Origin of the sequence: Xanthomonas sp. A1809, from assembly GCF_017746015.1 — a bacterium.
Lineage (GTDB): Bacteria > Pseudomonadota > Gammaproteobacteria > Xanthomonadales > Xanthomonadaceae > Xanthomonas > Xanthomonas euvesicatoria.
Genome location: NZ_JAGHWZ010000013.1, coordinates 1 through 86,910, shown reverse-complemented (window position 1 = coordinate 86,910; position 86,910 = coordinate 1). Strand labels below are relative to the sequence as shown.

The window sequence follows — 86,910 nt, the reverse complement described above, 5'->3', positions numbered from 1 at the left end:
CTGCTTGACGGGGGAGCTTACGGTCCCAGCCCAGTCCCTGATTACATTTGTCGCACCGAAGCTTACGGTATCTCCCATTCCGGCAGAAAAGTCGACGATAGGCTGAGGAACGTTAGGCCAGGTTGCAGGATCGTTGAGTTCCAGTAAGCCATATAAATCCATCGCGTTCAACGGATTGGATGCAGCATATCCATAGGTTGCCAAGCCCGCAGTTAGGCCCAGGGGATCACTCTGCCCATACCGACCAGTAGCAGCATCATAGTCACGAAAGTAGTTCTGATTGAATTCGCTCGCTGCATCAAAGCGCTGCCCAGGGAACCGCATGTCGAACACCATCGCAATGCCATCCCCATCCGGATCCTGGTTCGGCGCGGTGTTACCGAAGGCTTCGCCCTTCGGACTCCAGTTCCACACGGCGACATCGCGGGCGGCATCGACGACCACACGCGGGCTGCCGAGGTGGTCGGGTTCGATGTAGTGCAGTTGAGCGCCGTTGGCTAGCAGGCCCACCGGCAGGTCGTCCAGCCAGATCGCTTGCTGCTTGGGTGCAGTATTGGTGTCGGGAACCGAAGTCAGATTGGCCTTATAATTCAACCTGACTCCGCTCTTTCACCGGAGGACGTTGGGATAGCGCACCGTTCTCGCCAACGGTATCGTAATCCTCAAAACACCTCCAACGGATCGTCACTTAGACGCACGTAAATGTCTTGTAATCCTGGGTGACTCACGTGGTGACATCCAATCAGTAGCTTCCAGTACAATTCCATAAATTTTCAGCGTCTGAAGATCGATGCACGCACATGTTACTGCCCGGGCCAAAATACTTGATTATCAACTCGTAATGGCCAGGCGAATTTGAGACAAAGAATAGCTTTATATTTGCGGAATCAACATCTGCCATGAGTTCCTTATAATTTCCGAGCTCATCAATTGACTTTGGATAGGCAGCCCTCTCAAGGCGATAAGCTTCGATTGAACGGACTATAGCGTTACCAACCTCCTTTGTCCTCTTGGCTTTCATACCTTGGCCGGGAGCAGCACAAGCAGACAAGGAGATCATAAGAATAATTGCCAGCTTTAAATTATTAGCAATCATTGTCCGACGCACCCATTTTGAACCTCGTTTTGCAAAGCAATCCAAATTTCTCTGGCCAAGCTACTTGAGTCGCTAGCAAGATACGAATCCTCCCATAACTGAGCCTGTGCTTCGTACTTGCCATCTCCAAAAAGCGCATTGAAGTATTGAGATGCTTGTTCAGCACTAGAGGGACTTGCGTAGTCATAGGGGCTCCCAAAGCCAAGCGTATATCCAACCTGAGGAAGTATGAGGCGTGAGGTGACCTTTGCACCTCTACGACGCTGCCACACATGAAAGACCTCATGAGCAAGAGTTGAGCGCGCTTCAACTTTATTGAGGTCGATGCCTTTGCCTATATCGCCATCAATAAAAAGGCTTCTCGGCAGCTTAACATTGCTGCCACGGAGAGATGAGCCGCGACTTCCCGATGCTTGCTGGATATCTAATGATGCCGTATCGAAGTTGCTACCGAACAGAGCACCAATAAAAGCAGATTCTTGAGGAAATGGCGCACGAAGGCCAAATGGATCAGAGGAGAAAAACGGGCGACTGTTAGCATATGAGTAGCTATTCAGCCCTCCTCTTAATCCAATCGGATCACTCTGCCCATACCGGCCTGCCGCCGCATCGTAATCCCGGAAGTAGTTCTGATTGAACCCGCTCGCCGCATCAAACCGTTGTCCCGGGAAGCGCATGTCGAACACCATCGCGGTACCGTCTCCATCCGGATCCTGGTTGGGCGCGGTGGTGCCGAAGGCTTCGCCCTTCAGGCTCCAGCTCCACACGGCGACGTCGCGCGCGGCATCGACGACGACGCGCGGGCTGCCGAGGTGGTCAGGTTCGATGTAGTGCAATTGACCACCGTTGGCTAGCAGGCCCACCGGCAGGTCGTCCAGCCAGATCGCTTGTTGCTTAGGCGCACCGTTGGTGTCGTAGTCGCCGAGCCAGTGGCCTGCCTCGTCGTAGAGCGTATAGGTGTTGGCAGTGCCCAGATAACGGCGTACCTGCTCGCCGCGAGCGTTGTAGCGGTAGTTCATGACTGCAACGCCTGCCCGCTTGACCTGGGTCATGCGGCCCGCAGTGTCGTACAGGTACTCGCGCGCCTTGCCGCCGATGGTGAGGGTGTTGCCCATCTTGTCGTAGGTGCGCGCCACGCCTGCGACTGCGCTTAGGCGGTGGTTGGTCGTCGGATAGGTGTAGTCCTGCGTGGCGCCGCCGACCTTGGCACTCAGGCGGTTGCCGGTGCCATCGTAGCTATAGCCGTCGATCACCGCCTCGGTAGTGCCATCCTTGAGCGCAGTGAGCCGGCCGAGCGCGTCGTAGTCCAGGCGAAGTTCTGGTGTTGGATTGCCGGCCGGTGTCAGGACGGTGAGGTCGCCAACGGCATCGAAACCGAAACCGATTTCCAAGCCGCCCGCGCGGGCGTCCTGGATACTTTGCGGCCGGTAGTCCTGGTCGTACATGCGCGAGAGCTTGCGGCCGTTGCCGTAGGTCCACCCGGAGGATGGGCCGAACGGATAGTAGGTCGCATTGCTCAGCAGACGCTGGCGGCTACCGCCCGGTGCGGTCACCCCAACCTCCGTCGTCTGCCCTTGCGCGTTGCGGATGTAATCGACCGCAGTCCCGTCCGGGTAGACCATCGACCGCAGGCGGCCGCCGGGTGTGTAGTCGTAGCGCAACACCAGTGCCTTGCCGTTGACCGTCTGCACCTTGCGCACCACCTCGCCGAAGCGGTTGTAGCAGTACTGCGTCGTACCACTGCTGTCTTGCAGCTTGGCCAGACGCCCCACCGTGAATGTCTCACCACTGGCGCACACGCTTTGCGTGACGTCATAGATATAGCTGACATTGAAGGCGGCGGTTGGGTAACTGATGCTCAAGACGCGGTTGAGCGCATCGTAGCCGTAGGTGGAGGTGACGCCGCGCGCATCGGTCTGCGTGGCGCGGTTGCCTGCGCTGTCGTAGGTGTAGCTGGTGACGCCGGTATCCGGGCTGGTCAGTTTCAGGATGTCGCCGAGCCCGTTGTATGTGTAACGGGTGTCCAGGCGTTTGGGGTCCTTGACCTGCAGCGGGCGATCCAGGTTGTCGTAACCCACATTGGTTTCGGCCTTGATGCCATCGACATCCTGCAACGTGCGTGCAAGCCGGCCGAGGGGGTCGTGCTCTTGCTGGGTGCTACGGCCGAAGGCGTCGGTGATCAAGCGCAGGTTGCCGTTTGCATCGTAGGCGTAGTCGGTGGGGTTTGCGGTCGCGTCTGCCTGCGTTTTCAGTTGGCCCAATTGATTGTAGATGCGACTCAGGCTGCGCGTGAGCGCACCTTGCGCGTCCTTGGTCTGCTCCTCCAGACGATTGCCAGCGTTATCGAGCACGTAATGGACGCTGTTGCCCAGCGTATCGGTGACATCGGTGAGGCGTTGGGCCTGGTCGTAGACAAAGGCCGTATAGGTCCCGTCGGGCTGGATGATGCGCTTGACCAAGCCGGTGGGCCAGTACTCGAACGTGGTGACGCGGTTCTGCGCGGAACCAGCGCCATGCACCGTGGTCGATGCCAACCAGCCACGCGGGTGGTAGCTGTAATCGGTCAGCACCCCGTTCTCGTCGACGGCAGAAAGGACGCGCCCCGCTGCGTCATAGCTCAGATTCTCGCGAATCTGGCCGCGGGCGTTGATGGTCTGCCTGAGGTCGCCCTTGCGATACGGGCACGGTCCAGTGCCGGTCTGGCACCCAGCGGCATCGATGGGATAATAGTTGTAGGTGGTGCGGTCATCGATATCCGTGCGTGGGCCATCGATGGACTTCAGATAGCCCAGGACCGGGCAGGTGCTATCTGCTGCGGCGACATCCGATGCCTCGCAGTAGCTGTACGCCACGTCGCGCCTCTCACTGGACGTTGCACCGATCGTCGACACTTGAATGGGCTGAAGTCGCTCATTGCGGATGTAGGAAATGGTGCGTCCGGCGCTTTGAATCGAGAGCATCCGGTTGGAGCCGGCGGTCGTCCGGGTCGTGGTCGTACGTGCTTGCGGAAGTCCAAACGCCTCCTGGACGGTGTGGACATTGATATCCACGCCATTCTCGGTCAGCTCCGAATAGCCATGCCTGGTCTGCACCCCACGCCTGTCGGTCACCGCGCTGAGCCTCCTGCGATAATCGGTCGCCTGATCGTAGTAGGCATAGCGCATCGCACCGTCGCTTCTTGCCACGGATGCGATCTTCGGAGATTCGCCGCCCGCGGTGGTCATCGTGTAATCAACCGTGTTGCCCAGGGCATCGGTGACGGCGGTGCCGGTGGACAAATATACAAGCGTGACGCCATCGACGCCGCCGGCATGCTGGCTGGAGATTGCGCGGCCGGCATCGTCATAGGTGAAGGTACTGAAGCGCTGGCCGTCTTCCGTGGTGACGCCGGTCAGGTGCCGGGGAAAGCGTGTGTCCTCGTAGTGATAGGTCCGGCCCTTGCCATCGGCATAGGTCACGGTGACCAGGCGCTGTTGATCGTAGCCGTAGCTGGCGAGCTGTACGCCACCGGAGACGATGCCGGTGATCAGCGCGTCGTCGCTGTCGTTGGCGTACACCAGTTGGATGGAGCGACCCTGCAGCGAGGTGATGCTCTGCAGCCGTCCACGTGCGTTGTAGGCATACGCCAGACCACTGCCATCCTCTGCCATGCGCGAGATCAGCTTGCCCTTGGCGTCGAAACTGTAGATGGCGTCCTGGCGATACAGTGCCCACTGGCCGCCATTGGCGATGATGCGCTCGCCAGAGGCATTGGCCGCGCGATAGTCCGAGCCCACCTTGCGGAACGGCACGGCGTAACCGCTGCCCTCTACCAGCCCCAACACATCGCCCTGTATCGTCAGATGCAGGCTGTGCGAGAACGTCCAGCCGGGACCGAACCCTCCAGTGTTCAGCGCGATGCCCGAATGGTAGTAACGCGTCAGGGCAAGCCAGCCCAGATCGAAATCGCGCTCGGCCTGGAATTTCTCGCCGGTCTTGACGTCGCAGGGATTGCCGACCATGCCGGGGTTGCCGCCGCTATTTTGGCTACCACTTGGCTGACTCTCACACTGCGGGGCGGTGACTTCAATCGTCGCAAGGATTTGCTTATTCGTGCAGCCCTGGTCGCTGATGTGCCAATTGGTGTATTGCTTAGGGCAAACGCTTCGCCTAGTACGCAGTATCCCAGCACCATACGCATATGTGCCGCTGCAATCGTCATAATATCCGTTAACGACATAGTGCCTTGCTTGCGTCTCCAATCCAATGTCATATTCCGGATATGGGCCATAGCTGATGTCCCCCCACTTATTTGTAGGGACGACCAATGGCGTTCCGCATTGAGGAGCCCTTTCCGTAGCTCTCTGAACAAGTAAAGCAAAAGCCTCCTGTTCTGTTGGTATGTTTTTTATGTTGTCGACGCTGTATAACCAGTCCTCATCGTTGGCTTCCTCGCGCCCCATCCAATAGGTGATCAGCATCTTTCCGTCTTCGCTGACTGTCTGGTCCCTGATAGTGTCGACGTATCGATAAGCATCCTGCATGTACTGCGACCCAGGAATCGCCTTGATCGCCGCTTCCGCCTGCGCCTGCGTGTCATAGGTGCCATGGGATGCTCCATCCGCATCACGCACCAGGAATTGCTGTTTCTTTCCTTGAGCAGAAACGAGCTGGGAAAGAAAGAGAAGGCAGAGCATCGCCATCAGAGGCGCAAAGCGCGCGGAGCCAGTCTTTTTCTGGTTACGGTACGGCGTGGTCATTGCAAGTCCTTGCAAAAAGTCAATCGGTCCAATCGAGTCAAATGCTGCAGGCGGCAACATTGGCCCAGCCGCCCATCGGGCTGATCTGGTGCGATCCATCTCTTTCCGGCGCGTGTTGGCCACATGGGCAATGCGCTTCATCTTCCCTGAGAGAGGCTGCGCGAAAAACGGGATACACACGTGTCGCATACGACAATCCTTGTCAGCACAAGCGGCGATAGTACGTAATGGCCGCCAGGCCGACAACCGATTCTTGTTAACTCCTAGCGACCTCAGGCGGGCCAGGCGCTCGGTGGGCTACTGGTGCTTGGCAATCTCAAGCGCGCCACCGGGGGCGCCTGTCACGTGGCTCACGGCAAATATGCCAGACCTCGTCTGGCCGAAAACGCCTACCGTTTCAACCACCGGTTCTGCTGAGCGAGATACTCACTCCCGCTGCTCGCCACGGCGATGATGCGTTGCATGCCCTGTCCGGAGCCGGTTCTGCGCATGGCGAGCAACGTCATGGCTGAGAGTCAGGACCAATTAGGTGTTGCCGGACATGGTGTCAGCATAGATAGAGGACAAATCGTGAAGCGGCAAGCGGCGCGCTCCATCGTAAGCTAGGGAAACGCGTCAGCCATGCTACCCATGGCTGACGCGTGCGGATCAGCTGCGCGGCTTGCGCGCTTTTGCCGTCTTGCCTACCGCTGATTTACCCAGCGACTTCGCTGGAGTTTTTGCGACCTTCTTACTCGAGTATTTGGTGACCGCCTTCCTGGCGACCTTGCGGCTCGCGCCGGCGGTGCCTTCACTCGGTGCCGCAGTCGCTACCGATGCACGCCCGGTTGGCGACTTGCTCGTCTTTTTCGCAGCTTTCCTGGGGGCTTTTTTCACCGGCGTTGCGGCACCCGCACGCACCTCCGGCAGGCGGCGCGGTGGAGGTTTGCGGCCGGGGGTGAGGGCGCGCCAGGCGTGGCCGCCGTTCATGGCCAGCAGTGCGTCGGCGGCCGAGGGGCCGGCGCTGCCGGCGGCATAGTTGGGGAAGTCGCTGGCCGGTTGTTTCCAGGCGTCCAGGATCGGCTGCACGATGCGCCAGGCGCCTTCCACCATGGCCGCGTCCTGGAACAGGCCGGCTTCGCCGTTCATGCAGTCCTGCAGCAGGCGCTCGTAGCCCACCGTGTATTCCTTGGGGAACCAGTCGCGGTAGCGGAAGTCCATGCGCACCGGTGCCAGCGCCACCTGCGCGCCCGGGCGCTTGACGTCGAACTGCAGCGAGATGCCCTCGTCCGGCTGGATATGCAGCACCAGCCAGTCGGGACCGTAGCCGCCCACCTCGGTGCTGCGGAACGGCGCCAGCGGCGCGGGCTTGAAGCGGATCGCAATCTCGGTGGTGCGTTCGCGCAGGCGTTTGCCGGTGCGCAGGTAGAACGGCACGCCGGCCCAGCGCCAGGTGTCCACCTGCAGCTTCATCGCCACGTAGGTTTCGGTGTCCGAATCGTCGGGCACGGTGTCTTCTTCGCGATAGCCCGGCACCGCATTGCGATTGACCGCGCCGGAGGCATATTGCCCGCGCACCACATCTTCGGGCTTGATCGGGCGCACCGCCTCGATCACTTCAGCGCGACGGCGATGCATCGCCTCGGTCGTGAACGCCGCTGGCGGTTCCATCGCAATCATCGCCAGCAGCTGGAACAGATGGTTCGGCACCATGTCGCGCAGGCAGCCGGTGGGGTCGTAGAACCGTCCGCGCCCTTCCACGCCGATGGTTTCGGCCGCGGTGATCTGCACATGGTCGATGCGATCGCGATTCCACACCGGCTCGAACAAGCCATTGGCGAAGCGGAACGCGAGAATGTTCTGCACGGTTTCCTTGCCCAGGAAATGATCGATGCGGAACACCTGATCTTCGTGCAGCACCTTGGCAACCGTGGCATTGAGATGCTTGGCGCTGGGCAGATCGTGGCCGAAGGGTTTTTCCACGATCACCCGGCGCCAGCCTTCGCCTTCGCGTTGCCTGACCAGGCCAGCCTCGCCCAGGTTAAGCAATACCGGCTCGAAGAAGCGCGCGGCGGTGGCCAGATAGAACAGCACGTTGCCCTGCGTGCCATAGCGCTTGTGCAACTTGTCCAGCACCCCGCCCAGCGATCGGTAGGCGCCTTGATCGGTGAAGTCGCCGCGCAGGTAATGCATGCGCTCGCGCAACCAGTCCCAGGTGGCGGTGTCGAATTCGTCGGTCTGGAATTCGGCATCGCGACTGCTGAGCAGCTGCGTCATCGACTGCCCCATGTTGGTCCGCCACGCGCGTTCGCTGATGTCGCCATGGTCCATGCCGACAATGGCGAACTCATCGCCCAGCGCACCGGAACGGCGCAGGTTGTACAGCGCCGGCATGACCAGGCGCTTGGTCAGATCGCCGCGTGCGCCGAACACCACGATGATGCACGGCGGTGTGGTTGCTTGCTCACTCATGGATGCGTTTCCTTTTCGCCCATGCGTCCATGCAGGCGCAATGCCGCATTGACCAGGGCCACGTGGGAATACCCTTGCGGGAAGTTGCCGAGCATGCGTTTGCTGCGCGGATCGTATTCTTCGGCGAGCAGACCGACGTCGTTGCAGAGCCCGAGCAGACGTTCGAGCAGCGCACGCGCCTGGTCGGTGCGGCCGAGCAATGCATAGTTTTCCACCAGCCAGAAACTACAGGCCAGGAAGGTGCCCTCGCCAGCCGGCAAACCGTCGGCGCTGTCGTCGGCGCGATAGCGCTCGACCAACCCGTCGATGGTCAGATCGCGCGCGATCGCATCGGCGGTGGCGGCGATGCGCGGATCGTCCGGCGGCAGAAAACCCACGATGGGGATCAGCAGCAGCGAAGCGTCCAGCCGGTCCGAGCCATAGCTCTGCACGAAGTGACCGTCCGGATGCACGCCTTTTTCCAGGACTTCGGCTCGAATCTCTTCGGCAATGCGGCTCCAGTGCGCGCGTTTTTCTGCGTCTGCATTGGTGATGCCATCGCGCGCGCCGCAGTCGAAGGCCAGCCAGGCCATCACCTTGGAATGCACGAAGTGGCGGCGCTCGTCGCGGATTTCCCAGATGCCCTCATCGGGTTCGCGCCACAGGGTTTCCAGCGTTTCCAGAATCTTTTCCAGCAGCGACGCAGACGATCCGTCGTCGTCGGACGGCAGGCCCACGCCCTTTTCGCGGGCGTAATGGAACGCGCCGATCAACTCGCCATACACATCGAGCTGGAACTGATCCACCGCGCCGTTGCCGATGCGCACCGGGCCGGAATGTTCATAGCCGGGCAGCCAGTGCGCTTCCCATTCCTGCAAGCGGCGCTCACCGGCAATGCCGTACAGCGCCTGCAATTGATCCGGCGAACCGGCAATGGTGCGTTGGACCCAATCGCGGAAGGCTGCCGCTTCGTCGCGGTACCCGGCCTGCAACAACGCGATCAGCGTGAACACCGAATCGCGCAGCCAGCAATAGCGGTAGTCCCAGTTGCGGGTACCGCCCAGGTGCTCGGGCAACGAGGCAGTGGGCGCGGCGACAATGCCGCCGGTGGGCAGATAACTCAGCCCCTTCAACACCACCAGCGAGCGGCGCACCTGCTCGGTCCACGGCCCGACATCGGTACAGCGGCGCGCCCAGCCGTGCCAGAACGCGGTGGTGCGTTGCAGTGCCTGTTCGGCGTCGATCAAGGGCGGCGTGGCTTGATGCGAGGCGCCGTGGCTGAGCAGAAACCAGGTGCTTTCGCCCTCACGCAGGGTGAAGTCGGTTTCGGTGCCCATGTCCTGGCCGCGCAGTGTTTGCGGCGAACGCAATGCAAGCTGATCGGGGCCGGCGATGGCGCGGATGCCATCGACGATGCGCGTCACCCATGGCACCGTGCGGCCGTAGTTGAAGCGGAAGGTCAGGCGCATGTGCATCGGCACGCTACCCTGCACGCAGCGCACGATACGCACCAGATGCTGATGGACTTCGCCGTTTTCGCTGGCGACCATGAAGTCGATCAGTTCCACCGTGCCGTTGTCGGTGATCATGCGCGTGCACAGCACCAGGCTATCGTCCTGGTAGGCGCGCTCGCTGCGGAAGTCGGCAGCCGGCGACAACGCCCATTGCCCGTGTTGTTCCTCACCCAGCAACGCAGCGAACACCGCATCGGAATCGAAGCGTGGCAGGCACAGCCAGTCGATGGTGCCGCGATGGTCGACCAGGGCCGCGCTGTGGCAGTTGCCCAGCATTGCGTGGTCCTCGATACGCACGCTCATTGGTTGGGCGCTTCCTTCCGGCGAAAGAACGCGCAGTCTTGCATGGGCCGTGTCGGGATCAGGTTACGACTGCGCCGGTAAACCCAGCAGCGGTGGCACCGTGTGTTCCAGGCGGCGTACCAGTGCCGGGTGCATAGACGCATCCTCGTCGGGACGCTGCAGGCAGATCACCCGGCGGTGGCGTAGGTGCGCGGCGACGCTCCATGACCAGCACCACCTCTGCCTCCTGTAATAGCCCTGGGGTGACCTGCACTTGCGCATCGGCCGCCAGCCGGCCGATTGCGCCTGCACGCCGGGCCAGCGGCGAAGACGCGCTCGGCGGTGAGGCTGCGCAGGCGGGTGCGGCTGCACACGAACGGCACCCGCAGCGGTTACCCGACGCGCTGGTTCAGCGGCCTTCGCGCAGGAAGCGCGCCATCGAAGAGACGCCCGGCAGCGCCGGTTCGAACTGGCCGGCCACGTCGATGAAGCCGCGCATGATGGCGATTTCGCGCGGGGTACGGTTGAGCGCATCGCGGCGGTCGGCATCGGCACCGGCCCGCAGCAGGCGCTGCACCAGCAGCGGCAGGCCGTGCAGTGCAGCCAGATGCAGCGGGCCGAAGCCGCGCTGGTCGGCCACATCCAGCGAGACATCTTCGTCGAGCAGGCGTTCGACGCCGGCCAGCACCACCTGCTCGTCGCAGGAGGTACCCGGTTCGGCACGCGCGCCCAGCAACAGCAGCAACGGGCTGACCCGGCCACCGGCCAGGTAGTCCGGGTCGGCACCGGCCAGCAGCAAGGTGTCCAGCAGGGCCAACAGGCGGTTCTTGTCGCGCGCGGTGAAGCCGTACAACGCCGCGCAATGCAGCGGCGCCAGCCCCTGATTGTCGGTGGCGTGCACGTCGGCCGCGGCGGTGAGCAGGCGCGCCACGATGTCCGGCAGGCCCAATGCGCAGGCCAGCATCAGCACGGTCACCCCGCCCGGCAGGCGGTGTTCGATCTGCGCACCGGCCTGCAGCAAGGCGGCCACGATCTCGGTCTGGCGCATGCTCACGGCCGCCGACAACGGCGTGGCGCCGCTGTTGGCCGCGCGCTGCGGATCGGCGCCGCGGCCGAGCAGATGCGTCACCACGCCAAGATGGCCACCACCGGCGGCACGCAGCAGCGCGGTGCAGCCTTGCGCGTCGACGGCGTCGACGGCGAGGCCGAGATCGATCAGGCGACGCACCGCATCGGTATCGCCGGTCATCGCGGCGGCCGGCACATCCGCTTCGCGCAGCGTGCGGCGCGGCAGCGACCAGATGCGCCAGTCCAGCCAGTCGGCCAGATCGCGGCGGCCGATCGACAGCGCCACGCCCAGCGGGGTCTGCCCGTCGGCAGCGCGCGCTTCCGGCGAGGCGCCCTGCTTGACCAGCAGTTTCAGCGAGGCATCGCGGCCCAGCGCGGTGGCCAGATGCAGCGCGGTCATGCCGTGGCTGTCGCGCGCTTCGCGGTCCACGCCATGTTCCAGCAACCACTGCTGCAGGCGCAGCCAGCCCAGCCGCACCGCCAGCGACAACGGCGGATCGCCGGCAGCCGACGGAGCGAAGGGGTCGGCGCCACGTTCGAGCAGTTCCAGCGCGAACTGTTCCAGCCCGCGCGATGCCGCATCGTGCTGCACGCAGGCACTCAGCAGCCGGGTCAGGCCACCGGCGCCTGCCGGCGAGACGCCATGCCGCAGCAACGCCTGCAGCGCCGGTACCGCCTCCACGCCGCGCGAGAGCAGCGCAAACATCGGGACATCGCCGCAGGCGTCGCGCACTTCGGCATCGGCGCCATGGCGCAGCAGCCAGTCGACCGCCTCGGCGTTCAAGGCCAGATGCGCATCGTGCAGCAGGCCGCCTAGTTCTTCCGGGGCGCATAGCCGCGCCAGCGCGACCAGACCGTCGCGCTGCCCGAGCTGCAGGCCCTCGCGCAGCAGCACCAGCGGCGGGCGATCGGGCAGCACGGCAACGCCAGGCGCCTCGCCCTGCGCGTCGCTGACCGCGGCCGGCAACGGGTAAGCGGGATCGAGCAGCTGCACGATCGCCCAACGTCCGGCCTCGGCGGCCACATCCACCGCGCGGCGACCGTGCGCATCCACGCTGTCGGCAGGTACCTGCAGGTCCAGCAGGCGGCGGATCAGCGCCGGCGACACATTGTCGGCGGCGCAGGCCAGCATCAACGCGTTGCGGCCGTCGCCATCGATGGCCAGCACATCGGCCTTGCGCGCGACCAGGCGTTCGAGCACGGCGCTGCGTGCCTGGCGCGCGGCATCCAGCCACGGCGTGCGGCCCAGCAGATCACGCGCTTCCAGGTTTGCTCCGGCCGACAACAGCGCCTCGACGATGTCGCCGTGGCCGGCCAGCGCGGCTTCGTGCAGCGCACTGCGACGCTGGCGATCGCGCGCATCCACACGCGCCTTGTGCTTGAGCAGCAACTGCACGCCGGCCGGGTCGTCTTCTTCGGTACCGGCTGCCGCCAGCAGCACCGGGGCGCCGCCCTCCGGTTCGGACTGCGCGCCGCGCTCCAGCAGGAATTTGGCCAGCCGCCAGTTGCCGACCTGGCAGGCCATCGCCAACGGCGAATGGCCTTCGTTGTTGAGCGCGTCGAGCTCGGCGGCGGCATCGCGCAACAGCGCGGCCACGCCCGGGTCGGAACTGCGCACGGCGTGATGCAAGGGGGTGTTGCCGTCGTTGTCGCTGGCGCGCGGGTCGGCGCCATTGGCCAGCAAGGTCATCACCGCATCCGGGCGGCCGTGCCAGCTGTCGCGGGTGGCGGCCAGCAAGGGGGTCATGCCGCGATGCGGTTGATTGACGTCGACGCGGCGCACGATCAACTCACGCAGCAGGCGCAGATCCGGCAGTACGGCCGCCAGCGCCGGCAGGCTGCGTTGATCGCGCCATTCCGGCAGCGGCAACGCCTGCGGGTCTGCACCGGCCTCGAGCAATTGCAGCGCGCGGTCCACCCGGCCACTGCGCGCGGCCTCGAAGAGTTCGGGCACCAGCTGATGCCGGGCCACCGGTTCCAGCGGGCGCGGTTCGGCGGCGGCTTCGGAGAAGAAATCGGCGGCCTGGCGCGTGTGCTGCGCATCGCTGCGCATGGGTGCGGCGGTGCGTTGCAGCAGCAGATGGGCCACCGGCAGCAGCACACCGGCAGCCACCGCCAAGCCCCAGCGCAGGCCGCCGGACAACCAGCCCGGCCAGGCCAGCACCACGGCCAGGGTGCACATCGCCAGCACCAGTGCAGCCGCCAGCAGGCCGCGCCAGGCATGCAATTCCTGCGCGGCCAGCGCCTGCCAGCGTGGCGCCAGCGCACCGCCGTCGCGTTCCACCTCGCCCCACAACGGCCAGGTCCGCCACAGCCCCAGCAAGGCAGCGCTGATTGCGACGCTCAGCGCCAGCGCGGCAGCCAGGCTGCCGCTGTCGCGCAGGGCGGTCAGCGGCCAGCTGATCAGCGCAGCCAGTGCCAGCAGGCCCACGCCCCAGATGGCCAGCAACGGCGGCAGCGCCTGCGCGACCGCGCGCGGCTGGCCCGGCACTGCGCGCGTCCCACGTGCCCACGACACCGCCAGCGCGAACGCCGGCTGCGCCAGCCACAGGCTCAGCGCAGCAACCACGCCGCCAATGCCACCGAGCAGGCAGAGCACCACGCCAGCCGCGCCGGCCAGCGCTGCGGCGCGCATCCGTGCGCCACGCACAGGCTCAGTCATGGTCGCACTCGCCTGCGAGCACGATGGTCTTGGGCAATTGCAGATAGAAGCCGTGCTTGCCCAGCGCCTCGCGCACCGTGGCCGCATCGGCCTGCGCCAGCCGGCGCTCCGGCGTCAACGCCACATCCAGCACGAACGTCAACGGCGCCAGCTGCGCCTGCACGGCGGCAGGAAGACCGGAGAAATCGTCACGTGTGGCGAGATAGACGAAGGTGTCCTGCTTGCGTTGGCTTTTATAGACGTAGGCGTGCATGCGCGCGTGGTCGCGCTCGGAAGAGAGATGTGTCGCGTCGATTGTGTCGCAATTGCCGCGACGGCGAAAGCGCGGCCTGTGCGAAAAATCCCAGCCGCGTCAGCGACATGACGGTGACGTTCAGTTGCGCCGTCCACGGGACCCACGCGCGCCATCGATATACTGACCGCACTTTTTGCCAGCCAGACCATCGTGAGCCAAGCGCAGCATTCGTCCCAGATGGCCCCGGTTGCCGTCACCGCGTTCACTTCCACCACCGCACTCGGTGCCGGGCTTGCCGCCCAGGCCGCCGCGTTGACCGCCCGACGCAGCGGCCTGCGTCGCAACGATTTCGGCCCGCAACCGCTGCTGCCCTGCTGGGTCGGGCGCGTCGATGGCGTTGAAGAGGTTGTGCTGCCCGATTCTCTGCACGCGTGGGATTGCCGCAACAACCGCCTGGCCTGGCTGGCCCTGCAGCAGGACGGGATGGCGCAGGCCGTGCAGGCCGCCGCGCAGCGCTACGGCGCCGAGCGGGTAGCGGTGATCATCGGCACCTCCACCTCCAGCATCGGCGCCAGCGAAGAAGCGTATACGCGGCTGGTCGACGACGCCGACGGCGCGCGCTTCCCCGAGGATCTGAATCGCCCGATCGTGCACACCCCGCATTCGCTGGGCGACTTCGTGCAGCACGCCACCGGCCTGCGTGGCCCGTGCGTGACCGTGGCCACGGCCTGTTCGTCCAGCGCCAAGGTGTTCGCCCAGGCGGCGCGGCTGATGGAGGCCGGTGTGATCGACGCGGCGCTGGTCGGCGGCGTGGACACCTTGTGCGGCAGCGTGCTGTTCGGCTTCAACTCGTTGCAGGTGGTGGCGCCGGAAATGTGCCAGCCGTTCGACGCGCGCCGGGTCGGCCTGAGCCTGGGCGAGGCCGGCGGATTTGCGCTGCTCGAACGCCCGGCCGCCGCACCGGATGCCGCGCTGCGGCTGTACGGCTACGGCGAATCCAGCGACGCGCACCATATGTCGGCGCCGCATCCGCAAGGGCTGGGCGCGCAGCTGGCGATGCGCGGTGCGCTCGACCGCGCCGGTCTGGAGCCGGCCGCAGTGGGCTATCTGAATCTGCACGGCACCGCCACGCCGGCCAACGACAGCGTGGAAGCCGCCGCCGTGGCAGCGATCTTCCCCGGCACCTTGCACGCCAGTTCGACCAAGGCCTGGACCGGCCACACCCTGGGCGCGGCCGGCATCGTCGAATCGGTGATCGCACTGCTCGCGCTGCGCGACGAGGTGCTGCCCGGCACGCTCAACAGCGACATCCCCGACCCGGCCTGTGGCCCGCAAATCCGCTTCGACAACGCCCATGCCCGCATCGATTACGCCATGAACAACTCCTTCGGCTTTGGCGGCAACAACTGTTCGCTGCTGTTCGGGCGGGCCCGCTGATGCTGACCGCGACCATCGAAGGGATCGGCTTCTGGACCCAGGGTCTGCCCAACTGGGACGCTGCCAGCGCCTTCGCGCGCGGCGGCGCCCTGCAGGAAACCCCCGCCCGCCCGGCGCCGCAGCTGCTGGCCGCCAACGAACGCCGGCGTGCGCCGGATACGGTGGCCGTGTCGCTGGAAGCCGCGCTGGCCGCCTGTAACGCCGCAGGCCGCGACCCGGCCAGCCTGCCGTCGATCTTTACCTCGACCTACGGCGACCTGGCCATCTCCGACTACATGTGCACCACGCTGGCCAGCGATCCGTTGGCGATTTCGCCAACCAAGTTCCACAACTCGGTGCACAACGCCGCCGCCGGCTACTGGACCATCGGCGCCGGTGCGATGACCCCGGCCACGGCGATGAGCGCCAGCCTGGGCAGCTTTGCGCAGGGCCTGCTGGAAGCGCTGGTGCAACGCGCTGCCGGCGCCCAGGCCGTGCTGCTGGCCAGCTACGACGCCCGCTCGGTCGGGCCGCTCGGGCGCGTCGCCCCCAGCCAGGGGCTGCTGGGTAGCGCGCTGGTGCTGGGCGCCCCCGGCCAGGCCGGCAAGCCGCAGCTGCACGCACATCTGGACGACGGCGCGCCCTCGCCCGGCGATGGCGCGCTGGCGCGCCACATCGCCGGCAATGCAATGGCGCCGATGCTGCCGCTGCTGGACCTGTTGGCCGGCAATGGCGGCAGCGTGGCGCTGTATGCCACGCCGGGCCGGGTGCTGCGCGTGGAGGTCCGGCAATGAGCCGGCAACCGCTGAGCCGCGAGGACACCGCCATCCTGGTGCCGGCCTTGAACGAGGCGCTGCGCATCCGCGAAGTGGTCACCGACGCGCTGACCTATTGCGCGCACGTCATCGTGATCGACGACGGCTCCGACGACGGCACCGCCGAGTGCATCGCCGGCATGCCGGTCACGCTGATCCGTCACCCGCAGCGCATGGGCAAGGGCGCGGCACTGCGCAGTGGCTTTGCCGAAGCACAGCGGCTTGGCATGCGCGCGGTGATGACCATGGACGGCGATGGCCAGCACAAGGCGGCCGATTTCCCGCGCCTGCTGGCCGCCGCCAACCGCCACCCAGGCTGCGTGATCATCGGTGCGCGCATGCGCAAGCGCGCCGCCCAGCCCACCATCCGCCGCATCGGCAATGATTTCGGCGACTGGGGCATTGCCTGGGGGTGCGGCTTCGGCCTGATCGACAGCCAAAGCGGCCAACGCTTGTATCCGGCCTCGGTGTTCACCCTGCCCAACGTGCCCGGCGAGGGCTTCGTGTTCGAAGCGCAGCTGCTGATTTCGGCCGCACGCCAGGCTGGCGCGCGCGTGGTCGCCGTGCCGATCGAGACCCGCTACGCCGGTACCTCGCCGGGCACCTTCCGCAAGAGCCATTTCCGGCTGGTGCGCGACCTGTGGAATATCACCTCGCACGTGGTCAAACAGGTCTGGGCATACGGCCATGTGTGGCGCGAATATCGCCGCGTGCGCGCCAACCCGGTGATCGTTGACGATCCCGATGGCGAATTTGCTACTGTCCCCGCGGTCACCAAGAGCAATCACTCCTCATGAATGCACAGCGCGCCGATGTCGTGATCACCGGGGGCGGCCTGGCTGGCCTGAGCCTGGCCCTGCAACTGAAGCAGCGCGATCCGCAGCTTGCCATCACCGTGCTGGAACGGCGCGCGCATCCGGTCCGCGAGGCCGCGTTCAAGGTCGGCGAATCCACGGTGGAAATCGGCGCGCATTATTTTGCCGACGTACTGGGCCTGCGCGAGCATCTGGAGACCGAGCAGATCCGCAAGTTCGGTTTCCGGTTCTTCTTCTCCGACCAACGCCACGACATCGACCGCTGCACCGAACTGGGCGTGAGCAAAATCCTGCCCACGCCGTCGTGGCAGATCGACCGCGGCCGCTTCGAAAATTTTCTGGGCGAACGCGCGCGTGCACAGGGCATTGCCTTCATCGACAGCTGCAGCGTCAAGGGCGTGGACCTGTCCGAAGACGACAGCGACCACGCCGTGCGCTTCGAACGCGACGGCACGCTAGGCACGCTGGGTGCGCGCTGGGTGGTGGATGCCAGCGGACGTGCCGGCCTGCTCAAGCGCAAGCTCGGCCTGGCGCAGGACAACGAGCACAACGCCAATGCAGTGTGGTGGCGCGTGGAAGGCCTGATCGACCCCAACGGCTGGTCGCAGGACAGCAGCTGGCTGCAACGCTGCACGCCGCCGGACCGCTGGCGTTCGACCAATCACATGTGCGGGCCCGGCTACTGGTTCTGGCTGATCCCACTGTCGTCGGGTGCGCATTCGCTGGGCATCGTCTGCGATGCAGACCTGCATCCGCTGGAGAGCATGAACACCCACGAGAAGGCGATGAACTGGCTGCGCACGCATCAGCCGCAGGTGGCCGCCACGCTCGACCAGGCCGATTACCGGCTGCAGGACTTTCTGTTCCTGCGCAACTTCTCGTATGGCTGCAAGCAGGTGTTCTCGTCGCAGCGCTGGGCACTGACCGGCGAAGCGGGCGTATTCCTGGACCCGTTCTATTCGCCGGGCAGCGACTTCATCGCCATCTCCAACACCTACATCTGCGAATTGATCGGCCGCGACCGCGCCGGCAAGTCGCTCAGCCCGTACGTGGAGCTGTACCAGCAGCTGTATTTCTCGTTCTACGAAAACACGCTGACGCTGTATCAGGATCAGTACGCGCTGTTCGGCGACGAGCAGGTCATGCCGGTCAAGGTGATCTGGGATTACACCTATTACTGGTCGTTGCTGGCACCGCTGTTCTGCAGCGGTCGCATCGCCCATCTCAGCCTGCTCTCGCGCATGAAGAACGACTTCCTGCACGCGCGCGACATGAACCTGGCAATGCAGCAGGTGCTGCATGCATGGGGCGTGCGCAATACCGCCCAGGGCATCGCCGCCGGTAGCGGACGGCTGCTGGACCAATACCTGATCGGCTGGTTCAACGAACTCAATGGCGCCTTGAACGACACACTCGACGATGATGCGTTTGTCGCACGCATCCACGGCAATGTCGCGCAGATGGCGGTCCTGGCGCGCGAGATCCTGCAACAGGCACGTCAACGCTACCCCGACCTCCCGGACTACGGCCTGGAGGCATTGACTGCCGGTGCCAACGGCGAAGCGATTCTTACCGCAACCTGGTACGCCGACGCGGCGTGAGGCCTACAGAATTAGGTGTGCGCCATGAAACTTACCTGTTTCGCTATATCGATTGCGCTTAGCACACCGACTTATGCTGCGGAGATTGCCTCATGCTCAAATCCCGCAGGAAAAGGCTACTACGCCGAAACAGGCATCATCACGGCAAAAGACAGCGGCTGGAACGATGAAAGGATCACAGGCGGTCTGACCAAGCTCTCAAAGCAGGGGGACGATTACGATCTGATTTATGTAGATGTTCGCCAGGAGATAGTGTCAGCTCGTGAGGAAGGAGCACGGATAATGCTTCTGAGCCGAGGCATCAGTTCGTTATCCGTTCTGGTTGTTTATCCAGGGAAGACGGCCGAGGTTTACACCTTTCTCAAGACATCCTCAGGAAAGCTGGAATACATCCACACGCTTAGTCGTGCTGGTGATGAGGTCCTCATTACCAAGGCATCCGTGATGCGCGGGGAATGTCGCTACATCAACTTCGATGCAATTTAGGGCGGCTACCAAAACGTAGCGAGCAGTCGCCAGGTGGGCGTGGACGGCGCACAGGAACCGGAGTGTACGAGTTGTACATGAGGATTCCGAGCACCGGCCGCGCCCGCCTGGCGGCTGCGCAGTAGTTTTGGTAGTCGCCCTCAGCCCATCCCACCATTGACGCCGATCACCTGGCCATTGATGTAACCGGCCGCGTCCGAGCACAAAAAGGCGACCAGCGCGGCCACTTCATCGGGCTTGCCGACGCGGCCGGCCGGCACCAATTGCTTGATCACCTCCGGCGCGAAACTGTCGCCAACCATGTCGCTATCGATCACACCCGGCGCGACCACATTCACTGCGATACCGCGGCTGGCCATTTCGCGCGAGAGCGACTTGCTGGCGCCGTGCAACGCCGCCTTGGCGGCGGCGTAGTTGGTCTGCCCGCGGTTACCCAGCACGGCCGCCACCGACGACACGCTGACGATGCGGCCCCAACGCGTGCGCGCCATCGGCAGCAGCAACGGCTGGGTGACATTGAAAAAACCGTGCAGCGACACGTCGATGACGCGGTGCCACTGCTCGGCATTCATGCCTGCCATCGGCGCGTCGTCATGGATGCCCGCGTTGTTGACCACGATCTGGATCGGGCCAGCGTCCAGCAAGCTCTCCAGCGCCGCCGAACTTGCCTGCGCGTCGGCCACATCGAAGGCCACTGCCTGTGCGCTGCCGCCATCGGCCACGATCGCGGCAACCACCTCGTCCGCACGCGCCAGGTTGCGGTTGGCGTGCACGATGACATGCCGGCCCTGCGCAGCCAGGTGGCGGCAGATCGCACCGCCAAGATCGCCGCTGCCGCCGGTAACAAGTGCGCGTCTTGCAGCTGAGTTCATAAGCCACGAACCATATGAGCAGATAAGGAGCGTTATCGTAGATCAAGCTGCCCGTTGAAGGACGGACTCTTGGTACTTCTCGCGTATTTGCCTGACCATGCCGCAAATCCGATCGCTGCCGCTTGAGCGCTTTCGAATCCGGCTGGTAGCTTTCGAACACGGGCGGCGATGAACGAAACGAGATGAATGCAGTGAACTTGGCGGGCCTTGGCAAGCAAGGCGAGGACGCGATGAATGCATGGCTGCAGCTGCATGGCTTCAGCTATGTGGCCATTTGCCAAGCGCCGGACACCTTCGCGCCGTTGTTCGGCACAGCGGTCAAACGGCCGGATTTCCTGCTGCTGCTGGAGTCGATCGGCTTGATCGCCATCGACGTCAAGAACCGCAACAGGTACAAGAAAACCTGTTACAGCCTGCCCTATGAGGATGAACTCAGACGCGCGGTGGCGTTTGAGCGGCTGTTCCGCATTCCGGTCTGGTACGCCTATTTCAATCGCGAAGACGCTGGCCAGTCCTTCCATTGGATCAGCGCCTTGAAGGCACTCGAAGTCGGCGAGATCAAGACGCCGCACGATGGCAGTGCGGAATTCCTGTCGATCGGTCTGGAGCATTTCGAGCATCTGCACAGCGGCAGTGACATCGCGCGGCTGTATGCGCACCGCCTGCCCGGCGTCGGCAATCTGAGCGCGCTCATCGCGGCGAAGACACCCGTCAATCCCTGAGCGCAGGCCTCAGGCGGCACCCAGCATCACGGTGGCGCGTCCTTCGGCAAGCAATTGCTCGCCATGGGTCAGGCGAAAACTGTATTGCTGGCTGTCGTCGCCCTGCATCAACACCTGCGCCTGGCAGTGGATCGCATCCGGCAAGGTGTCCAGATACACCACGTGCAATTCCACGCTACGCAGCGCGACCAGCATGCCCGGGCGTACCGGCATGCCGGATTGGCGACCCAGCAATCCGCCATGCACGGCCATGGCCTGCGCGCCGTACTCGCACAGATGCAGCGCGCGCAAACGCCCGTTGCACCGCAGCGGATGCGTATCGCTGCGGTGTGCGTGACTGCGCAGCACAATGCGCAGTGCATCCCACTCAATCACTTCTTCCCACAGGCACATGCTGCCCTGGTGCGGAATCAGCGCAGCGATTGCGTCACGTCCCTGCATGCGGCTCTCCGTTCGCGGTGCGTTCCAGCGCCGGTTCGCGCGACACCAGCAAGGCCAGAATGAAATTGAACAACACGCCCAGCGCCACCGTGCTGCCGATGGCACGCAAGACCGGGATACTGGAAGCGGCCAACAGCGCAAACACCAGCAGTGTCATCAGGCTGCAGACGATCAACGCGTGCAGCGTGCGCAGCTGGTCGGCGTGATCGTCGCCGGCATGATCGAAGAACAGCGCGTAATCCAGGCCCAGACCGGCGGCCAGGATCAGCGCGATCAGATGGAACAGATTGAGCTCCACCCCGGTGCCGCGCAGGATCGCCAGGATCAGCACCGTGGTCAGCGCCATCGGTAGCAGCACCCGCACGATGCGGCGCGGGCTGCGCAATGCAATCGCCACGGTCACCGCCAGCAACAAGGCAGCCAGGACCAGCGCACCGAGCACGCGTCCGCGGTAGGCGGCCACCAGCGATTCGGAGGCGTCCTTCAGATCCAGCAATTGCGCGCCGCTGCCCTGCACGGCGGCCGCCAACACCGCCGGATCGCGCAGGCCGGTCAACGACACCAATGCGGTGCTGCGATCGCCACGGCCGAGCAGCAGGCCACCGACCGACGTGGCCAGCGGCGAGCCGCTCAGATCCTTCGGCAGCAGCGGTGCGGCGCGCTTGGCGGCGTCCAGATCCTGCAGGAACGGCGCAAACGCATCGCTGCGGAATGGCGTGGTGGCCACGGCGCGCTCGGTCAGCGCGCGCGCCTGGGCGGCATCGGGCAATGCGGCCTGTCGCGCACGCTGGGTCTTGGCACTGGGCAGATAGCGTGCCGCCATGTCGTAACCGAGCAACGCACCATCGCGCACCAGCGCATCCAGACGCGGGCGCAACTGCTCGCTGGCCTGCAACGCCGCTTCATCGCTGGCTGCCGGCAGCGCCAGCACGTAACGCACATCCGGCGCGCCCAGCTCCTGACGCAGATGGGTGTCCTGCGCCAAGGCCTTGGGTGGCACCGGGGTCAGCTTCGACAGATCGTTCTGCCAGAATTGCCCGGGCGCGAACACGATCACCGCAATGCCGATCACGGCCATCACCGCCAGGCTGATGCGTGGCCGCGGCAGGCGCGCAATGCCACGCCACAGCACCGCCAGCAGGCGCGAGTCCGCGTAGTCGCGCGGGGCCGGGTCGATCAAGGCCGGCAACAGCCAGCGCGTGGTGACCGCGGCGGTGGCAAGTCCGGCGATGGTGAACACCGCCAACTGCCGCAGGCCGTCCACGCCGGAAAACAGGAAGGTCACATAGGCAATGCAGGTAGAGACCACGCCGGTGGCCAACGTCGGCCACAGGTGCCGTGCGTTCTCGCGCGGATCCAGACCGGGGCGCTGATGACTGAACAGGTGGATCGGGTAATCCTGCACCACGCCGATCAGCGTGAAGCCGAATGCCACGGTGATGCCATGCAAGCCGTCGAACAGCAGCGCCACCGCACCCAGGCCGGCCAGACCGGCGCTGGCCAGCGGCAACACGCCAAGCACCGGAATCTTCCAGCTGCGGTAGGCCACCAGCAGCAGCAACACCAGGCCTACCGTATCCAGCGTGCCGATCCACTGCGCCTCGCCCTGCGTGCGCGCGGTGATTTCCACCGCGAATGCGCCCGGCCCGGTCAGCGTCAGCCGGGTGGCGGTGCCCTTGCTGACCTTCGCGAACGCCGCTTGCACGGCGTCATAGGCCAGTTGCTGGCCGGTGGGGTCGAAGCCGGCCGCGCGGGTCTGCACGATCAACAGCGCCGACGTGCCGGCGCGATCGAACCACACGTCATTGCGCGTGCGCGGCATCGCTGCCGGCTGCAGGGTTTCGGCCAGATGCAGGATTTCCATCGTGGGGTCGCGCGGCAACAACGGCTCCACCATGGCCGCTGCCGGCGAGCCCAGATCCTGCACGCGCGCCTGAAACGCCGCTTCCAGCGTCGCCGCGTCGAGCGGGGTCTTGTCGAAGCTGTCGCTGAGCAGATAGCGGTATGGCAGCAAGCGCTTGGGAATCGCCTCCAACCCGGCATTGCCGCCGTTGCTGACCAGTTCGAACAACGCCGGCTGCGCGGACAGCGCCTGGTGCAGTTGCTGCGACTGCTCGGCCAAGGTGACCGGATCGTTGTTGGACAACGCCATCAGCAGCAACCGCGATCCAGGGCCTTCGCCGAGTTCTTCGATCAGCAGTTTTTGCGCCGGCGTGCGCGGGGCGGGCATGAACTTGCGCAAGTCCCCAGTGACCTTGAGCGTCTCGCTCAACCAGAAGCCAGCCACTGCCAGCAAGGCCAGCCAAAACAGCGCCAGGCCGATGCGGCGGTTTGCGTTCAATTCAAGCGCCATGGCATGCATATCCTGCTGCAGCGGCCGAACGCCCGCCGGCCGCACGCGCGACATCGGTCGTTATTGGCAACGTGCGCGTTTCAGCTGCGAAGGGTGTGATGTGTTTAGAGACGACCGGCGCAACCATCCCGCGCGCGGTCACGCGCCCGAACCGTGGCAGAGCGCGGTCAGCGCGGCGGCATCGGTCACGCCGGCGGCCGCGCGCGCGGCACCGGCCAGCAGGGTGCGCTGCATGTCGCCCTTGGCGGGCACGCTTTCGATACACCGCAGTTCGTCGTTGCCTCCGTACAGGCGCAATTCGTGCACCTGCTTGGCCACGGCAGCATCCTTGGGCTGCAGCGTCAGCTGCCAGGCCTGCGGCTGGCCCTGCCCACTGACGCGGTAGTGCTGCTCCAGCAGCGCGCGGTCGCCGGACAGCAACGCGCCGAAGCCGGACTTCAAACCGGCCAGCTCGGGCACGCGGCTCAACGAGAAACGGCGTGGCGATTTGCCTTCGCGTTCCAGCACGCCTTCGTCGCCGGTCAGCGTGGTGGTTTCGTGGTACGGCGCACTGACCTCGCGCACCAGCGTCTGCGCGTCCGGGCGACGGTAGTGTCCTTCCACGCGCAACGGCGTCTTCAGCAAGGCCGAGCCGCGCAATTCGACGAATTCGGTGCTGACCGGTGCGGGGCGCGCCAGGCGCTGCAGCACCTGCCCGACGTCCAGCGTCTCAGGCGGTGCGGCGCATAGCGGTGCGGCGCTGAACAGCAGTATCAGCATCCACGGCAGGGTGCGGCACATCGGCATGGTGGGTGTTCCAGAAATCGTAGAAGTTGAACCAGTTGTACGGCGCGTAGCAGGTGTAATGTTCCAGCCTGGCAGCGTAATCGCGCATGAGTACCGCAAGCACCGGGGCGCGCTGACGACGCGGCACGTCCAGGCCTTCGCTGAAGGTTTCGAACGCCAGCTCGTAGTGATTGCCGCCGTGATACAGGCCGAACGCCAGCACCACCGGCACCTTGAGCGCCGCGGCGATCAACCACGGCGAGGTCGGGAACATCGCATTGCGGCCCAGGAACATCGCCGGCAGCGCCGGGTCGCCTTCGCGCGGACGATCGATCAGCAGCGCCACCAGCGCACCGGCATCGGTGGCTTCCTTGATCGCCATGACGATCGAGGTCGCATCCATGCCGGCGTCGATGATGTTGGCGGCCAGCTGCGGGTTGAGCGCCCCCAGCAGGTCGGTCATGGCGCGGTTGTGCGCCTTGTCCAGCACCACCTTGACCTGCACGTCCGGGCGCTCGGTGGCCAGCACGCGCAGCGCATCGAAGCTGCCCAGGTGCGAGCCGAAGATCAGCACGCCGCGGCCGCGGTCCATTTGCGTGTGCAGTTGATCCAGGCCGGTGATGTCCACGCGGAAACGCTGCATCTGCCCGCACAGCATGTACACCCGGTCCAGGATGGTCGAGGCGAAGGTATGGATGTGCCGCGCCACATCGCGCAGCGTGGCCGGGCGGCCCAGCACCCGCGCCAGGTAGGCACGCGAGGCGGCGCGCTCGGGGCCACGCACCAGCAGGAAGTACAGCGTGATCGGATACAGCAGCGCACGCCCCACCGCACGTCCGGCGTGCCGTGCAATGCCGCGGATCAGCCACAACGCAAAGCGCCCGCCACCTTCCGGACGCTGTTTCCAGTGCTTGCTCATGCCGCCGCCTCGGCCACCAGTTCGCCGCTGACCAGCAACGCCTCGGCGCGCTGCACGCGGAAGCGCCAGCGCGGGCCATCGCCTTCCAGCGTGACCGACGCGGTCTGGCCGGGCAGCAAGGGCTGCACGAATTTCACCTGCGGCAGGCGCATGGCCGCGCGCGGACCATGCAGGGCTTCCACCGCCTGCAGCACATGGTCGAGCACGACTACGCCAGGCACCACGGGACGGCCCGGGAAATGTCCGGGCAGGCAGGGATGATCATGCGGCACAACGAAATCCATAAGCGCAGAACTCAGATCCTGGGTTGAAGCATTGCAGCCACGGCCTTGTGTGCCTGCTCGGTCAATTGTTGGCGATCGGGCGCATCCGGCCCGGTCACCGCGATCGGCGCACCGATCCGCACGCGGATGATGCCCGGCCTCACCCTGAACAGGCCATCGACCGGCAAGACCTTGCCGCAGCCATCCAGCGCCACCGGCACCACCTGCACGCCAGCATCGATAGCGGCCTGCAGTAGCCCGGCCTTGAATGGCAATAATGCGCCGGTACGGCTGCGGGTGCCTTCGGGAAACAGACACAACTGTTTGCCCTCGCGCAGCAATGCGGCCGCCTGGCGCCGCACCAGCGCCCCTGCCCTGCGGCTGTCGCGGTCCAGAAACAGCATGCCGGCGGCGCGCGCATACCAGTTCACGAACGGCACCTTGCGCATTTCTTCCTTGAGTAAAAAGCGCAGCGGCACCGGCAAGGCATGGAACAGCGCGCAAATGTCGATGATCGACTGGTGGTTGCTCACGAACAGATAGTTCTTGGACCAATCCACCCGCTCGCGCCCTTCCACGATGACGGTGGCGCCCGCACCGCGGAACAGCACCGGCGCCCACATCCAGCTGCCCATGCGCAGCAGGCGGTCGGCATCGCGCGTGATCGCCAGCGATGCCAATGCGTAGACGATCCCGCCAGCGGTAAAGGCCAGCGTGAACGCCAATTGCAACAGGTTGAACACAGCCCACGCCAGGCGCGACGGCATCCTTGCCAACGGCATTTTTGTCTTGTCCCCGAAAATATGCACGTCCGTCGCTGCCCCAGGCCACGCACTCAGCGCAGCAGATCGCGCCAGAAATCCGGCCCAAGCCGCGCCATCTGACGCAAGAAGTCTGGCAGATTACGATAGGGGCGCTGTGGAAACCAGCGGCCACGCAATAGATATTCCCCAACGAAGAAGCCGCCAATCACCCCATAGGCGAGCAGGTTGGCGAACAACGAGGCGCGCGCGTCGCTGATCGGCAGCGGCGAGGCATGACCCAGCTGCGCGAGCACGCCGCTGGGCTCGGCGCACAGACCCAGCACCAGATTGGCCAGGGTCAGACCGCACAGCAGCACTGCCCAGGCCAGCGTGAGGCGGCGCGTATAGCGGCGTTGTTCGGGCGTGATCAGCATGCCGGCCTGGCCGTACAGGCCCTCGACGATGCGCGTGATCAGCGGCGTGCGTCCGGCCCGCAGGCTGCGCCCGAAAAACCAGGCCACCCAACCGGTAAATACCACCGGCGGCGCCGCCAGCACCAACATCGCATACGGCGAATGCCACAGCGCGCCCAGCCCGGCAAGCAGCAACAGCGCCAACGCCCAGGCCCAGGGCCGGCGCGCAACCATCGGTTCGATCAACACCATCAGCACCAGCAAACCACCGGCGATGACGGCCAATTCCGGGCGGTGACTGGCATTGGCCCAATGCGCCAACGGCGAATACGCCACCGCCAGCAGAACGCCCAGCCCCAGCACCCACGCGGGTGCGTCGGGGGATGGCGCAGTTGGCAGATCAGACGGTCTTGTTGGCTTGGACATGCGCCGACAGTGCGCGCAGCGACGCGAAGATGCGACGGTTTTCGTCGTTGTCAGAGCGCAGCTGGAAGCCGTAGCGCTTGCTGATCGCCAGCGCCAGTTCCAGGGCGTCGATCGAGTCCAGCCCCAGCCCGGTATTGAACAGCGGCGCCTCCGGATCGATGTCGGCGGGTTGGACGTCTTCCAGGTTCAGACTTTCGACCAGGAGTTCGGCCAGTTCACGTTCGGCAGCGGTTTGCGAGGACATCCAGGATTTCCACAGGTCAGGGTCGGGCAACAAGAGTGAGAACAAGCAGGAGCAGCGCGGACGAGCATCGGCATGCATGAGCGTCGCGCCGGGCCGTAGTGTACGTTGCCGCCGCTGCCAATCCGAGCATCTGCCGCGCGGCTGGCCGGTGCCTGCACGTGACTGCCGGTCGTTCTTCACATATGAATCGGCGGGCCGCAAGCTGGCCGGGCCGCCGGTCAGGCTATCATGACTGCATGACGCTCGCCCGCCGCAGGTTCGTTGCAGGATGACTTCCACCGCTGTTCGCCTTACCCCGACCGCCATGCCGGCAGCCGGGCCGGCTCCCGGACCGGAGTGTCCGGATGTCCTGATCGTCGGCGGCGGCCCGGCTGGCTGCACCGCGGCCATCGCACTTGCCGAGCTCGGTTGGTCCGTGACCCTGCTCGAGAAGGCGCAGCACCCGCGCTTTCATATCGGCGAGTCCTTGCTGCCGATGAACATGCCGATTCTTGAACGCCTCGGCGTGCTGGAAGACGTGCGCGCCATCGGCGTGCTGAAGCGTGGGGCGGATTTTCCCAACGACAGCGGCGGCTACAACACGTTCCGTTTCTCCCACGCGCTCGATGCCAAGGCCGATTTCGCCTTCCAGGTGCCACGTGCGCAATTCGACCACGTGCTGTTCCAGCGTGCGCGTGCGGTGGGCGTGGATGCACGCGAGCAGGTCTGCGTGGAGCAGGTCGCATTCGACGGCGAACAACCGGTGCTGCAGGCACGCACGGCAGACGGTGGCGTGCAGCAGTTCCGCCCGCGCTATCTGCTCGATGCCAGCGGCCGCGACACCTTTCTGGGCAACCGCCTCAAGCTCAAACGCGCCAATGCAACGCATCAGTCGGCCGCGGTGTTCAGCCATTTCCGCGGCGTGACGCGACGCCCGGGCGAGGATGCCGGCAACATCAGCATCTACCGGCATGCGCACGGCTGGATGTGGCTGATTCCGCTGCCGGACGACATCATGAGCGTGGGCGCGGTCTGCTACCCGGAGTACATGAAGACCCGCAAGGGCGACAGCGAGGGCTTCTTGATGCGCACGCTGGCGCTCAATGCCGAGCTCAACGCGCGCATGCTCGGCGCCGAGCGCGTGGCGCCGGTGCATGCCACCGGCAATTACGCCTACGAATGCACGCGCATGGCCGGGCCGCGCTGGTTGATGCTGGGCGATGCCTACACTTTCGTCGACCCGATGTTTTCCTCTGGCGTGTTCCTGGCCATGCACAGCGCCGAACGTGGCGCGGCGATGGTGGATGCGGCACTGCGCGCACCGCAGTCGGAGGCGAAACTGCAGCGTGCCCTGCAGCGCGAACTGACGCGCGGTGTGGATGAATTCAAGTGGTTCATCTATCGCTTCACTTCGCCCACCATGCGCGCCTTGTTCGCGCACCCGCAAAACACCTGGCAGGTGGAACAGGCGGTGGTGGCAATGCTGGCCGGCGATGTCTTCGACGCCCCCAAAGTCCGCATCCGCCTGCGCGCCTTTCGCGCCCTGTACGCACTCACCACCTTGTCGATGATGCCGCGCGCCTGGCAGTCGTGGCGCCATCGCCGGCGTCAGGCCAAGCTCGGCTTCGACGGCGACACCTTGCAATGCGACACGCAACAACGAGACGCTCAATGACCGCTTCCCAGGCCCAGACCACGCACGCCGTGCGCCATCCCCGGCTGCAGGTCGACTATGTCGACCAGACCGACCCTGCCGTGCTGCTGACCGACCCGCAGGTGCTGGCCGTGTTCGGCTTCGGCGATGCGGCGCCGCGCCTGCACGACCCGCGTTATCTGCGCGTGCCGCTGCAGCCGTACCAGGCCAGCGTGCTGGAAGTCTGGCGCACCGATGCGCCGGTGCGCAGCGGCCGCGATGGCAACATCGCCTGGTCCAGCGATGGGCACCTGCAGTTCGGCGTGATCGAGATCGACGAGCAGGATGTCGATATCGAAGAAGCCGCTGCCAGGGCATATGCGGAAATCACCGCCTTCGTCAGCAACGGCCAGACGCCGCGGTTGCTGCGGATCTGGAATTACCTCGACGCCATCACCCTGGGCAGCGGCGATCGCGAACGTTACCGGCAGTTCTGCGTGGGCCGTGCACGCGGGTTGGGCGCATTCGACACCGCGCAGTTGCCGGCGGCCACCGCCGTGGGCCGTTGCGATGCCGAGCGCATCATCCAGATCTACTGGCTGGCCGCCACCAATGCCGGCACGCCGCTGGAAAACCCGCGCCAGGTCAGTGCCTACCATTACCCGCGCCAGTACGGCCCGCAGCCGCCCAGTTTCGCCCGTGCCATGCTGCCACCGGCCGGCAGCGACATGCCGCTGCTGCTGTCAGGCACCGCTGCGGTGGTGGGCCACGCCTCGATGCATACCGGCCAATTGCTGGCGCAGCTGGAAGAAACCTTCGCCAACTTCGACGCCCTGCTCGGCGCCGCGCGTCAGCATGCACCGGCGTTACCGGCGCAGTTCGGCGCCGGCACCCGCCTGAAAGTCTATGTGCGCGAGCGCGACGACCTGCCCCGGGTTGCGCAGGCACTGGATGCCCGCTTCGGCGATGCGGTCCCGCGCCTGCTGCTGCACGCCGTGATCTGCCGCGATGAGCTGGCGGTGGAGATCGATGGGGTGCATGGGTGATGCCACGTGCCGCGGAGGCCATCTGCGGCGATCGATCGAGCAGCGCCCACGGATGGCGCGATGCGGGCTGACCTGATGCGAGCATTCGTGCCGCGCATCTGTGACCCCGCATCGAAGGCGCCACACAGGTGCCGATGAACGCCGACAACACCACCGCACAGATGACGACCAGCAAGGCGGCAACGCTCTGTGGCCTGCGTCGACCATGCCTGCCCGCGCGTTCTTCGCGCTGTGTCTGCGGCCATTCATCGCCACGCTGACTGCCGCGTCCATGACGCCTGCCGTTGCGCACACGTGGCAGGTCACGCTCAGCCGTTGAGCAATCCCAGCACCACATCGCGCGGCAGCTTGCCGGTTTCGTTGCGTGGCAGGGCGGCGACCTTGCGCAGGCGGCGCGGCAGGAAGACCGGGTCCACGCTGACGCGGAGCGCGGCCAGCACCTGGGCTTCGTCGAGGGTGGGGGCGACCACCAGCGCGGCGATGCGGCCGACCGCCTGGCCGGGGTCGGGCGCGAGCTGCACGATGGTCCCGTCGATGACGCCGGGAATGGCGAGCAAGCGCCGTGTCAGATCGGCCAGCGATGCGCGCTTTCCGGCGATTTCCAGCAGGTCGGCCTGGCGGCCGCGCACCTGGAAGCGGCCGTCGTCGGCCACGTCCATCATGTCGGCCAACAGCACCGGCGTGGCCAGATGCGGCGCATGCACCAGCGTGCCTGCAGCCTGCGTTTCAAGGCGCACGCCGGGCAGAGGCGTCCACGCCGCTTCCAGCGCCGTACGGCGCACGGCGAACACGCAGGTTTCGGTGGAGCCGAACATCTCGCGCACCTCACCGCCAAAACGCGCTTCGGCGGCAGCGGCGATCTCCGGCGCCAGCGGCGCGGTGGCCGACACGATGCCGGCCAGCGGCGGCAGCGCCACGCCGGATTCGACCAACGCACGCAGATGCACCGGTGTGGTCACCAAGACACGCGGCGCGGGAATATCGGCCAGTGCACGTGCCACGTCATCCGGGAAGAACGGGCGCCCGGCGTGCACCGCCAGCGTGGTCACCATCGGCAGCAGCACCGACAACTCCATGCCGTACATGTGCTGCGGCGGCACGGTGGCGACCACGTGCGGGACGGCATCGGTGTGCGTCCACAGACTTTGCAGCGCGACCAGATCCTGGCGCGTGCTGGTCAAAAAACTGCCCCATGTCTTGGGGTTGGGTTGCGGGCTGCCCGTGCTGCCGGAGGTGAAACCGATCGCCACCAGCGCATCGTCGGCCAGCTGCGGAATCGGGCCCTGAGCCTGCGGCAACTCGGCCGGCAGCTGCCAGTACCGCGGCGGCGCCAGCTCCAGCGCCAGGTCGCCCAGACAATACGTATCGGCGTAACGCGCCTGCACTTCGCCCACGACTGCCGGCGCGCGCGAGGACGGCAGCAGCGAGACCTGCCCGCGCAGCGCACATGCATAGAACGCCACCATGAAACGATAGCGGTCCTCGCACAGATTCACCGCATGGCGGCCCGCGGGCAGCTGCTGCGCCAGGCCGTGCACGTGCGCGATGAAGGTCGCCAGATCGACCGACTGCCCCGCGCGCCAGGCCAGCGGCCGGTCGGGCGCACCAACAGCCATCGGATGGGAAATAGCGGGGGCAGGCAGGCTGGACATGGAAACCGACGGTCGCAAAAGCGCGCTAGCTTGGCCGCCACCTGCGCCGCTGGCAAGTCAGGGGTTTTCCTCTGCGACGCGCGAAGTGGATCGCCGCCGGGGTGTGGCATGCGGGTGGCCGGGCCAGTTGGTGTGCGACGCGCGCCTTGTGCGGCATGGCACATCATCGTCTCTGCACGCGGCAAGTCTTCACCAGTGCGTGGTTGCGCTGGGCAGTGCGATACGCCGACGGGCTGCAGGTGTGCAGGGCACTCGTGCGGCGCCTCTGCGCAGGTGCGCTTCCATACGAGATTTTCGTTGCGTTCGTCGGCGCGTGCGCCAGTTGAGCGCGTGGCGTTACCAGTGCCGTGGCGTTGAAGGATTCATTTGCGCTGTCGTGTCGTGCAGCGCCGATGCCGCGCACCGCTCTCATCTGCGACTGCATGCTTGCGCAGCGCCGGCCCATGGTCGCGCCCGCTCATTGCGCGCTTACAGGTGCTACCGGGCGCTGCATGCAGCCACGCACGCATGACCTGTGGCCCAAGCCTGCTGCGAAGGCGAACTGCTAGGCTTGCGCGCTCTCCTTTGCGTCCAGCCGTGTCCGATGCCTAGATTGTTGCCGTTGACCCTTCTGCTGCTGGCCACCACTGCGCATGCGCAGTCTGCCGCCCCGCTCACCATCGAACAGGCGATGGCCGACCCGGACTGGATCGGGCCGGCGGTGGACCAGGCCTGGTGGCAATGGGACGGCAAACAGGTGCAATACCTGCTCAAGCGCGATGGCAGCCCGGTGCGCGACACCTATCGCCAGGGCACCGGCGGCGGCACCGCCGAGCGTGTGGCCGATACCGCGCGCGCCGGCCTGGATGCGGCAAACCCCAGTTACGATGCCACCCGCCAGCGCATGCTGTTCGCACGTAACGGCGACATCTTCCTGCGCGATCTGCGCACAGGTGCGCTGACCCAGCTGACCCGCAGCAACGAGACCGAATCGCGTCCGCAGTTCGCCAGCGACGGCGGTGCGATCTGGCGCGCGGGCAACAATTGGTACCACTGGCGCGCCGACGGCGGCACTGCGCAGGTGGCGGTGGTCAAGGCCGAGCGCGACCCCAACGCCGCTCCCAAGGCCGATGTGCTGCGCGAGCAGCAACTGGCGACGCTGGCCACCTTGCGCCGCGACAAGGAGCAACGCGACGCGCTGCGCACGCAGGAAGACGCCTGGCGCCGCGCCGATGCCACGCGTGCGGCGGCGCCGGTGTATCTGGGCGATGAGGTGGAGATCGTCGACAGCGCGTTGTCGCCGGACGGCCGCCATCTGTTGGTGGTCACACAGGCCAAGAACGCCGACGAAGGTCAGGCCGGCAAGATGCCCAGATACGTGACCGAATCCGGTTACGAAGAATTCCAGGAAGTGCGCACCCGTGTCGGCCGCAACGCCCCGGCAGCGCATGCGCTGTGGCTGGTGGATGTTGGCGCGGGCACGGCCAGATCGCTGTCGTTCGACCCACTCCCCGGCATCGCCACCGATCCGCTGGCGGCCTTGCGCAAAGCCGCCAAGCGCGACCCCCTGAAGGGCAACCGCGCGGTGCGCGTGGAAAGCGATGGCGACGGCAGCGGGCCGGCCGTGCACTGGAGCGATGACGGCCGCAACGTGGCGGTGGAAATTCGCGCGGTGGACAACAAGGACCGCTGGATCGCCAGCGTGGACCTGGACAACGCCAGGCTGCAGCCGCGTCACCGTTTGAGCGATAGCGCGTGGATCAACTGGGACTTCAACGATTTCGGCTGGCTGCCCGACAACCGTACGCTGTGGCTGCTGTCGGAAGAATCCGGCTATTCGCAGCTGTACACCGTGGAAGGCAACGGCAAACCGCGCCAACGCACGCGCGGAAAGTGGGAAGTGTCGATGCCGGTGGCCAGCGCCGACGGCAGCGGCATGTTCTTCCTGTGCAACCAAAAATGGCCGGGCGATTACGAAGTCTGCAAGCTCGATCTGCGCAACGATCAGCTCACCGAGATCACGGCGTTGAACGGTGTGGAAGGTTTCAGCCTCTCGCCCAACGGGCAGCAGTTGCTGGTGCGTTACTCCGGCAGCTATCTGCCGACCCAACTGGCCGTGGTACCGGCCACAGGCGGTCAGGCCACCGTGCTCACCGATACCCGCACGGCAGCCTTCAAGGCGCAGCCGTGGATTGCGCCGCAGTACGTGCAAATCCCGTCCAAACACGGTGCCGGCACGGTCTGGGGCAAGTATTACGGCCCCAAGACGCCCGAGCCGGGCAAGCAGTATCCGATCGTGATGTTCGTGCACGGCGCCGGGTATCTGCAGAACGTCTCCGAGCGCTACACCCCGTATTTCCGCGAGCAGATGTTCCACAACCTGCTGGTGCAGCAGGGCTACATCGTGCTGGACCTGGACTATCGCGCCTCCGAAGGCTACGGCCGCGATTGGCGCACGGCGATCTATCGCAACATGGGCCACCCCGAGCTGGAAGATTATCTGGATGGCCTGGACTGGCTGGTCGCCACCAAGCAGGGCGATCGCGCACGCGCCGGCATCTATGGCGGCTCGTACGGCGGCTTCATGACCTACATGGCGCTGTTCCGCAGCCCTGGCACGTTCAAGGCCGGGGCGGCGCTGCGCCCGGTCGGCGACTGGATGCAGTACAACCACGAGTACACCTCCAACATCCTCAACACGCCCGAGCTCGATCCGGAGGCCTACAAGATCTCCTCGCCGATCAATTACGCCGAGGGCTTGCGCGACCACCTGCTGATCGCCCACGGCATGATCGACGACAACGTGTTCTTCAAGGATTCGGTGGACATGACGCAGAAGTTGATCGAGCTGCACAAGGACAACTGGCAGGTGGCGCCGTACCCGCTGGAGCGCCACGGCTTTACGCGCGCCGATTCGTGGCTGGACGAGTACAAGCGCATCCTCAAGCTGTTCAATGAGCAGGTGAAGCCGTAGAGCGTGTCAGGTAGTTTGAGGTGGAGGGCGAAGCGTCCTGTGGCGCGTCGAGACAGGGCGTGCGCCTTGCCCACGGGTTGGCCGCCAGCGGCACGGAGCGGGCGCCGCGCGTCTTACACGCAGATGCCGGGGTCAGGCCATCTCGCAGTCACGATGCGCCCTCACCAACCGCGCAGAACGTGACCGATCCGGCCAATCGCAGCGACGACGCTGCGATTAGGATCAACGATGCGGCACGTGCGCGGGCAAAACCAACACCGGCGTCTGGGTTGCTTCGCACTCACCTGTTGCTACGCCAGTGGCTCTAAGCTTGGCGCAGGACCGGTAACGCGCCATCGCTGCACGCGTGCTGCTGCACCGGTCCGCCACATGACCGGTGCGCCGCCGGCATGATGGCGCTTCCACTCACCACGGGCGCAGGGAAGGGAGACGCGATGGGCCTGTGGGACCGTTTGTTTGGACGCAAGAGCACTGCGGCAAACACGCCGCGCACGGCACCGACGGCTGCGCCTGTCGCTGCCGCAGACGTGTCGGAAGCGGCGGCCGAGATCGATCCCGCACTGCAACCGGCGCTGAGCGCGTTTCAGCGCGGCGACCATGTGGCTGCCTACAACGCTGCGCAGACGCAGCGCCACCTTGGTGCCGATGCGCAGCGCCTGTGCGCGCTGTCGTTGAGCGCGCTGGACCGCTATCGCGAGGCCTACCCGTACTGGCTGGCGCTGTACGCGCTGGAGCCCACCGCACACAACGCACTGCAGCTGGCAACCACCTCGGTGATGTGCAACGAGATCGCCCAGGGCGAGCAGTGGTTGCTGACCTTCGACGATCTCAATGCGCAGGAGCGGTCCACCTCGCCGGCGACCGCGCGTACCAGCTTCCTCACCGCGCTCACCCGCGCCGGCCACGGGGCGCACGCGCTGCCGCACCTGGAATGGCTGCGCGAGGCATACGCTGGCATGTCCATTACCGACAGCCATTTCCTGTACGTGCGCGGGCTGCCGTTTCTCGAAGCCTTTCTTGAGCGCAGCACGCCGTTGTTGCGCCAATGCCTGCCAGCCGACGCAGTGCCCGAGTGGTACGCGCACCTGCAACCTGCGCTGGATCCGCCCGGGCAGGCGATGGTGGCCGCCCACATCGCATCGCTGCAATGAGCGCCGTCCGGCCAGCATCGGCGCGCCAGCGCGGTGGTTTCGTCACTCCGCTGGCGTGGGTTTCCCTGTTGCTGGGGGCGGTCAGCGTGCTGGCCAATCTGATGCAGATCGCAATGATCGCACTGGCGCCAGGTGCGGCATCGCTAGGGCTGCCCGAAGGCATCACCCTGCCCCCCTCCTGGCAATGGCTGATCGATCACGCGCTGTCGTTATCGGTCGCCGGCGTGGTGCTCTCGGCTGCGTTCTGCTGGTTGAGTTGGGCGCTGCTGCAGCGGCGCGAGTGGGCAAGGCGTGGCTTCGTGGCGGTGTTGCTGGTGACCGGGCTGCTCAATTTCGGCGGACTGGCGTTGATCGGGCCCTTATTCGACGGCGTGCAGACGCTGCTGCCCGCCGATGTGCTGCAAAGCCCGGAGTGGCCGCAGATGCAGGCACGTTTGCAGGCCACCCAGCAAATGGCACTGGTCCTCACCGGCCTGGGTGCGCTGGCGATCGGCTGCGTCCACGCAGCATTGGCATGGCGGCTGTGCACGCCCGCTGTCCGCGCGGAGTTTTCGCAAGCTGAGCGACTTGATAGCCGGTAAGGACGCTGCAGCCTGCAGCAGTTCAGCTGCCTTGCAACGAAATACGCCTCGCTCGCCAGTTGCGCATCGAAAACTGAGAGCTTGCGTGTGCGGTTGCCCGGCTGTCTTCAAGCCCAGCTCGAATGCACGGCGCCCGCATCGCTCGCGGCACACGCCGTGAACCCATCCTTGCGGCAAGGACACTGCACCACACGTTGGTCGGCAGTTTATGAAGTAGCTCCTGATACGGAAACGGCGCTGTAGAACAAGCGAATCTCGCCGGTCGGTAGCACTGGCATACGACCATCTCGACTGGTCATTGCCCAGCGGTGATCACTGCGCCGTCATCCCGCATCGCACTGCGACAAACGGGCGCGCTTGGGCGGGATGCACCGCGCGGAGCGCACGGCTTAGAATTGGGACATGAATGAATTCGACCGTGTACGCGATTATCTGACCGACCTGCAGGACCGCATCTGCGCCGCTGTGGAAGCTGCCGACGGTAAGGCACGCTTCGCCGAGGACCTTTGGAAGCGCGAGGAAGGCGGCGGTGGCCGTACCCGCATCCTGCGCGACGGCGCGGTGTTCGAGCAGGCCGGCATCGGTTTTTCGGATGTGTCCGGTACGCGCCTGCCGCCGTCGGCCAGTGCGCACCGGCCCGAGCTTGCCGGTGCGACCTGGCGTGCATGCGGCGTCTCGTTGGTGTTTCATCCGCACAACCCGTATATCCCGACCACGCACATGAACGTGCGCTACTTCCGCGCCGAGCGCGATGGCGAGGTGGTGGCCGCCTGGTTTGGCGGTGGCTTCGACCTGACTCCGTTCTATCCCTTCGATGAGGATGTGCAGCACTGGCACCGCGTTGCACAGGCGCTGTGCGAGCCGTTTGGCCAAGAGCGCTATGCCGCGCACAAGCGTTGGTGCGACGAATACTTTTTCCTGCGCCACCGCAATGAAACGCGTGGCGTGGGCGGGCTGTTCTTCGACGATCTGGGTCAGGATTTCGAGCGCGACTTCGCCTACCAGCGCGCAGTGGGCGATGGCTTTCTGGATGCGTACATACCAATCGTGCAGCGGCGCAAGGACACACCCTACGGCGAGCGCGAACGCGAGTTTCAGCTGTACCGTCGTGGGCGCTACGTGGAATTCAATCTGGTCTACGACCGCGGCACCCTCTTTGGATTGCAGAGCGGTGGGCGCGCCGAGAGCATCCTGATGAGTTTGCCGCCGCGGGTGCGTTGGGAGTACGGCTTCACGCCGGAGCCGGGCAGCGCCGAAGCGCGGCTGGCCGATTACCTGATTCCACGCGACTGGCTGGGTTGATCGAAACGCCGCCGAAGGCGTGGCGTGTTGGCGGACGTCCACGCAGGCGGTGGCATTGGCGGGCACGTTACAGCGGGTCGCGAGCAAGCGCGTTGCCTGCTGACGGCTCGATCCACTGTGCATCACCGGTGCGCCACGCTGCCTGGAGACAGAGGCCGCACAGGCGCGGATCGCATGACTGCGACGGCGCCCTGGTCCTTGGCAGAATGAAACTCGCCCACCAGCGCCGGTAGCGGTAGCGTGCATGGCAAACACGCGCAAACGCGACAACCGTAAATCGATAGATGAATACGCGTGCTGCCCGCCCATAAACTGAATGAGCAGCATGGCCTCGTACCGCCGGCGCAGCATTCCCTCTGCATCGCCGCACCCGACGATTGAGCGGGCATTTACGCTGCAACGCGGCATGCATTGGGGCTTGGCGCCAAGCGAATGCGTTGCCTGCGCAGGGTCTTGGAGTGGTGTCGCTACACGCCACGCGCCCTGCGCACACCGAAGGCACCTGCAGCATCGCTGTTAACGCTGCAGCGCTTGCGCATTGTGGAAGGACACAAATAAAAAGCCCCGCAGACCAGGGGGAGGTCGGCGGGGCCAGGGAACGGAAACTTGGGGAGGAGTTTCCGCTCCGAGATCTGCTCCAGGGGATGGGAGAGATCTACCGACAGGCGTTGCGCCCGTCGAGGGATATAACAACATTTTCTACATTGATGGATCGTGAAGATAACTGTTAAAAAAATGTAGAATTTAGGGGGTATTCATTCCATTAACTCAGCTGAATTCACATTATGTTTGGAACGGATTATTGCTGATCTGCGTATTCAGCATATCGCAGCCATTCACCGCATCAATGCGCTTGGTCCCAATTATCGCCAACGCCGGAATCCACCACCAACGGCACGCGTAATTCAGCTGCGCCCGCCATGCGCGTGGTGACCTCGCTCAGTAGCGTATCGACGAAATCGATATCGGCTTCGAACACCAGTTCGTCGTGCACCTGCAAGATCATCTTCGCGCGTTGCGCGTGGTTGGCGATCCAGCCGTCCACGTTGACCATGGCGCGCTTGATGATATCTGCGGCGGTGCCCTGCATCGGCGCGTTGATGGCGGCGCGCTCGGCACCGGCACGCTGGCCCTGGCTGCCGGCATTGATGAAGTCCAGATACAGCCGGCGCCCGAACACCGTTTCCACGTAGCCCTTGTCGCGCGCCTGCTGGCGGGTGGTTTCCATGAAGTCGCGCACGCCCGGGTAACGGCTGAAGTACAGCGCGATGTAGTCCTGCGCCTCGCCGCGGCCGATACCGAGCTGACGGGCCAGGCCGAAGGCGCTCATGCCGTACATCAGGCCGAAGTTGATGGCCTTGGCGGCGCGGCGCTCATCGCCGCTGACGGTGTCGATGGTGCGGCCGAACACTTCGGCGGCGGTGGCGCGGTGGACGTCGGCGCCGGATTCGAACGCGCCCACCAGTCCGGGGTCGCCGGACAGGTGCGCCATGATGCGCAGCTCGATCTGCGAATAGTCGCAGGCGATCAGCTTGCGTCCGGCCGGGGCGACGAACGCGCGGCGGATGCGACGACCGTCTTCGGTGCGGATCGGGATGTTCTGCAGGTTCGGATCGGACGAGGACAGCCGCCCGGTGGCGGCGCCGGCCTGGTGGTAGCTGGTGTGCACGCGCCCGGACTGCGGGTGGATCATCTCCGGCAGCTTGTCGGTGTAGGTGCTGCGCAGCTTGGCCAGGCCACGGTATTCCAGGATGACCCGCGGCAGCTCGTGCTGGTCGGCGATGGCTTCCAGTGCTTCTTCGTTGGTCGAGGGCTGGCCCTTGGGCGTCTTGACCACGGCGGGGAGCTTGAGCTCGTCGAACAGCAGGGCCTGCAGCTGCTTGGGCGAATCCAGGTTGAAGCTGCGCCCGGCCAGCTCGGTGGCTTTCTGCTGGGCAGCGAGCATGCGCTTGGACAGGTCCGCACTCTGGCGGCGCAGTTCGGCCGCGTCCACGCACACACCGTTGGCTTCGATGCGGGCCAGCACGTCCACCAGCGGCATTTCGATGTCGCGGTAGACGCGCTCCAGGCCCGGTTCGCTGGCCAGCCGGGGGCCGAGCACGCGATGCAGGCGCAAGGTGATGTCGGCGTCCTCGGCGGCGTAGCGGGTGGCGTCTTCCAGGCTGATCTGGGCGAACGGGATCTGCTTGGCGCCCTTGCCGCAGACGTCTTCGTACTTGACGGTGTCGTAGCCGAGATAGCGCTTGGCCAGGCTGTCCATGTCGTGGCGGGCACTGCCGGAATTGAGCACGAAGCTCTCCAGCAGGGTGTCGTCGGCATAGCCGGCCAGCGCCACGCCATGCCGGCGCATCACGTGCAGGTCGTACTTGCCGTGCTGGCCGAGCTTGCGCACGGCCGGGTCGGTGAGCAGTGGCGCCAGTTGCGCCAATGCCTGGGTACGGTCGAGTTGAGCCGGCGCACCGGGGAAGTGATGACCGAACGGCAGGTACGCCGCCTGGCCGGGCTCGGCCGCCACGCTCAGGCCGATCAAATCGGCCTGCAGCGGGTCCAGGCTGTCGGTTTCGGTATCGAAGGCGAACTGCCCGGCGGCACGCAGCCGCGCGATCCAGCTGTCGAGCTGCTCCTGGGTCAGGATGGTCTCGTACTGGCCGGGCGCCGACAGCGACGGATCGAGATCCACCGCGGCGTGGACGGGGCCGGAGACGAAGCCGGTGCCGCGCGCGCGGCCCGGTTCGGTGCGCGCAGTGGCAGCAGCAGCGCCCAGCGCCACCGGCTCGGCCAGCAGGCCCGCCTGGGCGGCCGCACCACCGAGTTCGCGCAGCGCCTGGGTGAAGCCGTAGCGGGCGTACAGCACCGCCAGCGCCTCGGCGTTGGGCTCGCGCAGGTCCAGCGCGCGCGGGCCGCTGGCCAGGGTGACATCGGTCTTGATGGTCACCAGCTCACGGTTGAGCGGCAGGCGTGGCAATGCGGCGCGCAGGTTGTCGCCGATCTTGCCCTTGATCTTGTCGGCGTTGGCGATGACGCCATCGAGCGAGTCGTATTCGGCCAGCCATTTGGCGGCGGTCTTGGGGCCGCACTTTTCCACGCCGGGCACGTTGTCGACGGTGTCGCCCATCAACGCCAGCAGGTCGACGATCTGATCGGGCCGCACGCCGAACTTGGCGATCACCGCCGCGTCCGAATCCATGCGGCTGCCGCTCATGGTGTTGACCAGTTCGATGCCCGGACGCACCAGCTGGGCGAAGTCCTTGTCGCCGGTGGAGATGGTAACGCTCAACCCATCGGCAGCGCCCTGCAGCGCCAGCGTGCCGATCACATCGTCCGCTTCCACGCCATCGATGCGCAGGATGTCGATGCCCAGCGCATGCACGATGTCGCACATCGGCTGCACCTGCGCGCGCAGGTCGTCGGGCATCGGGGGTCGGTTGGCCTTGTAGTCGGCATACAAGTCATCACGGAACGTTTTACCGGGCGCATCCACCACGAAGGCGATGTAGGCCGGGCGCTCCTTCAAGGTGGCGCGCAACATGTTGACCACGCCGAACAAGGCACCGGTGGGCTCGCCCTGGGCATTGGTCAGCGGCGGAAGCGCGTGGAACGCGCGATACAGGTAACTGGACCCGTCGATCAGGACTAATCTGCTCATGGCCCGATTCTACGCTGCACGCCCAGGGCACACCGCGCCAGCGCATACTGGCTGGCGATCAACACGGATAACGACAATGAACAAAGCACGTCTTTTGCTGCTGCCGTTACTGCTGCTCGGCGGCTGTGCCACCGGCGGCGGCGACCGCGCCGGTGGCGATATCCCGGCTGGCGCCGATGTCACCAGCAAGACCATGGGCAACGGCGACAAGGTCGACGAATACCGCGTCAACGGTCAGCTGGAGATGGTGCGGGTGACGCCGGCGCGCGGGGCGCCCTACTTCCTGTACGACCGCGACCATGACGGGCATACCGACGCGGAAAAGGACAAGGTCAACAAGGTGTATTGGCAGCTCTACAGCTGGTGATTGGGGAGTTGGGATTCGGGATTCGTGGGGCATGCGTCGGGCGTTGAAACGCCCGGTGGCGTTGCGTTTTTGATCTGCGGTTCATTGCCTTGGCCGAATTGCCGCCGTGCCCGGAGATGTCCCCTTGCGCACAGCGCGCCGCACACCCGCGTGGTGCGCTTGCGGTAGCGCTGACGATGGGCTGCCGGCATGCAGCGGTGCCCGGTGCTCTTTCACACGATTGGGCGCTACTCAACCGTGTTCACGATCGCTGGGCGCACCGCTCAGCGTGCCCTGCCTGTCCAGCGCAACCGCTGCTCGGCGTTCCCTGCCCGGCGGGACACCAGGTGCTCGGGTTTCTTGCCTGGCGATGCGGCTCAGGTTTCTTCCAGCGGGCCGGTGACGCGTTGCAGTTCGTCGATGCCGGCCGGGGCCAGCTCCTTCATCAGCGCCAGGAAATCGCAGCCGACCAGGCGTTGGGCGCGGCGCAGCAGCATCGGCACCGGGCTGGATGGTTCGTGCCGGGCGTAATAGGCGCAGATCTCTTCCAGCCGCCGCTTCACATCCTCGGGGCCGGCGATCTCGTCGTTGCGGCGGGTGGCACTGGTTGCCGTGGCGGCGGCGTGGCCCTCGCCGGCAGCCTGCTCACCGTCTTCAGTGACCGCAAGGACGCCCTGCCGCGCTTGCCAATGCGGCAGTACGAAGCGCTCCAGATCGCGCAGGTCGGTCAGCAGCGGCCGCAGGTCCGGCGCAGCGGTGCCGACGCGCTCGCTCAGCAGCGCATCGATCGCGCGCGCCTGCCGCAGCGCCTCGGCAATGGCCTGGGCGGAGGTGGCCAGCGTTTCCGGCGCGCAGTCCTGGCAGCAGGCTTCGATTTCGGCCAGGCTGGGGCCGCTCTGGCCGTCGGGCAGCTTGATGCTGCCGTTGGCCACGCGCAGATCGCGCAGGCTGAAGCGGCCCAGCCGCGGCGACTGCACGAACGCGGTGGTGCGCAGCGCACCGAGCAGGCCCATCGGGTCGCTGAGGCCGACCAGCGCATTGATGCGCGAGGTGGGGTCGTTGTCGTCGTCGGCATCCAGCTGCGGATGCACGCTGTCCCAATGACGCTCGAGCAGGCCGTGGATCAACGCCAGCGCATCGGCCCAGCCCGGCAGGCCGCGCAGGCGCAGCCAGGCGGCGCCGAGCTTGCCGGCCACGCGCAGGTCGCGGCTGCGCCGGCTCAGTTCCAGCGCCAGCGCCTGCACCTTGTCCCAGTCCGGTTCTTCGGCGGCGATGACGCTCTCGCCCAGCGAGCGCTCGGCGCGGACCGCCGATTCGCGCTCCAGGCGCAGGAACTCCGGGTCGTATTCCAGATCCGGTCCGGCCGGGGCATCGTCGCCGAGCGGCGCCAGCAGGGTCTCCAGGGAACTGTCGTCTTGCATGGCACGGCCTCCATCGGGGAAGCCGCCGCGGTGAGCGGCGGCAGGCAGGTCACTCGGGATTGCAGACGGCATCCGGGTCGCCGACATCGCAGGCCGGCTGCTGGTCGTCGGGCAACCGCAGGCCGGGGCGGACCAGGCCGAAGGCGCGGTACGGGGTACCGCTGGCCGACAGGTCCACGAAGGCCACGGTGCGGCTGGCCGAACTCTGCGCACGGCCGGCAAACGCCGAGGCCGGCACATTGAAGCCGGAGCCGCCGGCCAGATCGAGCAGGCTGCCGTCGACCGTCGTGGCGTTGAAATAGGCCGGCGGCGCGCCGATCGCCGCCACGGTCTGGGTGCCGGTGCCGATCACATAGATCGGGTTCTGCTGCGTACCGATCTGGCCGGTGGCGGCGAAGGTGCCGGTGCCGTTGCGCAGCGGCGCACGGCCGTCCTGGAACAGATTGCCGCGGACCGACAGGAACATCGCGCTGTTGCCGGCATCCACGCTGTAGCTGCTGCCATTGGCCAGCACCAGCAGCAGATCGCCGCCATTGGTGAAGCTGAACCCATTGCTGGCGACGAAGTCGCCCAGGCGTACGACACGGTTGTCGACGAAGCCGGCCGCATCGCCCAGCACCACCGCGCCGCCTGCGCTACCGCTGAGCAGGCCGGCGGTGATCGAACTGCCGGCGCGCTGGCGGATGCCGGCAGCGGCCTGCAACCAGCTGGTGGCGCCGCTGAGCTGGCCGCTCAGGTGCAGCTCGCCGCCGCTGCGCAGGCGCAGCGAGGGGCCGCCGTCGACGCGGCCGCTGACCAGCAGCGAGCGATTGCTGACCAGATCCAGGCCTTGCGCGCTGAAGTCGCCGAGCGCGTCGATGGCGTTGCCGCTGCCGGTGAGCGTGACCGCCCCGGCGACATTGCCGCTGAGCTGACCGGCGCGCAGGTTGCCGGCGTTCTGGGTGATCGCCCCGCCGCTGCTCAAGGCCACGCTGGCGCCTTCAACGTCGTGACCGAGTACCACGCCGGTGCCGCCGCGCAGGGCGATGGCGTTGGCGCTGAGCGCGCCAGCGGTGGTGAGCTGGCCACCGGCCTGCAGACGCAGGGCATCGCTGGCTTGCGCAGTCGCCGCCAGGTCGTTGCGATCGGCGATGGCGATGCTGCTGCCGCGCGCCTGCACCGTGCCCTGGAAATCGTTACCGGCCGCATCCAGCACGATCGCACCGGTGCCGGCATCGAGCACGCTGCTGCCCGCCACGGTCAGCGCACCTTGCTGGGTAATGCCGGCAGCGGTGGCCGCAGGCACGGCAATCGCCTGGGCAACGATCGTGTTGGCCTGGGCCGTTGCTGCACTCCCGCTGCGTGCCACCAGCGCACCGCCGACGCGCCCCTGGCCCAGATCCAGGCCGGCGCCGCTGGCGACATCCAGTGCATCGACCTTCAGATTGCCCAAGACCAGCGCATTGCGATCGCGCACGCTGGCCGCGCCGCCGCTCAGGCTCACCGCCGCCTGGAAATCGTTGTCGGCATCGGTCAATGCAATGGCAGCGCCACTGCTGTTGATGCGGGTAATGCCAGTGACGGTCAACGCGCCGCTCTGGGTGACGGCGCCGCCACTGCTGGCCGCATCCAGATCGCCATCGACCAGGCCAACGCCCAGATTCAGCGCGCCGCTGTTACGGACCTGCAGGTCGCCGGTGTTGAGCGTGCCCAGGGTCAAGGCATTGGCATCGCGCACGCTGCTGGCCCCGCCGCTCAGGGTGAGCAGGCCCTGGAAGTCGTTACCCGCCGCCTCCAGGGTGATGGCGCCGCTGCCGGCATCGACCGTGGTGTCGCCTGCGACGAGCAACGCGCCACCGGTCTGGGTGATGGCGGCATTGGTGCTGTTCAAGCGCAGCGCGTTGCCTGCCGTGAGCGTGTTGCTCAGCGCGATGCCATTGGCGCCGGTCAGTTGCACCGTGCCACCGCGCAAGGCGCCGGCGGTGCGCAAGGTGCCGCCGTTGGCTGTCAGCGTCAGCGCGCCGGTGCCGGTGTCGATCTGGCTGGCCGGCATGTTCAAGTCACCGCCGGCGACCAGCGAGATCGCCGCGTTGGCACCGCTGCGCACCGCAGCGATGCTGAGGTCGTTGCGATCCTGCACGGCGATGGCATTGCCGGTGAGCGCAACCGCGCCGACGAAGTCGTTGTTGGCATCGGTCAAGGCGATGTCGCCACTGCCGGCATTCAAGCTGGATGCACCGCCGACCGACAAACCGCCGCTCTGGGTGATCGCTGCATTGCCGCTGGTGCCGTTCAACGCGCCACGCACCACCCCGTTACCGAGATTCAATGCGCCACTGCTGTTGGCGGTGAGTGCATTGGTGGACAGCGTGCCGAAACTGAGCGCGTTGCCGGCGATCTGCACGTCGCCTGCCGTGAGATTGACCACGCCGTTGAAGGTGTTGCCCGCGGTATTGAGCGTGACGTTGCCACTGCCTGCATTGACGGTGGTGGTGGTGCCAACATCGAGTGCCGCGGCGGTCTGCGTGATCGCGGTGTTGCTGCTGCTCAGCGACAGCGCGTCTGTGGTGGTGATGGTGTGGCCGATGGTGAGACCGTCGCGTGCGGACAGGGTGACGTTGCGGCCGCGCAAGTCGCCGCCGGTGCTCATGCTGCCGCCATTGGCGATCAGGGCAAGATCGGCGGTGCCGGTGTCCAGGTTCTGCGCGGAGAGGTTCAGTGCGCCGCCGGCGGTCAACGCGATGGTGCCGTTGGCAGCGGCGTTCAAGGCATTGATGGTGAGGTCGCCGCGATCGGCCACCGTGATGCCGGTGCCGGTGAGACTGATGCCGGCGCCAAAGCGGTTGCTGCCGTTGTTGAGCGCGATGCTGGCGCTACCGGCATCGACGGTGCTGGTGCCCACCACGTCGAGTGCGCCGGCGTTCTGCACGATGGCGGCGTTGGTGCTGCGCAGGGCGAGCGTGTTGGCGGTGACGGTGTGGCCCAGGGTCAGGCCGTCGCGTCCGAACAGCGTCACGTTGTTGCCACCCAGGGCTGCGGCCGTGCTCAGTGCGCCGCCGTTCGATGCCAGGGTCAGGTTGCTGTTGCCGACCGCGATAGCCTGCGACGGCAGGCTCAAGGTACCGCCGGCGGTCACTGCAACACTGCCGTTGCCGGTGCTGGTCAATGCGGCAAGACTGAGGTTGTCGCTGTCGGTCACGCCAATGCCGTTGCCGGTCAGGCTGACGCTGTTGAAGTGATTGCCGGCTTGCAGCAACGAGATCGCACCGGTGCCCGCATCGACCGTGGTGGCGCCGCTGACCAGCAGTGCGCCGCCGCTTTGCGTGATGGCGGCATTGCTGCTGGCAAGCGACAACGTGCGCGCGGTGATGTTCTGGCCCAAGGCCAAGCCGCTGTTGGCGCGCAGGCTCACTTCATCGCCAAGCAGTGCGGCAGACAGGCTCAGGCTGTTGGCGATCAGGTTGATATCGCCGCTGCCGTTGTTCAACGTCGTGCCTGGCAGGATCAGATTGCCGCCGGCGGTCAGCGCGATCGTGCCGCCGTTGTTGCTGGTCAACGCCGAGAGCGTGAGATCGTTGCTGTCGCGCACCGCGATGCCGGCGCCGGTCAGGCTCATGCTGCCCTGGAAGTCGTTGCTGCTGTCGATCAGCGCGATGGCGCCGCTGCCGGCATTGAGGGTGGTGGCGGCATCGACGATGAGTCCGCCGGCCTGGCCGATGGCGCCATTGCCGCTGCTCGCAGCAAGGGTGCCGGCAACGCGGCCGCTGCCCAGGTTCAATGCGCCGTTGCTGGTGGCGGTGAGGTTGGCGGTGTTGAGCTTGCCCAGCGTCAACGTGCTGCTGTCGCGGATCGACACCTCGTTGCCGGTCAGGCTCACTGCACCGCCGAAGTGATTGCCGGCACTGCCCAACGCGATCGCGCCGGAGCCGGTGTTGAAGCTGGAGGTCGAACCGATGCGTAAGGCGCCTGCGGTCTGATTGATCGCACCGTTGCTGGTGGACACCACCAAGGTGCTGCTGTCGATGCTGGTCGCCAACGTCAGTGCGTTGGCGCTGAACAGCGAGACCGCATTGCCGGCGAGATCGCCGCCCAATGTCAGCGTGCCGTTTTCTGCGCGCAGCGTCAGGTCATCGCTGCTGGTCAATCCGCTGCCGGGCAACGTGAGCGAGTTGCGTGCGGTGAGCGCGATGGTGCCGGCGCCACCGTTGTTGAGCGAGACCACGCTGAGATCGTTCGCATCGACCACCGCGATATTGCGGCCGGTCAGTGCAAGGCCGTTCCTGAAGTCGTTATCGCGTGCGAGCGAAATGGCGCCGTTGCCGGCATCGACGGTGGCAAGGCCGCCGACGTCGAGCACCCCTGCATTCTGGAAGATCGCGTTGGTGGTAGCAGTCAGGCCCAGGCTGCCACTGGCGGTGACGTTGTGATTGAGCACGATGCCATCGCGGCCGCTTAGGCTCACATTGCCGCCATTCAAGCTGCCGTTCGTGCTCACTACGCCGCCATTGGCGATCAGGCTGAGCGCGCCGGTGCCGGTGCTGAGGTTTTGCGTGGGCAGCGTGAGCGCGCCGCCGGCTGTCAGGGCGATGGCGCCATTGGTGCCGTTGCTGATCGAGGAGATGCGCAGATCGTCACGATCGACCACGCTGATGCCGGTACCGGTGAGGCTGACGCCGCTGCGGAAATCGTTGCTGCCGTCGGTCAGCGCGATGGCGCCGCTGCCGGCGTTGAGGGTGGTGGCGGCATCGACGATCAGTCCGCCGGCCTGGCCGATGGCGCCATTGCCGCTGCTCGCAGCCAGGGTGCCGGCAACGCGGCCGCTGCCCAGGTTCAATCCGCCGTTGCTGGTGGCAGTGAGGTTGCCGGTGTTGAGCGTGCCCAGCGTCAGCGCGCCGCTGTCGCTGATCGACACGCCGTTGCCGGTCAGGCTCACTGCGCCGACGAAGTGATTGCCCGCGCTGCCCAGTGCCAGCGCGCCGGTGCCGGCGTTGAAGCTGGAGGTCGAACCGATGCGCAAGGCGCCTGCGGTCTGGTTGATCGCGCCGTTGTTGGTGGACACCGACAAGGTGCTGCTGTCGATGCTGGTCGCCAGCGTGAGTGCGTTGGCGCTGAACAGTGACACCGCATTGCCGACCAGATTGCCGCCCAATGTGAGGGTGCCGCTGTCTGCGCGCAGCGTCAGGTTGTCGGTGCTGGTCAATCCGCTGGCAGGCAGCGTGAGCGAGTTGCCTGCCGTGAGTGCGATGGCGCCGGCGCCACCGTTGTTGAGCGAGACCACGCTGAGGTCGTTCGCATCGGCCACTGCGATATTGCGGCCGGTCAATGCAATGCCGTTCATGAAGTCGTTATCGCCTGTGAGCGAAACGGCGCCGTTGCCGGCATTGACGGTGGCCAGCCCGCCAACGTCGAGCACGCCCGCGTTCTGAGTGATTGCGGCGTTGGTGGCAGTCAGGCCCAGGATACCGCCGGCGGTGACGGTGTGATTGAGCGCCACGCCATCGCGCGCGCTCAGGCTGACGTTGCCGCCGCTCAAGGTGCCGAGCGTACTCAAGGCACCGCCATTGGCGACCAGGCTGAGTGCGCCGGTGCCGGTGGAAAGATTCTGCGTGGGCAGCGTGAGCGCGCCGCCGGCTGTCAGGGCGATGGCGCCATTGGTGCCGTTGCTGATCGAGGCGACGCTTAGATCGTCGCGATCGACCACGCTGATGCCGGTGCCGGTGAGGCTGACGCTGCTGCGGAAATCGTTGCTGCCGTCGGTCAGCGCGATGGCGCCGTTGCCGGCGTTGAGGGTGGCGCTGCCATCGACGATCAGTCCGGCGCTCTGGCTGATGGCGCCATTGCCACTGGTTGCATCCAGGGTGCCGCGGACGCTGCCGCTGCCCAGGTTCAACGCACCATTGCCGGTGGCGGTGAGGCTGCCGGTATTCAGCGCACCCAGCGTCAGCGCGCCAGTGTCGGCGATGCGCGTGTCGCCGCCGGTCAGCGTCACCACGCCCTGGAAATCGTTGGTCGCTTCATCCAGTTCGATGGCGCCGGTTCCGGCATTGACGGTGCTGGTGCCGGTGGCGGTCACGCTGCCGGCGGTCTGGGTGATCGCGCTGTTGGTGGTGGTCAGTGCCAGCGTGCCGCTTGCTGTGACGTCATGCCCCAGAGTCATGCCGGCAGTGCCTGTGAGGTCCACGTTCGTGCCGGCCAACGCGGCGCGCGTGCTGAGGCTGCCGCCGCTGGACAGGGTGAGGTTGGCGCTGCCGGTGTTGATCGCCGTTGCCGGCAAGGTCAATGCACCGCTGGCACGCAGCGACAGCGCGCTGTTGTTGCCAAGATTCAGGGTGCCGATGGCCAGATTGCCGGCAGCGTTCAACGAGATACCGCGACCGGTGGCGCTGACCAGATCGCCAAAGGCGTTGCCGCTGTTGTTCAGGGTGATCGCACCGGTGCCGGCAGTGAGGTTGCTGGTGCCGACGATGGTCAGGAAGTTACCGGCCGACTGGGTGATCGCGCCGTTGTTGCTGGTGGCGAGCAAGGCACCGCCCACCCGGCCGCTGCCCAGGTTCAACGCGCCGTTGCTGATGGCGGTGAGATCGTTGACGTTCACCGCACCCAGTGTCAGCGCGCCGCTGTCGCTGATGCGCGTGTTGCCGCCGGTCAGCGCCACCACGCCCTGGAAGTCGTTGCCTGCGCCGTCCAGCGTGATGGCACCGGTTCCGGCATTGATGGTGCTGGTGCCGGTGGTGGCCACGCTGCCGGCGGTCTGGGTGACCGCGTTGTTGGTGGCGGTCAACTTCAGCGTGCCGCTTGCCGTGACGTCATGCGCCAGCGCGATGCCGCCGCGACCGGTGAGGTCCACGTTCGTCCCGGTCAGCGTGGCGCGCGTGCTGAGGCTGCCGCCGCTGGACAGGGTGAGGTTGGCGCTGCCGGTGTTGATCGCCGTTGTCGGCAAGGTCAATGCGCCGGTGGCACTCAACGACAGCGCACTGTTGCTGTCGAGGTTCAACGTGCCGATCGAGAGATTGCCTGCCGCGTTCACGGCAATGCCGTTGCCGCTGGCGCTGAACAGGCCACCGAAGGTGTTGCCGCCGTTGGTCAGCGAAAGCGCACTGCCGGACTGCAGGAATTGGCTGGTGCCCGTCACCGCCAGCGCACCGGATTGGGACAACGCGACCGTGTTGGTCAGGCTGAGGTTGCCGCCTACATCCAGGTTGCCGAGGCCGCTGATCTTGTTGGCGCCGCTGAAGGTGGCACTGCCACCGATAAAGCCACCCAGGCTGCCGGCGGTGTAGATGCCGGTCTGTTGCACGCCGCGACCGGTGCTCAGGGTGATCGCCCCGGTGCCGGCATCGATGCTGCCGCCGCCGGCGACGTCGAAGCTGCCACCGCCGGAGGCGATGAGCGACACGCTGCCGTCGGGGCCATTGGACAGCGACGCCGCACGAATGGTGCCGCTGTTGTTGATGAGTCGATCGAAGATGCCTTGCGCCGCGCGCGCCTGCAGCTGGATCGCGCCGCCTGGCGCGCTCAGGGTGCCGGAATTGTCCACCGCTTCGGTCGCCAGACTCAGCTGCAGCGGCTTGTCGATCAGCACGCCGAAGCCGCCGCTTTCGAACGTCAGCGTGGCTGCGTCGGCACCGGCGAGCGTGATGTTGCCGGCGGTGGCGGTGATGGTGCCGCTGTTGGACGCCCGGCCACCGATCAGCACGGCCGACCCGGCAGCGGCGTTGATGGTGCCGCTGTTGATGACCTGCGCCACGGTCGTGCCGCCGGCATCCAGGCTGTAGTCGCCGCTCATGAACTTGGACACGGTGGTGCCCAGCGTACTGACCACCAGGCCGCCGACATTGATGTTGGCGGTGTTGCCGATCAATACGCCGTTGCTGTTGAGCAGGAACACCTGCCCGTTGGCGTTGATGTTGCCGTAGATCTGCGTCGGGTTGCCGCTCTGCACCAGGTTGAGCACCACCGAACTGGCGCTGGGCTGGTTGAAGATCATCGTCGCCGACGAGCCGATGTCGAACGCCGACCAGGTCAGCGCCATGCGCGAGGAGGTCTGGTCGACGGTCCGGCTGCTGCCGTTGACGGCATTGATGGTGCCGGTGCCGCCGGCGATGCTGCCGCCGGTCGGCAGCTGGTTGGCCGCCACCTGGGCCAGGCCGCTGACCGGCATGGTCATCAGGGCGGCTGCCAGCGCAACGGCCAGCGGGCAGTGACGCAACGGGAGCGTGCGCGGCGAGGTCGCGGTATGGATGGTGGCGTGCATGCGCAGATCCCTCAGAAAGTGAAGCCGAAACGCGTGTAGATGCGGGCGTCGTCGCGTCCGTCGGAGGCATCGCGCGCACCGGTCGGAAGCGCGGCGCTGATGCGCCACTCGAAATTGGCGTACTGCGGCAAGCGGAAGGTCAGGCCCACGCCGGCGGCATCGAAACTGGCCGGCGCCAGGCGGCCATTGGCGGCGAACACGCGGGCGTGGTCGGCGAAAACATCCAGCTCCAGCAATTCGCGCCAGGGCCCGCCATTGAACGGCGATGCGGCATCGGCAAAACCGGGGGCATCGATGTGGTATTCGAGCGCGGTGTAATACCCGCGGTCGCCCAATGCATCGGAGACCGGATAGGCGCGCACGCTGTCGGGCCCACCGACAGCGAACTGCTCCATCGGGGTCAGCGTGTCGTCGCTGTATTGGCCGTTGAACTTGAAGTACAGCCGCTGCGTGCGGGTGAGGTATTGCAGGCGCGTGTAGGCCAGCCGCGCGATGGTGAAATAGCTGTCGCGACCGGGGCTGATCTGGTCCACCGCCGCCGAGCGGTCGCGCAAGGATTGCCGCACGCTCCCCTGCAGCAGATCCACGCCGCGCCAGCGCAGGTCGGTGCGCCGCAACGACAGGCCCAGTTCGGCGACATCGAACTGCTGGTCGGACAACTGCATGCCCAGCGCGCTGAGCTTGGATTGCTCGCGCAGATAGCGCGCCGAGCCCTGCAGCTGCAGCGTTTCGGTGTTGATGAATTTCCAGTCGGCGCCGGTGTAGACGATGGAGGTCGGCCCCTTCAGGCCAAGCCGGGCGAACACGCCGTTGCGCACTTCCAGTTCGCTGCGGCTGGCGCCCACCACCGCGCTCAGGCCGGACACGCTGCCGATCGGCAGGCCATAGGACAGCGCGCCGATCTGGCTCTGCCGCGGCGCCAGCGAATAGGCGTAGTTGGCGGCGAACACATCGCCCAGGCCGAGCGGACTATTCCAGGTGATGCCGGCCTGGGCGCGATAACGGCCGGTCAGCTCGGTGCCGTAGTTGTTGCCGCCCAGGGTGATCACATACGGGCGGGCGGCCTCGCTGGCGACCAGCACCACGTCGGTCTCGCCTTCCTTCTGGCCCGGCTGCAGCACCGACGACACCGACACGCCCGGCAGATCGCGCGCATACAACAGCGCGGTGTCCACGTCCTGCTTGCGTAGCGGGCGGCCCTGCAGCTGGCGCAGCGGCGCCGACAACGCATTGCCGCGGTAGCGTGCGGCGCCCTGCACGCTGATCTGGCCGATGCGCCCTTCCAGCACGCGGATTTCGATCAGTTGGTCGGGCCCTGGCGTCTGCGCCGGCAGATAGGCCGTGCTGACGATGAAGCCGGCCTGCCGGTAGGCGCGGGTGACCGCATCGGCGACTGCCTGCAATTGATCGAAGCGCAATGCCACCACCGGCTGGCCCTGGGCCAGCTCGGCGAAGGCAGCGTCGGCCACGGCCTGCATGCGGGCCGGGTCGATGCCGGCTTCCGGGTAGTGGCCCACATCGCGCACGCGAAAGCCGCGCACCTGCACGGTGACCGCCTCGGTCCGGTCCCTCATGGCCGGCACCGCCGCTGCCGACTGCGCAGCAGCCGTGGCATCGGTCGGCGACTGCGCCCACCCAGGTGCGGCCAGCAGTAGGCACGCGGACACCGCCGCGGCCAGACACGTCATACGCATACGTCCATTTCCCCTGAGACCATCCGGTGTTGCGCATGGCCGACGTGTCCCGCTGCACACGCAGGCGCCACGGCGGCGACTGCACGGCGATCGGCGTGTCTGACCTCGCCCGTTGCTGAACGTCGATCAAACCCCGACGTACATTTATGCAATGTTAGCAAGATTATTGCGATGAGCATCACGATTATGAAGACCGCTGCCACCTGACTGCGCAGTTTGCGTGCGACCGGATGCGCCGACAGCGGGCCCGGCCGGGCATCAGGCGAACTCGGCAAGGCGTTGCGCAGGGTCACCCCCTGGGTCTGGCGGGCGGCGTCCAGTACGCGCCGACGGCGTGCGCGGTACTGCTCGCGGTCGAGTTGGCCCTGCTGATGCGCCAACGCCAGCGCCTGCAGCTGCGCATTGGCCGGGTGCGCAGCGGCAGCGGTGGGCGACGGCGGGGCGGCGCTCACGGCAGCTCCCGCAGCACGCGCAGGCCCACGTCCGGTTGCGCCGAGCCGTTGTCGGCACGGCTGGCCTGCACCGTGCAATCGGACCAGTAGCTGGAAAAACTTCCGCCGCGCGCCTGCACGCCTGTTCCGGTCGATACCCATTCCCAGACATTGCCGGTGAGATTGATCAGGCCCCAGGGATTGGCATCGCGCCCGCGTGCCGACACCGGTGCGCGCGCGGCATCGCCGGCACTGGCGTTGGGCGGCACGCAATTGCTGTCTTCGGCCTGCCGCCAGTTGCTGGCCGCCTGCGCGGCATGCAGCCACTCGGCATCGCTGGGCAGCCGGTACCGCCAGCCGCCGCTGCCGATGGTGAGCCAGCGCAGATAGGCGCGCGCCAGGGTCAGGCTGATATTGCGCACCGGCGCGCGCGCCAGCTCCGGGGTGGCGGCGGCCTGGGCGGTACAGCGGCCGGTGGCCTGGCAGAACAGGTTGAAATCGGCCACCGCCACTTCGCCGCGCGACAACGCGTACGGCTTGCCGCCGGCGATGGCCGGGATCACCACCAGCATCGGCCCGCGGGTCTGCCCGAGTGTGTCGAAGCACGCCGCAGCACGCCCGGCCAGGCCGGCGCAGGGATCCGGGCCGGTAGGCACCGGCGGCAGGCTGTCGGTATCGTCCGCGTTGGCGGGCAATGCCGCAGCGGCGGGGTCGCGCGCAGTCGTTGGGGTGGCGGCGGGCTTGGCAGCGGATTTGCCGCGCGCCGGTCTTGCGCCGGCGGCCGGCGCAGCTGTCTCGGTGGCGCCGCCCGGCGACACGCTGGCGTCGGCCGGCGCATCGGCGGCGGGCGCGCGTTGCAGACGGGCCGACAACGAGCCTTCCGGCAATTGGCCGGCCGCCTTCATCTGCGCCTCCAATTGCGCCAGCGCGGTGGCGTCGGTGCGATAGAGCGTTTGCAGGCGCCCGGCGAGTTGCTGGCGTTCGCCGGGCGCCAGCGTGCCCGCGGTCATCACTGCGGCGGCCACCGCATAACGGGTTTGCGCGCTGCGCAGTTCGTCGCGCTGGCCGAGTGTCTGCAGCCCTTGCCTCAGCAGGTCGGCCGCCTGGGCGTATCGCCCGTGTGCGAACGCATCGCCGGCGGTGTTGCGATACACCTGCGAGAGCAGTTGCGGGCCTTCGCTGCGCAACAACGGATGGTCCGGTTGCAGGGTGCGGATGCGCGCCAGCGCATCGCGGGTCTTGCCCAGATCGTTGGCGGCGGCGGCGCGGCGCAGCGACTCGATCCGCGCGGCCAGTTCGGACTCGGCGCTTTCGCGTGCCAACGCTTGTTCGAGCTGGTGCTCCAGCGTCTGCAGGCGTGTGCGCTGGGCCAGCAGGCCGGCCGATTGCGGGGCCACGCCCAGGCCGACATCCACCAGCGCCTGCGCGCTAGCCAGCTGTGCGGGGTCGCTTTGTGCGGCAACCGCCGTGCTGATGGCCTCGGCCAGCGCGCTGCCCTGGCTGCTGCGCTCGGCCACCGGCAGTGCGGCCAGTGCGGCGTCGATACGCGCGCGCCAGGCCGGGTCGGTGCTGGGGTTGGCCAGATCGGCAGCCAGTGCCTTGCGCGCGCTGTCGGCATCGCGCGGCGCGGCGGTAACCGGCGTGCGTTTGGCTTGCTGCTCGGCCACGCCGACCTCGGCGCTGCGCAACTGCAGGCGCAACGAGTCCGGAAACGCTGCGCGCGCCTGTTCTACTTCGGTCCGCGCGGTGGTGAGTTGCCCGGCCGCCACCGCCTGCGCGATGGCCGCGTCCAGGCGTACTTCCAGTGCGGAATGGCGCAGCAGGCTGCTGCCCGGATCGATGCGGCGCACCTGGTCGAGCGTGGCCAGTGCGTTGTCGGGCCGGGTGCGGAACAACAGCCCGGCATCGAGCTGGCGATTGAGCGTGGTGTCGAGCGCGTTGAGGCGTTGGTTCTTTTCGCGCTCGATGGCCTGGCGACGCGCATCCAGCGCGGGCGAATACAGCCGCAGCCGGTCGCGCAAGGCGAACACCTGCAACGCGCCGCGGTAATCGTCGCGGCTGTTGGCCGGATTCCACAGCGCGTCCAGGCGGCGCAGCAGGAAATCTTCGATAAGGTCGCTGCGGTCCATCAGCACGCGCCGGCGGTCGTCTGCGCTCAGGCTGGACAGCGCCTGCATGACCTGGGTTTCGTCGCGGTACTGCTGCGGGTCCTGCGCACCGAAGCGTGCGATGACCTCATCCAGATGGCGCTGATGCAGATAACGCGATGCGCCCCACCCGCCCACGCCGACCAGCGCGAGCGCGGTGGCGCCATAGCCGATCAACGGCAGCGCGCGCTCGCGCAGCGGCACCTGGCGCAGGCCGTCGAGCAGTTGGTCCACGCGCGTGAGCCGCTGCGCAGCCGGGAATGCCACGGCCGCGCACAACGTGGCGCACTGGCGACGGGTCAGGCCCGGCACCGGCGGCGGGCGGCGGCCTTCGCGTAGCGCCACTTCGGCACTGAGTTTGTCGAATGGGTGCTTGCCGTTCAGCAATTCGAAACACACGCATCCCAGCGCGTACAGATCGTCGGCCGGGGTGGGCGCCTGTCCGCGGATCATTTCCAGGCTGGCATAGGCCGGTGTCAATGCACCCAGGGTGGCCGCATCGAACACGGTCTGTTCGCCGGCGACATCCGCCGCATGCTTGCCGGCGCGTGCGATGCCGAAATCGAACACCTTGGCCACGCCATCGCGGGTGACCATGACGTTGCCGGGCTTGAAATCCGAATGCACGATGCCGGCCGCGTGCGCGCGCATCAGCGCCCGGCCCATGCCCTCGATCAGCGGCCAGGCCTGCTTGAGCGGCATGCCGTTGTAGGCCTGTTCGCGGATCAGCGTTTTCAGGTCGCAGCCGTCGATGTATTCCATGGTCATGAAGACCAGGGTGCGATCCTTGTCGAAGTCGTACACGCGCACGATGTTGTCGTGGGCCAGCTTCTGCGAGCGGCGCGCTTCGCGCTGCAGGGCGACCAGTGCGTCGGGATGGCGGCGGAACTCGTCGCTGAGCACTTTGACCGCCAGCCACGGGTCGCGGTCGCGTGCTTCCACCTTGCGTTCGTCGCGGGCCAGATACACCACCCCCATGCCGCCGCGGCCAAGTTCGCGTTCGAGCTGGAAGCGGCCCTTGAGCAGGCTGCCGACACCGGCATGATCGCCACCGGCGGCTTCGGCCAGGTGCTGCCAGCTGGACAGGCTGGCGGTACCGGCCGTGCCGGTGCCGGTGCCGGTCTGCGTGCCGAGGTGGGTGGGCGTGCCCAGCCCCAGGCTGGTGAGGCTGGGCGCATCGCCGGGCAGGGGCTGCGCCGGTTGCACGCGGGTGATGTCGTCTTCGACCATGCGCGCCGGGCCGGGTCGTGGCATCACCACGGTGGCATCGTCGTCGACCATCGTTGGCGTGGGTGTTGGCTGCTGCGTTGGCGTTGGCGACGGGGCAGGCGCAGGCGCAGGCGCAATCGCACGATCGCGCAACGCATCCAGCCGGCTCACCAGCGTGGTCACGGTGGCATCGTCGAGCAGGTGCTGGCGTTGCAGCGTCCACAGCGTTTCCACCCCGGCACGGTATTCGGCCTCCGGTACCGCGGCGCGCTTGCCCAGCGCGGCCAGGACGGCATTGAGGTCGAGCGCGCCGCGGCGCATGGCGGTGACCAGTTCGGTCACGGTGGCGGTGTCTTCGTGCATGCACTTACTCCTGCAGGCGGACGACGACGGCGGTGACGTTGTCGCGTGCCGCCCTCCCCATCGCCAATTCGAACAGACGCGCCAGCAGCGCGCGTGGATCGCCGAAGCGATGGCATTCGGCATCCAGCTCCGGGTCCGGGATTTCCTTGTTGATGCCGTCGCTGCACAGCAGAAACTGCGTGCCCGGCAGGCTCGGCATCAGCACCCAATCGACGAACAGCGGCTCTTGCGCACCCACCGCGCGCGTGAGCACGCCGGCCGCCGCGGCGCTGGCGTGTGCGCTGCCGAACTGGGTGACATCGTCGCGCACGCCGTGCACGTGGTCGCGGGTGAGCTGGCGCAGCGGGCCGCCATGCTGCGCGTAGATGCGGCTGTCGCCGACCCAGCCGCACAGCATGAAATCCGGGTCGTGCACCAGCACCACCACGGTGGTGGCGATCATGTCCACGCGGCGCTCGCGCGCAACCTGCAGCAGCTCGCGATTGATCTGCGCCAGGGTGTCGTCGATGGCATCCAGGAAATCGCACAGGTCGGCCGGGCGCACCAATGCGCTCAGCCGCTGCACCAGCAGCTGGCTGGCGTAATCGCCGGCGCTGTGGCCACCCAGGCCATCGGCCACCACCCAGAGGCCGGCGTCTTCGCGCAGCAGCAAGGCATCTTCGTTGAGCCGGCGCACCTTGCCGGTCTCGGTGTGCCCGGCCGATTGGTAGGGCGCGCTCATCGGGTCACCTCGGTGATGTCCTGCTCGGCCAGCAACCACTCCAGATACATCTGGGCGGTGGGCAGCCCGTCGATCGATTGCGCGGCCGCGCCCAACCGCCACCACAGCGATTGGCCGGGCGCCGGTACATGCGTGCTGGAAGGCGCGGCCGGCACGCCGAGCGCGCGCAGCGCGGCATCGAATCCGGCCGCATCGGTGCGTGCGCGCAAGCTGCGGCCCAGGCACGCAGCCACCGCGCCGAACCATGCCGCCGACGGCAGGCACAGGTGCGGCAACGGCATTGCCACGGTCAGCGGAAAACAGCGCCCCACGCGGTCTTCGCCCGGGCCGAGCAGGCCGGCCCAGGCCTGCGCGCCGCACACGCCCGGCCCCAACGCAAACGCGCGCAGGCCGCTGTTGCGATACGCGCCAGGCCAGTGCTGCCCGAGTTGCTGGCGCGCCGTGTCCAGGCAGTTGGCGAACTGCAGGTCCCACGGCTGCACGAAGCTGGCCGGCAGGCGCCGCTGCACGAAGTCGCCCACGCCGGGCAACTTGCCGTGGAAACCGAGTGGTTCGTGCGCCGGCATGCTCATCGGCCGCACGCGAAGTGCTGGACGTCGCTGTCCAGAAACGGGTGGCGCAGGTTGCCGGCCCGCAGCGGCACCTGCACGTCGTGGCCGCCAAGCGCGAAGCGGGCGACAAAGCGCAGGTCCGACGGGTTTTCCAGGTGCCCGGCCTGCAGCGCGCGGAACAGCGCCCAATCGCCCTGGTAGTCCAGCGTACCCAGCGCCACGCCATCGGCGCCGAAGGCGGCGATGGACACATGCCCCGGCACCGGCCCGGGCCAGATCATCGGCATGCTTTGCGCCGCGCCGGGCTGGTAGTCGTAGCGCTGGCCTTCGATATCCAGCGTCAGCCGGGTCACGCCTTCGCCCAGCGTGGGCGCCAGCACCGTAAAGCCGATCTGCGGCGTGGGCCCGCCGCGAAAATATTTCTGCCGGATCCGCTGCGCCAGTTGCAGTTGCACCGGCAGACCGGGCGCGCCGATGACCGCGTCCGGGCCATCCTTCCAGCGCCATTGCGGGGACTGGGTGTCCAGCAGCGGTTTGACGGTGCTGGTATACAGCGCATCCAGACGGCCGCCGCTACCGAACAACTCGCCGAAATTCTGCAGCGGGATCTCCACCTGCGCCTGCGGATCGAACGGGTAGCGGCCGCGCACGAAATCCGTGCACACCTCGCCCACCGATTGCCTGACCTGCGCATCCAGCGCGGCGCGTGCGCCCTGGGTCATCAAGGTGGCGCTGCTGCCGGCCAGGCTCTGCAGCCAGTCGGTCACCGGCGGCGGCAGTTGCGCCATTTCCTGCCGGGCCAATGCCAGTTGCGCGCTAGCCGCCGCGGCATCGCCGCCGCCCTGGGAAATCACCAGCAATTGCCTGCCGAGCTGATCGAGCACGCTCAGCAGATGGTCCAGCGGGGTGCTGCCAGGCGCGCCGGCGGCCAAGGCGTTGAGCGCCAGAAAATGCTCGCTGATCGCCGCACCCGGTGTTGGCACTGCAGCTGCGCCACCCTCGGCGGGCGTGGCCAGCGCGGCGCTCATCGCCGCCCCGCCGGGGAGTTTGGCCGCGGCGGCAGTCACCTTGGTGCCTGCCGAGTTGGCGGCAGCGGCCAGCGCGCGCTGCGCGGGGTCTGCCGGTGGTGCGCGGTCCATTGCCTGGGTGTGCTCGCCGACCACGCCCAGCAGCAGCCGCAGTGGCGAACTGGGCCCGGCCAGCTTGGCGGCCGTGGCGCTGGCACCGGCCAGATCGGCCGAGGGGCGCAGTTGCAGATCGGCCAGCAACGCATCCCAGTAACGGATGTAATCGGCCGTGTAGCGCTGCCCCACTTCGCGCACCAGCGTGGCCTTGGCGGACGCATCCAGCGCCGCACCGCCGAAGACCCAATCGTCGCGGCCGAAGCGTTCCACCGCCTGGCCGATGCCATCGCGTTGCAACGCGGCGAATACCGGCTGGGTGTACAGCGCCGGCACCGGGGTGGACAACGCCGTGCCACTGCGGCGCACGAAGGTGTCGGCCAGCAGGCCCAGCGCTTTATCCAGCCGCAACGGCGTGCCGTCCGGCGGGGTCAGCAACAGGTTGCCGTAGATCAGTGTCGATAGGTCGGCGGCGCGCAGGCTGGCGCGCGCCTGGGCGATGCGCTGGTTGTCCAGCGACAGCGCACGCACGCGCGTGGGCGAATCGAGCACGGCCTGCAGATGCGCACCCAGCGCCTGCTGCAATGCCGGCTCGCGCGGGAACAATTTTGCCGCTTCGATGGCGGCCAGCGCGCTGAGTTGCGCCGGGTCCAGATGCTGCGGCTGGCCCAGCATCAGATAGCCCTTGAGCGTGTAGTACAGCGCCTGCGGTGCCTGTGCGTTATCGACCAGACCGGTGCGCAGGCGCACCGCCAAGGCCGGCAACAAGGTGGCGTTGAGCTGACGCAGGTAGCCGGCCTGCACTTGCTCGCCCACCGCCTGGCCCTGGAACAACCCCATGCGCAACGACCACGGCGCGCCGGCGTGATACTGCTGCGCCACCTTCACCACCGCCTGCGTCGCATCGGCTTGCTGCAGGGTGCGCGCGACGTACTCGGGCATGCCGGTGGCGGCATTGGGATCGGGCACTGCCGGCCGCGCGTCCAGCGCAGCGCGTACCTGATGCAGATACGCACGGTTGCCCACGTAGCTGAGCCCCAGCCCGGCCAGCACTGCGCCGGTCAGCAGCGCCACACCCGCGTACGCGGCGGCCTGCAGCCACGCCCTGCGGCGCTGCCGGGTGGGCGGGGTATTGGCCAGGCCGGATTCGCGCAGCACCACCTCGCGCAGCAGCCGCTCGACGAAAAAGGTGCGCCGTTGCGCGCCCGGCGCCTGCACGCGCGCTTCTTCCAGGCCGAAGGTGCGCGCCACCGCGCCCATCATGCGGTCGATCGGCGTGCCGTCCTGCGTGCCGGAGGTGAAGTACACCCCGCGCAGCAACGGTGCCGGGCCATACGCATTGCCGGCGAAGGTGCCCTCGACGAATTGCCGCGCACGCTCGCCGAGTGCGGCAACCTGTTGCGGAAACGACAGGATCGCCGCACGCCGCAGACGGTCGCGTTCCAGGTGCAGGCGTTCGAACAGGCGCGCGCTCAGCTGCTGCTGCAGCACGCCGAACTCGTCGGCGAACCTGCGCGCCGCCTGCCCGTCCAGGGTCTGCGCCAGCGCAAACGTCATGCCCCACACCTGGTTGCGCTGCGCCGGTGTCAGATCGTCGAAGAACTCGCCAAAGCCGCCGATCAGATCGCACTTGGTGAAGATCAGATACACCGGCACGCTGGCCTGCAACTGCTCGGCCAGTTCGTCCAGGCGGCGGCGGATCGCCTGCATGTGGGTGTCGCGCTCGGCATCGTCGAGCAGCAACAGGTCCGACATGCTCATCGTCACCAACACGCCGTTGAGCGGGCGGCGCGGGCGATAGCGTCGCAGCAGGCGCAGGAAATCGCGCCACGCGCCGGCATCCACCGCCTGGTCCGAATCCTGCGTGGTATAGCGCCCGGCGGTGTCCAGCAACACCGCTTCGTCGGTGAACCACCATTCGCAATCGCGGGTGCCGCCGACGCCGCGCAACGCCGCATCGCCCATGCGCGCAGCCAGCGGAAACTGCAGGCCCGAATGTTGCAGCAAGGTGCTCTTGCCCGAACCGGGCGGGCCGATCAGCGCATACCACGGCAGCGTGTACAGATCGGCGCCGCCGCGCCGCTTGCGTAGCAACTGGATCGCCTGCTGGAAGCGCGCCTGCAGCTGCGCGCGTTCCTGCCCGCTGCGCAGCTCGCGGTCGTCGTCGCGGCCCGGCGCCGCCAGCGCGCTGGACAAGGTCGCCGCACGTGCCTGCGTGCGCCAGCGGCGCAGCGCCAGCACGCCCACCCACACCACCACCAGCAACACGATCGCCAGCAGCCGCGCCGCCACGCTGCTCAGCGGGCTCCAGCCGGCCAGCGCCACATACGGCCCACCCACCCACAGCAGGCACAGCGCCAGCAGGCCAACCACCACCGTTGCGCTCAGCTTGGACAACAGCGTCTTCATCGTCATTCCCCAGGCTGGAACAGGATCTCCACGCGGCGATTGCGCGCGCGGTTGGCCGGCAATTGCACTGGCCGTGCGATCGGTTGCGAATCGCCAGCGCCGATGGCGTCCACCCGCCCCGGCGTACTCAGCTGCGCCTGCAACACCTGCGCAAGCGCCTGCGCACGTGCGGCCGACAAGGCGTAGTTGTCCTGGAAGCGCAGCGAGCGCACCGGCACGTCATCGGTGTGCCCGACCACGATCACCCGCCCCGGCAATTGCTCGATGGCCGCTGCAATCTGCGCGATCAAGCCGCGCTGCTGCGGCTCCACCTCCACCCCGCCGGAGGCGAACATCGCCGCGCTGCTCAGGCGCACGCGCGTCTGCCCGTCGGCCTGTTCGTCCACGCGCAGCAGGCCGGCGCGTTCCTGCGCGGAGAGCAACTGCTTGAGCCGCACCGGCGGCGGCGGCACAGGCGCAGCGTCCGGCGGCGTGGCCGGCGCAATGCCCCATTGGGCAGCCTGCGCACTGATCGGTGCGGACAGGCTGTTCAAACGCGCCTGCAACCACACGAACGCCACCACCACCACGCTCACCCCCAGCAACGTAGCCGCCCACACCGGCAGATAGCGGCCCAGCCGGCGGCGGTCTTCCACCCCGCGCCAACGCGGGGCCAGGCTGTCCGGCGCCGGGCCGCGCGCCGCACGGATGCGGCGATAGACATCGTCCTGGATGGCCGCCAGCGTCACCATGCCGCCGGACTCGATCTGGTAGCGGCCGACGAACCCCAGCGCCAGGCACAGGTACATCAGCTCGATCAAGTCCAGATGCCGTGGCACATCGGCGCACAAGCGCTCCAGGATCTGGAAGAACTTGGCGCCGCCGTACGATTCGCTGTGGAAGGTGACCAGCAATGTCTTCTGCGACCAGCCGCTGCGCTCGCCCCACGGCGCATTGAGCACCGCTTCGTCCAGCAGCGCGCACAACACGTAGCGCGCGGCGGTGACCGCCTCCACCGGCGCGCCGCCATCGCGTGCACGTTGTTCGAAGCGGCGCACCTGCGCCATCACCTGCTCGCGCAGGCGGGCCACATCGGGCGATTGCGCACTGTGGCGCAACTGCACCGCCAACAGCAGCAGCGGCGTGGCGGCCTGCACCAACGGGTTGACGCTGCGGCCCAGCAGTTCGCTGATGTCGGTATCTTCGCTGGGCACGCCGCCGCCCTCGGCGGCCGGCAGCGGTGCGGCGTAGGCTGGCGCCAGATCGGCAACAGGTCGGCTCATGCTCAGCTCCGGATCGCCCACAGTTGCAGGTCCAGCCCGGCGAATTCGCTGCCGAAGTGGAATGCGATACCGCCGGAGGTCTTCAGCGTTCGCCACAACGCTGCGCTCTTGTCGAATTCGAAATACAGATAGCCGGCGTGATACGGAATCTGTCGCGGCGCCACCGGCATGGGCGTGGCCACGATGCCGGGCAACTGCAGATTGACCAGATCGCGAATCTGCTCCACCGGCCCGATCTTGGCGTGCGCGGGCAATTGCCGGCGCAACTCTTCGCTGGGCATGTCGGCCTTGGCCGCGAGCACGAACGCTGCGCTGTCGAGCAGGCCCGGGTCCGGCACCATCGCCACCCACACGCCGAACTTGCGCGCCTGGATCGGCAGCGGCGTGGCGGTCTGTTCCAGCACTGCGCTCAGGCTGCTGCGCAGGGCGCCGATCACCGGCTCGAAACTGTCCTGCTGCGATTCGTGCCGATAGGCGGGCCATGCAGGGGGGCGCTTGCTGGCAGCGGTGAACGTGCTCAATTCGCCGGCCAGCGCCACCAGGGCACGGAACAGCTCTTCCGGATGCGCCAATGGCGCGGCGGCCCAATGCGCCATCTGCGGCTGCCAACGGTTGACCAGCTGCAGCAGCAGAAAGTCTGCGATATCGGCAGCACCGCCGCGATCGGTCAGCGTCACGCGCGATGCCAGCGCTTCACCGCGCTGATGCAACAGGCCGAGCAATTCGGTGAGAAACGTGGTCAAGCGCGGCGCCGCCTGGCACACCATCGCGCTGGGAATGAAATGCGGGTCCAGCACCACCTGGCGGTCGGCGCGCGTCTCGATGATGCGCGCCACCGCGATGCGGTCCAGCCCTTCCAACGGCTGCGAGTGCGGCAGCAACCGCGTGCTCAACCCGCCGACTTCCATCAACACCGCTTCGCTGGTGCTACCGGAGGCGTCGTTGCTCTCGGTCTCGCGCACGCGGTAGCGAAACAGCTGATCGGCCGGCGATTCCGGGCGCCCCAGTTCGGGTTGCGCCGGCACCCGCAGCGGCACGGTGAGATAGACGATCTGGTCGCGGCAAGTGGGCTCGACCTCCAGCGCCACCGGCAGCGGGTCGTCGCCCGGCATGGCGAAGGGCGTGCCATCGGCGAACACGCCACGCGCACGACGCAGGCCCAGCTTGCCGACCGCCAGCAGATCGGTCTCCCATTCCAGCTCGCTCACGCCCCAGGCATGCGGCCGCAACCGCGCCGCACGCAGGTCGACGTAGCGCTCCAGGTAGCGTTCCTGCTGCTGCAGATGCTGCGGGCGCAGGAACAGCCCTTCGCTCCACACGACCTTGTTGTTCTGCATGATCCACCCGCTGAGAAAAAGGTCGGCCACCGATGCAGCGCACAGGCGTCCACACCGCGTTGCATGCGACTGCCAGGCATGCCTGCAGGAACGCCTGCGCGCTGCGTTGTCGGGTGCATTGAGCTGCGTTGCACGCGGCACGCCCGGCGGTCATTGCCGACGCAAGCGCCGCACCGCCGATGCGTGTCGGTGGAGCGATTCTGCGGCGCACCCAAGGTGGTCACCCGTCAAAACGTCTCAGGCGCCGTGCCCTGTCGGACAGGCGCCAACGCATGCGCCGCTGCCGTCAGCCGGTCACGTTGCGGTCATTGGGCGAGACGTTGGGCTGTGGGGCGCTGGCCGTGAGAGCAGGCCTGCGGTGTCGATGCGGCAGGCGCATCGTGGAGCGGCCAACAAGACCTCGCGAGTCGTCTGGGCGGCCTGGATGGTGCGTAGGCACCCGCCTGGCGATTGCGCGGAGACGGGTTGGCCGATCTCCATCGGCATGTTGCCGCCCACCTTCCTATTGAGCGCCACTGGCCTCGGCAGCGATGCCATCGAGCGTTGCGACCTGCTCGGCCGACAGGCTCAGCTCGGCGGATGCGAAGTTCTCGCGCAGGTGCGTCACCGACGATGTTCCCGCGATGACCAGGATGTTGGGCGAGCGCTGCAGCAGCCATGCAAGTGCAACCTGCTTCGGCGTCGCGCCTACCTGCCTGGCAACGCCCGACAGCAGCTCCGACTGCAGGGGCGAAAAGCCGCCGAGCGGAAAGAACGGAACATAGGCCACACCCTGTTGCGCGAGCATCTCGATGAAGGCGTCGTCGTCGCGCTTGACCAGGTTGTACTGGTTTTGAACGCAGACGATGCTGGCCAGTGTTTGCGCTTGTTCGAACTGTCGCGCAGTGACGTTGCTCAAGCCGATGTGGCGTACGAGGCCCTCGCGTTGCAGCTCGGCCAGGCACGCGACCGGTTCGGCGATCGAACGCTCGTCGGTGTCCATTGCCGTGCCCAGCCTCACGTTGACCACGTCCAGTGTCTCCAGGCCGAGGCTCTGCAGGTTTTCATGCACCTGCCGCCTCAGGCTTGCAGGCGACACATCGATATTCCACGAAGCATCGGGGCCGCGGCTGAAACCGATCTTGGTCACGATGACCAGATCGCTGCGATAGGGATGCAGTGCTTCGCGGATGAGTGCGTTGGACACATCGGGGCCGTAGAACTGCGCGGTGTCGATGTGGTTGGCGCCCAGGGCGATTGCTTCGCGCAACACCGACAAGGCCGATGCCTTGTCGCGCGGAGGTCCCCAGACATGCGGTCCGGGTAACTGCATGGTTCCGTAGCCCATCCGCTTGATGCCAAGGGTGGTGCCGGGCAGGGTCAATGTGCCGCCAAGGGGCTTGCCGTTGTTCATGGGAATCCTTTTGGTGTGTATCCGGTTGATGTGCCAAAACCGCCGCGTGTGTTGGGACACGCCGAGATTGCGACGGGATCTTTCGCGTGGCTTGAAGAAGCAAGAAGCAACGCGGGACGTGCGCTGCGGCGACTGCGTGGCCGCTACCGCGGCGCAAGGGAACTGTACGTAGGCCGCCCTTGTGCGACAATCCGGTACAAAGCGGACGGGCCGTACGGATTGTCGAACAATGAGCGGTCACCTGGCAGACATGGAGGCTTTCGTGCGCGTGGCGCGCGCGGGAGGGTTTCGAGAAGCCGCCAAGAGCGCGGGCGTGAGCGCATCGACCTATAGCGATGCGATCAAGCGCATGGAGGCATCGCTCGGCGTGCGGCTGTTCAACCGCACCACACGCAGCGTGGTGCTCACCGATGCAGGCAATGCGTTGTTGGCACGCATCGCGCCCGCCTTGCTGGAACTGGAGAACGCCAGGGAGGTGGTCAGCGCCTTTCGTGATACGCCGACCGGCACGCTGCGGCTGAACGTGCCGGTCAGTGCCGCGCGCCTGGTGCTGCCGAGGATCCTGCCGGCGTTTATGGCGGCGTACCCGGACATCACGCTGGAGATCCTGACCGAAGAAAGTTTTGTCGACGTGATCGCCGCACGCTGCGACGCCGGCATCCGCTATGGCGAACGGCTGCAGCAGGACATGGTGGCCATCCCGATCGGCCCGCGCGTGCAACGCATCGCAACGGCGGCTGCGCCAGGCTACCTGGACCGGCGCGGACGCCCCACCCACCCGCGGGAACTCGTTGCCCACGACTGCATCCGCGGGCGCTTCCCAAGCGGCGTCATTGCAGAGTGGGAGTTCGAGCGCGACGGTGAAGTGGTCACCATCGTTCCGCAGGGGCAATTGCTGGTGGAGATCGGCGGCGGGATCGAGCTGGCGATCCAGGCGGCGATCGCCGGAAGCGGCATTCTGCATCTGTTCGAACAATGGCTGCAGCCGCAGTTCGACACAGGTGCGCTTGAACCCATCCTGCGCCCGTGGTGGCAGCCATTCCAGGGCCCGTACCTGTACTACCCCAATCGCACCCTCACACCGCCGGCGCTGCGCGCCTTCATCGAGTTCGTCAAGACTCTGCCTGACTAGCGCGCCGGCAACGCCGCCGGTGTGCCCGTGCAGACGGGATGCGATTGGATGAAGCGTTCTAGATCCCGCGCCCCGCCGGCTGCCGCCGTGCCGATTTCAGGCGCGCCAGTTGCGCTTCGTAGGCACGCGCGAACTCATCGCCGAACAGGCGACGGAAGCATTCGTCCGGGTCGCTGCGTAGCTGCTCGAAGTTGTCGCGGTAACGCTCCCAGTAACGCCCCTTGCCACCGAAACTCAGGCGCTTGCCGCCGGCGTCGGCTTCCTGCTCCAGGCGGTCCGGGCTGAAGTGGAACAGCATGGCGTCGAAGGCCGCGCGCATGCCGGCCAGCATCGCCATCTGATGGCAGCGGATATCGTCGAAGGCATCTTCGAACGCTGGCACGCCGGACAGAAACGACGCGCTTGGCGGTGCGAGCAACTTCTGCAGCGCATCTTCGGCGGTGGCGGCGAACTTGAGCGGATTGTTCTCCGAGCGCTGGATCACCGTGACCGGCAGCCGGAAGGTGTTCTTGATCTCTGCGCGTGCACGCAGCACGTCCATGACGCCGTCGACCACGATGGCGAAGATGCGATCCAGCTCCGGCGGCACCGTCGTTGCCGCCGATGCTGCGGCTGCAACCGGCGCCGCCGGCGGCGTGAATGGCGAAGCCACCGGCGTGGCCATGGGCGATACCGCAGGCAATGGCGCGGGTGGCGCAAAATCGCCAAGCGTCATGTCCCAGTTTTCCGGCAAGGTGGCACGTGCATCGGGACTGGCCGGCGGACGGAAATGGTCGTGGCGGGCGTTGCTCTGATTCCACGCGCTGGGGCTGGCATCGCGTGCCGGCGCAGGCAACGGGTCGAGCAGGCGCAACGGATCCAGCTCGCGGGGTGCGCCGCTCAGCAGCAGATCGTCCAACACTGCGTCCACCGCAGGCCGCGCCGCAGGCGGCGTGCCGAACTCCAGCAGATCGAAGCCCGCTGTGGCGGAGGGGGCACGCAGCGTCGACGGCGGTGGCGCAACCTGGGTGCGGTCGTCCATCGCATCTGGCAGCGGGTCGAATACCGGTGTTGCCGGCGATGCTGCAGCCAACGCCTGCACCTGCACCTGGATCTCGAAGCTGTCCAGCTGCAGGCGGTCGCCATCGCTGAGCGCGGACGGGTCCGCACGCGTCAGCGCAGTGCCGTTGAGCGACATGCCGTTGGTGCTGCGGTCTTCGATGAAATACATCCCGTTGAGGAAGCGCACCACCGCATGCGTGCGCGAGACACCGGGCGCGGCCAGGACCCAATCGCTTTCGTCGGAGCGGCCGATGCTGCCGCCGGTGCCGGCAAAGCGCTTCTGCGCGCTGGCACCGAACTGCGCGGCCTGCGCGCCGCTGACGGTGAGGATCAACTGCGAACTGGACACGCCATGGACTCCTGCATACGGTGATCGGAAGGTGCAACTGGCATGCGTGTATGTCGGCAGAAACCGCTGCGTGCGTCATTGCCGGTGGAGGGCATGCGGCAGACGGACATCGCCTGCGCTGGAGCACAGTCGCAAATGCTGATCGCCGTGCGCGCCCGCGCTGTCGGTTCGGCACCGAGGCTTCTTCTGGTGCTGCAGCTTGGCATGTGTGCCGCATCCAACCATGCTTTGGAACACCAGCTGCGTCTCGCGCAGTTGGCGCCGATGCCGTGCCCACGATGTACCGCGCGCGGATCGCCAATTCGACAATTAGTCAACTTCATGGCGCCCCCACACTGGTCAGCAACTCCATGGCATGCGCTGCATAGCCGCTGCGCCGCGCCTCCAGCTGCGCCGGCTCGCGCGCGGCCAGCAGGGTGATGGCGGCGGCCACCGCGCGCGCCGTGAGATGGTCGGCCGGCGGCACCGGCGTGGTCTGTTGCGGCGGCGCCAGGCTGCCGCCGGACCAGGCCACTGCCGCAGCCAGCCACGCACCCAGGGAGACATAGTCGCCGGCATGCGCAAATGCCTGCGCGGCGCGACGATGCGCCTCGCTGGGCTCGCGCACCCACTTCTCGGCCAGTGCCGCGCCGGCGCGGTCTTCCTCGTCCAGGGTTTCGCCGCGCACGCATTGGCACAGCCAGGCCACCGCGTAGCGCTTGGGCAGCAGGCGCGCGAGCAGCTTGATGGCATCTTCGCCGTGACCGCTGGCCAGCAGCGCGCTGACCGCCGCCTGCGGCGTGATCGGCGTACTGAGCTGTGCGCAGGCCGGCGCAGACAGCTGCATCTGCGCACAGGCCTGCGCCAGCGAGAGCGTGGGCGCGCTCATCCGATCATGATCAGGCCGCCGCCGACCTGCACCAAGGCGTCGGCCTTGATGCTGACCAACGGGCCCTTGAGCGTGGCCGAGGCACCGGCTTCGGCGCTGAGCATGCCGCCGGAGGTCAGTTTGAGCGTGGCATCGCCAGCCACCTCGGTGGCCGGCGATTTGGCCTGCAGCCGTGCATTGGCCAACAGCTTGATGGCGGTGGAGGTGATCTTGGCCTCCGAGCTGGCATCGACCAGGATCTTGATGCCGCTCAACACGATCTCGCCGTTGTGTTTCATCACCAGCCGCGCGCTGCCGGTCACCAACTCGATCTCTTCGCCGGCTTTCAGCAGCAGCTTCTTGCCGACCTCCACGCTGTCGTTGTTGTCGATCCGCGCACGACGGTCGTGCTTGACCGCCAGTACCCGATCGTTGTCGATGGTACTGGTGTGGTCGTGCTGCACCTCTTCGCGCAAATCGCGCTGCGCGCGCAGGTAGAGTTCTTCCGCGCCGGCCTTGTCGTCGAAACGCAACTCGTTGAAATCGGCAGCGCCGCCCAGCAGGCTGCGGCTGCGCACGCCGCTTTGGGTCTTGTTATCGGGCAAGGAAAACGGCGGCGCATGGTCGCCGTTGTAGACGCTGCCCACGATCAACGGGCGGTCCGGGTCGCCTTCCAGAAAGCTCACCACCACTTCCTGCCCCACGCGCGGCAGGCTCATTGCGCCCCAGCCCTTGCCCGCCCACATCGAAGCCACACGCACCCAGCACGACGGCGCGGCATGCGGGCGTGCCGCAGTGGCCCAGTGAAAGGTCACCTGCACGCGGCCATGCGCATCCACCGCAATGTCCTCGTCGGTGTCGCCGGTCACCACCGCCGTCTGCAGGCCGGCAATGGTCGGCGTTGCGGTGCGTTGCAGGCTACGGAACGGCAGCCGGCTTTCCATCACCTGCACGCTGCTGGAAAACGGCGGCTCGCCGCTGCCGTGTTCGGGCGCGGCCAGCGTGGTGTGCGCCGACAGCACCAGATATTCCTGATTGAGTTCGGCGCGCGGAAACCCGCGCAAGCGAAACAAGGCACCGACCATCAGGCCGCAGGCATTGGTGGTGGCTGCATGGCTGGCGCGCTGCACGTTGTGCGCCTCGGTGCGCACCTGCATGTAGCGACGACCGTCGGCCTGCACGGTATGCGCGCCGGGGTAGTCGAAGGCGATCAGACCATCGACGGCGTGCAACTGTTCGCCGCCGGCATCGGCATCGGCGGCCAGCGATGCACGCGGCTGCAGCGGGTCGTAGTCGGTGCTGCCATGCTGGCTGGAATGTACGCCGCGCGCACTGCGCCAATGGCTCACCACCGAGCGCATCAGGCGCCGGTCGTCGGTTCCCGGCGGCACATAGGGCAGGCTGTCCACGCCGTTCTTCGTTGCATGCGCACCCAGCGCATCGGCCAGCACCAACGTATGCGCACTGCGGGTATGGGTGAAGTAGTAGTAGATGCCTTCGCGTTCCAGCAGCCGGCTGATGAAGCTGAAATCGTCCTCGCGGTATTGCACGCAGTAGCTGCGCTTGGCGTACTGCGCGCTCAACTGCTGCTGCACATCGCCGTAGCCGATCTCGCCCAGCACGCTGGTGACGATCTCCGGCACGCTCATGTCCTGATAGATGCGGCAATCGCGGCGCTGGGTCAGCAGCCAGGGTTTGGGCACCACCTGCAGTTCAAGCACGGCGTAATCGAGCGCATCGACCACGGCGTAGCCGTTGTGCGCGCAACTGGCCACCATGCCGTGATACCAGCGCTGTTCGCCCTCGCCATCGGCCAGCTGCACCGCCACTGGCGTGCCAAGCAGATCACGCAGGTTGGGCTGCAGTTCGGTGCACAACGCATCGATGCGGTAGTCGAACAGCTGCCCCAACGCCTCGCTGGCCTGCATGCGATGCAGCAGCAGGCGCTCGCCAAGGTCGGAGTGCAGCGTGATGGTGCGCGGCATCGAAGTATCCACAGGTGATGGGGCAACGCACGTTGCGCTGACCGACGGCGCCGCGTTGCGCCCGCGCGTGCAACGTCAGGCGGCTAAAGGCACGGCAACTGTCACGCGCATGCTCACATGCGAGCGTGCAGCAAAGCCGACATTTCGTCTCAGGCTGGCCCAGGCGTGCGCGCGGTCACGACCCAGCCATGCACCGGCTGGCCGCGTTCGCTGCGCAGCACGTCCAATTCCAACCCAATCGGCTGCAAACCGGCGCCTTGCAATGCGGCGCGCACGTGCGCATGGCTGTGCCGATAGCGCCCGCTGGCATCGAGTTCGACCCGGTCGTCCGGCTCGTCCAGCGCTTCGACCGTGAAACCCAGCACGCCCCCTGGCGTGAGCGCGCCGGCAGCGGCAGCGAGCACCGGCTGCAGCGCACCGAAGTACACCAAGGTGTCGGCCGAGCCGATCACATCCCACTGCGCGTGCTGCGCGTGCAGGTATGCGGTGAGTTCGGCCACGTCGAGCCGATCATAGCCACCGCGTTGGCGTGCCTTGGCGACCATGCCAGGCGACAGGTCCACGCCCACCAGTTGACGTGCATACGGGCGCCACAGCGGCGCACACAGCCCGGTCCCGCAGCCGGCATCGAGCATGCGCAGGCCCGCATGCGGCGGCGCAAGGCAGGCCGCCAGTGCCTCGGTCAGCCGTTGCGGCGCGCGGTACTCCAGGTGATGCAGCAACTGTTCGTCGAAACTGTCGGCAAAGCCATCGAACAGTTCACGCACATAGGTATCGCCGGCACGCGGCGGCGGTTCGGCGCCGCCACAGGCCGCCAGCATATGCGTTGCCACCGGGTTGCCCGGCTCAAGCGCCAGCCAGTCGCGATACACCGTTTGCGCCTGCGCATGCTCGCCCAACAGGTAGAGCCCGGTGCCCAGCGCCTCGCGGGCGTGCAGGTGGTCCGGTGCCAGCGTGCAGGCCTGCTGCAGGCACTGCACCGATTGCTGCAGATGCTCGGCGGCCTGCGCGTTGTTGCGCAGGAACAGGCCGAGCAGGTAATGCGCATGCGCTGACTGCGGATAGGTGTGCAACAGCGCCGCGTAGGTGACGAAGGCTTCTTCGCTGCGCCGCTGCGCTTCCAGCACCGCTGCCAGATTCGCCAGTGCATCGGCATGTGCAGGCGCCAGCGCCAGTGCGCGGCGATAGCAGTGTTCGGCATCGCGCAGGCGGCCGCATTCGCGGTGCACGTTGCCCAGGTTGTTGCAGGCATCCGGTTGCGCGGGCGCCAGCGTCAACGCCTGGGTGATCGAGGCCACCGCCGCGGCGCTGTTGCCGCGCTGATGCAACAGGATGCCCTGGTAATGCAGCGCGTCGGCATGCGCGGGCTGATCGTCCAGCAGCTGCGTGTACAGCTGCGCGGCATGTTCGAGTTGGCCACTGCGGTGCGCGGCGATCGCCTGCTGCAGTGGCTCGGTATGTGGCTGGGGCGCAGTTTGCATGAGCTTCTCCAAGGACACGGCAACCGGTGGTGCGGGTACGAATGTGAGCGCGCAGGGGCAGGGCGTCATGTCTGCAACGAGCCGCCAACACCCCGACCGTGGTGCCGATGCGCCGGGGCGGCCACCGCCTGGCATCGCCGCGGGCGCCGGCAGGCTTGAGTACCGGCGCATGCGCGCCATGGGCAGACAACTCGCGGCGGCCTGCCACCGGCCACCAGCCGCCGCCACGCAGTACTCACCCGATCAGCACGGTGAAGCAGCCCAGGGTGATCACCCCGCCATGCGCGGTGCTGTCGCCCAGTCGCGCGGCAGGCTGGCCTGCGATCAACACGGTCGGTGCGCCGGCCACGATGCTGTCCGGCGGGCCGACGCATACGGCCATGTCGCCCAGCCGCGCCGCCGGCAGGCCGCCGATCAATACCGTTGGCGCGCCGGGGCTGACGATCGGCCCGCCCACATGCGGCACCACCCCGGTCACCATGGGGCAGACATGCAAATCGGTCAGGCGCGCGGCAGGTTGCATCGGCACGCTTCGGTCGTGGCCATGCACGGCACTATCCCGCCAGGCCGCAGCGGTCACCCGACAATTCGTCTCAGCGCTGCGCCACCGAGGTGGTGGTCTGTGCCTCGCTGGTATCCACCGGCGGCGTCGCCAACGCCAGGGTCTGGCGTGCCGCGCGCAGGGGCTGGTCTGCATTGCCGAAAATGCCGGTAAGAATCTGCAAGGCCTGCTGCGCGTGGTCGCGCGCCGCCACGGTCTGGCCCAGCCTGCGCTCGGCTTCGGACATGCCGCGCAGGATCTCGGCCGTTTGCGGATGCGCGCGCCCCAGCACACGCTCCGAGGCAGCAAGCGCGGCGCGCTGTTCGGCCAGCGATGCTTCCACCTGGCCGTCGTCCAGCAGCCAGAACGCATGGTTGCTGCGATAGGCGATGGTGGCCGGTGCATCGTTGCCGAAGGCCGCGCGTGCGCGCTCCAGCGTCCTGCGGTAGTACGGCCCGGCTTCGGCCAGCTTGCCCTGCTGGCGCAACGCGCCGGCCAGGTTGCCTTCGACCATCAAGGTGTCGGCGGCACTCTCGCCATACAACGCGCGTGCGACCTGCAGCAGCGGGACGAGTTCGGCTTCGGCACCGGCAAAGTCGCGCTGCATCAGCAGGAACACTGCCAGGCTGTTGCGCATCGACACCACCAATGGATGCTCGGGCCCGTGCATGGCCATGCGCTCGCGCAACAGGCTGCGCTGCAAGGCGATCGCCGGTACCAGCTGGCCGTTATCGGCCAGCATGGCGGCGTAGCTGTTGCCGGCGTCGATACGCTGGTCCGCGCTGCTGGAGGCATTGGCCAGCGCGGCGACATAGGCATGCCGGCTCTCTGCCAACGCATCGCGCATGCGGCCCTGTTCGCGCAGGGCCCACGCCAACCAGGCACGCAGCTCGTTGCCCATGGCCTGCTGTTGCGCATCGCCGCGTGCTGCCTGCGCAATGCCCTGGCGCAAGACGCGCTCGGCGTCGCCTGGTTTGCCGTCGCCAGTGAGCGCCTGGCCCAGCATGGACGTGGCCTTCAAGGCCGGCAGGCTGCCCGCACCGGCAGTCTGCTGCGCCAGGGTCTGTGCGATGCGCAGATGCTCCACGGCCTGCGCAAAATTGGCCAGCGCAATGAGCGTGCGGCCCAGCGTCAGTTCCACCTGGGTGCGCGCATCGGGCTGGTCGGCCAGTTCGCGCGCCGCACGCTGCGAGGCCTGCTGCAGCACGCGCAGCATCAGGGTCTTGTCCAGGTCGCGCGCCACGCCAGGGTCCACGCTGGACAACACCGAACTCATGAAATCGCCGGTGACCTGCGCACGTTGCGCATCGCGCGCGGCCTGCTGCAGCGACCACAGCGTGGCCCCCAGCCCGGCGACCACGGCAATCGCAGCGAGGCCGGCGGCGGCGACGCCGCTGCGATGACGCTGGGTGAACTTGCGCAGCCGCAGCCAGCGGCTCGCCTGCAGGGCGCGCGGCGGGTAGCCGTCCAGCCAGCGATGCAGATCGTCCAGCAATGCAGACACCGATGCGTAGCGCGCACCTGGTTGCGGTTCCAGCGCGCGCAGCACGATCGCATCCAGCCCGTCGCGCAGGTGCTCGTGTAGTTTCTGGTAGGTGGTCGCGCGCGCCGCGCAGATGCGTGCACGCGCATCGGCCGGCACTGTTGCCAGCCGCTGCGACGGCGGCTGCGGCACCCCGTCGCGCCCGGCCACCGGCGCCAGCCCGCAACTCAATTCGTAGAACATCGCTCCCAAGGCATAGATATCGCTGCGTGCATCCACATCCGGCGCGCCGCGTGCCTGCTCCGGGCTCATGTAGCCCGGCGTGCCGCGATCGTGCGCGTAGGTCATCCCCGGGTTGGTCGCATCGATGGCGATGCCGAAGTCGATCACCCCTGGCATCGGCCGCCCGTCGATCTCGCTGACCAGTACGTTGCTGGGTTTGAGGTCGCGATGGATCACGCCCTTCTGATGCGCGTGCTGGACCGCCTCGCTGACACGCAGCATCAGCAACACGCGCGCATGCAGCGACAGGCGGTGTTGGTCGCACCACCAGGTGATCGGCTCGCCGCGCAGGTATTCCATCACCAGGTACGGCTGGCCGTGGGCATCGGTGCCCACGTCGTGGATCTGCGCGATCGCCGGGTGCACCATCTGCGCCAGCAGCCGGCACTCGAATTCGAACAGTGCACGGCCCTGCGCATCCAGCGCATCGGCGGCCACCAGCTTGATCGCCACCTCGCGCTCGTACGCGCCATCGGCACGGTGGCCCAGATACACCTGGCCCATGCCGCCGGCGCCGATCAGGCGATCGATCGCCCAGGCACCGAAGCGCGTGCCGGCCGGCAGTTCCGGTAACGGCGCACGCAATGCGGCGGCGGCCTGTTTCAACGGCGCCCGCACGCGCAAGGTGGCCTGCGATTCCACTGCCAGCATCGCCAGCAATTGGTCGCGCACGCTGGCGTCGTCGCCGGCCTGCGCGCGCGCAAATGCCTCGCGCTCGGCGGCAGGCAACTGGCAGGCCTGATGAAACAAGGCTTCCAGACGTTGCCACGCGGTGGCGGCCAGGTTCACAGCTGCGCCGCCAGCCACACCCTGGCAAAGCGCAGATCGCGCTCCAGCGTCGGCACCGACACCTCCAGCTGTTCGGCGGCCTCGGCCACGCTGAAGCCCACCAGCTCGGTCAATGCGAATGCACGGGCCTTGCGCTCGTCCACCTGGGCCAGCTTGTCGAAGGCATCGGCCACCAGCATCAATGCCTCCGGCCGTGCGGCGCCGTCGGACAGGCTGATGGTCAGCGTCACCGCCTGCCCCAACCGCTTGGCGCTGGCCTGCTGACGCGCCAGATCCACCAACAGGTGGCGCATCTGCAGCGCAGCCACCGAATAGAAGTGCGCCCGCGAACGAAAACCCTGCTGGCCCTGTTCCAGCCGCATCCACGCCTCGTGCACCAGCTCGGTCGCCTGCAAGCCAGCGCGCCCGTCGCGACGCAGCTCGCGCATGGCGGTGGCGCGCAGCACGTCATAGACCTGACGCGCCAAGGCGTCGCCCGCGCCGGGTTCGTCGCGCTGCCAGGCCTGCAACAACTCAGTGATCGGCAGCTCGGACATCCAAGCCCATCTCGCCTGCGTGGACACGCAGTATCCCGCATTGGCACCGACGCGGAACACGCCGCCGGTAATCATTCAGACCCCCGATCACCGTGCCCCGACAGCGCGGAGCAGCCCAGGCAGGTAGCGAGGGTGCGCCGGCAGCCGGGTCCGCCTCAGGTACGCCCAGCCTGTCGCCGGCAGGGCGCGGCCCCAGGACGCGGCGGTCTCGGGTCGCGGCGGCTGCATGGGCAAGCACGGGCCTGGCGCCGGTCGTGCGCGCCCGCCGCCACGTCATCGGCAGCCAACGCGTCACCGCCACGTCATACGACGCCGCTAGCCTGCGCCCCTGCAATCGGCCGGAGGTCGGGGTGTCGGCACATCCAAAGCGCGCCTGGGCACGTCTGTTCACCGAGCATGGCCCGGTGCTGCGTGGCTTCTTCGTGCGCCGCGGGGCGAACGAGGACGCCGAAGACCTGGTCCAGGAAACCTATCTGCGCCTGCTGCGTGCGCATCAGCAGCCGGGCCAGGCCATCGCCAACCCGGAAGCGTATCTGTACACGGTGGCGGTCAATCTGGCGCGCGAGCAGGCGGTGCGGCGCAAGCAGGCGCCGCTGCGTATCGAGGACATGGAACGGTTCGCGCAACGGCTGGTGGCCGGTGACGATGTCGAAGACAGCGCCCAGCGGCAACAGCGCCAGCAACGCCTGCAGACCGTGCTGGCGGGACTGCCCGAACGCGTGCGCGCGGTGCTGGTGATGCAGTACCGCGATGGCCTGAGCTACAAGCAGATCGCCGAACGCCTGGGTGTGTCTTCGCACATGGTCAAGAAATACGTGGTGCGTGGCCTGTCGGCCTGTCGACAGGCCTTGGCCGACGAGGGAGCGCAATGGTGGTGAGCGTCGCGTCGCTGGCGGCGCGCCGCCTGACCGAGGAAGCGGCGCACTGGCATGCGCTGCAACGCATGCAGCCGCTGGATGCAGACCAGCAGGCGCGTTTCATGGATTGGCTGACCGCCTCGCCGGCGCATGTGCGCGAATACCTGGCAGTGACGCAGGTGGCCGGTGCGCTCGGTGAGGCGTCGGATGCGATGGCGCTGGATGTCGACACGCTGCTGCAGGCCGACCGCCAACACGACACCGGGACGGCGCGCAACGTGATCGCACTGCCGTTGCCGCCACGGCGCACCGTCGCTGCGAGGGGAACCGCTCGCCCGCAGTCGGCGGCACGCCGGCCGCACTGGCATGTCGGTCTGGCCGCCATGCTCGGTCTGCTGACGGTGCTCGGCAGCTGGGCCTGGCCGCGCACCTCGACCTATGCGACGGCGCATGGCGAACAACGCCGCGTGCAACTGGCCGACCGCAGCGTGGTGTTCCTCAATGCGGACACGCGCATCCAGGCCACCATGACGCCGTGGTCGCGCCGCCTGCAGTTGCTGCAGGGCCAGGCCAGCTTCGCTGTCGCAGCGGACCGGCGCCCGCTGCAGGTCCGGGCGCTGGACCTGCGCGTGGAAGACATCGGCACCGCGTTCGACATTGCGCTGCATGGGCAGCAGGCACGCATCGACGTGTCTGCCGGTCGCGTGCATGTCTGGCGCGCCGACCGCCCGGCGCAGCCGATGCTGGCCAATCTTGGCGCAGGACAAAGCGCGCGCATCGACGAGGCCGGCCAGGTCGCATTGAGCAATGAAGATGTCGCCACCATGCATGCATGGCAGCAGCAGCGCATCGTGTTTCGCGACGAGCCGTTGCGCAACGTGGCCGAAGACTTCAATCGCCTCAATCGCATCCAGCTGCGTATCGACGACGAACGCGCCGGCGCGATGCGCCTGACCGGCAATCTGCGTAGCGACGACCTCGCCGGCCTGCGTGCATTTCTCGCACGGCAGCCCGGCCTGCGGCTCGAACAACACGCCGATGCGCTGCACATCGTCGGCCGTGCACCACCGGCGACCACCGTCCGGTAGCGCACGCGGCCGACGCGACCGACACGCTGGCGCTGACGTGCGCGCAGAAATCGCACGGCAGGCACCACGGCATTGCCCGGCGTGTGCTTGCCATTGGCCGGCACGCCGCGGTGTCGCACGGCCATGCCTGTTTGCATCGGGTATTGGCACCGACGCATCTGCGCAGCGAATGGCTGGCATCCGGATCGGCGTATTCGATCTAGGCGCACGCGTTACGCCGCATGGTGCCGCGTAACGCAACGATCGATGCGATCGGCGATCGGAGGGGCAACGTGCTTTTTCCCGCGCACCACCGGTCTGCGCGCAGCCACGGCACGCGCACGCCATCGCCCTTGCACGTGTCACAGAAAATTCATCGAAAAACGGTGCCCGACTCGGCTCGTCGCACCTCGTAGAGGGGGTAGTCGCCGCAGCGATCCGCGTGGATCGGCGCGACGCCCCTCTCCCTCTGCCTGGAAGTGATGATGCGCTGCTGCCTGTTCCTGTCCGTTGCCCTCGCCCTGCATGCCGGCGCTGCCGGCGCCCAGACGCCACCCGTCGCAGTCGACGCCATTCCCGCACAACCGCTGGCGCGCGCGCTCAATACGCTGTCGCGCCAGACCGGCCTGCAGTTCGTCTATGCGGCCAGCGTTGGCGCCGAGCAACAGAGTCGCGGCACCAGCGCCGGCGCCGCGCCAGAGCAGGCCTTGCAGCAACTGCTGCAAGGCACCGGATTGCGCTATCGCTACCTGACGCCGACCACGGTGACCATCGAGCCGGCCGAGACGGTGAGCGATGCGCCCGCGGCAACGCCGCCTGCCGCAGCCACCACCGCCACCCCGGCCGCCGCCGGCGCACCGGTGCGCGAACTGGACAGCATCCAGGTGCTGGGCAGCTATGCCAGCAGTCTCAGTGCCGCGCTGCGCGAGAAGCGCTATGCCGACAGCGTGGTGGACGTGATCGCCGCCGAAGACATCGGCAAGCTGCCGGCGCAGAACGTGGCCGAAGCCCTGCAGCGCGTGCCAGGCGTGTCGATCGTGCGCGACCGCGGCGAAGGCGTGTACGTGCGCGTGCGCGGCCTGGGCCCCAACTTCCAGGTGACCACGCTCAACGGCCAGACCATGGCGGTCAACGAGAACGTGCGCACTTCCGGCCAGACCGGCCGCCAGTTTCGCTACGACACCTTGCCGGCGGAACTGGTCTCCGGCCTGGACGTGATCAAGAGCCCCACCGCCGATCTGGACGAAGGCGCCATCGGCGGCATCGTCAATGTGCGCACCTTCCGCCCGCTGGAATTGGGCAAGACCTTGCTCAACACCTCGCTGGAATCCAGCCAGGCGCAACGCACGCATGCCAACGACCCGCGCGTGTCCGGCCTGTTCAACTGGGTCAATGCCGAGGGCACCTTCGGCATGCTGGTGTCCGGTGCGTATGCCCAGCGCAGCCTGCGCCAGGACCGCGTCAACGAAGTGAGCTGGGATTACTACCCCAACGGCGTGCCGGGTGCGCCGGGTGCGTCCTACCTGCCCACCGGCCTGCGCCCGACGCTGGAACTGGAACAGCGCGAGCGCACCGGCGTGGCCGCCTCGCTGCAATGGCGCCCCAGCGCCGCCTGGGAAACCAATCTGGACCTGCTGTATGCCAAGCAGACGGTGCATTACGACGAATACAGCCTGGGCGTGGGCTTCGACGGTGTGTCCAAGATGAGCAACCTGCAGGTGGACCACGGCGGCGTGACCGGCTTCGACTATCGCAATGGCCAGGTGCAGGTGTCGCGCGAAACCTCCGGCATCACCGACGACAACCGCAGCGCACGCCTGTCCAGCACCTGGAATGGCGATCTGTGGACACTCGGTGCGGTGGCCTTCCATTCGCAGGCACACAGCTACGACTCCGACCCGATTCGCCGCACGCGCCTGCGCAGCGGGACCAACCTGTCGATGCGGGTGGAGATGCCGCAGGCCGACGACGACAACGTGCCCAACTGGAGCTTCACCAATGGCTTCGATCCGACCAATCCGGCCAGCGTCAGCGGACGACGGCTGGAATGGCGCGAGATCGATGCGCGCGACAAGGAAGACGCACTGCAGCTGGACGCCAAGCGCACGCTCGGCGATGGCTGGCTGCGCGACATCAAGTTCGGCGCCAAGTACCGCGAGCGCTCGCGCACCTACGACCGTGCCGACCTGCTGCTCAACCGCATCGCCGGCGTACGTTTTCCGGGCAGCTATTTCACCGCGCTGCCCGTGAGCGACATGCTGGTCGACGGCAAGGGCCAGCTGCCGCGGCAGTGGCTGGCGCCGATCGAGGCGCCGTTCTGGGGCGACTGGCCCACCGCCACCGACCTCAGCGGCACGCCCAATAGTGCCGACCTGCAGAATTCCTACGAGGTGCGCGAGAAGATCGGCTCGGCATATGCGATGACCGACTTCGGCGGCGCGCTGGCCGGGCGCGATCTGCGCGGCAACCTGGGCGTGCGCTTGGTGCGCACCGAGCAGACCACCGATGGCCATGCCGATCTCGACGGCGCCGCCCAGCCAGTGCATTTCGAGCGCAGCTATACCAACGCGTTGCCCTCGTTCAACGCCGCCTGGGACGTGCGCGAGGACATGGTGCTGCGGACCTCCGCGGCCAAGGTGATCACCCGCCCGGATCTCACCGACCTCTCGTCCAAGCTGACCTTCAACTCCAGTGGCGAAGTGCTGACCGCCAGCGGCGGCAACCCGGCGCTACGGCCGTTCGAGGCCTGGCAGTACGACCTGACCTTCGAGTGGTACATCGACGGCACCTCGGCGCTGACTGGCGGTGTGTTCTACAAGGACATCTCCAGCTTCATCCAGACCCAGCTGTCCTACCTGGACTACCAGGGCCAGACCTATCTGCTCTCGTCCAAGACCAACGGCAGCCAGGCCAGCGTCAAGGGCGTGGAGCTGGCCTACCAGCAGGTGTTCACCGGCCTGCCGGCGCCGCTGGACGGCCTGGGCATGCAGCTCAACTACACCTTCACCGACAGCCAGGCGACCTACCGCGACGGCACGCGCCGCTTCACCGACAGCCTGGAAGGCGTGGCCAGGAACACCTACAACGCCGTGCTGTTCTACGAGAAGGGCCCGCTGATGGCGCGCGCCAGCTACAGCTGGAGCGACAACATCGTCAACGCGGTGGGCACGGCCAATGTCGCCACGCTCAACAGCGATGCCTTCGGCAGCCTGGACGCGAACGTGGCCTGGAAGGTCAACGACACCCTGTCGGTGTTCGTCAACGCCATCAATCTCACCGGTCAGGTGCAGCGGCAATACGTCGGCGATCACCTGTTCGGCGGCTACACCGACTACGGCCGGACCTGGTCGCTGGGTCTGCGCGCGCGGTTCTAAGCGCGCCTGCATGCGCGGCTGACGGTCGTCGCCCTCGCGCGCGGCCGTCACTGTGCTGCGCCGTTCTTTTCGCCCCACCGTTTCATTCGCACTGGATTTGCCGATGCTTCTGCGTTTTTGCCGCCGCGCCACCGCCCTGCTCGGACTCGCGCTCGTACCGCTCTGCCCTGCACACGCCACCGATGCGGCGCCCGACACGCTGGAAAAGGTGGTGATCCTCAAACGCCATGGCGTGCGTGCGGCGATGTCCAGCCCCGAACAGCTGGGCCGCTATTCGCTGCATCCATGGCCGCATTTTGCCGTGCCGGCCGGTCACCTCACCGCCAACGGTGCGCATCTGGAGCGCCTGTTCGGCGACTACTACCACGCCCGCTACACCGCGCTTGGTCTGTTGATCGGCGACGGCTGCAGCCAGGCTTATTACTGGGCAAACCGCACCCAACGCACCATTGCCTCGGCGCAAGCGCTGGCCAGCACGTTGACGCCCGGCTGCGCCAACCCCGTCCATCACGTGCCGACCGGCACTTCCGATGTGCTGTTCGATGGCACCGCTGCGCTGCGTCAGCCCGAAGCGCGTGCGCGCATGCAGGCCGCCATCGCCGGCCGCATCGGCGGCGACGCCCACGCCTGGAACGCCGCACAGGCCGATGCGATCGACACGCTCGAACTTCTGCTGCTGCAATGCGCGCAACGTCCCTGCCCGCCGCAGGCTGCGCCCGGCAAGCTGCGGCTGACCACGGTGCCGGCCGGGCTGGATGATGCCGGCCCGTCGATTCCCGGTATCGATGGCCCGGCTGCCGCCGCTTCAGGCATCACCGAAAGCCTGCTGATGGGCTGGGCCGATGGACAGGACTTCGCTGCGCTGGGCTGGCAAGGCCTGGACGAAACCACGCTGTTGCGCGTGTTCGCCCCGCACCAGGCCGAATTCGCCCTGCGTCTGCGCACGCCCACCGTCGCCCGCCTGGCCAGCACGCCACTAGCCGCACGCCTGCTGGCAACCCTGCAGCAAGGTAGCGATGCACACGCCGCGGCCGACGCCATCGGCGGCGATGCGCGTCTGGTGGTGGTGTCCGGCCACGACGGCACCCTGACCCTGCTGGCCGGCATGTTCGATCTGCATTGGCAGTTGCCCGGTTACCAACCGGACCAGACCGTGCCCGGTGGCGCGCTGGTGTTCGAGCGCTGGCGGCGTGCCGACGGTGAGCGCGTCATCCGCCTGCGCTACACCGCGCAGAGCCTGACGCAGCTGCGCGAACGCGTGCCATTGACGCTGCAGGCACCGCCGCCGAGCGCGGCCATCTTCATTCCCGGCTGCAGCACTGCTACGCCGGCGTACGACTGCCCATTGCCGCAGTTCGCCCGCATCGTCCAGGCCGCACTCGACCCGCTCGCCATGGACCACTGATCCCCTCCACGCGGCGCGCTGGGCCCAACGCGTCGCGTCCATCCGCTGTTACCCAACCGCACGAGGTCATCATGCTTCAGCATCTGCGTTCTCTGCTCAGCGTCGGAATCGGTGTGACCCTGGCCTGCGCCGGTGTCGCCCACGCCCAATCCAGCGTCGGCGTCCTCGACGTGCTCACCTACAACGTCGCTGGCCTGCCGGAGGGCATCTCCAGCAGCAACCCCGCCACCAATACGCCGCTGCTGGCACCGAAACTGGCGCCGTATGCGCTGGTCCACGTGCAGGAAGACTTCAACTACCACGCGGCGCTCTACGCCGGCGACAACCATCCCTACCGCACGCCCACCAGTGGCGGCGCCGCCATCGGCGATGGCCTCAACACGCTGAGCAACTATCCCTTCAACGACTTCACCCGGGTCACATGGGACAAGTGCAACGGCACCGACTGCCTCACGCCGAAGGGCTTCAGCTACATGCAGCTGCGGCTGGACAACGGCGTGCTGCTGGACGTCTATAACGCCCATCCAAATGCCGGTACCGAAACTGCCGACCTGGCCGCCCGCCGCGCCAACATCAGCCAGTTGTCGCAATTCATCGGCACCTGGTCGGCCGGCAACGCGGTGTTGGTGATGATGGACTCCAACACCCGCTACACCCGCAGCGAAGACAACATCCGCGAACTGATCGCCAGCAACAACCTGATCGATCCGTGGGTGGAACTGATCAAGGGCACCGCCCCGGCCGCCGGCGCCGCACCGCTGCTGTGCGGCACGCCGCCGACCAACACCTGTGAGGTGGTGGACAAGATCCTGTACCGCGCCGCGCCGCAGCTGACCCTGGCCGCCAATCGCTACCAGCTCGACCCAGGCAACTTCTACGACAGCGCCGGCAAGCCGCTGTCGGATCACTATCCGCTGTACACGCAGTTCGGCTGGGCGGTGGGCACCGACGTGCGCACCAGCGACAGCTTCGGCGGACCGCATGGCGTACCGTTCAACGACGTGGCCGGCGGCGCGCACCAGCGCCAGCTGCGCAGTGTCACCCTGCGCGGTGCCGAACGCCTGGATGCAGTGGCCGCCAGCCTGGACAACGGCGCCACGCTCGCCCACGGCGGCAGCGGCGGCACCGCCACCACCCTGGCCCTGCGCAGCGGCGAAACGCTGACCGCGGCCACCGTCACGCTCGGCCAGTACAACGGCCGCACCCGGCTGTTCTCGCTCAGCCTGACCACCAACCAGGGCCGCAGCATCGCCGCCGGCACCCCGACCAGCGAGCGCTACACCCTCACTGCTCCCACCGGCTGGCATATCGCCGGCTTCACCGGCCGCGCCGGCGATGCCATCGACAAGCTGGGTGTGATCTACCGGAAGGATTGAGCGAACGGTTCTACCACTGCAACGGAGCGGCGTCGGTCTGGCGCCGCTTTTCTTGTCTGCGGCAATCATGACGAGGCTTCGGCCAGCATCCTCGCAGCGCGCGATGGCGTACTTCTGCAACGTTCCGCAATTGCCTAGCACCCAAAGTCCCGTACTCCATGCGTGCACGGGCTTTCAACTTCGTGCAGTTCCGGCGCCACATCCAAGATCAAACAGCACCGCAGATGCCGGCGCTTTCGGGACAGATCCGCGCTGACGCTCGGCAGTAGTTGCGCGGCAAGGTAACGGGTTTCAGCCGGTTGCGAAGATCGAGAATGGTGGTTCTGTCTGCAGCGGGCTCCAGGTCATCTCGCTAGGCAAGACGCTCTAGTGCGATCAGCCGCAGCATTGCGGCGATGGACGATCGGGAACGGCATGACTGCGTATTGGCAAGAATCCAACGATGAACTCGATTGTCCATCCTTCGCGGGCTGAAGTGGCGATACTGATGTGAGTACCAGCGCGCGCGGCTGCAAGCGCCCACTTTCTTGCGCATCACCTTGATCAACCACGAGCGACGCTCCGTGCGACGCCGCGCGCAAGGGTTTCCCTGCGCGCAGCATGGCAGGCCATCGCGCTCAACGCTTTGCCGCCTCGCAGAGCTTGCGATTGAACCAGGTGGACCTGGCAATGGGGAGGTACGCATCCCAGTCGCTTGGCGGTAGCATCGTGCTGTCCTTGTCCATCTCCGCCTGGAACGAGGCCTCGTCGCGGCTGCGACCGGCCATGGTCTGATCAAGCGCCTTCAGGCACTCCTGCGGACGGTTCAGGCGCAGCAGGGTGAGCGCGCGGTCGTTGGCGAAGCGGTCGCGATCGAGCCAGTTGAAAAACTCGCCGCACTCGCCCGCGAACGCCTGCATGCCGGCGAGTGCTTCGGCATAGCGCTTGCCGCGATAGTCGCGCAGGTACGCCTCACGTCGTCGGCTGCTGGCCGCGGAGGTGCAGCCGGCAGGCAACTTCAGATAGTCGCCTTCGAAGCTGGCGCGCATGCCGCAGTAGTCGCGGCAGCTGTCTTGCGTCAGTGCGGCGATGCTGAAGCCACCGGCCACCGGCTTGAACGCGAGCTTGCAAGGCGTGTCGCTGGCATCGCGCACTTCCGCCTTGTCGCCTTGCAGCGTGCCCTCCAGCGAACAGGTGTGGCCGTTGGCGCCCACGGCGAGAATCTCGAAGTGGCGCGCCCCACCCTTGTCGCTGACCTGCAGGCTGCCCCAACCTTGCTTGGTGCCGTATTCGCCGGGCGTCGGGCCAGCCGCCACCGCGCCGAACGCCACCAGCCACACCAGCATCCCGCTCCATCCATATCGCCGTGCCATTGCTTAGTCCTGTGTTCGGTTAAGCGGCAAGTGTGCGGCATCGCGGCTACGCCAGGCCACTCAGGTGTAGGCCATCAAGCCCAGCAAATCCAGCGCGCCATGCGCCAGGATCGCCGGCCACAGCCGCCCGCGTCGGGCCACCCACCAGCCCAGGATCAGCCCGAACATCAAGATATTGATGGCACCAATCGGACCCTGATACAGGTGATACGAGGCGCGGACCGCCACGCTGACATTCACCGCAACTGCAGGGCCATAGCGCGGCTCCAGCGCGCGGATCACGTAACCGCACACCAATACTTCCTCGAAGATCGGATTGATCAGCGAGATCGCCAGCACAGCCGCGATCGATAGCCGCCCGGCGACCATCGCATCGAATGGATTCGTGTTGCTCCCCGAGCTCCAGTTCAACAGCGTCAGTGGATAGGTGAGCAACAGACACACCGCCAGCAAGCCGAGTCCCGCCGCCAAGTCGCGTAGTTGCCACTGCAGCCCGACCGACTGCGGCCTCCATCCGCGGAACCACAGCACTGGCAGCAAGATCGCCAGAACGAGCAGTTCGTAGACCACCATGCCCCACAGGCTAGCGTCGGAGAAGACCGGCTCTATGGCATCGCGCGCCACCGCCGAAAGGCTGGACCAGATCAGCAGACCGAAGGCGATCGTTACCACAATCAGCAACTCGCACCATTTGGAAAAAGCCCCTTCACGTCCTTGCATCGATCTTCCTTGTCGTGCCTTGATTGCAGATGCGCGACTTGAACACCCTTGCTAGCGACAGGCCTGCACGACCGCTCGCTCAAGAGCATGCATGAAATCCGGATCGCCACGCATCGTAGTATCGGCGCGGGCGCTGTCGCGCACATGGGTGGCGCGCATACACGCCTCCGGGCTCGGCTGGCGCTCGTAGCTGATCAGGCGTAAGCCCAGGTTTGACTCCTGGCCCGTGGCAGACGCCGTGTTCGGGCCAGCCTGCGTCGCCGCAACCGTTGCGGTCGGAGCCGGCCCGGCTTGCTTGTTCCAACGCTTCTGCTCGGCGCCGTCGGCGCACGGCGTGGACTGGTAAACGGTCCCCAGCTTTGCATCGCTGCGTAAGCTCCCCCGTCAAGCAG

General features: G+C 66.9%; 55 protein-coding genes, 1 other RNA gene and 5 pseudogenes. 20 read left to right on the top strand and 41 right to left on the bottom strand.

Annotated elements, in window-relative coordinates; all coding sequences use genetic code 11:
* The 4 genes and pseudogenes from J7396_RS17045 to J7396_RS22620 form a co-directional block, all read right to left on the bottom strand.
* Positions 1-561 (bottom strand): annotated as a pseudogene (locus tag J7396_RS17045) (RHS repeat-associated core domain-containing protein); the annotation flags it as partial.
* A gap of 181 nt (positions 562-742) precedes the next feature.
* Complete coding sequence (locus J7396_RS17040) at positions 743-1,096, bottom strand: hypothetical protein (RefSeq protein ID WP_209261784.1); 354 nt, start codon at positions 1,094-1,096, stop codon at positions 743-745.
* Positions 1,097-1,533: 437 nt separating this feature from the next.
* Positions 1,534-4,056 (bottom strand): annotated as a pseudogene (locus J7396_RS22625) (RHS repeat-associated core domain-containing protein); the annotation flags it as partial.
* Between the two features lie 618 nt (positions 4,057-4,674).
* Positions 4,675-5,097: pseudogene (locus J7396_RS22620) on the bottom strand (RHS repeat domain-containing protein); the annotation flags it as partial.
* A 1,022-nt stretch (positions 5,098-6,119) separates the two neighbouring features.
* Here J7396_RS22620 and J7396_RS17030 point away from each other — a divergent pair.
* Positions 6,120-6,336 (top strand): annotated as a pseudogene (locus tag J7396_RS17030) (IS1595 family transposase); the annotation flags it as partial.
* Positions 6,337-6,483: 147 nt separating this feature from the next.
* Here the strand turns inward: J7396_RS17030 and zwf are convergent.
* The 5 genes and pseudogenes from zwf to J7396_RS17010 all read right to left on the bottom strand — a co-directional run bounded on the left by zwf (position 6,484) and on the right by J7396_RS17010 (position 14,044).
* On the bottom strand, positions 6,484-8,286 hold the full coding sequence (gene zwf / locus J7396_RS17025; RefSeq protein WP_209261783.1) for a glucose-6-phosphate dehydrogenase: 1,803 nt from the start codon (positions 8,284-8,286) through the stop codon (positions 6,484-6,486).
* The gene (locus J7396_RS17020) at positions 8,283-10,082 is read right to left on the bottom strand and encodes a glycoside hydrolase family 15 protein (protein WP_209261782.1); all 1,800 of its coding nucleotides are present in this window, start codon (positions 10,080-10,082) and stop codon (positions 8,283-8,285) included. The genes zwf and J7396_RS17020 overlap by 4 nt, the downstream gene beginning before the upstream one ends.
* A gap of 63 nt (positions 10,083-10,145) precedes the next feature.
* Positions 10,146-10,444: pseudogene (locus J7396_RS22615) on the bottom strand (phosphotyrosine protein phosphatase).
* A 26-nt stretch (positions 10,445-10,470) separates the two neighbouring features.
* Positions 10,471-13,791, bottom strand: coding sequence for an ankyrin repeat domain-containing protein (locus J7396_RS17015; protein WP_209261781.1), 3,321 nt, complete (start codon positions 13,789-13,791; stop codon positions 10,471-10,473).
* Positions 13,784-14,044 (bottom strand): YcgL domain-containing protein, encoded by a 261-nt coding sequence (locus J7396_RS17010; protein ID WP_005914803.1) that lies wholly within the window; start codon positions 14,042-14,044, stop codon positions 13,784-13,786. The genes J7396_RS17015 and J7396_RS17010 overlap by 8 nt, the downstream gene beginning before the upstream one ends.
* A 219-nt stretch (positions 14,045-14,263) precedes the next feature.
* Here J7396_RS17010 and J7396_RS17005 point away from each other — a divergent pair, with 219 nt between their 5' ends.
* From J7396_RS17005 to J7396_RS16985, 5 genes are read left to right on the top strand one after another with little or no spacing between them, the layout of a single operon-like run.
* On the top strand, positions 14,264-15,463 hold the full coding sequence (locus J7396_RS17005) for a beta-ketoacyl-[acyl-carrier-protein] synthase family protein (protein WP_057681279.1): 1,200 nt from the start codon (positions 14,264-14,266) through the stop codon (positions 15,461-15,463).
* Positions 15,463-16,236, top strand: coding sequence for a beta-ketoacyl synthase chain length factor (locus J7396_RS17000; protein ID WP_014091382.1), 774 nt, complete (start codon positions 15,463-15,465; stop codon positions 16,234-16,236). Before J7396_RS17005 ends, J7396_RS17000 begins: the two co-directional genes overlap by 1 nt.
* Positions 16,233-17,054, top strand: a complete 822-nt coding sequence (locus J7396_RS16995) for a glycosyltransferase family 2 protein (protein ID WP_031424756.1) — start codon at positions 16,233-16,235, stop codon at positions 17,052-17,054. The genes J7396_RS17000 and J7396_RS16995 overlap by 4 nt, the downstream gene beginning before the upstream one ends.
* Positions 17,051-18,673, top strand: a complete 1,623-nt coding sequence (locus J7396_RS16990) for an NAD(P)/FAD-dependent oxidoreductase (protein ID WP_209261780.1) — start codon at positions 17,051-17,053, stop codon at positions 18,671-18,673. The genes J7396_RS16995 and J7396_RS16990 overlap by 4 nt, the downstream gene beginning before the upstream one ends.
* 24 nt (positions 18,674-18,697) lie before the next feature.
* Positions 18,698-19,159: a hypothetical protein gene (locus J7396_RS16985; protein ID WP_031424760.1), complete on the top strand. Its 462-nt coding sequence runs from the start codon at positions 18,698-18,700 to the stop codon at positions 19,157-19,159.
* A gap of 3 nt (positions 19,160-19,162) precedes the next feature.
* Here the strand turns inward: J7396_RS16985 and J7396_RS16980 are convergent.
* Both J7396_RS16980 and fabG read right to left on the bottom strand, forming a co-directional pair.
* A non-coding RNA gene (locus J7396_RS16980) (sX9 sRNA) lies at positions 19,163-19,238 on the bottom strand.
* A gap of 61 nt (positions 19,239-19,299) precedes the next feature.
* A complete protein-coding gene (gene fabG, locus J7396_RS16975; protein WP_209261779.1) occupies positions 19,300-20,031 on the bottom strand; it encodes a 3-oxoacyl-ACP reductase FabG in 732 nt (243 codons plus the stop codon).
* 182 nt (positions 20,032-20,213) lie between these two features.
* Between fabG and J7396_RS16970 the strand changes: the two genes are divergently transcribed.
* Positions 20,214-20,753 carry a hypothetical protein gene (locus J7396_RS16970; protein WP_008571166.1) on the top strand — a complete coding sequence of 180 codons (540 nt, stop codon included), beginning with the start codon at positions 20,214-20,216 and terminating at the stop codon, positions 20,751-20,753.
* 9 nt (positions 20,754-20,762) lie between these two features.
* Here J7396_RS16970 and J7396_RS16965 read toward each other — a convergent pair whose 3' ends face one another.
* The 8 genes from J7396_RS16965 to xanC form a co-directional block, all read right to left on the bottom strand.
* Positions 20,763-21,194 (bottom strand): phosphotransferase, encoded by a 432-nt coding sequence (locus J7396_RS16965; protein WP_209261778.1) that lies wholly within the window; start codon positions 21,192-21,194, stop codon positions 20,763-20,765.
* The gene (locus tag J7396_RS16960) at positions 21,181-23,547 is read right to left on the bottom strand and encodes an MMPL family transporter (RefSeq protein ID WP_209261777.1); all 2,367 of its coding nucleotides are present in this window, start codon (positions 23,545-23,547) and stop codon (positions 21,181-21,183) included. The genes J7396_RS16965 and J7396_RS16960 overlap by 14 nt, the downstream gene beginning before the upstream one ends.
* A gap of 138 nt (positions 23,548-23,685) precedes the next feature.
* Entirely contained in the window at positions 23,686-24,333 is a 648-nt protein-coding gene (locus J7396_RS16955) for a LolA-related protein (RefSeq protein ID WP_033837365.1), read from the bottom strand.
* Positions 24,257-25,231 carry an acyltransferase gene (locus J7396_RS16950; RefSeq protein ID WP_008571161.1) on the bottom strand — a complete coding sequence of 325 codons (975 nt, stop codon included), beginning with the start codon at positions 25,229-25,231 and terminating at the stop codon, positions 24,257-24,259. Before J7396_RS16950 ends, J7396_RS16955 begins: the two co-directional genes overlap by 77 nt.
* A complete protein-coding gene (locus tag J7396_RS16945) occupies positions 25,228-25,455 on the bottom strand; it encodes a hypothetical protein (RefSeq protein ID WP_223866257.1) in 228 nt (75 codons plus the stop codon). Before J7396_RS16945 ends, J7396_RS16950 begins: the two co-directional genes overlap by 4 nt.
* A 71-nt stretch (positions 25,456-25,526) precedes the next feature.
* The gene (locus tag J7396_RS16940) at positions 25,527-26,276 is read right to left on the bottom strand and encodes a lysophospholipid acyltransferase family protein (protein ID WP_008571158.1); all 750 of its coding nucleotides are present in this window, start codon (positions 26,274-26,276) and stop codon (positions 25,527-25,529) included.
* 53 nt (positions 26,277-26,329) lie between these two features.
* A complete protein-coding gene (locus J7396_RS16935) occupies positions 26,330-27,013 on the bottom strand; it encodes a hypothetical protein (RefSeq protein ID WP_008571156.1) in 684 nt (227 codons plus the stop codon).
* A gap of 37 nt (positions 27,014-27,050) precedes the next feature.
* Positions 27,051-27,320, bottom strand: a complete 270-nt coding sequence (gene xanC, locus J7396_RS16930; protein WP_005914783.1) for a xanthomonadin biosynthesis acyl carrier protein XanC — start codon at positions 27,318-27,320, stop codon at positions 27,051-27,053.
* Between the two features lie 304 nt (positions 27,321-27,624).
* Here xanC and J7396_RS16925 point away from each other — a divergent pair, with 304 nt between their 5' ends.
* Both J7396_RS16925 and J7396_RS16920 read left to right on the top strand, forming a co-directional pair.
* Entirely contained in the window at positions 27,625-28,974 is a 1,350-nt protein-coding gene (locus J7396_RS16925) for an NAD(P)/FAD-dependent oxidoreductase (RefSeq protein WP_029820685.1), read from the top strand.
* The gene (locus tag J7396_RS16920; protein ID WP_057681222.1) at positions 28,971-29,978 is read left to right on the top strand and encodes a hypothetical protein; all 1,008 of its coding nucleotides are present in this window, start codon (positions 28,971-28,973) and stop codon (positions 29,976-29,978) included. Before J7396_RS16925 ends, J7396_RS16920 begins: the two co-directional genes overlap by 4 nt.
* Positions 29,979-30,286: 308 nt before the next feature.
* On the opposite strand, the gene J7396_RS16915 is transcribed toward J7396_RS16920, so the two are convergent.
* Complete coding sequence (locus J7396_RS16915; protein ID WP_029820687.1) at positions 30,287-31,630, bottom strand: AMP-binding protein; 1,344 nt, start codon at positions 31,628-31,630, stop codon at positions 30,287-30,289.
* A 592-nt stretch (positions 31,631-32,222) separates the two neighbouring features.
* On the opposite strand from J7396_RS16915, the gene J7396_RS16910 reads away from it, so the two are divergent.
* The 4 genes from J7396_RS16910 to hemF all read left to right on the top strand — a co-directional run bounded on the left by J7396_RS16910 (position 32,223) and on the right by hemF (position 37,617).
* A complete protein-coding gene (locus J7396_RS16910; protein ID WP_209261788.1) occupies positions 32,223-34,583 on the top strand; it encodes a S9 family peptidase in 2,361 nt (786 codons plus the stop codon).
* Between the two features lie 434 nt (positions 34,584-35,017).
* Positions 35,018-35,734, top strand: a complete 717-nt coding sequence (locus J7396_RS16905; protein WP_057681220.1) for a hypothetical protein — start codon at positions 35,018-35,020, stop codon at positions 35,732-35,734.
* Positions 35,731-36,315 (top strand): hypothetical protein, encoded by a 585-nt coding sequence (locus J7396_RS16900; RefSeq protein WP_209261776.1) that lies wholly within the window; start codon positions 35,731-35,733, stop codon positions 36,313-36,315. The genes J7396_RS16905 and J7396_RS16900 overlap by 4 nt, the downstream gene beginning before the upstream one ends.
* 402 nt (positions 36,316-36,717) lie before the next feature.
* On the top strand, positions 36,718-37,617 hold the full coding sequence (gene hemF / locus J7396_RS16895; RefSeq protein WP_008571148.1) for an oxygen-dependent coproporphyrinogen oxidase: 900 nt from the start codon (positions 36,718-36,720) through the stop codon (positions 37,615-37,617).
* A gap of 844 nt (positions 37,618-38,461) precedes the next feature.
* Here hemF and polA read toward each other — a convergent pair.
* Positions 38,462-41,263, bottom strand: coding sequence for a DNA polymerase I (gene polA / locus J7396_RS16890; protein ID WP_209261775.1), 2,802 nt, complete (start codon positions 41,261-41,263; stop codon positions 38,462-38,464).
* 76 nt (positions 41,264-41,339) lie between these two features.
* On the opposite strand from polA, the gene J7396_RS16885 reads away from it, so the two are divergent.
* Complete coding sequence (locus J7396_RS16885; protein WP_008571145.1) at positions 41,340-41,630, top strand: DUF2782 domain-containing protein; 291 nt, start codon at positions 41,340-41,342, stop codon at positions 41,628-41,630.
* A 356-nt stretch (positions 41,631-41,986) separates the two neighbouring features.
* Here the strand turns inward: J7396_RS16885 and tssA are convergent, their stop codons facing one another.
* The 11 genes from tssA to J7396_RS16830 all read right to left on the bottom strand — a co-directional run bounded on the left by tssA (position 41,987) and on the right by J7396_RS16830 (position 65,901).
* The gene (tssA, locus tag J7396_RS16880) at positions 41,987-43,030 is read right to left on the bottom strand and encodes a type VI secretion system protein TssA (protein ID WP_127167698.1); all 1,044 of its coding nucleotides are present in this window, start codon (positions 43,028-43,030) and stop codon (positions 41,987-41,989) included.
* 49 nt (positions 43,031-43,079) lie between these two features.
* Positions 43,080-51,263, bottom strand: coding sequence for a filamentous hemagglutinin N-terminal domain-containing protein (locus J7396_RS16875; protein ID WP_209261774.1), 8,184 nt, complete (start codon positions 51,261-51,263; stop codon positions 43,080-43,082).
* An 11-nt stretch (positions 51,264-51,274) separates the two neighbouring features.
* Positions 51,275-52,951, bottom strand: a complete 1,677-nt coding sequence (locus J7396_RS16870) for a ShlB/FhaC/HecB family hemolysin secretion/activation protein (RefSeq protein ID WP_209261787.1) — start codon at positions 52,949-52,951, stop codon at positions 51,275-51,277.
* Positions 52,948-53,409 carry a hypothetical protein gene (locus J7396_RS16865; protein WP_209261773.1) on the bottom strand — a complete coding sequence of 154 codons (462 nt, stop codon included), beginning with the start codon at positions 53,407-53,409 and terminating at the stop codon, positions 52,948-52,950. Before J7396_RS16865 ends, J7396_RS16870 begins: the two co-directional genes overlap by 4 nt.
* Positions 53,406-57,107, bottom strand: a complete 3,702-nt coding sequence (locus tag J7396_RS16860; protein WP_209261772.1) for a protein kinase — start codon at positions 57,105-57,107, stop codon at positions 53,406-53,408. The genes J7396_RS16865 and J7396_RS16860 overlap by 4 nt, the downstream gene beginning before the upstream one ends.
* A gap of 4 nt (positions 57,108-57,111) precedes the next feature.
* Complete coding sequence (locus J7396_RS16855) at positions 57,112-57,828, bottom strand: PP2C family serine/threonine-protein phosphatase (RefSeq protein WP_008574082.1); 717 nt, start codon at positions 57,826-57,828, stop codon at positions 57,112-57,114.
* Entirely contained in the window at positions 57,825-58,400 is a 576-nt protein-coding gene (tagF, locus tag J7396_RS16850) for a type VI secretion system-associated protein TagF (RefSeq protein ID WP_008574079.1), read from the bottom strand. Before tagF ends, J7396_RS16855 begins: the two co-directional genes overlap by 4 nt.
* Positions 58,397-61,915: a type VI secretion system membrane subunit TssM gene (gene tssM, locus J7396_RS16845; RefSeq protein ID WP_209261771.1), complete on the bottom strand. Its 3,519-nt coding sequence runs from the start codon at positions 61,913-61,915 to the stop codon at positions 58,397-58,399. The genes tagF and tssM overlap by 4 nt, the downstream gene beginning before the upstream one ends.
* Complete coding sequence (icmH, locus tag J7396_RS16840) at positions 61,912-63,192, bottom strand: type IVB secretion system protein IcmH/DotU (RefSeq protein WP_209261770.1); 1,281 nt, start codon at positions 63,190-63,192, stop codon at positions 61,912-61,914. The genes tssM and icmH overlap by 4 nt, the downstream gene beginning before the upstream one ends.
* Positions 63,174-64,508, bottom strand: coding sequence for a type VI secretion system baseplate subunit TssK (gene tssK, locus J7396_RS16835; protein ID WP_209261786.1), 1,335 nt, complete (start codon positions 64,506-64,508; stop codon positions 63,174-63,176). Before tssK ends, icmH begins: the two co-directional genes overlap by 19 nt.
* Positions 64,509-65,010: 502 nt before the next feature.
* Positions 65,011-65,901: an aldo/keto reductase family oxidoreductase gene (locus J7396_RS16830; protein WP_127165309.1), complete on the bottom strand. Its 891-nt coding sequence runs from the start codon at positions 65,899-65,901 to the stop codon at positions 65,011-65,013.
* Positions 65,902-66,151: 250 nt separating this feature from the next.
* Here J7396_RS16830 and J7396_RS16825 point away from each other — a divergent pair, with 250 nt between their 5' ends.
* A complete protein-coding gene (locus J7396_RS16825; protein ID WP_209261785.1) occupies positions 66,152-67,033 on the top strand; it encodes a LysR family transcriptional regulator in 882 nt (293 codons plus the stop codon).
* 58 nt (positions 67,034-67,091) lie between these two features.
* Here the strand turns inward: J7396_RS16825 and tagH are convergent, their stop codons facing one another.
* The 7 genes from tagH to ecfK all read right to left on the bottom strand — a co-directional run bounded on the left by tagH (position 67,092) and on the right by ecfK (position 76,367).
* Positions 67,092-68,423, bottom strand: a complete 1,332-nt coding sequence (gene tagH, locus J7396_RS16820) for a type VI secretion system-associated FHA domain protein TagH (RefSeq protein WP_209261769.1) — start codon at positions 68,421-68,423, stop codon at positions 67,092-67,094.
* Positions 68,424-68,742: 319 nt separating this feature from the next.
* Positions 68,743-69,291 (bottom strand): hypothetical protein, encoded by a 549-nt coding sequence (locus J7396_RS16815; RefSeq protein ID WP_008573306.1) that lies wholly within the window; start codon positions 69,289-69,291, stop codon positions 68,743-68,745.
* Positions 69,288-71,255 carry a type VI secretion system tip protein VgrG gene (locus tag J7396_RS16810; RefSeq protein ID WP_209261768.1) on the bottom strand — a complete coding sequence of 656 codons (1,968 nt, stop codon included), beginning with the start codon at positions 71,253-71,255 and terminating at the stop codon, positions 69,288-69,290. Before J7396_RS16810 ends, J7396_RS16815 begins: the two co-directional genes overlap by 4 nt.
* Before the next feature lie 149 nt (positions 71,256-71,404).
* Positions 71,405-72,736, bottom strand: coding sequence for a tetratricopeptide repeat protein (locus J7396_RS16805; RefSeq protein WP_033478723.1), 1,332 nt, complete (start codon positions 72,734-72,736; stop codon positions 71,405-71,407).
* Between the two features lie 235 nt (positions 72,737-72,971).
* On the bottom strand, positions 72,972-73,286 hold the full coding sequence (locus J7396_RS16800) for a PAAR domain-containing protein (protein ID WP_014091406.1): 315 nt from the start codon (positions 73,284-73,286) through the stop codon (positions 72,972-72,974).
* A 43-nt stretch (positions 73,287-73,329) separates the two neighbouring features.
* The gene (locus J7396_RS16795; protein WP_122272158.1) at positions 73,330-75,849 is read right to left on the bottom strand and encodes a serine/threonine-protein kinase; all 2,520 of its coding nucleotides are present in this window, start codon (positions 75,847-75,849) and stop codon (positions 73,330-73,332) included.
* Positions 75,828-76,367, bottom strand: coding sequence for an ECF-type sigma factor EcfK (gene ecfK, locus J7396_RS16790; RefSeq protein WP_017156342.1), 540 nt, complete (start codon positions 76,365-76,367; stop codon positions 75,828-75,830). The genes J7396_RS16795 and ecfK overlap by 22 nt, the downstream gene beginning before the upstream one ends.
* A 350-nt stretch (positions 76,368-76,717) precedes the next feature.
* Between ecfK and J7396_RS16785 the strand changes: the two genes are divergently transcribed.
* The 5 genes from J7396_RS16785 to J7396_RS16765 all read left to right on the top strand — a co-directional run bounded on the left by J7396_RS16785 (position 76,718) and on the right by J7396_RS16765 (position 84,446).
* Positions 76,718-77,245 (top strand): RNA polymerase sigma factor, encoded by a 528-nt coding sequence (locus tag J7396_RS16785; RefSeq protein ID WP_011349002.1) that lies wholly within the window; start codon positions 76,718-76,720, stop codon positions 77,243-77,245.
* The gene (locus tag J7396_RS16780; RefSeq protein ID WP_209261767.1) at positions 77,236-78,312 is read left to right on the top strand and encodes a FecR domain-containing protein; all 1,077 of its coding nucleotides are present in this window, start codon (positions 77,236-77,238) and stop codon (positions 78,310-78,312) included. The genes J7396_RS16785 and J7396_RS16780 overlap by 10 nt, the downstream gene beginning before the upstream one ends.
* A gap of 461 nt (positions 78,313-78,773) precedes the next feature.
* On the top strand, positions 78,774-81,665 hold the full coding sequence (locus J7396_RS16775) for a TonB-dependent receptor (protein WP_209261766.1): 2,892 nt from the start codon (positions 78,774-78,776) through the stop codon (positions 81,663-81,665).
* Positions 81,666-81,768: 103 nt separating this feature from the next.
* On the top strand, positions 81,769-83,070 hold the full coding sequence (locus J7396_RS16770) for a histidine-type phosphatase (RefSeq protein ID WP_209261765.1): 1,302 nt from the start codon (positions 81,769-81,771) through the stop codon (positions 83,068-83,070).
* A gap of 71 nt (positions 83,071-83,141) precedes the next feature.
* A complete protein-coding gene (locus tag J7396_RS16765; RefSeq protein WP_031424827.1) occupies positions 83,142-84,446 on the top strand; it encodes a jacalin-like lectin in 1,305 nt (434 codons plus the stop codon).
* 617 nt (positions 84,447-85,063) lie between these two features.
* On the opposite strand, the gene J7396_RS16760 is transcribed toward J7396_RS16765, so the two are convergent.
* Positions 85,064-85,798, bottom strand: coding sequence for a hypothetical protein (locus J7396_RS16760; RefSeq protein WP_184421355.1), 735 nt, complete (start codon positions 85,796-85,798; stop codon positions 85,064-85,066).
* Positions 85,799-85,858: 60 nt separating this feature from the next.
* A complete protein-coding gene (locus J7396_RS16755) occupies positions 85,859-86,518 on the bottom strand; it encodes a type II CAAX endopeptidase family protein (RefSeq protein ID WP_031424830.1) in 660 nt (219 codons plus the stop codon).
* Between the last annotated feature and the right edge of the window lie 392 nt (positions 86,519-86,910).

Coding starts and splice junctions, on each gene's coding strand:
- J7396_RS16755 (WP_031424830.1), bottom strand. CDS start 86,518: ATGCAAGGACGTGAAGGGGCTTTTTCCAAATGGTGCGAGTTGCTGATT.
- fabG (WP_209261779.1), bottom strand. CDS start 20,031: ATGAACTCAGCTGCAAGACGCGCACTTGTTACCGGCGGCAGCGGCGAT.
- zwf (WP_209261783.1), bottom strand. CDS start 8,286: ATGAGTGAGCAAGCAACCACACCGCCGTGCATCATCGTGGTGTTCGGC.
- J7396_RS16985 (WP_031424760.1), top strand. CDS start 18,698: ATGAAACTTACCTGTTTCGCTATATCGATTGCGCTTAGCACACCGACT.
- J7396_RS17040 (WP_209261784.1), bottom strand. CDS start 1,096: ATGATTGCTAATAATTTAAAGCTGGCAATTATTCTTATGATCTCCTTG.
- J7396_RS16965 (WP_209261778.1), bottom strand. CDS start 21,194: ATGCAGGGACGTGACGCAATCGCTGCGCTGATTCCGCACCAGGGCAGC.
- tssM (WP_209261771.1), bottom strand. CDS start 61,915: ATGACGATGAAGACGCTGTTGTCCAAGCTGAGCGCAACGGTGGTGGTT.
- J7396_RS16860 (WP_209261772.1), bottom strand. CDS start 57,107: ATGCACGAAGACACCGCCACCGTGACCGAACTGGTCACCGCCATGCGC.
- tssK (WP_209261786.1), bottom strand. CDS start 64,508: ATGCAGAACAACAAGGTCGTGTGGAGCGAAGGGCTGTTCCTGCGCCCG.
- tagF (WP_008574079.1), bottom strand. CDS start 58,400: ATGAGCATGCCGGCGCACGAACCACTCGGTTTCCACGGCAAGTTGCCC.
- hemF (WP_008571148.1), top strand. CDS start 36,718: ATGAATGAATTCGACCGTGTACGCGATTATCTGACCGACCTGCAGGAC.
- polA (WP_209261775.1), bottom strand. CDS start 41,263: ATGAGCAGATTAGTCCTGATCGACGGGTCCAGTTACCTGTATCGCGCG.
- J7396_RS16825 (WP_209261785.1), top strand. CDS start 66,152: ATGGAGGCTTTCGTGCGCGTGGCGCGCGCGGGAGGGTTTCGAGAAGCC.
- J7396_RS16770 (WP_209261765.1), top strand. CDS start 81,769: ATGCTTCTGCGTTTTTGCCGCCGCGCCACCGCCCTGCTCGGACTCGCG.
- J7396_RS16995 (WP_031424756.1), top strand. CDS start 16,233: ATGAGCCGGCAACCGCTGAGCCGCGAGGACACCGCCATCCTGGTGCCG.
- J7396_RS16805 (WP_033478723.1), bottom strand. CDS start 72,736: ATGCAAACTGCGCCCCAGCCACATACCGAGCCACTGCAGCAGGCGATC.
- J7396_RS16775 (WP_209261766.1), top strand. CDS start 78,774: ATGATGCGCTGCTGCCTGTTCCTGTCCGTTGCCCTCGCCCTGCATGCC.
- J7396_RS16925 (WP_029820685.1), top strand. CDS start 27,625: ATGCCGGCAGCCGGGCCGGCTCCCGGACCGGAGTGTCCGGATGTCCTG.
- J7396_RS16760 (WP_184421355.1), bottom strand. CDS start 85,798: ATGGCACGGCGATATGGATGGAGCGGGATGCTGGTGTGGCTGGTGGCG.
- J7396_RS16765 (WP_031424827.1), top strand. CDS start 83,142: ATGCTTCAGCATCTGCGTTCTCTGCTCAGCGTCGGAATCGGTGTGACC.
- J7396_RS16900 (WP_209261776.1), top strand. CDS start 35,731: ATGAGCGCCGTCCGGCCAGCATCGGCGCGCCAGCGCGGTGGTTTCGTC.
- J7396_RS16920 (WP_057681222.1), top strand. CDS start 28,971: ATGACCGCTTCCCAGGCCCAGACCACGCACGCCGTGCGCCATCCCCGG.
- xanC (WP_005914783.1), bottom strand. CDS start 27,320: ATGTCCTCGCAAACCGCTGCCGAACGTGAACTGGCCGAACTCCTGGTC.
- J7396_RS17005 (WP_057681279.1), top strand. CDS start 14,264: ATGGCCCCGGTTGCCGTCACCGCGTTCACTTCCACCACCGCACTCGGT.
- J7396_RS16830 (WP_127165309.1), bottom strand. CDS start 65,901: ATGAACAACGGCAAGCCCCTTGGCGGCACATTGACCCTGCCCGGCACC.
- J7396_RS17010 (WP_005914803.1), bottom strand. CDS start 14,044: ATGCACGCCTACGTCTATAAAAGCCAACGCAAGCAGGACACCTTCGTC.
- J7396_RS16950 (WP_008571161.1), bottom strand. CDS start 25,231: ATGAGCAAGCACTGGAAACAGCGTCCGGAAGGTGGCGGGCGCTTTGCG.
- J7396_RS16960 (WP_209261777.1), bottom strand. CDS start 23,547: ATGGCGCTTGAATTGAACGCAAACCGCCGCATCGGCCTGGCGCTGTTT.
- J7396_RS16905 (WP_057681220.1), top strand. CDS start 35,018: ATGGGCCTGTGGGACCGTTTGTTTGGACGCAAGAGCACTGCGGCAAAC.
- tssA (WP_127167698.1), bottom strand. CDS start 43,030: ATGCAAGACGACAGTTCCCTGGAGACCCTGCTGGCGCCGCTCGGCGAC.
- J7396_RS16875 (WP_209261774.1), bottom strand. CDS start 51,263: ATGCACGCCACCATCCATACCGCGACCTCGCCGCGCACGCTCCCGTTG.
- J7396_RS16855 (WP_008574082.1), bottom strand. CDS start 57,828: ATGAGCGCGCCCTACCAATCGGCCGGGCACACCGAGACCGGCAAGGTG.
- J7396_RS16955 (WP_033837365.1), bottom strand. CDS start 24,333: ATGCCGATGTGCCGCACCCTGCCGTGGATGCTGATACTGCTGTTCAGC.
- J7396_RS17000 (WP_014091382.1), top strand. CDS start 15,463: ATGCTGACCGCGACCATCGAAGGGATCGGCTTCTGGACCCAGGGTCTG.
- J7396_RS17015 (WP_209261781.1), bottom strand. CDS start 13,791: ATGACTGAGCCTGTGCGTGGCGCACGGATGCGCGCCGCAGCGCTGGCC.
- J7396_RS17020 (WP_209261782.1), bottom strand. CDS start 10,082: ATGAGCGTGCGTATCGAGGACCACGCAATGCTGGGCAACTGCCACAGC.
- J7396_RS16810 (WP_209261768.1), bottom strand. CDS start 71,255: ATGCCGCGCACCATCACGCTGCACTCCGACCTTGGCGAGCGCCTGCTG.
- J7396_RS16815 (WP_008573306.1), bottom strand. CDS start 69,291: ATGAGCGCGCCCACGCTCTCGCTGGCGCAGGCCTGTGCGCAGATGCAG.
- J7396_RS16885 (WP_008571145.1), top strand. CDS start 41,340: ATGAACAAAGCACGTCTTTTGCTGCTGCCGTTACTGCTGCTCGGCGGC.
- J7396_RS16990 (WP_209261780.1), top strand. CDS start 17,051: ATGAATGCACAGCGCGCCGATGTCGTGATCACCGGGGGCGGCCTGGCT.
- J7396_RS16780 (WP_209261767.1), top strand. CDS start 77,236: ATGGTGGTGAGCGTCGCGTCGCTGGCGGCGCGCCGCCTGACCGAGGAA.
- J7396_RS16940 (WP_008571158.1), bottom strand. CDS start 26,276: ATGCCGTTGGCAAGGATGCCGTCGCGCCTGGCGTGGGCTGTGTTCAAC.
- J7396_RS16870 (WP_209261787.1), bottom strand. CDS start 52,951: ATGACGTGTCTGGCCGCGGCGGTGTCCGCGTGCCTACTGCTGGCCGCA.
- J7396_RS16915 (WP_029820687.1), bottom strand. CDS start 31,630: ATGTCCAGCCTGCCTGCCCCCGCTATTTCCCATCCGATGGCTGTTGGT.
- J7396_RS16970 (WP_008571166.1), top strand. CDS start 20,214: ATGAATGCAGTGAACTTGGCGGGCCTTGGCAAGCAAGGCGAGGACGCG.
- ecfK (WP_017156342.1), bottom strand. CDS start 76,367: ATGTCCGAGCTGCCGATCACTGAGTTGTTGCAGGCCTGGCAGCGCGAC.